At 57.7% G+C, this 115,343-nt stretch carries 95 protein-coding genes and 1 riboswitch (2 of these 96 only partly in view); of the genes, 31 read left to right on the top strand and 64 right to left on the bottom strand.

Translation table 11 applies throughout. The annotated features are described in order from the left end of the window. From rplO to rpsL, 25 genes are all read right to left on the bottom strand, one after another. Positions 1-234, bottom strand: the 5' portion of a protein-coding gene (gene rplO, locus HDF08_RS02635; protein ID WP_179636968.1) for a 50S ribosomal protein L15. It extends 228 nt beyond the left edge of the window; 234 of the gene's 462 nt are visible here — the first part of the coding sequence; it begins with the start codon at positions 232-234; its stop codon lies off the left edge, out of view. Between the two features lie 97 nt (positions 235-331). After that, positions 332-526: a 50S ribosomal protein L30 gene (rpmD, locus tag HDF08_RS02630; RefSeq protein WP_158943424.1), complete on the bottom strand. Its 195-nt coding sequence runs from the start codon at positions 524-526 to the stop codon at positions 332-334. Between the two features lie 40 nt (positions 527-566). Beyond that, complete coding sequence (gene rpsE / locus HDF08_RS02625; protein ID WP_218884479.1) at positions 567-1,073, bottom strand: 30S ribosomal protein S5; 507 nt, start codon at positions 1,071-1,073, stop codon at positions 567-569. A 64-nt stretch (positions 1,074-1,137) separates the two neighbouring features. After that, positions 1,138-1,503 (bottom strand): 50S ribosomal protein L18, encoded by a 366-nt coding sequence (gene rplR / locus HDF08_RS02620; RefSeq protein ID WP_179636966.1) that lies wholly within the window; start codon positions 1,501-1,503, stop codon positions 1,138-1,140. Between the two features lie 116 nt (positions 1,504-1,619). Then, positions 1,620-2,165 carry a 50S ribosomal protein L6 gene (rplF, locus tag HDF08_RS02615; RefSeq protein ID WP_179636964.1) on the bottom strand — a complete coding sequence of 182 codons (546 nt, stop codon included), beginning with the start codon at positions 2,163-2,165 and terminating at the stop codon, positions 1,620-1,622. Between the two features lie 123 nt (positions 2,166-2,288). Continuing rightward, the gene (gene rpsH, locus HDF08_RS02610) at positions 2,289-2,687 is read right to left on the bottom strand and encodes a 30S ribosomal protein S8 (protein WP_158790620.1); all 399 of its coding nucleotides are present in this window, start codon (positions 2,685-2,687) and stop codon (positions 2,289-2,291) included. A gap of 162 nt (positions 2,688-2,849) precedes the next feature. Beyond that, a complete protein-coding gene (locus HDF08_RS02605) occupies positions 2,850-3,035 on the bottom strand; it encodes a type Z 30S ribosomal protein S14 (protein ID WP_020715220.1) in 186 nt (61 codons plus the stop codon). A gap of 56 nt (positions 3,036-3,091) precedes the next feature. Further along, positions 3,092-3,640, bottom strand: coding sequence for a 50S ribosomal protein L5 (rplE, locus tag HDF08_RS02600; RefSeq protein WP_179636962.1), 549 nt, complete (start codon positions 3,638-3,640; stop codon positions 3,092-3,094). 121 nt (positions 3,641-3,761) lie between these two features. Beyond that, positions 3,762-4,091: a 50S ribosomal protein L24 gene (gene rplX / locus HDF08_RS02595; protein WP_218884478.1), complete on the bottom strand. Its 330-nt coding sequence runs from the start codon at positions 4,089-4,091 to the stop codon at positions 3,762-3,764. Positions 4,092-4,180: 89 nt separating this feature from the next. After that, positions 4,181-4,552: a 50S ribosomal protein L14 gene (rplN, locus tag HDF08_RS02590; protein WP_158790617.1), complete on the bottom strand. Its 372-nt coding sequence runs from the start codon at positions 4,550-4,552 to the stop codon at positions 4,181-4,183. Between the two features lie 79 nt (positions 4,553-4,631). Next, positions 4,632-4,976 (bottom strand): 30S ribosomal protein S17, encoded by a 345-nt coding sequence (gene rpsQ, locus HDF08_RS02585; protein ID WP_179636960.1) that lies wholly within the window; start codon positions 4,974-4,976, stop codon positions 4,632-4,634. A gap of 2 nt (positions 4,977-4,978) precedes the next feature. Then, on the bottom strand, positions 4,979-5,254 hold the full coding sequence (gene rpmC / locus HDF08_RS02580; protein WP_179636958.1) for a 50S ribosomal protein L29: 276 nt from the start codon (positions 5,252-5,254) through the stop codon (positions 4,979-4,981). 23 nt (positions 5,255-5,277) lie between these two features. After that, complete coding sequence (rplP, locus tag HDF08_RS02575; RefSeq protein ID WP_179636956.1) at positions 5,278-5,712, bottom strand: 50S ribosomal protein L16; 435 nt, start codon at positions 5,710-5,712, stop codon at positions 5,278-5,280. Positions 5,713-5,785: 73 nt separating this feature from the next. Further along, on the bottom strand, positions 5,786-6,460 hold the full coding sequence (rpsC, locus tag HDF08_RS02570) for a 30S ribosomal protein S3 (RefSeq protein ID WP_158943402.1): 675 nt from the start codon (positions 6,458-6,460) through the stop codon (positions 5,786-5,788). A gap of 79 nt (positions 6,461-6,539) precedes the next feature. Beyond that, positions 6,540-7,061: a 50S ribosomal protein L22 gene (gene rplV, locus HDF08_RS02565; protein WP_179636954.1), complete on the bottom strand. Its 522-nt coding sequence runs from the start codon at positions 7,059-7,061 to the stop codon at positions 6,540-6,542. A gap of 90 nt (positions 7,062-7,151) precedes the next feature. Then, positions 7,152-7,439 (bottom strand): 30S ribosomal protein S19, encoded by a 288-nt coding sequence (gene rpsS, locus HDF08_RS02560; protein WP_158943398.1) that lies wholly within the window; start codon positions 7,437-7,439, stop codon positions 7,152-7,154. Between the two features lie 129 nt (positions 7,440-7,568). Then, complete coding sequence (gene rplB, locus HDF08_RS02555) at positions 7,569-8,393, bottom strand: 50S ribosomal protein L2 (protein ID WP_179636952.1); 825 nt, start codon at positions 8,391-8,393, stop codon at positions 7,569-7,571. Between the two features lie 81 nt (positions 8,394-8,474). Further along, positions 8,475-8,768 carry a 50S ribosomal protein L23 gene (locus HDF08_RS02550; protein ID WP_179636950.1) on the bottom strand — a complete coding sequence of 98 codons (294 nt, stop codon included), beginning with the start codon at positions 8,766-8,768 and terminating at the stop codon, positions 8,475-8,477. Continuing rightward, positions 8,768-9,463, bottom strand: a complete 696-nt coding sequence (rplD, locus tag HDF08_RS02545; RefSeq protein WP_179636948.1) for a 50S ribosomal protein L4 — start codon at positions 9,461-9,463, stop codon at positions 8,768-8,770. The genes HDF08_RS02550 and rplD overlap by 1 nt, the downstream gene beginning before the upstream one ends. An 87-nt stretch (positions 9,464-9,550) precedes the next feature. Next, positions 9,551-10,291, bottom strand: a complete 741-nt coding sequence (rplC, locus tag HDF08_RS02540) for a 50S ribosomal protein L3 (RefSeq protein WP_179636946.1) — start codon at positions 10,289-10,291, stop codon at positions 9,551-9,553. A gap of 97 nt (positions 10,292-10,388) precedes the next feature. Next, complete coding sequence (gene rpsJ, locus HDF08_RS02535; protein WP_013581294.1) at positions 10,389-10,706, bottom strand: 30S ribosomal protein S10; 318 nt, start codon at positions 10,704-10,706, stop codon at positions 10,389-10,391. A 119-nt stretch (positions 10,707-10,825) separates the two neighbouring features. Beyond that, positions 10,826-12,013, bottom strand: a complete 1,188-nt coding sequence (tuf, locus tag HDF08_RS02530) for an elongation factor Tu (RefSeq protein ID WP_179636944.1) — start codon at positions 12,011-12,013, stop codon at positions 10,826-10,828. A 64-nt stretch (positions 12,014-12,077) separates the two neighbouring features. Further along, positions 12,078-14,177: an elongation factor G gene (gene fusA, locus HDF08_RS02525; protein WP_179636942.1), complete on the bottom strand. Its 2,100-nt coding sequence runs from the start codon at positions 14,175-14,177 to the stop codon at positions 12,078-12,080. Between the two features lie 83 nt (positions 14,178-14,260). Further along, positions 14,261-14,731: a 30S ribosomal protein S7 gene (gene rpsG, locus HDF08_RS02520; RefSeq protein WP_158943903.1), complete on the bottom strand. Its 471-nt coding sequence runs from the start codon at positions 14,729-14,731 to the stop codon at positions 14,261-14,263. 117 nt (positions 14,732-14,848) lie between these two features. After that, a complete protein-coding gene (gene rpsL / locus HDF08_RS02515; protein WP_123489299.1) occupies positions 14,849-15,235 on the bottom strand; it encodes a 30S ribosomal protein S12 in 387 nt (128 codons plus the stop codon). 637 nt (positions 15,236-15,872) lie between these two features. On the opposite strand from rpsL, the gene HDF08_RS02510 reads away from it, so the two are divergent. Continuing rightward, positions 15,873-17,942 carry an alpha/beta hydrolase family protein gene (locus HDF08_RS02510; protein ID WP_179636940.1) on the top strand — a complete coding sequence of 690 codons (2,070 nt, stop codon included), beginning with the start codon at positions 15,873-15,875 and terminating at the stop codon, positions 17,940-17,942. 218 nt (positions 17,943-18,160) lie between these two features. Beyond that, positions 18,161-20,641 (top strand): hypothetical protein, encoded by a 2,481-nt coding sequence (locus HDF08_RS02505; protein WP_179636938.1) that lies wholly within the window; start codon positions 18,161-18,163, stop codon positions 20,639-20,641. A gap of 206 nt (positions 20,642-20,847) precedes the next feature. On the opposite strand, the gene nusB is transcribed toward HDF08_RS02505, so the two are convergent. Then, the gene (nusB, locus tag HDF08_RS02500) at positions 20,848-21,270 is read right to left on the bottom strand and encodes a transcription antitermination factor NusB (protein ID WP_179636936.1); all 423 of its coding nucleotides are present in this window, start codon (positions 21,268-21,270) and stop codon (positions 20,848-20,850) included. Then, a complete protein-coding gene (ribH, locus tag HDF08_RS21580; RefSeq protein ID WP_179636935.1) occupies positions 21,270-22,151 on the bottom strand; it encodes a 6,7-dimethyl-8-ribityllumazine synthase in 882 nt (293 codons plus the stop codon). The genes nusB and ribH overlap by 1 nt, the downstream gene beginning before the upstream one ends. A 78-nt stretch (positions 22,152-22,229) precedes the next feature. On the opposite strand from ribH, the gene HDF08_RS02490 reads away from it, so the two are divergent. The 3 genes from HDF08_RS02490 to mctP all read left to right on the top strand — a co-directional run bounded on the left by HDF08_RS02490 (position 22,230) and on the right by mctP (position 25,279). Beyond that, positions 22,230-23,012 (top strand): enoyl-CoA hydratase/isomerase family protein, encoded by a 783-nt coding sequence (locus tag HDF08_RS02490; RefSeq protein WP_179636933.1) that lies wholly within the window; start codon positions 22,230-22,232, stop codon positions 23,010-23,012. Between the two features lie 74 nt (positions 23,013-23,086). Beyond that, on the top strand, positions 23,087-23,692 hold the full coding sequence (locus tag HDF08_RS02485; RefSeq protein ID WP_353068252.1) for a hypothetical protein: 606 nt from the start codon (positions 23,087-23,089) through the stop codon (positions 23,690-23,692). A 75-nt stretch (positions 23,693-23,767) separates the two neighbouring features. After that, a complete protein-coding gene (gene mctP, locus HDF08_RS02480; RefSeq protein WP_179636931.1) occupies positions 23,768-25,279 on the top strand; it encodes a monocarboxylate uptake permease MctP in 1,512 nt (503 codons plus the stop codon). Between the two features lie 181 nt (positions 25,280-25,460). Here mctP and guaA read toward each other — a convergent pair whose 3' ends face one another. The 5 genes from guaA to leuS all read right to left on the bottom strand — a co-directional run bounded on the left by guaA (position 25,461) and on the right by leuS (position 31,483). Further along, positions 25,461-27,041, bottom strand: coding sequence for a glutamine-hydrolyzing GMP synthase (gene guaA / locus HDF08_RS02475; RefSeq protein ID WP_179636930.1), 1,581 nt, complete (start codon positions 27,039-27,041; stop codon positions 25,461-25,463). Positions 27,042-27,079: 38 nt separating this feature from the next. Then, positions 27,080-27,274, bottom strand: coding sequence for a hypothetical protein (locus tag HDF08_RS02470; protein WP_179636928.1), 195 nt, complete (start codon positions 27,272-27,274; stop codon positions 27,080-27,082). Between the two features lie 105 nt (positions 27,275-27,379). Next, complete coding sequence (locus HDF08_RS02465) at positions 27,380-27,550, bottom strand: hypothetical protein (protein ID WP_179636926.1); 171 nt, start codon at positions 27,548-27,550, stop codon at positions 27,380-27,382. Positions 27,551-27,874: 324 nt separating this feature from the next. Beyond that, positions 27,875-28,804, bottom strand: coding sequence for a hypothetical protein (locus HDF08_RS02460; protein WP_373563107.1), 930 nt, complete (start codon positions 28,802-28,804; stop codon positions 27,875-27,877). Then, positions 28,805-31,483, bottom strand: coding sequence for a leucine--tRNA ligase (gene leuS, locus HDF08_RS02455; RefSeq protein WP_179636924.1), 2,679 nt, complete (start codon positions 31,481-31,483; stop codon positions 28,805-28,807). A gap of 210 nt (positions 31,484-31,693) precedes the next feature. On the opposite strand from leuS, the gene HDF08_RS02450 reads away from it, so the two are divergent. After that, positions 31,694-33,070, top strand: a complete 1,377-nt coding sequence (locus HDF08_RS02450; RefSeq protein WP_179636922.1) for an FAD-binding protein — start codon at positions 31,694-31,696, stop codon at positions 33,068-33,070. 21 nt (positions 33,071-33,091) lie between these two features. Here HDF08_RS02450 and HDF08_RS02445 read toward each other — a convergent pair whose 3' ends face one another. Both HDF08_RS02445 and HDF08_RS02440 read right to left on the bottom strand, forming a co-directional pair. After that, positions 33,092-33,640 (bottom strand): hypothetical protein, encoded by a 549-nt coding sequence (locus HDF08_RS02445; RefSeq protein WP_179636920.1) that lies wholly within the window; start codon positions 33,638-33,640, stop codon positions 33,092-33,094. A 347-nt stretch (positions 33,641-33,987) separates the two neighbouring features. Beyond that, positions 33,988-34,872: a deoxyribonuclease IV gene (locus HDF08_RS02440; protein WP_179636918.1), complete on the bottom strand. Its 885-nt coding sequence runs from the start codon at positions 34,870-34,872 to the stop codon at positions 33,988-33,990. A gap of 186 nt (positions 34,873-35,058) precedes the next feature. Here HDF08_RS02440 and HDF08_RS02435 point away from each other — a divergent pair, with 186 nt between their 5' ends. Further along, positions 35,059-35,499, top strand: coding sequence for a DUF6526 family protein (locus tag HDF08_RS02435; protein WP_179636916.1), 441 nt, complete (start codon positions 35,059-35,061; stop codon positions 35,497-35,499). Between the two features lie 146 nt (positions 35,500-35,645). Here HDF08_RS02435 and HDF08_RS02430 read toward each other — a convergent pair whose 3' ends face one another. Then, positions 35,646-36,035 (bottom strand): hypothetical protein, encoded by a 390-nt coding sequence (locus HDF08_RS02430; RefSeq protein ID WP_179636914.1) that lies wholly within the window; start codon positions 36,033-36,035, stop codon positions 35,646-35,648. A gap of 63 nt (positions 36,036-36,098) precedes the next feature. After that, positions 36,099-36,725, bottom strand: a complete 627-nt coding sequence (locus HDF08_RS02425; RefSeq protein WP_179636912.1) for an FMN-dependent NADH-azoreductase — start codon at positions 36,723-36,725, stop codon at positions 36,099-36,101. Between the two features lie 126 nt (positions 36,726-36,851). Between HDF08_RS02425 and HDF08_RS02420 the strand changes: the two genes are divergently transcribed. Further along, positions 36,852-37,517, top strand: a complete 666-nt coding sequence (locus HDF08_RS02420; RefSeq protein ID WP_179636910.1) for a TetR/AcrR family transcriptional regulator — start codon at positions 36,852-36,854, stop codon at positions 37,515-37,517. A gap of 59 nt (positions 37,518-37,576) precedes the next feature. Here the strand turns inward: HDF08_RS02420 and HDF08_RS02415 are convergent, their stop codons facing one another. Next, the gene (locus HDF08_RS02415; protein WP_179636908.1) at positions 37,577-39,211 is read right to left on the bottom strand and encodes a FecR family protein; all 1,635 of its coding nucleotides are present in this window, start codon (positions 39,209-39,211) and stop codon (positions 37,577-37,579) included. Positions 39,212-39,721: 510 nt separating this feature from the next. Here HDF08_RS02415 and HDF08_RS02410 point away from each other — a divergent pair. Then, positions 39,722-40,699 (top strand): hypothetical protein, encoded by a 978-nt coding sequence (locus tag HDF08_RS02410; RefSeq protein WP_257030845.1) that lies wholly within the window; start codon positions 39,722-39,724, stop codon positions 40,697-40,699. Between the two features lie 136 nt (positions 40,700-40,835). On the opposite strand, the gene HDF08_RS02405 is transcribed toward HDF08_RS02410, so the two are convergent. Then, on the bottom strand, positions 40,836-42,005 hold the full coding sequence (locus HDF08_RS02405; RefSeq protein WP_179636907.1) for an ankyrin repeat domain-containing protein: 1,170 nt from the start codon (positions 42,003-42,005) through the stop codon (positions 40,836-40,838). Between the two features lie 317 nt (positions 42,006-42,322). On the opposite strand from HDF08_RS02405, the gene HDF08_RS02400 reads away from it, so the two are divergent. Further along, on the top strand, positions 42,323-42,817 hold the full coding sequence (locus HDF08_RS02400) for an Lcl domain-containing protein (protein WP_179636905.1): 495 nt from the start codon (positions 42,323-42,325) through the stop codon (positions 42,815-42,817). Between the two features lie 329 nt (positions 42,818-43,146). Then, positions 43,147-44,331, top strand: a complete 1,185-nt coding sequence (locus HDF08_RS02395) for a diflavin oxidoreductase (protein ID WP_179636903.1) — start codon at positions 43,147-43,149, stop codon at positions 44,329-44,331. Between the two features lie 82 nt (positions 44,332-44,413). Here HDF08_RS02395 and HDF08_RS02390 read toward each other — a convergent pair whose 3' ends face one another. The 5 genes from HDF08_RS02390 to HDF08_RS02370 form a co-directional block, all read right to left on the bottom strand. Next, complete coding sequence (locus HDF08_RS02390; RefSeq protein ID WP_179636901.1) at positions 44,414-46,126, bottom strand: AAA family ATPase; 1,713 nt, start codon at positions 46,124-46,126, stop codon at positions 44,414-44,416. After that, complete coding sequence (locus HDF08_RS02385) at positions 46,123-50,307, bottom strand: cobaltochelatase subunit CobN (RefSeq protein ID WP_257030844.1); 4,185 nt, start codon at positions 50,305-50,307, stop codon at positions 46,123-46,125. Before HDF08_RS02385 ends, HDF08_RS02390 begins: the two co-directional genes overlap by 4 nt. Positions 50,308-50,586: 279 nt before the next feature. Beyond that, a riboswitch (cobalamin riboswitch) is annotated at positions 50,587-50,779 on the bottom strand. A gap of 72 nt (positions 50,780-50,851) precedes the next feature. Next, entirely contained in the window at positions 50,852-51,517 is a 666-nt protein-coding gene (locus tag HDF08_RS02380; protein ID WP_179636899.1) for a 3-oxoacid CoA-transferase subunit B, read from the bottom strand. Then, positions 51,514-52,218, bottom strand: a complete 705-nt coding sequence (locus HDF08_RS02375) for a CoA transferase subunit A (RefSeq protein ID WP_179636897.1) — start codon at positions 52,216-52,218, stop codon at positions 51,514-51,516. The genes HDF08_RS02380 and HDF08_RS02375 overlap by 4 nt, the downstream gene beginning before the upstream one ends. 54 nt (positions 52,219-52,272) lie before the next feature. Continuing rightward, positions 52,273-53,376, bottom strand: coding sequence for an aldose epimerase family protein (locus HDF08_RS02370; RefSeq protein WP_257030843.1), 1,104 nt, complete (start codon positions 53,374-53,376; stop codon positions 52,273-52,275). A 331-nt stretch (positions 53,377-53,707) separates the two neighbouring features. Here HDF08_RS02370 and HDF08_RS22065 point away from each other — a divergent pair, with 331 nt between their 5' ends. Then, positions 53,708-54,118 (top strand): GNAT family N-acetyltransferase, encoded by a 411-nt coding sequence (locus HDF08_RS22065; protein ID WP_353068240.1) that lies wholly within the window; start codon positions 53,708-53,710, stop codon positions 54,116-54,118. Positions 54,119-54,125: 7 nt separating this feature from the next. Here the strand turns inward: HDF08_RS22065 and HDF08_RS02360 are convergent, their stop codons facing one another. Both HDF08_RS02360 and ndk read right to left on the bottom strand, forming a co-directional pair. Further along, complete coding sequence (locus HDF08_RS02360; RefSeq protein ID WP_257030842.1) at positions 54,126-54,791, bottom strand: HAD family hydrolase; 666 nt, start codon at positions 54,789-54,791, stop codon at positions 54,126-54,128. 110 nt (positions 54,792-54,901) lie between these two features. Further along, positions 54,902-55,318 carry a nucleoside-diphosphate kinase gene (ndk, locus tag HDF08_RS02355; RefSeq protein ID WP_179636893.1) on the bottom strand — a complete coding sequence of 139 codons (417 nt, stop codon included), beginning with the start codon at positions 55,316-55,318 and terminating at the stop codon, positions 54,902-54,904. A 409-nt stretch (positions 55,319-55,727) separates the two neighbouring features. Here ndk and HDF08_RS02350 point away from each other — a divergent pair, with 409 nt between their 5' ends. Next, a complete protein-coding gene (locus HDF08_RS02350) occupies positions 55,728-56,645 on the top strand; it encodes a Nif3-like dinuclear metal center hexameric protein (RefSeq protein WP_179636891.1) in 918 nt (305 codons plus the stop codon). A gap of 34 nt (positions 56,646-56,679) precedes the next feature. Here the strand turns inward: HDF08_RS02350 and HDF08_RS02345 are convergent, their stop codons facing one another. The 4 genes from HDF08_RS02345 to HDF08_RS02330 form a co-directional block, all read right to left on the bottom strand. After that, a complete protein-coding gene (locus tag HDF08_RS02345; protein WP_179636889.1) occupies positions 56,680-61,077 on the bottom strand; it encodes a DEAD/DEAH box helicase in 4,398 nt (1,465 codons plus the stop codon). A gap of 50 nt (positions 61,078-61,127) precedes the next feature. Beyond that, positions 61,128-61,709: a KdsC family phosphatase gene (locus tag HDF08_RS02340; RefSeq protein ID WP_179636887.1), complete on the bottom strand. Its 582-nt coding sequence runs from the start codon at positions 61,707-61,709 to the stop codon at positions 61,128-61,130. A 93-nt stretch (positions 61,710-61,802) separates the two neighbouring features. Further along, positions 61,803-62,459: a hypothetical protein gene (locus HDF08_RS02335; RefSeq protein ID WP_179636885.1), complete on the bottom strand. Its 657-nt coding sequence runs from the start codon at positions 62,457-62,459 to the stop codon at positions 61,803-61,805. 225 nt (positions 62,460-62,684) lie between these two features. Beyond that, positions 62,685-62,888, bottom strand: coding sequence for a cold-shock protein (locus tag HDF08_RS02330; RefSeq protein ID WP_020712649.1), 204 nt, complete (start codon positions 62,886-62,888; stop codon positions 62,685-62,687). 643 nt (positions 62,889-63,531) lie between these two features. Between HDF08_RS02330 and HDF08_RS02325 the strand changes: the two genes are divergently transcribed. Together HDF08_RS02325 and HDF08_RS02320 are read left to right on the top strand one after the other, a co-directional pair. Then, complete coding sequence (locus tag HDF08_RS02325; protein ID WP_179636883.1) at positions 63,532-64,890, top strand: sugar porter family MFS transporter; 1,359 nt, start codon at positions 63,532-63,534, stop codon at positions 64,888-64,890. 147 nt (positions 64,891-65,037) lie between these two features. Continuing rightward, positions 65,038-66,003 carry a sugar phosphate isomerase/epimerase family protein gene (locus HDF08_RS02320; protein ID WP_179636881.1) on the top strand — a complete coding sequence of 322 codons (966 nt, stop codon included), beginning with the start codon at positions 65,038-65,040 and terminating at the stop codon, positions 66,001-66,003. Between the two features lie 267 nt (positions 66,004-66,270). On the opposite strand, the gene HDF08_RS02315 is transcribed toward HDF08_RS02320, so the two are convergent. The 3 genes from HDF08_RS02315 to HDF08_RS02305 are packed head-to-tail and all read right to left on the bottom strand — an operon-like array spanning position 66,271 to position 71,425. Next, positions 66,271-67,518: a nucleoside permease gene (locus HDF08_RS02315; protein WP_179638738.1), complete on the bottom strand. Its 1,248-nt coding sequence runs from the start codon at positions 67,516-67,518 to the stop codon at positions 66,271-66,273. Between the two features lie 47 nt (positions 67,519-67,565). Beyond that, positions 67,566-70,022, bottom strand: a complete 2,457-nt coding sequence (locus tag HDF08_RS02310; RefSeq protein WP_373563106.1) for a c-type cytochrome — start codon at positions 70,020-70,022, stop codon at positions 67,566-67,568. 11 nt (positions 70,023-70,033) lie between these two features. After that, positions 70,034-71,425, bottom strand: coding sequence for a multicopper oxidase family protein (locus HDF08_RS02305; protein WP_179636877.1), 1,392 nt, complete (start codon positions 71,423-71,425; stop codon positions 70,034-70,036). Positions 71,426-71,669: 244 nt separating this feature from the next. Here HDF08_RS02305 and HDF08_RS02300 point away from each other — a divergent pair, with 244 nt between their 5' ends. Beyond that, positions 71,670-73,115, top strand: coding sequence for a M20/M25/M40 family metallo-hydrolase (locus tag HDF08_RS02300; RefSeq protein ID WP_179636875.1), 1,446 nt, complete (start codon positions 71,670-71,672; stop codon positions 73,113-73,115). A 37-nt stretch (positions 73,116-73,152) separates the two neighbouring features. Here the strand turns inward: HDF08_RS02300 and HDF08_RS02295 are convergent, their stop codons facing one another. Further along, a complete protein-coding gene (locus tag HDF08_RS02295) occupies positions 73,153-73,638 on the bottom strand; it encodes an Lrp/AsnC family transcriptional regulator (protein ID WP_179636873.1) in 486 nt (161 codons plus the stop codon). Between the two features lie 195 nt (positions 73,639-73,833). Between HDF08_RS02295 and hutH the strand changes: the two genes are divergently transcribed. The 5 genes from hutH to argE are packed head-to-tail and all read left to right on the top strand — an operon-like array spanning position 73,834 to position 80,786. Continuing rightward, positions 73,834-75,357 (top strand): histidine ammonia-lyase, encoded by a 1,524-nt coding sequence (gene hutH, locus HDF08_RS02290; RefSeq protein ID WP_306459657.1) that lies wholly within the window; start codon positions 73,834-73,836, stop codon positions 75,355-75,357. Then, positions 75,354-77,048, top strand: a complete 1,695-nt coding sequence (gene hutU / locus HDF08_RS02285) for a urocanate hydratase (protein ID WP_179636871.1) — start codon at positions 75,354-75,356, stop codon at positions 77,046-77,048. The genes hutH and hutU overlap by 4 nt, the downstream gene beginning before the upstream one ends. Then, complete coding sequence (hutI, locus tag HDF08_RS02280; RefSeq protein WP_179636869.1) at positions 77,045-78,268, top strand: imidazolonepropionase; 1,224 nt, start codon at positions 77,045-77,047, stop codon at positions 78,266-78,268. The genes hutU and hutI overlap by 4 nt, the downstream gene beginning before the upstream one ends. Next, positions 78,265-79,653, top strand: coding sequence for a formimidoylglutamate deiminase (locus HDF08_RS02275; protein WP_179636867.1), 1,389 nt, complete (start codon positions 78,265-78,267; stop codon positions 79,651-79,653). Before hutI ends, HDF08_RS02275 begins: the two co-directional genes overlap by 4 nt. Beyond that, a complete protein-coding gene (gene argE, locus HDF08_RS02270) occupies positions 79,650-80,786 on the top strand; it encodes an acetylornithine deacetylase (protein WP_179636865.1) in 1,137 nt (378 codons plus the stop codon). The genes HDF08_RS02275 and argE overlap by 4 nt, the downstream gene beginning before the upstream one ends. 52 nt (positions 80,787-80,838) lie before the next feature. On the opposite strand, the gene HDF08_RS02265 is transcribed toward argE, so the two are convergent. Next, the gene (locus HDF08_RS02265; protein ID WP_179636863.1) at positions 80,839-82,287 is read right to left on the bottom strand and encodes a glycoside hydrolase family 125 protein; all 1,449 of its coding nucleotides are present in this window, start codon (positions 82,285-82,287) and stop codon (positions 80,839-80,841) included. Positions 82,288-82,532: 245 nt separating this feature from the next. Here HDF08_RS02265 and HDF08_RS02260 point away from each other — a divergent pair, with 245 nt between their 5' ends. Beyond that, positions 82,533-84,881 (top strand): GH92 family glycosyl hydrolase, encoded by a 2,349-nt coding sequence (locus HDF08_RS02260; protein WP_179636862.1) that lies wholly within the window; start codon positions 82,533-82,535, stop codon positions 84,879-84,881. Positions 84,882-84,927: 46 nt separating this feature from the next. Continuing rightward, complete coding sequence (locus tag HDF08_RS02255; protein WP_179636860.1) at positions 84,928-85,962, top strand: glycosyl hydrolase family 18 protein; 1,035 nt, start codon at positions 84,928-84,930, stop codon at positions 85,960-85,962. Between the two features lie 63 nt (positions 85,963-86,025). Here the strand turns inward: HDF08_RS02255 and HDF08_RS02250 are convergent, their stop codons facing one another. From HDF08_RS02250 to HDF08_RS02220, 7 genes are all read right to left on the bottom strand, one after another. Further along, positions 86,026-87,465, bottom strand: coding sequence for an efflux transporter outer membrane subunit (locus tag HDF08_RS02250; protein ID WP_179636858.1), 1,440 nt, complete (start codon positions 87,463-87,465; stop codon positions 86,026-86,028). Next, positions 87,462-88,763 carry an efflux RND transporter periplasmic adaptor subunit gene (locus tag HDF08_RS02245; protein WP_257030841.1) on the bottom strand — a complete coding sequence of 434 codons (1,302 nt, stop codon included), beginning with the start codon at positions 88,761-88,763 and terminating at the stop codon, positions 87,462-87,464. Before HDF08_RS02245 ends, HDF08_RS02250 begins: the two co-directional genes overlap by 4 nt. A gap of 55 nt (positions 88,764-88,818) precedes the next feature. Continuing rightward, positions 88,819-91,992: an efflux RND transporter permease subunit gene (locus tag HDF08_RS02240; protein ID WP_179636856.1), complete on the bottom strand. Its 3,174-nt coding sequence runs from the start codon at positions 91,990-91,992 to the stop codon at positions 88,819-88,821. Between the two features lie 141 nt (positions 91,993-92,133). After that, positions 92,134-92,805: a TetR/AcrR family transcriptional regulator gene (locus tag HDF08_RS02235; RefSeq protein WP_179636854.1), complete on the bottom strand. Its 672-nt coding sequence runs from the start codon at positions 92,803-92,805 to the stop codon at positions 92,134-92,136. Between the two features lie 310 nt (positions 92,806-93,115). Then, positions 93,116-94,030 carry a sugar phosphate isomerase/epimerase family protein gene (locus HDF08_RS02230; RefSeq protein WP_179636853.1) on the bottom strand — a complete coding sequence of 305 codons (915 nt, stop codon included), beginning with the start codon at positions 94,028-94,030 and terminating at the stop codon, positions 93,116-93,118. A 180-nt stretch (positions 94,031-94,210) separates the two neighbouring features. Further along, positions 94,211-95,689, bottom strand: coding sequence for a MocR-like pyridoxine biosynthesis transcription factor PdxR (pdxR, locus tag HDF08_RS02225; RefSeq protein WP_179636852.1), 1,479 nt, complete (start codon positions 95,687-95,689; stop codon positions 94,211-94,213). Between the two features lie 171 nt (positions 95,690-95,860). After that, the gene (locus tag HDF08_RS02220; protein WP_179636851.1) at positions 95,861-96,316 is read right to left on the bottom strand and encodes a hypothetical protein; all 456 of its coding nucleotides are present in this window, start codon (positions 96,314-96,316) and stop codon (positions 95,861-95,863) included. A 693-nt stretch (positions 96,317-97,009) separates the two neighbouring features. On the opposite strand from HDF08_RS02220, the gene HDF08_RS02215 reads away from it, so the two are divergent. From HDF08_RS02215 to HDF08_RS02185, 7 genes are all read left to right on the top strand, one after another. Continuing rightward, positions 97,010-97,696, top strand: coding sequence for an STAS domain-containing protein (locus HDF08_RS02215; RefSeq protein WP_179636849.1), 687 nt, complete (start codon positions 97,010-97,012; stop codon positions 97,694-97,696). 142 nt (positions 97,697-97,838) lie between these two features. After that, positions 97,839-98,018, top strand: a complete 180-nt coding sequence (locus HDF08_RS02210) for a response regulator (protein WP_179636847.1) — start codon at positions 97,839-97,841, stop codon at positions 98,016-98,018. Further along, a complete protein-coding gene (locus HDF08_RS02205) occupies positions 98,015-99,478 on the top strand; it encodes a sensor histidine kinase (protein WP_179636845.1) in 1,464 nt (487 codons plus the stop codon). Before HDF08_RS02210 ends, HDF08_RS02205 begins: the two co-directional genes overlap by 4 nt. 69 nt (positions 99,479-99,547) lie before the next feature. Further along, on the top strand, positions 99,548-100,594 hold the full coding sequence (locus HDF08_RS02200; protein ID WP_257030840.1) for a YncE family protein: 1,047 nt from the start codon (positions 99,548-99,550) through the stop codon (positions 100,592-100,594). Between the two features lie 42 nt (positions 100,595-100,636). Beyond that, the gene (locus HDF08_RS02195; RefSeq protein ID WP_257030839.1) at positions 100,637-102,112 is read left to right on the top strand and encodes a TolC family protein; all 1,476 of its coding nucleotides are present in this window, start codon (positions 100,637-100,639) and stop codon (positions 102,110-102,112) included. Between the two features lie 23 nt (positions 102,113-102,135). Then, entirely contained in the window at positions 102,136-103,440 is a 1,305-nt protein-coding gene (locus HDF08_RS02190) for an efflux RND transporter periplasmic adaptor subunit (RefSeq protein ID WP_179636843.1), read from the top strand. Further along, a complete protein-coding gene (locus HDF08_RS02185) occupies positions 103,440-106,604 on the top strand; it encodes an efflux RND transporter permease subunit (protein WP_373563105.1) in 3,165 nt (1,054 codons plus the stop codon). The genes HDF08_RS02190 and HDF08_RS02185 overlap by 1 nt, the downstream gene beginning before the upstream one ends. A gap of 162 nt (positions 106,605-106,766) precedes the next feature. Here HDF08_RS02185 and HDF08_RS02180 read toward each other — a convergent pair whose 3' ends face one another. From HDF08_RS02180 to HDF08_RS02170, 3 genes are all read right to left on the bottom strand, one after another. After that, positions 106,767-109,589 carry a TonB-dependent receptor gene (locus HDF08_RS02180; protein ID WP_179636841.1) on the bottom strand — a complete coding sequence of 941 codons (2,823 nt, stop codon included), beginning with the start codon at positions 109,587-109,589 and terminating at the stop codon, positions 106,767-106,769. A gap of 450 nt (positions 109,590-110,039) precedes the next feature. Then, entirely contained in the window at positions 110,040-111,290 is a 1,251-nt protein-coding gene (locus tag HDF08_RS02175) for an alpha/beta hydrolase family protein (protein WP_179636839.1), read from the bottom strand. A gap of 177 nt (positions 111,291-111,467) precedes the next feature. Then, positions 111,468-114,929, bottom strand: a complete 3,462-nt coding sequence (locus tag HDF08_RS02170; RefSeq protein ID WP_179636837.1) for a TonB-dependent receptor — start codon at positions 114,927-114,929, stop codon at positions 111,468-111,470. Positions 114,930-115,108: 179 nt separating this feature from the next. Here HDF08_RS02170 and HDF08_RS02165 point away from each other — a divergent pair, with 179 nt between their 5' ends. Then, positions 115,109-115,343 carry the start of an NAD-dependent succinate-semialdehyde dehydrogenase gene (locus HDF08_RS02165; RefSeq protein ID WP_179636835.1) on the top strand. It continues 1,133 nt past the right edge of the window, so 235 of the gene's 1,368 nt are visible here — the first part of the coding sequence; it begins with the start codon at positions 115,109-115,111; its stop codon lies off the right edge, out of view.

Below are 115,343 nucleotides of genomic sequence, written 5' to 3'. Positions count from 1 at the left end.
CTGGTACTCAACGCGGAAGATGTTGGTGAAGCCGCGCTTGGGCAGACGGCGGTGAAGGGGCATCTGGCCGCCTTCAAAACCACGCATCAGCGACGAACCCGAGCGGGAGCCCTGACCCTTGTGTCCGCGGGTGGAGGTCTTACCCATGCCCGAACCCATACCGCGGCCGACACGCTTCTTGTTTTCGTTCGCCCGCTTGGGGGCGCGTAGATTGGAGAGATTGCGGATTGCCATTGTTTCCTCGCTTAACGCCGATGAAGCAGCTTCTGCTCTTCGCCGACTCGCTTATGGGTTAGCCCTTACGGGGTCGTGCTGTTGTGCCGAATCGTGCCTAGTCTACGACGCGGACGAGATGGGGAACCTTTGCGACCATGCCACGAATGGATGGCGTGTCTTCACGCTCGACGATCTGGTTGAGACGGGTAAAGCCGAGGCCCTTGATAACGAGCTTGTGCTTGACCGGGGTGCAGATCTTGGAACGGAAGTACTGCAGCTTGATTTTGGCGATTGCGTTGGTGTCAGCCATGAGAGAGCTCCTTGAATCTTGTTGGAGCAGAGGCAAGAGCTTAGAGCTCTTCCACTGCCTTACCGCGCAGGGCGGCGACTTCAGCCTTGTTGCGAAGCTGGATCAGAGCATCGAACGTAGCCTTGATGACGTTGTGCGGGTTGGCCGAGCCGAGGCTCTTGGTCAGCACATTCTGCACGCCGGCGGCGGTCATCACAGCGCGAACCGTCTTGCCAGCGATGACGCCAGTACCTTCCGGGGCGGGCTTGAGCATCACCTGGCCTGCGCCGAAGTGGCCAAGAACCTGGTGAGGAATCGTGCTCTCAGTCAGGTTAACCTTGTGCAGATTCTTCTTGGCCGACTCGATCCCCTTACGGATGGCCTGGGGAACTTCCTTAGCCTTGCCCGAGCCGTAGCCGACGACACCTTCTGCCGGGTCGCCGATGACCACGAGCGCGGCGAAGGACATGTTCTTACCGCCTTTGACGACCTTGGTGACGCGATTGATCGAAACGACCTCGTCTTTGAGGTTGAGGCGGTTCGCATCGATTTTTTTCTTCATTGCCATAATGTCTTGTCCAGCTTTCTGGCGGCCAATCAGGGCGCGCCTTGAACCTCAGAATCTGCAAACCTTAGAAATCAAGACCCGCTTCACGGGCTGCATCGGCGAGGGCCTTCACACGACCGTGATACAGATAGCCGCCGCGGTCAAACACAATCTTCTTGATGCCCTTCTCTTTGGCGCGCTCTGCGATCAGCTTGCCGACTTCGGCAGCCGCGGCGATGTTGCCGCCATACTTCTTCTCTTCGGTCTTCTTGCCCATGGAGGAGGCGGAGGCGATGGTGACTCCGTTGAGATCGTCGATGAGTTGCGTGTAGATGTGGTTGAGCGAGCGATAGACGTTAAGGCGGGGACGCTCGGCGGTACCGGACATCTTCTCGCGGATGCGAGTGTGAACGCGTTGGCGGATCACATTGCGCTGACGTGGATTGATCATGATTGACTTTCCTTCCTAGTGGCGTCCCCAGAGTGCTGAGGACGTTCGGTTAGTAAAATTAATGTTGTGTGGCTGTGTGAGGAGCAAGTCAAATCTCACTCCTCACGCAGTGCAGATTATTTCGCTCCGGTCTTACCGACCTTCTTCTTCAGCTTCTCGCCGGTGTAGCGAACGCCCTTGTTCTTGTATGGGTCGGGCTTGCGGAGAGAGCGCATGTCGGCAGCAATCTGGCCCACCTTCTGCCGGTCAATGCCGGAGACGGTGAGGTGAGTCTGCTTGGGGTCGATCTCGACGGAGATGCCGGTGGGCAGAGGAAACTCGATAGGGTGAGAGTAGCCCAGGGTGAAGACCACCATGTTCTTCCCCTTCAGCTCGGCGCGATATCCGATGCCGACGATGTCGATCTCTTTGGTCCAGCCGGTAGTGACGCCGGTGACTGCGTTGAAGACCAGCGCGCGGGCGAGTCCGTGAAACGCCGCCTGCTTGTCTGTCTGGCGCTCGGTAATTAGGTGGCCATCCTTCTGAACGAGAGTGATGCCGCCAGGCAGCATCGCGCTGACCTTGCCCTTGGGCCCTTCGACCATTACGGTGTTGCCGTTCTCGCTGACCGTGTACTTTACGCCGGTGGGTAGAGCGATCGGCTTCTTACCAATACGTGACATAACGAATCCCTTTTGTGGCTTGCGAGTCGCTTAAGGCCTCTAAGTTCCACTGCAGCCGATGAGCCGAAGGCTCGAATACAGTCTTTCCAGAGCTAGATTCTGGAAAGACTTCGTTTCTTTTCTTTACCAGACTTCGCAGAGGATCTCGCCGCCAACACCTTCGCGACGCGCCTGGCGACCGGTCATAACACCCTTGGGGGTCGTCATGATGGAGATACCGAGACCACCCTGAACGCGACGGATCTCATCGCGGCCGAGATACACACGGCAGCCGGGACGCGACACACGCTGTAGGTCACGGATGACAGCCTCATTATTCGGGCCGTACTTGAGGTACACACGGATGACCTTCATGCCATTCTCTTCGGTCGGCTTGTAGTTCGCGATGTAGCCCTCTTCTTTGAGGATGCGGGCGATCTCGGCCTTAAGCTTGGAGGCAGGGACGTCGAGCTTCTGGTGACGCGCACGGATAGAGTTACGGATGCGGGTCAAAAAGTCTGCTACTGGATCGGTGAGGTTCATTCATTCTCCTTCATCCCCCGTTCGCTCACGAGTATCTCTCGCAAGAACCTGCGGGGATGTCTGTTTCAGGTGATACGTCCAGACTTCTGCACCATAAGCTCTCGCCCTGATGAGGTCTCTGGAGTAAGTGCGCGACCTGAGCCGCACACGAATCCTTTTATTCTACCAGCTCGACTTCACAACGCCCGGAATCTCTCCCTTGAGGGCGAGCGAGCGGAAGCAGAGACGGCATACGCCAAACTTCCGCAGAAAGGCACGGGGACGACCGCAGAGCTGGCAGCGGTTGTGCTGGCGAGACTTGAACTTCGGTTTCCTTGCGTCTTTGACGCGCTTTGCTGTAGTTGCCATGTGTTTTGCTCTCTATCGTTACTGCAAGTTCAAAAGAAAACTTGGTTGATCTTTCTTTATGCTCCAACGCGGAAGGGCATACCAAAACTCTTCAGCAGGGCGCGGGCACCGTTGTCGTCCTTCGCCGTCGTGACGATGGTGACATTCATACCCTTCAATTTGTCGACCTTGGCGTAGTCGATCTCAGCGAAGATCAGCTGATCGCGCAGGCCAAGGGTGTAGTTGCCGCGGCCATCGAAGCTCTTCGACGAAACCCCGCGGAAGTCGCGGACGCGGGGAAGCGCAATCGAGATGAGGCGGTCAAGAAACTCATACATCGTATCGCCACGCAGGGTCACCATCGCACCGATGGGCATGCCCTCACGCACCTTGAAGGCTGCGATGGACTTCTTGGCCTTGGTGGTCACAGGCTTCTGGCCGGCGATGGAGGCAAGATCGGCCACCAGGGGATCCATGATCTTGACGTTTTGGGTTGCTTCGCCGAGACCCATGTTGATGACAATCTTCTCGAGCTTCGGGATCGCCATGGCGTTGGTGATGTTGAGCTCTTTGCCCAGCGCCTGTTTGATCTCGCTCTCGTACTTCTGCTTCAGACGTGCTGCCATGTTTTTCTTCGCTTTCTCCACGGTTGCCGGGTTGGGTTTGAGCCCGTGTACCGATGCGTGGGGTGAACCGTTGAACCAGGATTTGAACTGCTACTGCATGAAACAAACTTTGCGAACTTTTTTACTTCTTCTTCTCAGCGATCGTGACGCCGCTGGTCTTCGCGAAGCGTACCTTCGTGTCGCCTTCGAAGCGCGATCCAACGCGAGTCTTTTTCCCATCGCCATCAAGCAACATCACGTTCGAGATGTGAATGGTGGACTCCTGCTCCGCGATGCCGCCCTTGATGTTCCGCTGAGGGTTTGGCTTCACGTGCTTCTTCACCATCATTACGCCCTCAACCAGGACGCGATTCTTTTCCGCGATGACGCGAAGGACGCGGCCCGACTTGCCCTTATCCTTGCCTGCAATTACTTCGACTTTGTCATTCCGCTTGATCTTGATGCCTGCCATAACGCTCTCTCTTCTCGACGATCCTGAAACCTCGGAGCCGGACTCCGGTTAATAATTTGTGGCACCGCGCAAAGCTGCGCGACGTTAAACTAGATGACCTCAGGTGCCAGCGAGACAATCTTCAGAAACTTTTTCTCGCGAAGCTCGCGGGCCACGGGTCCAAACACGCGGGTTCCGACCGGCTCGTTGGCATCGTTGATGACGACAGCGGCGTTCTGGTCGAAGCGGATGTACGTCCCATCGCGGCGGCGATACTCTTTACGCGTACGGACGATCACAGCCTTGACGACCTTCCCCTTCTTGACGGTGCCGTCGGGAGAGGCTTCCTTGACAGCTGCGGTGACGACGTCGCCGAGGCCTGCCTTCTTGCCGAGACCACCACCGAGGGGCAGGATCACCTGCAACTTGCGCGCGCCGGAGTTATCGGCTACGTCAAGCATTGTTCTCATTTGTACTGACATCGTTCTTCTCCTGGCTATCTACTGCGGTGACACGGCCGGGGATCACACCCCAGGCTTGAACTTGATAAAACGCTAAAAGCTACTTAGCTTCGGCAGCGACAGCAGCAGCAGATTTCTCTTCCGCTAAGGCGAGAGAGGAGCGGCGAACGATCTCCTCGAGCGACCAGCGCTTGAGCTTCGACAGAGGACGTGCCTCGCGGATGCGAACCACATCGCCGACGCGTGCGGAGTTCTGCTCGTCATGCGCGTAAAACTTCTTGTTCGACTTCATCACGCGCTTGTACTTGGGGTGCGCCTTGCGCATCTCGATCTCGACGACGATCGTCTTCTGCATCTTGGTCGAGACGACCAGACCCACCTTCTCATTGCGACGCGAGGTCTGAGCTTCGGGAGTTGCGGCTGCGGTGTTGGTTGTATCTGCCATGATTAGTCCTTCTTCGCTTTCTTGCGGGCGGTGCGAGTGCTCTTGGCCGGCGCAACGTTGGCGACGACGGGGTTAGCGGCCTTCTCGGCGGCCAAGGTGCGCTGCCGTTCGACGGTCTTGATGCGGGCGACATCCAGCTTGAGCGTCCGCAGCTTCTTGATGCCCTCGTTGTTGCCGAGGCTCTTCTGGAAGCGGATGCGGAAGAGCTGCTCACCAGCCTTGGCCTGCTCGCTCTTGAGCTCATCGTCACTGAGATTACGAATTTTTTCGAATTCCATTGTCTTTTCCTTGACTACTAAAGCTACTTAGCGACTACGGTCGCCTTAACATCGTGGCGCTGGACGAAGCTGGTCTTGAGCGGAAGCTTGTGTGCCGCCAGGCGCATCGCCTCTTTGGCAAGCTCCGGGGTGACACCTTCCATCTCGAACAGAATGCGGCCGGGACGGACGACGCAGACCCAGTGATCCGGGGCACCCTTACCCTTACCCATACGGGTTTCGGCAGGCTTCTTCGTGATCGGCTTGTCCGGGAACAGACGGAGCCAAACCTTGCCGCCACGCTTGATGAAACGCGTCATCGCGATACGGCTGGCTTCGATCTGGCGGTCGGTGATGTAACCGCACTCCATCACCTTCAGGCCGAAGTCGCCGAAGGAGAGATCGGAGCCGCGCCACGCTTTGCCCTTCATTCGTCCGCGCTGCTGCTTGCGGAACTTGACCTTCTTTGGCATCAACATAAGAAAACCTCTTTACTCTTTCAGGGATACGTTCAACACGCTCCCCGGAAACTCCGGCCAGGCCGGGAAAAACTTAGCTTGCGAATGCGCCAGTCGTAACGCCCTGATCGCGACGCTTCTTCTGCTCGTAGATATCGCCGCGATAGACCCAGGTCTTGACGCCGATGATGCCGTAGGTGGTGTGCGCTTCGGCAAAACCGTAGTCGATATCGGCGCGCAGTGTGTGCAGCGGCAGACGGCCCTGAAGATACCACTCGGAGCGCGCAATCTCGTTTCCGTTCAGACGACCGGAGACGCGGACCTTGATACCCTTGCAACCGAAGCGGAGCGCCGAGTCAACCGACTTGCGCATCGCGCGGCGGAAGCTGACGCGCTTTTCGAGCTGCAACGCGATGTTCTCGGCAACCAGCTGAGCATCGAGCTCTGGCTTGTTTACTTCGAGAATGTCAATAAACACTTCACGCGACGTCCGCTTCTGAATGTCGGCCTTGAGCTTGTCGATCTCGGCGCCCTTGCGGCCAATGATGATGCCCGGACGCGCAGTGCGGATGATCAGGCGCAGCTTGTTGCCTGGGCGCTCAACCTCAACCGAGCTGACACCGGCAGCCTTCAGCTTCTCGCGCAGCTCAGCCTTCAGCTTGACGTCTTCGACCAGCAGCTTGTCATAGCCGCGTTCCACGAACCAGCGTGACTTCCACGGCTTGTTGATGCCGAGGCGCAACCCATACGGATGGACTTTCTGTCCCATAGCTTCCCTTTACTCCGTGCCCTCTCCGGTTGAGCCGGTGGGCGGTAGTGCAAAACTTTAAGTTTACAAGAAAACCCGCTTACTTCGCGGCTTTTTTCACTGCGGGTTTCTTGGCGGCTGCCTTCTTGGCTGCGGGTTTTGCCGTAGTCTTGCTGGCTGCCTTCTTGGTGCCCTTCTTCGCGGCTGGAGCCGGAGTCGCATCAGCGGCTGCACTGATCGCAGTGGCCGACTTCTTCTCCGCAACCGTGACGATGATGTGTGCGAGTCTGCGCTGGTAGCGGAACGCGCGGCCCATCGGGGCAGGGCGGATGCGCTTCATACGTGGACCTTCGTTCGCGATCGCGGTGCGGACGTAGAGGTTATCGACATCGACGTCGAGCCCCTGCTCCTGCGAGACGTACGTCGCGTTCTGAATCGCCGAACGTAGAACCTTCTCCACCACGGGCGCCATGCGCTTGGTACTGAAGTGAACGGTATTGAGCGCCTGCTCGACGCGTAGTCCCTTGATCAGATCCAGGACAAGCTTCGCCTTCTGCGGGCTGGTGCGCTGAAACTTCGCTTCTGCGCGGAACTCTCTGATTTTTTCTACTGCCTTAGCCATAATCTTCGTCCTTCAAAATTTCTGCTTCGCTGCCCGTTATCCGTTGCCGCGGGCTCGCGGTCCTACCTAACTGCAAACAGTCAACCCGATTTACTTGGGCTTCGCGGAGGTCTCAGCGGCGCGCGCGGAGTGGCCCTTGAAGGTGCGGGTGGCCGAAAACTCTCCGAGCTTGTGGCCCACCATGTTCTCCGTTACATAAACCGGAATGAACTTGCGGCCGTTGTGTACGGCGATGGTGTGACCTACGAAGTCCGGGTGAATCGTGGACCGGCGCGACCAGGTGCGCAGTACCTTTTTGTCGTTGACCTGGTTCATCCCCACAATCTTCTTCATAAGGTGATCGTCGATGAAAGGACCTTTTTTGGCTGAACGTGACATTTTGCTAAGCTCCGACTTTCTTGTTGCGATGCTGGATACGACGAATCTCTTGCTTGCGAGACTTGGTGTTGCCCTTTGCTGCGGAACCAAAAACCTAAAACAAAAACTATTTGCTGAGAGGCTTTTTCTTTACTTCGTACGACGCTTCACGATGAATACATCGGTCCGCTTGTTGTTGCGGGTCTTGTATCCACGAGTAGGCTGGCCCCAGGGAGTTACTGGGTGACGGCCGCCTGAAGTCTTACCTTCACCACCACCGTGCGGGTGATCGACGGGGTTCATCGAGACACCACGGTTCGAGGGGCGAATCCCCTTCCAGCGATTGCGTCCAGCCTTACCGATCGTGACGTTCTCGTGATCAGTATTGCCAACCTGTCCGATGGTCGCCATGCACTCGACAAGAACCTTGCGGGTCTCGCCCGAAGGCAGCTTGAGCAGAGCGTAGTCGCCTTCTTTGGCGATTAGGTTGACCTGGGCTCCAGCGGAACGGGCCATCTGTGCACCCTTGCCCGGACGAAGCTCGATGTTATGCACAATCGTTCCAGTCGGGATGAACTTCAACGGCAGAGCGTTGCCGACGAGGATATCGGCCTCCGGGCCGCTCATGATCGACTGACCAACCGTGAGGCCGATCGGCTGGATGATGTAGCGCTTCTCGCCGTCCGCGTAGTGGATCAACGCGATGCGGGAGCTACGGTTCGGGTCATACTCAACCGTCGCAACCGTGCCGGGGATCCCGAACTTGTCGCGCTTGAAGTCGATAAGGCGCAGCTTCTGCTTATGACCACCACCGTGGTGACGCATCGTGAGACCGCCGTTGTTATTGCGGCCACCGGTGCGCGGCTTGACTCCGAGCAACGGCTTGTGCGGCTTGTTCGTCGTAATGTCATCGTTGACAAGCTTCGTCGCGAAGCGGAGTGATGGGGTAATCGGTCGAAATGATTTGATCGGCATCGTCTTTATTCCCTTGCCCGCGCTGCTAATCGCTTAGCGGCGCATCGGTCCTGAATTCTGTTACTAGCGAAACAATTTCGCTTAGAGGCTATTGAGGTACTCCGGCATCTTTTCGCCATCCTTCAGGCGAACATAAGCCTTCTTCCAGTCGGGGCGGTAGCCGGCGAACTTACCCCGGCGGCGCTCCTTACCCTCAACGGTCGCGGTGCGCACGCCGTTAACTTTGACCTTGAAGAGTGTTTCAACAGCTTGCTTAACTTCGGTCTTGGTAGCCTTCAGGGCGACTTCAAACACCAGGGTGTTCTGCGTCTCCTTGACGGTCATGCCCTTCTCGGTGATGAGGGGGCGGCGAATGACGGTATAGAGAGTTGGCATTACGCAACCTCCTTCTGCGCGACCTTGCTGCGCTCCGCAGTTGACTTACTGCGTTTCGATACAAACTTCTTGAGAGTCTCCTGAAGAGCCTCGATGGCATCCTTCGAGAAGACGGCGTGCTCATAACGGAGCAGGTCGTAGGGATGAACCTCAGAGCTGAGAACCAGTTCAACACCGGCCAGATTGCGCGAGCCGAGGTAGAGTTTCTCATCGAGCTTGCGGCTGCTCTCAACCAGAAGAGTCGTCTTGCCCGCTTCGAGCTTGTCGAGCGCAGTGCGGAAGAGCTTGGTCTTCGCCTCAGCAACCTCAAACGAGTCGACGATGGTGAACTTGCCATCGTTGATCTTCGCGGAGATCGCGGAGCGGAGTGCGCCCATCAGCTTCTTCTGCGGGAAGGCATATTCATAACTACGCGGCTTCGGTCCATGAACCGTACCACCACCACGCCAGAGCGGAGTGCGAATCGAACCAACACGCGCGCGGCCCGTTCCCTTCTGTTTCCAAAGCTTCTTGCCTGCACCGGAGACCTGATTGCGGTTCTTGGTAGCAGCTGTTCCCTGCCGAAGAGCCGCACGGTAGTGCTTCACCGACTCCCAAAGGAGGCCGTCGTTGATCTCTGCCCCGAAGACCTCGTCGACGAGTTCGAACTCTCCGACCTTGGCTCCAGCGAGATTTACTACGTTGATGTTTGCCATCGTTCTTCTCTCTCTTTGCTCGCCATCGATGCGGCGAACCATAACTTTGTTTGCGGCTTCATGTTGCAAGCCTTTTTAATCGACTACTTATTTCTTCTTGGACGGTGCAGCCTTCTTGGAAGCCTTCAAGGCGTCCTTCGTTGCGGCGCCGGCAAAACCACGACGCTCACGCGGCGGAGCCTTTGCCTTTGAGATCAGCACGAAGCCATCACGCGGGCCGGGTACAGCGCCCTCAACCAGCAGAAGGTTATCTTCAAGATCGATACCGCGAATACGCAGGTTGCGAACCGTGATCTGAGCGTGACCCATATGACCCGGCATACGCTGACCAGGAAATACGCGCGAGGGGAACGACGAAGCACCGATCGAACCCTGCACCTGGAACATGTGGCCGTGCGACTTGGGACCGCCGCCGAAGCCGTGGCGGCGAATGACGCCAGCAAAACCGCGACCCTTGGAGGTGCCGATGACGTCGACGAAACGTTCGTCGTTGAAGATGTCGACCAGGATGCGATCGCCAGCCTTAGCCGTGACCTTCTCTTCGCCTTCAACAGTCTTCACTGCTTCGAGCTCGACTTCCTTGATCATCCTGACCGGAGGAACGTTCGACTTTGCGAAGTGGCCAGTCATCGCCTTGTTGATCTTCGAAGCCTTCACGAAGTCAACATAGCCAATCTGAGCGGCTTCGTATCCGTCCTTTACGAGCGTCTTCAACTGAGTGATCACGCACGGACCAGCCTTCAGGACGGTCACAGGGTGAATATCACCGCGCTCGTCGAAGATCTGCGTCATGCCGACTTTTTTCCCGAGAATTCCTACTACTGACATTGGAGCTTCCTTTCCTCATCATGCTGATGCTTCAGCTCAGCACTGCCGGGTTGATGCATCTAAACCGAAAACAAAGAAACTTTTACCGAAAGCCTCTTTACTTCTGAACCGTCTTGATCTCTACATCCACGCCCGCAGGCAGATCGAGCTTCATCAGCGCATCCACAGTCTGCTGGGTCGGCTCGAGGATGTCGATCAACCGCTTGTGCGTGCGAATCTCAAAGGCCTCGCGCGACTTCTTGTCGACGTGGGGCGAGCGAAGAACGCAGTACTTGTTCTTCATCGTCGGCAGCGGAATGGGACCCGCAACCTGGGCTCCGGTACGCTTGGCCGTCTCGACGATCTCGCCGGTCGACGTATCCAGTACGCGGTAGTCATATGCCTTCAAACGAATTCTGATTCTTTGTCCAGCCATGGTGTGTCTCTTTCACGCTTCAAAGATCGTTTGGAGTCGCTGCCGGTGATGAACTTCTGCACCTGCCGACAGCCCTCGTTATTCTTGAACAACTAAAACTAACTGATGAAGCATTTTCTTTACTTGATGATCTCGCTGATGGTGCCGGCTCCGACGGTGCGTCCACCTTCGCGGATAGCGAAGCGCAGACCCTTCTCCATCGCGACTGGCGTGTGCAGCGTGATCTCCAGCTGGATGTTGTCGCCGGGCATGCACATCTCAGTTCCCGCAGGCAGCTTCGCCGAACCCGTCACGTCCGTGGTGCGGAAGTAAAACTGGGGACGGTAGCCGTTGAAGAACGGAGTGTGACGTCCGCCCTCTTCCTTCGACAACACGTAAACCTCGCCCTTGAAGTCGGTGTGGGGCTTGATCGAACCAGGCTTGGCCAACACCATCCCGCGCTCCACATCTTCCTTCGCAATACCGCGCAGCAAAAGCCCAGCGTTATCGCCAGCCAGACCCTCGTCCAGCTGCTTCTTGAACATCTCGACGCCGGTGCAGACCGTCTGACGGGTCTCGCGGAAGCCAACGATCTCGCAGGCCTCGCCAACCTTCACCTTGCCGCGCTCGATACGGCCCGTCACCACAGTGCCGCGACCCGAGATCGAGAAGATATCTTCGATCGGCATCAGGAACGGCTGGTCGACCGCGCGCTCAGGCTGCGGAATGTACTTGTCCACCGCCGCCATCAGCTCGTCGATCTTGGCCTCCCACTGGGCTTCGCCATTCAGCGCGCCCAACGCAGAGCCACGGATGATCGGAGTGTCGTCGCCAGGGTAGTCGTACTTCGACAACAGCTCGCGAACCTCCATCTCCACCAGTTCGATCAGCTCTTCGTCCTCAACCGCATCGCACTTGTTCAAAAACACCACGATGAAGGGAACGCCAACCTGGCGCGCCAGGAGCACGTGCTCCTTGGTCTGGGGCATCGGGCCGTCGGTGGCCGCGACCACCAGGATCGCGCCGTCCATCTGCGCCGCTCCGGTGATCATATTCTTGATGTAGTCCGCGTGACCCGGACAGTCGACGTGCGCATAGTGCCGGTTCGGGGTCTCGTACTCCACGTGCGAGGTGGCAATCGTAATACCGCGCTCGCGCTCCTCAGGAGCGTTGTCAATCGTATCGAACGAACGAAACTTGTTGTTTGGGTTGTGCTTCGACAACACCTTCGTAATCGCCGCCGTCAGCGTCGTCTTGCCATGATCGATGTGCCCGATCGTCCCGATGTTTACGTGCGGCTTTGACCGGTCAAACTTTTCCTTGCCCATGACTCTCTCCGTGTTTCTGTGTTTCGTTGACTTCTAAATTCCTGCGTGGACCAAAGTCCCGCGATTACTTTGCGTTTGCTTCTTTGCCCTGCACCTTGGCAATGATCTCTTCCGAGACCGAGCGAGGCGCCTCTTCGTACTGCTTGAACTGCATAGAGTAGTTCGCGCGACCCTGCGTGGACGACCGCATGTGAGTGGCGTAACCAAACATCGTGCTCAGAGGAACAGTGGCCCGGATAGCCTGCGTGGTGCCAACCATCTCCATCCCTTCGATACGGCCGCGACGGCTGTTCAGGTCGCCGATGATCGTACCCATGTACTCCTCGGGGACAGTCACTTCGACCGACATCACCGGCTCCAACAGAACAGGCTTTGCCTTACGGGCAGCTTCCTTGAAGGCCATCGAACCGGCGATCTTGAATGCCATTTCGTTCGAGTCAACATCGTGATAGCTGCCGTCATAGAGCGAAACCTTGACGTCAACCATCTCGTAGCCAGCCAGAATGCCACGCTGCATCGCGTCCTGAATCCCCTGATCGATCGGCTTGACGTACTCCTTCGGAATAGCGCCACCCTTCGTATCGTTGGTGAACTCATAGCCTTTGCCCGGCTCGTTGGGCGAGATACGGATCTTGCAGTGGCCGTAGTTACCCGATCCGCCGGTCTGACGGATGTACTTGCCTTCAGCATCCGAGTTCGTCCGAATCGTCTCGCGATAGTTCACCTGCGGCTTACCGACATTGGCTTCGACCTTGTACTCGCGCATCATGCGATCGACGATGATCTCAAGGTGCAGCTCGCCCATTCCGGCGATGATGGTCTGGCCCGAATCGATGTCGGTGCGGACGCGGAACGTGGGGTCTTCCTGCGCCAGCTTGGCCAGCGCCATACCCATCTTTTCCTGGTCGGCCTTCGTCTTCGGCTCCACGGCAACTTCGATCACCGGCGCAGGGAAGTCGATCGACTCAAGCACAACAGGGTGCTTGTCCGTGGTGATCGTGTCACCAGTGACAAGATTCTTCAAACCAACCGCAGCGCAGATATCGCCCGCGAGGATCTCAGTAATCTCTTCGCGCTTGTTAGCGTGCATCTTCAGCAGACGGCCAATGCGCTCCGTCTTTCCGGTACGTGGATTCAGCACCGAGTCACCGGTCTTCAACTGACCTGAGTAGACACGAATGAAGATCAGTTGACCAACAAACGGGTCCGTCATGATCTTGAAACCAAGCGCCGAGAACGGCTCGTTGTCATCAGCCTTGCGGATGACTTCTTCTTCCATGTTGTCGGGGTTGTGTCCGATCATGGGAGGAATATCGAGCGGGCTGGGCAGGTAGTCGACCACTGCATCAAGCAGCGTCTGAACGCCCTTATTCTTGAATGACGAACCGCAGAGCACCGGGAAGATGTTCATCGCGATGGTCGCCTTACGAATGCCAGCCTTGAGCTGCGCTTCGGTCGGCTCCTGGCCCTCAAGGTAGAGGTGCATGATCTCGTCATCAGAGTCAGAGACAGCTTCGATCAGGGACGCACGCGCAGCCTTGGCCTTGTCGAGCAGGTCGGCTGGAATATCTTCCACCGAGTACTCAGCGCCCATGGTCTCGTCGTGCCAGTAGATCGCCTTCATCGTAACCAGATCGACCACACCAAGAAACTTCGCCTCTGCTCCAATCTGGATGTTGATCGGAACCGCGCGCGCACCCAGACGATCAACGATCGTCGAGGTCGCGTAAACAGCGTCCGCACCGGCTTTGTCCATCTTGTTGATGAAGCAGATCCGGGGAACCTTGTACTTATCAGCCTGGCGCCAGACAGTCTCAGACTGAGGCTGCACACCGGCAACCGCATCGAAACAAGCAACCGCGCCATCCAGCACGCGGAGCGAACGCTCCACCTCAGCCGTAAAGTCCACATGGCCAGGCGTGTCGATGATGTTGATGCGGATGTTCTTCCAGGTGCAGGTCGTCGCAGCAGACGTAATCGTGATGCCGCGCTCCTGCTCCTGCTCCATCCAGTCCATGGTCGCAGTTCCCTCGTGCACTTCGCCGATACGGTGCGTGATGCCCGTATAGAAGAGAATGCGCTCGGTCGTCGTCGTCTTGCCGGCGTCGATGTGCGCCATGATTCCGATGTTCCGGCAACGATTCAGAGGTGTAGTGCGTGCCACGGTCTATCTCTCATCTGCGAGCGTCTGCTCGCGGTATAAAAAGCGTTAAAACAAAAAACAAACATCCTACTGGAAAGCTTTCTTTACCAGCGGTAGTGCGCGAAGGCCTTATTCGCCTCGGCCATACGATGGACGTCTTCCTTCTTCTTCATCGCGGCGCCACGGCCATTGGCGGCATCGAGCAGCTCAGCGGTGAGCTTCTCAACCATGCCCTTCTCGCCACGTGCGCGGCCATAAGTCACAAGCCAGCGAATAGCGAGCGAGGTGCGGCGCTCCGGCAGAACTTCGATCGGCACCTGGTAGTTCGCACCACCAACTCGGCGGCTCTTCACTTCGAGAAGCGGCTTGCAGTTCTCGATCGCCTTCTTGAACAGCTTGAGGGCTTCGTCGCCACCCTTCTGCTCAAGGTTGGTCATGGCGGTGTAGAAGATCCCCTGCGCGGTCGACTTCTTGCCGCCCCACATCATGGAGTTGACAAACTTCGTGACCAGGGTGGAGTTATAGACCGGGTCTGCAGCAACTTCACGCTTAGCGATGTAACCTTTTCTCGGCATTGCTCTCTTCTCGTCTTCCTTCAGGGCCGTAGAACTCTCAAGCCCTGAACCTGATTTATTCAGCCAGCCAAATCCATCCAGCCAGCCGGGTTGATCTAAAAAACTTCAAACGGCAAACTACTTGGCCGCAGCAGCCTTGGGACGCTTCGCGCCGTACTTCGAGCGGCTCTGCTTCCGGTTGGCAACGCCGACCGAGTCGAGCGTTCCGCGAACGACGTGATACCGAACACCCGGCAGATCCTTCACACGGCCGCCGCGGATCAGCACAATCGAGTGCTCCTGCAGGTTGTGGCCGATGCCCGGGATATAGGTCGTAACTTCAATCCCGTTGGTGAGGCGAACACGCGCAACCTTGCGGAGAGCCGAGTTCGGCTTCTTGGGGGTCTGAGTGTAAACGCGGGTGCAGACGCCACGGCGCTGAGGCGAACCCTGAAGCGCGGGGCTGGCGGTCTTATAACGAGTGGGCGTGCGGCCCTGCTTGACGAGCTGATGGAACGTAGGCACTAGAACTCCTTGTTAACGCGCGCGAACTTACAACCAAACCTGTATGAAACGCGCAGGTAGGATTCAAGCTTCGCCTCTTGCGGTACAGGCTCCGTACACGCAAAAAAGTGAACGCTGAAGCGTCTCTGACGAAGATCTTCCCTGCTGCGTCTGTAAACCGGTACAACAAACCAGACGTAAACAGTCGACGGTGGTCGAGCGTCTTTCCTCATTCAAGGATGAGCCGACTCCGTTTCGCTGTCCCGGCCCGCATAGCCCATCCAGGGTGGAGGGTGTCGCAGGCACGATTACGATAGGCCGCAGACGAACGACATTCAGATTCTATGAATCTAGCGAAACACAGATCGGGAATGTCCTGCGGTGAATCTCTTGTATCCAGTATAGCGTAATCGTTCTCCACCAGTCCTTCGACTGGAAGCGAATCATAAGATTACGTGGGTTTTTCTCCACCCATCCGTGCGTCGAGCTTCCCCTACGACACGGTCCGGATACTCGCGGAACCTTTTTACAATATCAATATGATGGCGAAAGGTCAAATTTTTTGCTGATTTTCTTGACAAAAAGTCGCCGATTGAACAAGCCGGGATGCAGTCTCCGCCGCTGACAAAAGACCGCCCCTCCATGCTAGGCTTTTCGAATGGCTTTGGCAGATCTCCGCAAGTGTTCCTCCTCCTTTCATCTCATCGCCTTCACCGCGGTCCTTCTCCTTGGACCCATCTCCGCAGCACAAGCTGAGGCCGACGCATCCACCGCGAAAGACCCGCGTATCGGCTCGCTCATCGAGACACTCGGTCAAACAAAAATTCCCACTGAAGCGGCCATCTCCCCCGTCGGATCTACCGTCGCCTGGTCCGTCCGATCTCACGGTAGTACGCAAATTCATCTATCCGATGCAGTGAATCCAGACCCCGCCAAAGAAAAGATCGTAAGCACCGGATCGGGAGCAACCGACTGCAGCAGCTCCGATCCAAAGTGGTCACCCGACGGAGAGTCCTTGGCCTTCGTCTCGGACTGCACCACCAAGACAGACCAGGCGGGACAGGACCAGGTCTTCCTCTGGTCGAAGAGCACCGGCGAAGCCAAGCAGCTCACCCACCTCACCGGCAACATCGACTCCCTTGCCTGGTCGTATGACGGCAAATCGATAGGCTTTCTCTTTGTAGAAAACGCCACACGCAGTGCAGGTGCTCTCGCCGCTATGAAACCCTGGTCCGGCGTCATCGGCGAAGACGGAGTTGAGATTCAGCGCGTCGGCGTCGTGCAGGTTGCCGATGGAGCTTTCACTCAGATAACGCCCGCCAATCTGCATGTCTACGAGTTCAACTGGTCGCCTGATTCGAAGAGCCTCGCCTTCATCGCCGCAACTCCCCCTGGCGAGAACAACTGGTGGGTCGCCCAGCTCTACACCCAGGACCTCGCCGCCGCCCAGCCCAAGTCGATCCTCGACACCACAAAGATCTCCGGCCCCCTCCACGGCCTGCAGATTGCCGTCCCCCGCTGGTCGCCCAACGGCAAGCAGATCGCCTTCATCGGCGGCATCATGAGCGACCAAGGATCCACCGGCGGCGATCTCTACCTGACCCCCTCTACAGGAGGCGAACCGAAGAATCTAACCCCGAGCCGCAACGCGTCGGTCGCCTACTTCGGCTGGGCCGGGCCCGAACTCATCGCCATCGCCGAACACGTAGGCGGCAACAGCCACCTCACCGCACTCGATCTCGCCACCGGGAAAGACATCCCGCAGGCCAGCGTCACCTTCCCCGAATCCATCGGAGCCGGCGGCCTGGTCATGAGCATCTCCCTCTCCCGTGACCACACGATCGCGCTGATTCGTAGCTCCTTCGAGCGCGCCCCTGAGGTATGGGCCGGCCCACTCCACGATCTGAAGCAGATCACCCATCTCAACGACGGCCTCAAGTCCACCTGTGGCAAGACCGAGAACATCGAATGGACCAACGACGGCTTTAAAGTTCAGGGGTGGTTGCTCTACCCAGCGAACTACGATCCTCAAAAGAAGTATCCGCTGCTTGTGGACGTTCACGGCGGACCCTCCGCTGTGGTCACCCCACGCTGGCCTAGCGTCGGCTACGGCGGCGTTCCATTCTCCGCACTCGGATACTTCGTCTTCATGCCCAACCCGCGAGGCAGCTACGGGCAAGGCGAAAAGTTCACCCAAGCCAACATCAAGGACTTCGGCTACGGCGACCTCCACGACATCCTCACCGGCATGGACGTTCTCGAAAAGCGCCTCCCCATCGACAAGAATCGTGAAGGTCTCACCGGCTGGAGCTACGGCGGCTTCATGACCATGTTCGGCGTCACCCAGACCACGCGCTTCAAGGCAGCGGTCGCCGGCGCAGGCATCAGTGACTGGAAGAGCTACTACGGCGAAAACTCCATCGACCAATGGATGGTGCCCTTCTTCGGCAAGACCGTCTACGACGACGCCGACATCTACGCCAAAAGCTCGGCCATCGAATACATCAAGAAAGTAAAGACTCCAACCCTTGTCGTAGTCGGCGACCGCGACGGCGAATGTCCGGCCCCCCAGAGCTTCGAGTTCTGGCATGCCCTCCGTGCCGAAGGCGTAAAGACGCAGTTGGTGATATACCCGAACGAGGGGCACGCCTTTCACGACCCCGCGCATCGCAGGGACGTTCTCGAGCGGGCTCTTGACTGGTTCGAGACGGAGATGCCCGCAAAGTAGAAGTCTTCAGGGTCTCTCTTCCGTCCGCAATCTCTCGCGAAAGGCAGCAATCTTGCCACGATGCGAAACGTTGGTTGGATCGTCCAACCAACGTTCGAACAGTATTTATGCCCGGAAGATTTGCTTCCGGTCTGTGCAGCTTTTACACTAAGGGTTCAGCTATTCAGCGGTTGCGGTGTGACCGTTCAGCTTGAGTTCTGGTTGGACGGGGAGGTTCAATGCGTCGGTTTCTCACGTTAGTCTTTCTTTTGCTTTTCACGATTCCTTTTGGTGTCTCGATCTCGGGTTGCTCCAAAAAAACAGCCGCGGTTTTCTGCAACGGCGGTGACACCGGCCCTGTCGTCGGTCAGATAGCGACCATTAACCTCCAACCCAAGATCTTCGGCATATCGTTGAACTTTGCGCAGATCGGTCAGGTCAGCTCACCGTCCGCCATCGATTGCAAGGGCACCACTGTAACGGTGTCCGGCTACACCTACGCCACCTTCCTCCCCAATGGACAGCCGGATATGACCATCGCCGACGTGCAGCCAACCACCGGCCGGCTCTGCGCAGGCACCTGGAACAGGAACACCGGCGGCGGCATCGCCGACTTCACCACCTGCAACCCCACCAACAAATCCGGAACAGTCTACGTCGTAGTCAACGGCAACGGAGTCAGCAGCAATCCGCTCCCGATCTTCATCCATCCCGTGGTCACCAACGTGACCCTTGGAGCGCTCTCAACCGACTGCGCCAATGATCCGGCCACCAACTGCAGCCCCGCCGCGTTCGATACACAGACTTCGACCTGCACGCAAACCACCAACGGCAACGGCTGCTGTGCCGTCCCCGTCACTCCAACCGCCAACGCAGTCGCGGCAACCGGTTGCGTCTCCCAGTCCGTCACCAGCCAACTGGCGGCCAGAGTGCTAGCCGGAAATGGTGCCAACATCAGCTGCCAGGTCGGCCATCTCTCCTACGCCCCGCAGACCGCATCCGTCGTCACCATCGACGAGAACGGCGTCGCCACCGCGCAGCAGCCCGGATCCACCGTCATCACCGCAAACATCTCAAACGCAGGAAGCTCCGCTGGCTTCTTCTCCACCTGCCCTCCGACCTCGATCGCTCTCACCGCTCCCATCGGAACAGGCAACGCCACCAGCGTGACCGTAAATCCCAACAATGTGCAACCGATCAACGCGGTGGCAACGGATCAGTACGGAACCATCCTCACTGGCCTCACCCTTAACTTCGAATCCACCACCCCTACAACCATTCCCGCTGCGTCAGCCGCCTCGGTGACCCCCATCTTTCCGGGCGCAGCCGCCATCACCGCAGTCTGCCAGCCCCCCACCTGCAATCCGTCCCCGTTCAACCAGATTGGCCTCTTCGGCAACGGAAAAGCAGTCACCTCGAATCCAGTCCTCGTCACAGCCCCTGGCGTCAACAGCACCAACCTCTATATCGCGAGCACCAACTCGTTCTATCTCGTACCCGTCGACTTCACGCAGCCTCAACTCGGAAACCCGGTGCGCCTGCCCTATCAGCCCAACTCCATGGTCATCAGCAACGACGGCAGCTCCATCTACATGGGAAGCTCCTTCGAACTCATGACCTTCAGCGCGACCACAAACAGCTTAGCCGCTCAGGACATCACCGTACCCGGCAATGTGATCGCACTCTCGCCGGACGGTACCACCCTGGTCATCACCGACCCCATCCGCCAGTTCGTCTACCTCTACAACACCAGCGGCAAAAGCACCGGAACCACCGGAACCACCACCAGCAGCGCCGGCATTCAGACTCAGTACGGCGGCGTCGCCACCCATGCCGTCTTCTCGCCCGACAACTCCACCGTCTACATCACCCTCGGCGACTATAACTCCTCCACCGGCGTCACAACCCCCAACAACACCCTGCTAGTTCACTCCACCTTCACCGGCTGGTACCAGACCACCTCCTCTCAAGCCACCACCGACGTTGCAATCGGGGTCCCAAGCGTCGGAGCCTTCTTCGGCGGCAACCCAACCACAGCCCGCTCCTACTGCCCGGTGACAACGATCGTCGGAGGCGCCGCCACAACCTCCTCGACCACCACCAACCTCTTCTATCCTGACGCCGGCGTCCTCGGTCCGCAGACCGACCGCATCGCCACCACCAACGATGGCCTCCATGTTCTCGGCGCAACCGTTACGCCCGCGCCGACCCTGACGGACCTCGCGATCGGAGTTCCACCCGGCGGTACCGTTCCGAGCCTGCCTATTGGTGCCTGCCCCGGTCAAACACCCATAACGACACCGCAGAAGTTCACCACCTCCACCGCCTTCACCGGCGCGCTCCCCGGCGTCACCGCCTCGGCCATCACCGGCGTCTTTCCCACCTCTGACTCTAAGATCGCCTTCGTCACCTACCAGGGCAGCGGAGCCGTTGTACCCACCTACATCCCCCAGACCACCGGCGCCGGAACCCTGAGCAGCATCCCCCTGTCGACCGCGCTCGGAACTCCCATCGCGCCGATCGTCGGCGTGGTCAGCGCAGACAACCAGACCTTCTACGCTGGCACCACAGGAGACAACGCCGTCCACCTCATCACCAAACAGGCCGACGGCACCTACAAGGACACGACAACCCCACTCGCACCGAAGTTGCCGGATGTGAATGGAAACATCGTCGCTCCAAACCTGCTGGTGCAGAAGCCGCGTAAGGCGACCTCCTAGAAACTGGTCCTGCCGGACGAGCGCCCTGCGCGGGCGGCGGTCACTTCGTGACGCGTATACCGGTCTAGGCAGCACATAACACTAACGGTCCTCCCGTTGGTCGGCACGAAATCCATCTTGCGACCAACGGGAGCACCAAGCGAAGCGGTATACAAGTCACGAAGTGACCGCCGCCCGCGCAGGGCGCCCGTCCGGCAGGACAGCTTCTACGCTAGCCGCCTCTTCAACAAATCCCGCGCAATCGCATCCAGCACGCCATTCAGAAAGTGAATCGACTCCGGCGCCGCGTACCGCCGTCCAATCTCCAGCGTCTCGTTGATGATGATCGCAGCAGGCGTATTAGGAAATCCCAGCATCTCCGCCACCGAAGCCCGCAGCAGATTTCGATCCACCACCGGCATCCGCTCCAGCCGCCAGTTCTGCGCATGCTCTTCAATCAGCTTGTCGATCTCCTCATCCCGAGTCGTCGCAATGCGGTAAAGATCCTCCGCAAACCCACGCGTCTCGGCATCCACATCTTCCACCGATGCCCAGAAGAGCTTCTGCACCTGCTCGGGCGACTGCTTGCCCAGATCACCCTGAAACAACATCTGCATCGTAAGTTCGCGCGACTTGCGGCGTGTCCCCATTATTTTTTCCCCTGGCCGTTCTGCGCCGCGAGCTTGCGCTGGATCGACACCATCTCAATCGCCGCGCTGGCCGCCTCAAAGCCCTTATTTCCCGCCTTCAACCCCGCGCGGTCCAGCGCCTGCTCCAGCGTCTCGCAGGTCAGCACCCCGAACGCATGCGGAACCCCAGTCTCCTGCTGCGACTGGCCAATCCCCCGCGCCACCTCGTTGTAAATCGCTTCATAGTGCGCCGTCTCCCCACGCAGCAAACACCCCAGCGTGATAATCGCATCGAACCTCTTCGACTCCGCCAGTGTGCGCGCAGCCGACGGCACCTCCCACGCCCCAGGAACCCGAAAAATCTCAATGTCCGCTCGCGCCGCGCCGCTGCGATGAAGCGCATCCAGCGACCCCTGCAGCAGCCTGTCGGTAATCACCGTATTCCAGCGCGTCGTCACCACCGCGAAGCGCATATCCACCGCGCTCAGGTCGCCCTCCACAGCCTCAGGCTGGCCATGCAGCGGATTCTCCGACTGCCAGAACCCAAGCCGCAGCTCAGTCGTAATTTGAACCGTGAACAGTCTGCTGTTCCAGTGCGTCAGCTCCGCAGCAGAGAGAATCTCCGGAACCTCCTCCGTGCGATAGCTTGCGAGCAGCCACTTTTCTACGAGCGAACGGATGTGGTCCAGCTGCGTAACCTCGATCAACACCGTCGGCACCGCGGGCTCTCTACCCGTAACAAACTCAAGGTTGCCGATCGGCGCAAGAAAGGCAGCGCCGCGACCCTGCGCATCCTGCCATCCGTTGCCCTGTTCGAAACCAAGAGCGGAAAACAGGCTCGAGACACGGTCAAACTCAGCCCCCGATGCAATCGCGCTGACGTGCGTAATTCCCTTAATCATAGATTCGATTGTATCGTCTGGAGTGCGGGCACCACATCGCCCACGAGATCGCCCACGAGATAGCCAGAGGAGAGGTCTGTGAACTACGAGACGTTGCTGTACGAGGTAAAGGATCAGGTAGCGCGCGTCACGCTCAACCGCCCCCAGGTGCTCAACGCCCTGAACACCCAGGTCTTCAACGAACTAGAAGCCGTATTCTCAACACTCGCCGCAGACCCCGCCGTCCGGGTCATCCTCCTCACCGGCGCAGGCGAAAAGGCCTTCGCCGCCGGCGCAGATATCAAAGAGCTCGCCGCCACAGACGCCGCAGCAGGAGAGGCTAAAGCCCGCCGCGGCCAGAGCGTCTTTCGCCTCATTGAGACCTGCGGCAAGCCCGTCATCGCCTGCATCAACGGCTTCGCCCTCGGCGGCGGCTGCGAACTGGCCATGGCCTGCACCATGCGCCTCGCCAGCGAGAATGCGCGCCTCGGGCAGCCCGAGGTCAAACTCGGCCTCATCCCCGGCTACGGCGGAACCCAGCGGCTCCCACACCTCGTCGGCCAGCCCATGGCCCTCAAACTCCTGCTTACCGGCGAGATGATCAGCGCCGCCGAAGCCCTGCGAATCGGTCTGGTAGAGGAAGTCCTGCCCGCAGAAAAACTCATGGAGCGCGCCGAAGCTCTCGCCAAAACCATCGTCACCATGGCCCCCCTGGCCGTCGCCGCATGCCTCGAGGCAGTCCGCGACGGCAGCGAGATCGGCCTCGAAGAAGCCATCGACATGGAAGCAAAGATCTTCGGAAGGCTCTGCGGAACCGCCGACAAAGAAGAAGGCACCAAGGCCTTCCTGGAAAAACGCCCCGCCGTGTGGACAGGACGATAACCACTCGTCTTCATCAAAAATTGCCAGGAACTTTGACCTTTTGATCGTCGCCATCGCTTGATATGCTGGTGTTCGTGCCCTCGCTATCCCGACATTCGCTGTCCAGACACTCGCCGCCCGAAAGCTATTCGCTGCTACGAGACGCGCTCCTTCCCGCCGCTCTTCTGCTTTCGCTCGCCCTCTCCGGCTGTTCCCGGCCCGCGATCCCAGCCATTCCCAACGTCGCCGAGCAGAACGCCCTCGCCGCCGAACACCAGCAGGAGAACAACCTCGCTCGCCAGCAGATGGAGCTGATCCCGCCCCCATCGAAGACCCGCTACATGGCCGTCAAGAGCCTCACTCTCTGGGAGAATCCCTACCTCACCGTGCAGGGCGAGATGGCAACCCTTCACGTAGTCGTCGCCGACAGCAACACCAGCGGCCTCGGCGTTGGCGGAATGCTGCGGCCCATCGGCGCCCGCCGCCGCGACCTGAACGTGCGCGTCATCGACCTGCCTACCGCGCTCAACGCCATCCCCGAAAACTCCTGGCCCTATGGTCGCGTCGTCGCCGTCGAAGAGGCCCACTCAGTCCCTGTAGCCGCACGCCCCGAGGTTCGCCGCAACGTGGAAGCCGTCATCAAAACCCTCAACGACCTAGGCGTAGTCGTCTACGAGTGGAGCGACAACGGACGAAGCTAACCCAGCAATCATCCCTCTTCCTGCACCGTTGCGCTAACCTGTGAGTACCGCAAATCTCAAGAGCTGGGTGAACGATTGCAACTCCATACGACGGCACTGATAGTCTTCTGTTTTTTCTTCCTGCTCGTAACGCTCGCCGGATTCTGGGCCGCGCGATGGCGAAGGCCGAAGGCAGGAATGGGCTCCCTCGAAGAGTGGGGCCTCGCCGGCCGCAGCTTCGGCACCTGGATCACCTGGTTCCTCATCGGCGGCGACCTCTACACCGCCTACACCGTCATCGCCGTGCCGGCCGCACTCTACGGAGCAGGCGCCATGGGATTCTTCGCAGTCCCCTACGCCGTCATCGCCTACCCTTACATGATGCTCGTCCTGCCGCGCCTCTGGACAGTATGCCACCGCCACGGTTACATAACCTTCGCCGACTTCGTCAACGGCCGCTACGGCAACCGCTGGCTCACCATCGCCATCGCACTCACCGGCGTCCTCGCCCTTATGCCCTACATTGCACTGCAACTGGTCGGCATCCGCGTCGTCATCGGAGCCATGGGCATCCACGGCGAGTGGCCCCTCGCAGCCGCCTTCGTCATCCTCGCCGCCTACACCTACTCCAGCGGCCTCCGCGCCCCAGCCGTCATCGCCATCGTCAAGGACGTCATGCTCTACATCATGGTCCTCGCCGCGCTGATCTACATCCCCCACAAACTTGGCGGCTACGCACGAGTCTTCGAGATCGCCAACCAGCTCCTCGCCCATCACACGCCATCCGCCACGATTAATTTGAAACAAGGCCAGTTCCTCGGCTACTCCACCCTCGCCATCGGCTCCGCCATAGCGCTCATGCTCTACCCCCACACCGCCACCGCGGTCCTCAGCGCGCAGAGCGCCAACGTAATCCGCCGCAACGCCGCCATGCTGCCTGCCTACAGCTTCCTCCTGGGACTCATCGCCCTCCTCGGCTATCTCGCACTAGCCGCCGGAGTCGTCACCAAAGATCCCAATCAAGCCGTACCGCTGCTCTTCCTCAAGATGTTTCCCGAGTGGTTCGCTGGCTTCTGCCTCGCCGCAGTTGCTATCGGAGCACTCGTCCCCGCAGCGATCATGTCCATCGCCGCCTCCAACCTCTTCACCCGCAATCTCTACGGCGCACTGATCCGACGAAAGATGCTCCCCGAAGAAGAGTCCCGCATGGCCAAGATCGTCTCGCTCGTCGTAAAGTTCGGCGCACTCATCTTCGTCCTCAAGCTCCCCGCACCCTACGCGATCGAGATGCAGTTGCTAGGCGGAATCTGGATGGGACAGCTCTTCCCCTCGGTCGTTCTCGGAGTCTTCACGCGCTGGTTCAATCCCTGGGCACTGCTCATCGGCTGGGCGGCAGGCATGTTCAGCGGCACAGCCATGGCGGTGGCGCTAGGGCTGAAGAGTTCGGTCTACCCGCTTCATCTCTTCGGCAGCACCTACCCCATGTACGCAGCCGTACCCGCACTGCTGCTGAACCTCGCCGTCTCCACAGCATTGACGATCTTATTCCGCGCAATGAAGTTGAACGCAGGAACCGACGTCACCGACGCCGCAGCCTACATAGGCTAGCTCTGTCCCGGACGGGCCTCCTGCGCGGAGAGCGGTCACTTCGTGACGCGTGTACGATCTTGGCGAACCAGACAGCATCGCCCTCTCGTTGGTCGGCACGAACTCCAGCTTGCGACCATCGGGAGCACCAACCGAAGGGGTATACAAGTCACGAAGTGACCGCCGCCCGCGCAGGGCGTACCTACTCCCACTCAATCGTCCCAGGTGGCTTCGAAGTAATGTCATACACTACCCGATTAATCCCCCGCACCTCACTCACAATCCTGCTCGAGATCGTCCGCAACACCTCATAAGGCAGCGGAGCCCAATCCGCCGTCATCCCATCCTCGCTCTCCACCGCCCGCACCGCACACGTATTCGCATACGTCCGCTGATCCCCCATCACACCCACACTCTTGACCGGCAGCAACACCGCAAAGCTCTGCCAAACCTTCCGATACAGCCCAGCCTTCTTGATCTCATCCACCACAATCTGATCGGCCTCCTGCAGCATCGCCACGCGCTCCGCCGTCACCTCGCCCAGAATCCTCACCGCCAGCCCAGGCCCAGGAAAAGGCTGCCGCTCAATGATCTCTTCCGGCATCCCCAGATCCCGCCCTATCCGTCGCACCTCATCCTTGAATAAATCCCGCAGCGGCTCAATCAACTTCAGCTTCATATCCGCCGGCAGCCCACCCACATTGTGGTGGCTCTTGATCGTATGGCTTGGCCCATGCACACTGCTCGACTCAATCACATCTGGATACAGCGTCCCCTGCACCAGCCACGCGACCTCATGCCCCGCGCTCTTCTCCGTTTCAGCACCCGCGGCAGAGGACTCCCAGATCTTCTTAGCCTCATCATCAAACACAGCAATAAACTCGTTCCCAATCACCTTTCGCTTCCGCTCCGGATCGGTCACACCCGCAAGCTTCTCCAGAAACCTCTGCGAAGAGTCCACCGCGACAACATTCAGCCCCAGCTGCTCGCGCATCGTCGTCTGCACCTTCAGAAACTCGTCCTTCCGCAGCACGCCGTTATTCACAAAGATACAAGTCAGCCGATCCCCAATCGCACGCGCCACCAGCACCGCAGCCACACTCGAGTCCACGCCTCCACTCAGCCCGCAGATAGCATGCCCCGTTCCCACCTGCGCCCGCACCCTCTCCACCGTCGACTGAATAAAATGCTCCGGCGTCCAATTCTGCTCCGCCCCGCAGATATCCAGGCAGAAGTTCTTCAGCAGCTCCATCCCCTGCCGCGTATGCGCCACCTCTGGATGAAACTGCACCGCCCAGATCCTTCTCGCCTCATCCGCAATCCCCGCCACCGCATTCGAGGTCTTCGCCGTCAGTTGAAATCCCACCGGCAGCGTCTCCGCCTCATCCCCATGCGACATCCACACATCTAGCGACCCGGGGAGCCCTTTGAATAAAGGAGTCTCCGCCACCACTGTCACCTCAGCATGCCCATACTCCCGCGCCGCCGCTCCTACCACCTTGCCACCCAGATGATGAACAATAAACTGTAGCCCATAGCAGATCCCCAGCACCGGCACGCCCATCGCCAGCACACCCTCATCTGCATTCGGCGCATCCGCGTCATACACAGAGCACGGCCCACCCGAAAGAATCGCACCCTTCGGGTTCAGCGCCTTCACCTGTTCCAGCGGGGCCGTACAAGGCAACACAACAGAAAATACATTGAACTCACGAATACGCCGCGCAATCAGCTGCGTATACTGCGACCCAAAATCCAGAATGACGATCGTTGAGGTATCCACTTACCCAGTGTAAATGCGGCGGCGGCGACGCCGTCTTCTCAGTAGAGCCCCGGCCTGCGGCGATACTCTGAGTTCCTCAACCTCGCACTCTCCATCCCGCTCACCACGCCAATCGCCACCATGATGATCGCGATAGCAACAATGTAGGACTCAGGAATGTGACTCAGATACGCCATGTAGGAGACACCGGCGATCAGCAACAGATAAGCGGCAGCATAAAGGGCAGAGGACATGATCTCTCTCCAAAGGGGGAATGAGGGGGCCCATGCACAGATAGGATGCCGGATTTTCCGCCCGTAGAGGAAAAACTTTAGTACCCGAAACGCCCGCAAATCCCGCTAGCTCGGGTCTCTACGTCGAGTCGTCTGCACACCGGTCACGATCCCAACTCCCAGCATGATCACCGCAATCGCAACAATGTAATGCTGCGGAATATGCATCAGGTGTGCCAGATAAACTACACCCGCGATCAGAATCAGATAGCCAATCGCATAGATCCCAAACGACATAGTCAATCTCCCTCGCTAAGCAGATTCCCGTATGATGCAGAATCGCCGTCCCGGCGAGAGAAAGTCTTCTTAGAGACTGTCCTGCCGGACGAGCGCCCTGCGCGGGCAGCGGTCACTTCGTGACGTGTGTACCTTTTCTTGCACCTACGATCTCTTGTGGTCCTCCCGTTGGTCGGCTCGGAATTTAGCCTGCGACCATCGGGAGCACCAAGCGAAGCGGTATACAAGTCACGAAGTGACCGCCGCGAACCGGGGTCCCCACAAACAGGTCTTCGTTTGAGGGGTGGCCTAGCGCAGGGCGCCCGTCCGGCAGGACATAGTCTCTCAATCTTCGTAAGCTCGCCAAAGCTGCAGATAAGCCACCTGCCGCGCCACATGGAAGAAGTCAGATCCAAGAAAATAAAGGACCGTAACCCCCACCCACCACCAAAACAAAAACTCCGGCGTCGTCACACTCTCAAACGGCAGCGGAGTCGCCGAAAACACCATCGCCAGCACAATCAACGCGATCTTCACAATCCCCATCACCAGGTTGATCTCCACCAGCTTCGACTTCAGCGGTCCCAGCCGAAACGCCGCCACCAAACTCCCCGCCACCCCCAACCCACGCAGCATCGCCACCAGCGGAGCCACCGACAGCGCCCAACTCACCACCGCCCACAGCGTAAACAGCCCCAGCGTCGCCACAATCACCAGCGAAAAATATCCCACCAGGTTCGGCTCCCCACCCAACGCAATCGGCCCCGTCACCGTCCACTCCGCCACCCGCTCCATGCACCAGAACCACACCGCAAAACTTCCCAGCAGCGCCACCACCCGCACCGCCTGCAAAACAATCAGCGTCCCCACGCGGGCATGCAGCCGCTTATCCGCCCGCCGCAACACCACAGTCCGTCCCACAGCCGACACAATCACCCACACGACTACCAACAACGGCGCCAGCCACAACGCCACACCCATCACCTGCGGCAACAACAACGCCATCGCCTTCGCCAGCGTCTGCGCCGACCCCAGCGGATCCACCACCGTCATACTCTTCAGCGCCGCATAGTCCAGCGGCGTAGCCTGCAAGATCTTCAGCCCCTCATACCGCAGCAGCAGCAGCGCCGGAATCCCATAAGCCCACCGCCACAGCACCTCCAGCGCCGTCAGCGAAGGCCGCCGCCAGCACTCCGACAGCGTATGCACAAACGACTGAGTCCCCCGCACCGGCGTTGCCACATTGCCCTGAGCCCTGTCCCCTAGGCCCTGCACCTACTTCACCACAAGATTCACAAGCTTACCCGGCACCACAATCACCTTCACCACAGTCTTCCCTTCAATCCGCGCTATCACCTTAGGATCAGCCAAAGCCTCAGCCTTCACCGTAGCCTCATCGCTCCCCGCCGCCACCTTAACCACCGTCACCAGCTTCCCATTCACCTGCACAGGAATCTCAATCTCCTCATCCCGAGCAAGCTCCTCATTCACTTCAGGCCACACCGTGCGAAACACCACACCCTCGCCACCAATCTCCTCCCACATCTCCGCCGCAAAGAACGGCGCAAACGGAGCCAGCAACAAGATCAACCCGCGAAACACCTCAGCCACAGCCGCAGGAGAGATCTCTCCCGCATCCATCGCCGCTTCGTTCGCCGTAATCTCGTTCACCAAAATCATGATCGAAGAGATCGAAGTATTGAAGTGCCACCGCCCATCGAAGTCCTGCGTGATCTTCGCAATCGTCTGGTGCAGCCGCCGCAACAACGCCTGCTCCTTCGCAGAACTCTCTCCCCCGCGCGAACCACCAGCCGCCGCCCGAGCCGCACCGGAGTACTTCGTCGTCAGCCTATACACCTTACTCAGAAACCGCGAGATCCCCGCAACTCCTTCCTCCTGCCACTCCAAGTCACGATCCGGCGGAGCCGCAAACAGCGCATACATCCGCGTCGCATCCGCGCCATACCGCGCAATCATGTCGTCGGGCGACACCACGTTGCCCTTCGACTTCGACATCTTCGCGCCGTCTTTGATCACCATCCCCTGCGTAAACAGCCGCTGCGCAGGCTCATCGTTCTTCACCAACCCAAGATCCCGCATCACCTTCGTCCAGAACCGCGAGTAGATAAGATGCAGAATCGCATGCTCCACCCCGCCGATGTACTGATCGATCGGAAACCAATAGTTCGCCTTGTCCGAATCAAACGGAGCCTTCGAGTTCTTCGCATCCGTATACCGATAGAAGTACCAGCTCGAGTCAACGAACGTATCCATCGTGTCCGTCTCCCGCCGAGCCGCCCCGCCACACTTCGGACACTTCGCATTCACAAACTCAGCCACCCGTCCCAGCGGCGACCCGTTCGTCTGCGTAATATCGATCTGCTCCGGTAGAAAAATCGGCAGCTCGCTCTCAGCCACCGGCAGCGGCTCCTCCGGCGAGCACCTGTCGCAGTACACCATCGGAATCGGCGTCCCCCAGTACCTCTGCCGGCTCACCCCCCAGTCCTTCAACCGATACGTAACCGTAGGCGTGCCAAATCCCTTCACCTTCGCAAACGCAGCCATCTTCTCCTGCGCCTCCACACAACCCAGCCCAGTCCACTTCCCCGAGTCGATCAGCACCGCCTCGTCCTCAGCGAGATAAGGAAGCTCCCCCACCACATCCTCAGCGCCGTCATCCTGAGCGGAGCGAAGGATCCCCGTATTTTGTTCTTGTTTCTCCTTCGTCGCGTCAACAGAAGCATCAGCAGGAGCAATCACCCGCCGCACCTCTAACCCATACTTCCGCGCAAACTCAAAGTCCCGCTCATCATGCGCCGGCACGCTCATAATTGCGCCCGTCCCATAGTCCGCCAGAATGTAGTTCGCCACCCAGATCGGCACCCGCTCGCCATTGAACGGATTCACCGCAAACCGCCCCGTATTCACGCCATGCTTCTCAATCGCACCCAGCGCATCGGACTCTCGCGCCTTCTGCTGCTCAGCCAGTAGCTGCTCAATCTGCACCCGCAGCTTGTCATCCTCCAGCGCAAACGCCTTCGACACCGCATGCTCCGGCGCAAGCTGCACCGACGTCGCCCCAAAGATCGTATCCACCCGCGTCGTAAACACCGTGATCTTGCCTTCTACTCCCTCTTCCCTACCCCCTATACCCTGATCGACCGCAAAGTCGATCAAAGCCCCCTCGCTCCGCCCAATCCAGTTCCGCTGCATCGTCCGGACCTTCTCCGGCCAACCCTCCAGCTTATCCAATCCCTCCAGCAACTCATCCGCATACTTCGTAATCCGCAAAAACCACTGCGTCAGATCCCGCAGCTCAACAACCGTATCCTCATGCCGCCAGCAGCGCCCACCGATCACCTGCTCATTCGCCAGCACCGTGCAACACTCCGGACACCAGTTCACCTTGCTCTTCTTCCGATAGGCCAACCCCTTCTCAAACATCTTCAAGAAGAACCACTGATTCCACCGGTAGTACTCCGGCAGACAGGTCGTCACCTCAGTCGTCCAGTCGAACCCCATCCCCAGCCGCTGAAACTGCTTCTTCATCGCCGCAATATTCGCAAACGTCCACTCCCGCGGCGGCACGCCGTTCTTCAGCGCCGCATTCTCCGCCGGCAGTCCGAACGCATCCCACCCCATCGGGTGCAGCACGTTATACCCACGCATCCACATATGCCGAGCCAGCGCATCGCCGATCGCATAGTTCCGCACATGCCCAATATGCAGCGCGCCGCTCGGATACGGCAGCATCTCCAGGCAGTAGTACTTTGGCTTCCCCGAATCATGCGCCTCTGCCGCATAGAGCGTCGCATCCGCATCCCACCGGGCCTGCCACTTCGGCTCGATCTCAGCCGGGTTATACCGCTGCGGCTGAGTCAACTCCGCACCGGAAGAACTATCCTCAATATTCAATGTTTTCCCGCCGATTTCGCTCGTTCGTCTCTCAGGCATACTCTTACGATTGTACCGTCCACCCCACCTCTCCAGGCGACCTAACCACACAGACTCCCTCCCACACAACCACTCTCTCTGCGCTCCTGCTCGGCGTGCCGCTTGCGTTGAAGCCGCCAAATCCCTATAAAGGCCTGACCGGCAACCGGAGTAGCGGCACGCTCCTTTCCAAAAACCAGTCACAGGCTTCCACCGAATCGAGTGTGCGACATGAATAAGAGACAGTTCCTCAAAGGCTCCGGCTCCATCCTCACCGCCGCCATGCTCTCACGCTTCGCCTCAGCCTCCGAGCAAGACGCCGCCCACCAGACCGCCCCGCGAACCAACTGGGCCGGCAACCTCACCTTCCACACCGACACCCTCTACCAACCCAAAACCGTCGAAGAAGTCCAGCACATCGTCAAAAGCTGCGACAAGCTGCGCGCCCTCGGCCGCGGCCACTCCTTCAACGCCATCGCCGACAGCACCCACGCCCAGATCTCCCTCAAGCAGCTCGACTCCATCGACATCGACGCCAAAGCCCGCACCGCCACCGTCGGCGCAGGCGTCACCTACGGCAAACTCGCCCCCATCATCGACGCCCAGGGCTTCGCCGTCCCCAACCTCGCCTCGCTCCCTCACGTCTCCGTCATCGGAGCCTGCGCCACCGCCACCCACGGCTCCGGCAGCAACAACGGCAACCTCGCCACCATCGTCTCCGGCCTCGAGCTCGTCACCGCCGACGGCACCCTCCACACCCTCTCACGCACCAAAGACCCCAATGACAACAACGACCCCTTCCTCGGACAGATCGTCAACCTCGGCGGCCTCGGAGTCGTCACCAAAACCACCCTCGACCTCCAACCCACCTTCCAGGTCGCACAAGTCATCTACGAAAACCTCTCCTTCTCCCAACTCGAACACCACCTCGAAGAGATCTACCTCAGCGGCTACAGTGTCAGCCTCTTCACCGACTGGCAAAACCATCGCGCCACCCAGGTCTGGGTCAAACGCCGCGTCGAACCCGGCGCTACCTCCGTGAAATTCGAGCCCGAGTTCTTCGGCGCAAAGCAAGCCACGAAAAAACTCCATCCCGTCGCCGGCCACTCCGCCGAAGCATGCACCGAGCAGTTCGGCGTCCCCGGCCCCTGGTACGAGCGCCTCCCCCACTTCAAACTCAACTTCACCCCCAGCAGCGGCGCCGAGATTCAAACCGAGTACTTCGTCCCCCGCGAGCACGCCTACGAAGCCATCCTCGCCGTCGAACAGCTCCGCGACCGCATCACCCCGCACCTCTACATCACCGAGCTCCGCACCATCGCCGCCGACAACCTCTGGCTCAGCATGGCCTACCAGCGACCCTCCCTCGCCATCCACTTCACGTGGAAGCCTGAGAACGACGCCGTCCAGGCCCTCCTCCCCCTCATCGAAGAAAAGCTAGCTCCCTTCAACGCCCGCCCCCACTGGGCCAAGGTCAACACCATCCCCCCCGCAACCCTCCAGCGTCTCTACCCCAAGACGCCCGACTACAAAACCCTCCTTACCCAATACGACCCACAAGGAAAGTTCCGCAACCAGTTCCTCAACACGAATATTTTTAGCTCCTGAAACAATGTCCCCATCGTCCTACTACGGTGCAACCGTCGTCTCCACCTGACGTTGTTCCACGATCTTGTAGCCAGCAGGAGCCGCAAACACTGCAGGATCGGGCTCACTGAGACTCAAGTCTTCAAATTCAACAGTGGTTCGGCCACGCCTCGGATCGTCGTCGATGCGAAGCAGAGTCAGACTCAGCGCCTTCGAACTCCATTGCTCATCGATCACTTCCATCGGCAGCTCATTTCCTTCTTCCCCCGCAGGAATCGTCCGAACCCTTCTCACCCCTTCGACCTGAACTCCGGCAACTGTCTTGCTTCCCAGGCTCTCTATCCGCACTTCATCGTTCTTTTGGGTTCTAGCTGCCACCTGCGCCCGCTTCATCTGTTCCGCAGCCTCTTCCGCCGTCGGCGGCTTATGATTCGGCTCATGCATGAGATGGACATGCACAACCTTCGACACCATATCGTCTATCTGCCAGTTCAATATGGTCTTCGTCGTTGGATCGAAGACCGTCACCGCCAGCACTGCCTTTAGCCGGCCATCCTCAGCGTGCGTACACCCGATAGGAGCCTCATTCAAGGTTTTCCCTTTGGAGTCTCGCGCCTGATGAACGATTTGGGAGCTACGAATCGCGTTTCCATCTGGAAGCTTTTGTTCGAAGCTCGTCCTCAAGGCAGCGCTGTAGGGGGCGCCCGTAACATTTTGCTGACCTAAGCCTGCATAACTCATAACCCCGAGCGCACATGGAATCGGACTCTGTGCCCTGGCTATCGTCCCTGAGACCAGTAACGCTGAAACCGCAGCGATCGTCATACAACAAGTGTTAACGCGCATCGTATCCCTCGATCAAATTCCAGGATGCTGAAGCGCACCTAGCCTAGCAAGCCCCCTTCTGCGAAGCAACTAGATTCCCTACCAAATAAGCCTCATCCCGCCGCCAGTGTCCGCAGCACCCCAACATTTCGCGCCTCATCCCCCGGAGCGTCCACCGGCGTCTCCGCAATAAACGCCGCATGCTCAAACCGCTCATCATGCAGCAGCCGCCGAAACACCTCCGCCCCAATCGTCCCCTCCCCGATATGCTCATGCCGGTCCAGCTTCGAGCCCATCGCCGCCTTCGCATCATTGCAGTGCCACACCTTCACCGCATCGAACCCCACCGTATCCTTCACCAGCAGCATCGTCTCCACATACCCATCGGGCGACACCAGGTCATACCCCGCCACGTGCACATGGCACGTATCCAGACACACTCCCACCGGCGCACAAGCCTTCAGCCGCTCCACCAGCTCCGCCACCTGCTCCAGCTTTCCGCCAAGAGAAAACTCCGCCCCAGCCGTGTTCTCAATCAAAATCCTGAAGTCCTTCCCCTCCCACGCCACCCCATCAATCGCCTTCTCAATCGACTCCGCCGCCAGCCGCAATCCCTCCTCGCGCGTAAGCCCCTTCCAGCTCCCCGGATGCAGCACCAGATACTCCGCCCCCAGTGCCAGCGCCCGCTCCACCTCTCCGCGAAACGCCGCCACGCCATTTACCCGAACGCTCTCCGTCTGGCTGCAAAGATTGATCAGATAGCTCGCATGAATTGCCACCGGCCCCACATCATGCTTCGCCCGCAGCTCTCTCATCTTCGCCGCGTCCTCAGGCTTTACCGCCGCCGCCCGCCACTGTCGCGGGCTCGAAGAGAAGATCTGAAAGGTATTCGCCCCCGCTGCCACGGCCCGCTCGACGGCAGTCCACGTCCCACCCGCCGTCCCCACATGCACACCAATCCGCTTCTTCCCCGTCATTGCGATCGTTGAACTCTTCATTCCTCAAGGCTACCGCAAACGAACTCCATCCCGCGTCATAAGGTATACAAGTCACGAAGTGACCGCGTCGCGCGTAGCGAGCCCGTCCGGCAGGACATCACCCATCCATCCCACGCAACCACTCTCGCCTCACACCGAGGAGTGCTATGCTGGCCCCGCCATCATTTCGCGCAAAGAGGACTCACCATGGCCGCCCCGCAGAACTTCAAGAACCACGCCCGGTTCTACCCACTCTTTCACTTCATCATCCTTCCCCTGCTCCTGCTCAACCTCGTCTTCTCCATCTACATCACCATTCACCGATGGCCCGCTTACCAGCACACCAATCTCTGGTGGATCGTCATGTCCATCGTCTTCTTCCTGATAGCCGGCGCAGCCCGTGGCTCCTCCCTCAAAGCCCAGGACCGCATCATCCGCCTCGAAGAGCGTCTCCGCCTCCAGGCACTCCTCCCCCCCGCAGACCGCGCTCACATCGACGAGCTCACCGTCCCCCAGCTCATCGCCCTCCGCTTCGCCTCCGACGCCGAGCTCCCCGACCTCGCCCACCGCGCCCTCACCAAAAACATGGATCCCAAGGCCATCAAGCAAGCCATCGTTAACTGGCGACCCGACCACCACCGCATCTAGATCCTGAACTGCTTTCGCAGATCTGCCAGATTCGCGCGCCTCGCCTCCTATGCTCGCAATCGTCGCCTGACGAACGAAGCTCCGGACAGTATCACCGTCCGGAGCACAGAAGAGCGCTTCCGATCTCATCTCTCTTCATTCGCTCTTCAAACCGCGTCCGCAACCCGCACCTGCAGCAACCCCGCAAACGCCGACCGCACCCCATAAGCCACCAACCCCCAAAGCACGGTGACAAACAAAGCCATCGGCAACCCTGCCGGAGCCATCAGCGCATGGAAGCAAATGATATTCACAATCACCGGCGCCAGCAGCGTCAGAGCCAGCGGCACAAACCGATTCGCCAGCAGCAGCACCGCAGGAATCAGCTGAAGGAGAAAGATGATTACCAGATAGTGCGACTCAAACAGCGCAACCATAAAATCCCCAGCGACTCCCGAAGGAGGAGGCATCGGGATGAAGTGCAGAAAGCCGTTCAATCCAAAGACAAGAAAGATAAAGCCCAGCAGATACCTGGCAACCAGCGATGCGATCTTCATACCAATACCTCCTCTTTCAAAATCAGCTAAGCACACCTAGCTATTAAGCAGTCGCCGCAACGATTAAGCCGCCACAAACTGCGAACGAATCGCCTCAACATGCGGCTTCAGGAACGTCGCCCGATCCTGCCCATGCATCAGCGCAGCAGCGCCACCGGCCGACACGAACTTCGTATCCGTCACGCCCAGGAAGCCAAACACCGAACGCAGATAAGGCTCAACATGGTTGAACGAAGCCATCACCGTCCCCGCGTCATAAGCCCCACCCGAGGCAACCAGGAACATAGCCTTCTTCCCCTGCAGCAGACCCTTAGGCGTTCCGTCCGCATACGAAAACGTCTCGCCCACACGAGCAATCTGGTCGATCCACAGCTTCAGCACCGAAGGAATCGCGAAGTTGTGCATCGGCACCCCAAAGACATACTCATCCGCCGCCCGCAGTTCACCAAGCAGCGTGTCCGACACCTCAAGCACCTGCTTCTGCTCCGCCGTCCGACTATCCTTTGGCGTATACACAGCCCCAACCCAGGCAGCATCGATCGTCTTCAAATCGCTTGAAGTCAGGTCGCGGGTAATCACTCGTCCGTTCGGGTTCGCCTGCTTCCAGTTCTGAACGAACTCCTCGGACAGGTTGCGGGAGACCGAAGTCTCATGAAAGGGGCTGGAATTCACAACAAGTAAAGTGGGCATGGCGAAATCTCCTATACGACATCTGACGTTTAAACAACTTGTGTCGATTCATAAAAACACGACAAATGTCGTTTAAGCAACTAACGCCGTCAAATTCGAGTAAAATAAAGATGTCGGTCAGAGAAAATGTCCAGCGTCCCCGTAAAACTCGACAAGATCTCACAGCAGGTTCCAGACCCCGTCCCTGAGTTCCTGCCCGAGCGGACCCTCGAACGAACCACGGACCCGCGCATCCTTCGCACCCGCAAACTCCTCCAGCAGGCCCTCGTCAACCTCATGAAAGAAAAGCAGTTTGACAGCCTCTCCGTGCAGGACATCGCCGAAGCCGCCACCATCAACCGTGCCACCTTCTACGACCACTACCCCGACAAGTTCGCCCTGCTCGAATGCACCGTCGGCACCCGCTTCAACGAACTACTCTCCGAACGCGGAGTCACCTTCAACGGCACCTGCACCTCCGCCCTGCGCGCCATCGTCCTCGGAGTCTGCGACTTCATCGCCTTTTCAGAGCACCCTTGTTCGACCAAAGCTGGCCAGATGGAGCCCCACATGGAGTCCGCCATCATCGCCGTCGTACGCCGCATGCTCCTCGAAGGCCTCGAAAAGCACGCCTCCGCCGCACCCACCTCCCCCCAGATGATCGCCACCACCACCGCATGGGCCATCTACGGCGCCGCCAAAGAGTGGGCCCAAACCCCCAACCGCCCCCCCTCCAGCGAGATCGCAGACACCATCGTCACCCTCGTCCACCCCGTCATGACCCCGGTCGAACCGCCCACCGTCTCAGCCTGACCCATCTGATCGCAGGGGCGCACATTCCCGCACGCAATAACTTCGCGGCCAGTAACCTTCTACTTCGGACCAGATCCACCGCGGCCGCCGCTTCCGGAGGACCCGCCGCTCCCCGAAGGAGCACCCAAGCTATGAGAAGCGACCGATGACGCCGAAGATCCCCCATACGATTCCCCTCGCGATGCTGGTGCATTCGATGTATTCGCACTCTGCATCGGCGCTCCCGCCCGCAATGTAACCGGCCCGCTGTTCCCACCATGACTCGATGCCATGCCCCCCGCAGATGGCACGGCAGCATAGACCTGCATACTTGCCGATCCGTGCTGCTCCACATGGCTCGAAATCTTGTTCAGGCTTCCTAGCGATCCCCTCGGCACGCCCAACCCCGCCGAGTTCTTCTGGAACACAAAGTTCCCCGGCTTATCTTCCTTGGAGAAGACCATTGGCGTATTGTTCGCAAGCACCAGCGAACCCGCACCCGCGGTCGGCGCCTGCGGCGAGGCCGCACGCAAGGGCGAATGCACCGCTGTCCCAACCAGCCCCCCTGCCACGCCACCGCCACTCGCAACGCCGCCACTCGCAGCATTGTTCAATCCATTAAACGCGCCACCCGGCTGCCATCCCCACCCATATCCCGGGAAGAACGACCAGTTGCCCGAGTGATACGGCAGCCATCCCCACGGATACGGAGACACCCACGAGTAGCCCGCGCCCGGGTATAGCGCCCACACGCCATTCAAGTAAGGATTCCATCCTGCGCCAATTAGATACGGCTGCCAGAAAGATCCAAACGCTCCGCCATTGATAAAGTTCCCGTAGTAGTTCAGGTCACTCAAGCCATAGGTAGAGCCCCCGGCCACCAACGCATTCGCCTGCGAGTAGCGCGCATGATAGTCGTTCGCCTCCTTATCCCACGCATCAGATGGCGCTTCCTCGATCTTCTTCACAACAGCCACCTGCTCTCCACCCAGCGTCAGTGACTCCTTCTTCGTCACCAGCGTCGTCTCTGAGCCGTGCTTCACCTCCACGCTTCCGTTGAAGACCGAGACAACTGTCTTCCCGTCCGCCACCGTCATTCGCGCATGCGTCGACGGCGAAACCGTCATCGTCTGATCTCCCGCCCGCAGCACGAACTCGTTCCCCTTCGTGCTTTGCAGGTTCACATACACCATCCCCCGCACCACCTGTATCGTCGAGGCCTTGGCTCCCGAGCTGCGCAGCGCCAGCAGCGGAAACTCCACCAGCGAGTTCGGCGCCACCCGCAGCGTACTGTTGTCCTCAAACTCCACCTCAGCATATCCATCGGCGGTCCGAAGTCTCTGGCCTTGAACAATCGGCATATTCGGCATCGTCTCTTCAAAGCCGTTGCCCGTCTTACGATCGAGTGAGAGTGTTCCCTTCACATCACTCAGCCGCACAATCCTTACGTGCGAATCGCCCGGCCGCGCCCCATTGTCTACGGGCACGCTCGCCGCTGCCACATCAGACGTAGGTGTACCAGCTACCGGGACACGAGCCGTTGACACATCAGCCGTCGTCCTGTGTGCGGTCGTCACGGGAGCAGTCGCTGCAGAATCCACATCTAAAGGGTTACTTTGCTCCCCGGCCGCTCCACTCTGTGCTCCAGCCGCCACAACTCCCGCCACCGAAAACGCCATCGCGAGAAACACTCGGTACACGAATCCGATCTTCATCAGCGGCCTCCAAACAATAAAAACAGTTGCAACTTCAGGTGCGGGCAGTATACGTCCGCGACTACTGCAATAGCTTCACCAAAACTCAAATAGTCTAGGCCTTTTTCACCTCGACGCCTGAAATCAAATCCGCGCAACAATACGCGTCCACGCCAACCAACCCGTCGCATGGCTAAATCATCGGGAATATGGCGTTTGCGGACGAACTAAACCTATGTCGAAAACTGTCCTAACGAACAGTGACCGCGGTCGCAACGTACCTCCATGAATATTTGTGCCGTATCAGCGTACTTCCTATACGCCTATTTATGAGGACTGATGGCCTCGAATAACTAAAGTTCGCATCCTACTTGCATTATCGTTCGTTTCGACAATCGATAAAGTTGTCAATCCCGTCCCATATTGAGGAACGAACATGCGAAATCGTAAAGAAAAGTTCTCAACCTTCCGCCTGTCCCCGAAACTACCAACCCTGCTAGCCGCATGTTTCGCGACCCTGGGATTGTCTGGATGCTTAGTGGCCGGATACTCGAGTGGTGGCGGCTGGTTCGTTTGGCCGGGCAGTCTAGGGTTGATCGTGATCCTTCTGCTGATAGTCTTTTTGCTAAGGCGCCGGTAGTAGCTTGGAGCTCACTTCAATCGGCCAAAGATCAAAATCGGAAACTCCAACGCTCGACATTGCCGCCTATGAAACAAATCAGTTGGCTCTTTGGCATGCTCTCGCTGATGACGATCAGCATGTCGGCACAAGATCTAAATATAAATCCCACAAGACCAACGATCGCCAACAGTGCAGCCATCCAAAGCCAAGGTGTCGCGCAGGTTGAGGTAGGCTACGATGCCTATCCCCAGAACCCACCAGGCAATCAGCAGACGTTAGATACGTTGTTCACTTATTCTCTACTGCCTAGACTCAGGCTGGATTTCGACTGGTCTCCGTTTAATCATCAACAACAGGACGGAAGCATCACCAATGGAGTCGGAACGATTCAGTTCGGCGGGAAGGTCGAGGCGAAAAAGGAACAATACCATAGGATTGCGCCGGGACTCGCATTGCAGTATGAGGCAGAGCTTCCCACTGCCTCGGCAAGCCCGCTTCAAGGCTACGGTCAACAAGCGATTCTGCTCCTCAATCACCACTATGGAAAGAACGGGGATGTGGACGTCATCGTAAACGGCTCGATAGTCCAGTCTGATTGCCAAACGACTACAGGGTGTCGTTATGGCGGACAACAGTCATTCGCTCTCAGTTATCACATTCAGAAGGACACGCGTCTCTATGCCGAGGTCTTTGGTCAGAACACGTCGCAATCCAACACCCCGCCAGGCACCTATATTTTTGGCGGCTTCTATCACCAGTTTGGCGATGCCTTTGGCATTAATGGGGGCTTGCGCTTCGGCGTCAGTGATCACTCGTCAACCATCGGTACGACAGTCGGGCTGGTCTTCGGAAAGCGCCTTAAAAAAGACACGTTATCCAGCCAATAGAACTCTGTGCTCCAGCCGCCACAACTCCCGCACCGAACACACCATCCCGGAAGACACCCTGTACACGAATCCGATCTTCATCACCGAACTCTCAAGAAACCGTCACACCTGGGAAGGCTCCATACAAAAAGAGCCGTCATTCTGACCCTGAGCTTGCCGAAGGGGAAGAATCCCCGTGTTTCGTCCTTGCTTTACTTGCACCTTCTGCCGTTGCCGAGCCATCCGGCAGCGAACGAAGATACCTCTCAACCTCTGTCTTGCCGCCGTACCTGGCCCAATCCGCCGGTGTCCCTCGCCACAGCACATCCTTCCTATCCACCCTTGCACCTCGTTCGACGAGAAGCTTCACCAGCCGTTCATTCCCCGCGCCAGCAGCCTGGTGCAACGGCGTCGTATGAGAGTGCCCTCCAACCGGGTTGTAACGGTTCGGATCCTCCCCCGCATCCAGCAGCAGCTTAACGATCTCGACCTGACCGTACTGCGACGCCAGGGCCAGGGCAAGATGACGATCCTCACCGTCGGACGCTGCAAGCAGACGGAGAAAGTCGTCGACCCTGCCCAGCGCGGCCGCGACCGGCAGATCGATCTGTGCGCCGCGCGCTATCAATGCATTCACCGCGTCAACCTCTCCATGCAAGGCAGACGCCCGCAGAGCACTCTCAGGATTCGCACCGCGATCGCAAAGCAGATCGATCAAATCAAGCTTGACGCGACACTCCCGGGCGACACTGCCGGTGGAGACAAGCATGAGAGTCTCTTCCATCGCCGAACGCTCCGCACCTGCATCAAGAATCACCTTGGACATCTCCACAATGTTGGCCGGCAGACTGCCGTGGCGAACCGGATTCTCCGCCACAAACTCCAGCAGTGCGGGGTTCCGAAAGTAGTTTCCCCCCTCAAAGACAACACGCTGATGAACCAGCCTGGGATGCTGCTTGAGATGCAAACGCAAGCCTGCCACATCGCCGGCGTCGAGAAGCTTCACCGCAAGACGAAACGCCGCATCCTCAATTCGTTCGTGATGCGGCAAACTGATTTTGCCGGAAAGCGTTGGTCTCTCAATATGCGACTTCAACCGAACCCAACTCTGGAAACCATGCTCACGAGCGATCGTCACCTGCGCATCGCTGAGCTTGAACGGGGCGTGAAAAATCTCAGCATCTTTCGCACGGAGAAACCGCGGATGAAACTCGCGAATCTGCTGCGCGACGAGCGGATCGTGCTCAGCATGACCACGGAGCAGATCCTTGGCTTGGTATCGGAGATGGTCGAGGTTGGGCTTGGCTGGGAGCTGTCGAACTGGCATGGCGAACTTCCTCTCGTATGCCCAGGTCCGCACATTGCGGGCAGAAAGTAAGTTCGTGGCGCTATTTGTAAAGCAAGGTGGACTTCTGTCCTCTCCGCGGACCGGATGCGCCCTCTGCGCTACCGGCAAGCGTACCACAAGGCCCGGAACACCCTCTACCTCGACCGACCCCCAAAAACTGTCAAGCCCCTAAACCGCCTAAGTCGTTGATGAACAACAACCTCCGCCTTGCACATTAGTTATCCTCCCGCTTCTATAATGGAAACAGAGATATCACCAAGTCATCGCATAAACAAAACCGAGGATGGCTGGCAGGCATGAAAACCTTACTTACGTTTCTTATACTCAATTCCTCAATCGTCATGACGGGACAACAGACGCAGGAAGCTCAGGCGCATCGATATTGGGTCGATCCATCCACAGAACTAATGTGGGCCGGAAAAGACGTGAGCTACCACAAGGCAATGAAGTACTGCAACGACCTACGGCTGGCTGAGTACTCAGACTGGAGACTGGCGACGATGTTTGAGTTGCAGCCAATCTTCGATAGAAGCGCAGAAGCTCCAGGGAGGGCGGGCGACGGCAAGGGCGGCAATCCTCGGAACGTTACTTGGCATGTAAAGGGAAATCTATTTTTGACAGGAAATGAATGGAGCAGCGGTCGCATACTCGACGACCGGGGAAAGCCGTCCGGGTACGGTTACTACTTTGATTTCAATGAAGGAAAGTCGAACGACGACCAACTCGATTACTCGTCAGGAACGCGTGCGTTGTGTGTGCGGATTTCAGCAAAGAAAGCTGCAAACCACTAATTGTCTTACTGAGGGTTCGCCTAACTGGGATTAGCTAAGTAACTTCACTAGCTTGCAAGTTTCACAAAACAGATATTTTGCGAATAAGCCTCCTGCAATCAATAGCTTGCAGACACCAATCCACCGCAAACCACTCAAAATAAAAGACATCCCTGCAAAAAACCCCCCGGGGGGGGGAGGGGTCAAAACGAGATTCGAAAGGTGACACCTGAAACAACAAACAGCACACCACCGAATCACCACAACGCACCACCGAAACACCACGAAAGCACCGCAAAAGAACACGCCTTTACAAGCATTTTTGCCCCGATGCGTTTTACCATAGAAAAATGACCGAAGTGGAAGCCCAAGAAGCCCAAAAAGACCAGCCGACAAGCGGACACGCATCCAAATACACCCGCAACAACCCCTTCCTCTCCACCGTGACCTACAACCGCCTCCTCACCGGCGAAGGCTCGGAGAAGGAGACCCGTCACGTCGAGCTCACCATCGAAGAGGGCATGACCTACACCCCCGGCGACGCTGTTGGAATCATCCCCGAAAACCGCGCTATCGCCGTAGCCGAGGTCCTCGAAGCCCTCCACTTCACCGGCCGCGAACGCGTCCTCGACCACTACAAGGTCGAAATCAGCCTCGAAGAGGCCCTCCGCACCCGCCTCGGCATCGGCAAACTCTCCCGCGGCTCCGTAGGCCAGTACGCCAAACTCGCCCCCACCAACGAACGTCTCAAATGCCTCGTCGGCCCCGAAAACAAGGCCCGCGCCGAGGAGTACTGCTGGGGACGCGAGTTCGTCGACCTCGCCACCGACTTTCCCAAGGTGGTCACCGACCCCCAGCAGCTCTTCAACATCCTCCAGCGCCTCACCCCCCGCATGTACTCCATCGCCTCCAGCCAGGCCATGCACAAGGACAACGTACAGACCACCGTCCGCGTAGTCCGCTACGAGGCCCACGACCGCGACCGCCAGGGGGTGGCCTCCGGACACCTCGGCGACCGCGCTGGCGAAGGCACGACGATGCCCATCTTCCTCCACTCCAACAACAGCTTCCGCCTCCCCGAAGACACCACCAAACCGGTCATCATGATCGGCCCCGGCACCGGTATCGCTCCCTTCCGCGCCTTCCTCGAAGAGCGACAGGCCACCGGCCAGAGAGGCGACAACTGGCTCTTCTTCGGCGAACAACGCGAGGCCATGGACTTTCTCTACAAAGATCAGTTCCAAGCCATGCACAAGGACGGCGTCCTCACCCGCCTCGACACCGCCTTCTCCCGCGACCAGGCCCGCAAGGTCTACGTCCAGGACCGCATGCAGGAGCGAGCCAAGGAACTCTACGAGTGGCTGGAACGGGGAGCCTACTTCTACGTCTGCGGAGACGCCACCCGCATGGCCAAGGACGTAGAAACGGCCCTCCTAGACGTCATTGCCCGCGGCTCCAACGGCACCCTCGACCACGCCGCCGAGTACCTGGCCGCCATGAAAAAACAAAAGCGCTATCAGCGCGACGTTTACTAAAACCGCCCGACCTTAGAGGGGGGATGTGACAAGCTTGCACCAAGCCGTCCTCCCCCTATCGCAAAAATAAGAGTTCACAAATTTACCAACCAACACTGTTCTTGAGCAGAACGGCGAAATCATATCCTGCTTCAAACTCCGACAAGCTGATGCACTCGGACCGCATAGCGTCGGCGAGTTCTTTCGCCTTACCAAAAGCATGATTACCCGACTCAGTGTCGATAACCAGACCGGGACATTGAATCCTGGCCCCTGCCTGCAACGCGTCACGCCAGGCGTCATCGCTGCGATAAGGAACATTGGCCCTTCCATCGGTAACAAGCAATAACAGCGTCTCGGACGTCACCAGTTCATTCGCCAGTTCAAGCGCATGCGCAAGAGGAGTACGCCCGCCAGTCGGCAAATACTCCAACGCAGCAACCACCGTCGCAACGTCGCTTGTAGGAGCAACCAGAATCTCGGCAGTTTCTCCCCGAAATACGATCACGGCCACCTCGTCACGACGCCGCAGGGAACGTTCCATGAGCCCCCCCACCGCTCCCTTCACCACTCTCATCCGTTCCCGCGCTGCATGCGACCCGCTTGAATCCACAACAACCAAAAACCGCGTTCCCACTAACGGCTCACGCACCTTCTCATATAAATCCTCAAGACGCGGACTCGGTCGACCAGTTCGGGCAACGGCTTCCAGCACGGAAGAGCGAGAATCTAACTCCGCGGGGCTCTCGCTCTTTCTGCTTCTGACAACGGGACCCGGTGCAGTCCCTTTGCGCCCACCCATCGCTCCGCTTCTACCGCCATTCGCGGTCCAATGCAATTCGGGTGTTCTGACTGACAAAGAAGAAAAGCGCTGCTCGGTCATTTCATCGGTCTCTTCGCTCTCCCTGCTCTGCGCCGGTGTTTGGGGTAATGGTGAAGGAGAAGTCTGTGGAAGAGGTGGCTTCTGAGGGGAACGCGTTATCCGATGAGCCAAGGCGAGTGGCAGAACCGCCCCGATATGTTCCTCTGCAACCTCTTCACAACCCAGCAGCGCCGCCTGTGCGCAGCTCGCACGCGCTATGGCGAGATCCGCACGCAGAGATAGTACTCCATGTTCGCAAACGATCGTGCTGATGTGCTCCAACATAAGGGTAGAACATTGCACAGATCGAAGCATTACCCTCGCAGCTGCTATCCGCTGCTGAAGATATATCTGCTGCTCCATCCACCGGGCCGCAAAAAGTGAAGGGTCGGCGTCATACATCAAGCGCCGTTCAACGACCTCCCGTCTTTCAGTCGCCAATCCGCTGGCAGTAATATCCGCAACGAGGGCAAACCGATCGAGCAACTGTGGCCGCAGCGATCCCTCTTCCGGATTCATGCTTCCCATCAAAACGAATCGTGCTTCCTGCACTGCGCTAAAACCTTCCCGCTCGACTGTGCTCACGCCGGTCGCAGCTGCATCCAACAACGCGTCGGCAAGATGGTCAGGCAAAAGGTTGACCTCATCGACATAAAGAACGCCACCGTTTGCCTCTGCGACCAGGCCGGCCCGAAGCGCCGGTTCACCCTTCAACGTACTCCCTAAGTCCATCCCGCCTAAAAGGCGATCTTCCGTTATGCCTATGGGAAGATTGACGAAGCGGCCAGGCTTTGGGAGCAACTCGGCGAGCGCTCGCGCCGTCGTGGTCTTCCCCGCGCCTTTGTCTCCACGTAGGAGCACTCCCAGGCGCCAATCCACAGCAGCGAGAAGCAGCGCCATCTTCATCTGCTCCTGGCCGACAATCGCCGCGAACGGATAAGCCGGGCGAGTCATACTGTAATCCTGCTAGTCTCACCGCGTGCTTCTAACAAAGTTTCGCTGTCAAGCAGAACCTCACGTAGCGCATCGAGTGTCTCAGGTTTAGCGTCCTCCCAAAGCCCACGTTCCTTGGCTTCGAGCAAACGTTCGGCGATCGCATTCAACGCCCACGGATTTGACTGTTTCAGAAAGCTCTGCGTCTCACGATTAAGTGCATACTCTTGTGCCAGTCCTTCGTAGACAAAATCTGGAGCTATATGTGCCGTCGCATCAAAACCGAAGATATAGTCGACCGTCGCGGTTAGCTCCAGCCCACCTTTGTAACCGTGACGCTTGACGCTCTCGATCCACTTCGGATTGATGACACGCGAACGATAGACACGCAGAGCCTCTTCGCGCAGGTCACGTACACGTACGGCGTCCGGACGGGAGCTATCGCCGAAATAGGCCTTGGGTTGTACTCCTGTAAGCGCTCGGATGGTAGCCACCATGCCGCCGTGAAACTGAAAATAATCATCAGAGTCGAAGATGTCATGTTCTCTATTGTCCTGGTTATGTAACGCAACCTGAACACTCTTCAATCGCTCGGCAAAGATGTGTCGCGCATCCACGCCATTCGCCGACTTGCCATACGCGTAACCGCCCCATTCGAGAAACACCTGTGCGATATCCCCGTCAGTCTTCCAGTGATGTGTCTCCATCAGCGCTTGAATGCCAGCTCCATAAGTACCTGGTTTCGCTCCGAAGATTCTAAATCGCGCAGAAGCCTCCGCCTCTTCGGCTCCCTGATCACTATTTTTCTCAAGATCCCGCAGATAATGTTTCTTAGGAAAGTTCATCTCCAGCGGCTCATCCTGCTGAATGACCAGCGCGACCGCATCATCGATCATGTCAATAAGATGAGGAAACGCATCTCGAAAAAACCCGCTGATGCGAAGCGTGACATCCACGCGCGGCCTGCCGAGTTTTTCCAATGGAATCAAGATGATTCCTTCCGGGCGTCTGGATTGTTTATTCCACACCGGCTCCACACCGAGCAACGCCAGAACCTCGCTTACGTCGTCACCGTGCGTACGCATCTGCGAAGTACCCCACGCACTGAGCCCGACTGTCTCGGGGTACTGGTTTTCTTCAACACGATAACGCTCTATCGCCTCGCGTGCGAGTTGCTGACCTACGCGCCACGCAGCTTCAGAAGGCAGGGCACGTGGGTCGACTGCATAGAAATTTCTGCCAGTCGGAAGAATATGTGCCATCCCACGTGTCGGTGCCCCAGCTGGGCCCGCAGGGATATAACGGCCTTCCAAAGCATCAAGAACATGCTCCACCTCTTCACCTGCTCGCTCAAGATTTGGAACAATCTGCAGGCAGGCGAATGTGAGCGCACGCGAGACTTCGTCCGAAGCACATCCGACGACGGCGTGCTGCAACTCTTCGAGACGATCAACACGGAAGCCAAGCTCTTCAAGCTTCGTATAAAGATTTAGAGCCATTCGATCCAGCACATCAAGAACGTCAGCGTTTGCGTAACAAACACTGTCAGACAGAGTGATGGCAACATCTAGCTTCTTCCCGGGAGCGTCAAGAAGTTCCCGATAATCGAAATTTAGATTGCGGGCGATCGCATCGAGTAGGCTGGGCGATCCGACGTTCTCCAGTCGAGTCATCGATCGAAGCATCTCCGGAAGCGGTGGCATGTTGCCAAGAATGTGCAGACCATCGCGTATCTGCGCCATGCCGAGTTCGCACAGATACCCATCGATGTCCTCGATCAGATGGGCAACCTCACTTCCGCTCATCTCCGCCAGCGTGACCGGAACTCCTTCTGGCGTGAGTTCGTCATCCCAATCATGTTTGTGATCGCCATGGTCACGCGATAGTAGATTCTTTAGATCGAGATCCGCTTTCAGATTCGCATCCTGAATCAACTCCCAAATCTGTTGCTGAATGAAAGGCAGCTTCGACGGATCAAGCTTTTCCACCGCATAGTACTCATTCACCAATTGATTCAGTGCTGCGAGCGGTCCGTAGGTCTCTGCACTCGTCATGGGTGGCGTCAGATGATCCACAATGACCGCATGGCCTCTTCGCTTCGACTGACTTCCCTCTCCCGGATCATTAATGATGAACGGATAGATCAGCGGCATGTCTTCGAGAAGTAGATCGGGAAAGCACTCTTCTGACAGACCAACAGATTTTCCTGGCAGCCATTCGAGCGTTCCATGCTTTCCAACATGCACGATTGCATCGGCACCCCATCCACCATGCTCCACGGAAGTCCCCAGCCATTGGTAGAACGCCGTGTAATGATGAGTCGGCGGAAGATCAGGGGTGTGATAGATGGCATCAGGATTCAGGCCGTACCCCCGCGGCGGCTGGATCGCAATCAGTGCGTTCTCGAGATGCATTGCTGCAAACAAGTAATCGTCATTATCACTAAATGGTTCAAAGTTCATCGCGGCAATCTTGGTTGCAACTTCGCTCATCAGCTTCTTGTCAATCTTCGGCGAAGTCGACCGCAGCGTGTATCCGCGATCAGCGGGCTGCCCCCACATATCTTTCATCCGTTTCTCTGGGACATCAGGAAAGCGTTCGAAACGTCGCCGATACAGCGTGCGCGAATATCGATGAGCACGTTGCCCATCGAGGGGATGCGCGTCGTCATACGTTCCACGCGAAAGAAGATCGTGAATCAGATCATCGGCCGACTCCGGCAAATCTCCGACACTATACCGGCGTCCCTTCATGGCACGGAGCAGATTTAGTAAGCTCGCCGGCGAATCGAGACCAACTGCATTTCCCACCTGCGCAGCCTTCGTCGATGAATTTGTAAGCACAAACGCGACGCGCTTGTAAGGATTGGCCAAGGTCTGAAGTCTCGCAAGTCGGACAGCAATTCCGGCCACTCGATCGGCGCGCTCTTGGTGAGGCACATACAGATCCCCGGACTGAGCATTTCCCCGTTCCTTGAACGAGACCGGCACAGAGATGATGCGGCCATCGAACTCCGGCAGTGCTACATTGATCGCCGTGTCCAGTGCATTTAACCCGCGGCGCGAGATCTCCCAGTTTCCCCTTGGCATCCCGCTCGGGATCGCCTGAATAACGGGAACGCCCAACCGCTCCAGGATCGAAATATTCTTGCCGGCAAGCGTTACATCACCGGTGTTTATCTCGCCCAATGCGAAAGATAACGTAGTGACAATAATATTGACGCGTCGTTCCACTAGCCTGAGCGCCGCTGGGAAACCATCCTCCAAAGCCTTCATGCTCGAGGTAAAGATACAGAGTGCATTCAAGCCGTGAGACTCCAGGGCTTCAGCGAGAGTGTTAACGAATGCAGTATTTCCACTGAGAAGATGAGCGCGATAAAACAGAATCGCCGCGGTAGGCTTCGCGGGATCTGCGCGTTGCTGCCAGTCTTCATACTCCGCATGCTCCAGATCTTGCGTGTAAATTCCGTGCTCTGCGGGAGTCGTAGGTTTCTCATAGCCGTGCCCGGTCAGCAGAAGACGGTCGGACAAAAACTTCAGGCACTCCACAAGATTCGATGTGCCACCGCGCTCAAGATAGGCCGTCACCGACGCGACTACATCCGGATCGACGTTCCCGGCACTGAGAAACTCGGGATTCATCTCGCCGGTACCGCTCACCACCACGAGGTGTCGGTTCTGCATAATGCACTTAGAGCGAAGAAGAGGGAACCCTGCGACAGAGTTCAGTGGTCCATGCAAACGCAACACAATAATCTGAACGCGGACTAAGCTTCCCTCTAGCAGCGCCACCATCTGTTCCTCGCTGCGCAAGCCGTTTAGCGAATAAGGAAAAACATCCAAATCTGGGGGAAGTGCTGCGCGCGCGTTCTGAAGCGTCATCAGATCGGTATCTGCATGCGTCAGGAGTGCAATGCCATGCACCTCTGGTTGTACGCTCTCGGCAGCAACCGAGGCTGCAACCGCAGGTCGCACATCCCAGTCGTAAAAATTAAAGACGTACTCAAGCAACTCTTCGGGCGGCTGCAAAAAGCGATCTGCTTCCAACATCGCAGCGATGTACTCAAATATCTGCTTCACCTGCCAGGGGCTGTTGACAGAATGAAACCACACCGATCGCCCATCAAAGACCAGGCTCGCAACATTCGACAGCACACACGGTCCGAGGCATCCAGCCTTCGTCAGATGGACCGTATTGCGCATCTTCCGGCGAGTCCACTCCTCTTTATAGGTTTCGACCGGGACCTGCGCATAGCCGCGCTCTGTTCTTCCACAGCAGCATCCTGAAAAACAATAAGAGAGGTGTGCGCGTCGCAGCACTATATTGACCGGCCGCCCATCCGCCCGTACTACGCGTTGGCGATGCATGTCAGCCAAGACTTACCCCTCTTTCTGATGCCATGGCAGCAGGTTCGAGGTAGTAAGTCCAAATACGAATCTGTATGGAAATGACGATCATGCAACTTCCTGTTCTCCGCAGAAGTCTGCCGGTACTCTCGGGTAGGTCTCCTGGCTTGGAGGTTGCAGGAACTCTGCACGCCGCTTTACCTTCCCCAGCCATTGGCCGAGTGGTACTTCAAAGCAGCTTTCCTCACTTACAGTGGCGGAACCGCGCCGGCTCTTCACCGGACTTCCCTGTTATGCCCTGGTGGGCACCCGATATAGATCTCGTTATACCACAACGAAACCGCACAGATATCGCACTAGCGTCAGAGTCAAAGCGCGAACTCGCAAGCCGATACGTTGCCTAGACCAACGCATCGACAGTCATCACGCGTAGATCCGGAGAGACTAAAAGCTTCGCCTCGGTCCGCGCCTTAACCTCAGCGACATTCATGCCTTCTACGACTTCGGTCAACACCAGCCCTTCAGCGGTCACCCGAATCCAGCAAAGCTCCGTCACAATATCATGCACGACACTCTGTCCAGTCAGTGGTAGCGTGCACTCCTTCAAAATTCTCGAAGCTCCATCCTTCGTCTGATGTTCCATTGCAACAATCACTCGACGCGCCCCCGCCACCAGATCCATGGCGCCTCCCATGCCCTTCACCATCTTTCCCGGAATCGTCCAGTTAGCGAGATTGCCCTGCTCGTCCACCTGCATCGCCCCAAGGATGCTCATATCCATGTGGCCGCCGCGGATCATCGCAAACGACTCCTCACTCGCAAAAAACGAACACCCCGGCAGCTCCGTCACCGGCTGCTTCCCCGCGTTGATCAGGTCAGGGTCAGCATCCTCGTCGCTAGGAGGCCCACCAACCCCTAGCATTCCGTTCTCCGACTGAAACATCACATCGATGCCCGCAGGCACATATCCTGCAATCATCGTTGGCAGTCCAATGCCGAGATTTACATAAAACCCATCATGAAACTCTCGTGCAATCCGCCGGGCGATCCGCTCTTTCCCTGTCACAACCCACCTCCGGATTGAATAAACTTCGACTCAATTGGCTTTCGATAGGCCGCGCCCACCACAAGCCGGTTTACATAAATCCCCGGAGTGACAATGTGATCCGGATCAAGCTCACCCGGCTCAACGAGCACCTCGACCTCCGCAATCGTCATCTTCGCGGCAGTCGCCATCGCCGGATTGAAGTTCCTCGCTGTCTTGCGATAGACCAGATTCCCCAATCGGTCTCCCTTCCAGGCTTTGATCAGCGCAACATCGGCATGAAGCGCCTGCTCCAGCACATAAGTTCTGTCGCCAATCTTGCGCGTCTCTTTGCCCTCAGCCACAACCGTACCTAACCCTGTCGGCACATAGAACGCCGGGATACCTGCGCCACCTGCGCGAATCCGTTCCGCGAGCGTCCCTTGCGGAATCAAGGTTAGATCCAGCTCTCCCTTCAACACCAGGGTCTCCAACCTACGATTTTCACCCACGTAGCTGCCGATGTGCGAAGCAATCATGCCCGCCTCCAGCATCAACCCCATGCCAAAGCCGTCAACGCCCATGTTGTTGCTTATCGTATGCAGTCCGGTAATCCTGAGCTTCACCAAGGCGGCGATTAGATTCTCTGGGATCCCGCAAAGACCAAAGCCGCCAAGCATGATCGTTGAACCTGGCGCAACATCTGCCACAGCATCGTCTGCAGTCGGAACGACTTTATTCATCGGATAAAAACCTCGCGTGCGGCGGAAGAGCACACGCCGCGTTGGGGCGAATCGTTATTTCGCTTTCGTAGAAAAAGTAAAGGTCGTCGTGCTGTGAAGCACCTCGCCCGGCTTCAACTCCGTGGTCGGAAAGGAAGGATGGTTCGGCGAATCAGGAAAGTGCTGCGTCTCGAGACAGAGCGCCGTGTTCTTCGCATTGCTCTGCTGTGCGCTGCCATACGCCTCACCTTTCAGCGAATTGCCGGTGTAAAACTGAACTCCCGGCTCAGTGGTCGTCACGGTCAACACGCGTCCGCTCGCAGGATCGTACACTCGAGCCGCTGTCTTCACTTCCCCATTCTTGCCCCGCAGCACCCAGTTGTGATCATAGCCGCCGCCGATCTTCAACTGTTCGTTGTCCTCGTTGATCCGCGCGCCAATCACCGTAGACTTACGGAAATCAAAGGGCGTGCCCTCTACCGAAGCGAGCACCCCCGTAGGAATCAGACCCACATCCACCGGCGTGTACTGGTCTGCCGGAATCATCATCTGCTCGTCAAGAATCGTCTTCTTCGGATCCCCCGAAAGATTGAAGTACGAGTGATTGGTGAGATTCAATACCGTGTCTTTGTCAGTCGAAGAGCTATAGTCGATGCGCAATGCACCGTGATGAACCGTGTACCGCACGTGTACCGTCAACGTTCCTGGATACCCCTGATCGCCGTCCTTGCTCACCAGCGTCATCTCCACGCCATCCGCGATGGCTCGCCCCTTCCACACCAGGCGATCGAAACCAACCGTGCCACCATGCAGCGAGTTGGCGCCATTGTTCGTTGGGATCTGATACTGATGGCCATCCAGTGAAAACTTCCCCAACGCAATGCGATTCCCATACCGCCCCACGATAGCGCCAAAGTAAGTCGACTTATCCGCAACGTAACCATCCAACGCGCTGTAGCCCAGCACCACATCGGCCATCTTCCCGTCGCGATCCGGCGTCTTGATCGAAACCACGCGAGCCCCGAAGGTCATAACGGTTGCTTCGATCCCTTCGCTCTTCAGCGTGTAAAGATCCACCGCCGTACCATCCGGGGCCGTCCCAAAGGGAGTCTTCGTTACCGAGCCGTGTGCCGCCATCGCAGTTGTCATGCTAAGCAGCATAATCTTTAGCCATCTCATCGTCATTCTCCCTCATCACTTTTCCTGCCTGGCATCCAAAATATTGGTCGGTTTGCCGCAGAATATTCTTTGCATCAACTGCCTTCGCCACTATACGTGAAGCCCTGCTCACGCGCGAAACAGCGGTAAGATGGAGCTTCGAAGTTGATCGCGGGAGCGCGGTCGCGACCGGGCAAAATAGAATTCTCTTCGTCCTTCCGCTCGCTTCCCTGGACAGCATGAGTCCCGCGAGTAGAGACGCCGCAATCTCAACCTCTCTCGAAAGGGTCAATATGTCCGGTTTCAGCATTCGGCGAGCTCAGCTTTCAGATCAAGACGCAATAGCAAGGATGTGTTCGCAATTGTGGCCAGAGACATCGAAAGAAGAACACCGCAAGGAAGTCGGCGTCCTTCTGCGACCCGGTCTTTGCTTTGCGGAGCTCTGCCCTCGACATTTTTTGTTTCGCTTGATGAGCATGGAGCGCTCACCGGCTTTCTTCAGGCAGGTCTGCGGCCCCACGCCGACGGCTGCGACACCTCACAACCCGTTGGCTTTGTCGAGGGCTGGTTTGTTCATGAGCGCTTCCGAGGTCAGGGCATCGGCAAAGCTATGATGTGCGCTACTGAAGATTGGGCACGTCATCATGGGTGCAAGGAGGTCGCCTCGGATACTTGGATCGACCACGTAAGCTCACAGAAAGCTCATGAAGCACTCGGCTTCGAGATAGTCGATCGATGCATTCACTTCCGCAAAGCACTTTGAGTAAGACCTAGACCGCACCATGGTCAGCAACAAGAACCATCTCCCACGGCTGCAGGATCTTCACCGATGCCATTCCCGCCGCAGTAGCCGCCTGAATCCCCATCTTCGTGTCCTCAAAGACCAGGCAGTCTTCCGGCCTCACCCCCAACCGCTTCGCCGCAATGAGAAACGGCTCCGGGTCAGGTTTGCTTCGTTCATAATCCCCCGCGCAGACCAGCGTTTCAAATCTATCCAGCAGCCCCAGTATATCCAGCGAGGCCGTCACCGAGTCCCGCGTGCTCCCCGACACCACGGCAAACGGGATATGTCCGTGACTCAACTCGATATGCTCCAGCACCTCTGGGACAGCCTTTAGCTCTGGGAGAATCTTGAAGTACAGCGCTTCCTTGCGCCTCGCAATCTCCTCCACCGGCATCCTCAAACCGTCTCGCACATTCAACGTGGAGATGATCTCAGCTACCGGCATCCCACCCCACGCATAGAATGTCTGCTCTTCAAACTCGCAGTTCCACTCCGCCAGAACCCTCTTCCACGCCACGTAGTGCAGCGGCATCGAGTCAACGATCGTCCCATCACAATCGAACAAGTAAGCTTTGAAAGGCCCCTTCGGCAACTTCAACTGCGGCTCCGCAACTCCCATCAATCCGTCCTTCTCCCGTCTAATCTTCACCATGGCAACAAACGTGACGGCTGCTCTTCTAACTGCCCTTAAAGATCAGAGGCGACAGGCACGACCAGAAAGCTCTGATTGCGCCCGCCGCCAAACTGTCCACAATAACCAAGCTACTTCAGCTCATAACCGGCAAAAAAGTACCCAATCTCAAACGCCGCGGTATCTTCGGCATCCGAACCATGGATAGCGTTCTCTCCAATCGAGGCGGCAAACTTCTTGCGGATCGTTCCTTCCTCCGCCTGGGCCGGGTTGGTCGCGCCCATCAGCTTGCGGAGATCGGTAATGGCGTTATCCTTCTCGAGCACCATCGGGAAGATGGGGCCGCTGGACATGAACTCCGTCAGTTCGCCGAAGAATGGCCGCGCTGCGTGGACGTGGTAAAAGCCCTCGGCCTGTGCCTTCGAGATCGAAAGCCGTTTGATCGAAACGATCTTAAACCCCGCCTTTTCAATCTCGGCAAGGATAGCTGCGGAGTAGCCCTTACGAACGGCGTCCGGCTTGATGATGCTGAATGTGCGTTGTGACAACGTATTTCTCCTAGGTGAGTCTCTACTACTTAGTGTAGAACAAGGCCAGCAAATCGCACCTGTTCGACCTTGACTGCAACTTCTCCTGGAGCATGGATGCATGCGAATGTTCCAAAAGACAGCTTGGATATGGTTTTTGGGCTTTGCCGCGTGGCTTGCAGACGCGCTCCTCAGCCTGCGGCTGCATAACATTCTTCATGCGCGCGTCGCTCTTATGGTGGCCATTGTTTTCTTCACCGCTGGCCTCTTTTACCGTAGGCAGACCTGATAGCGGCCGCCTCTTATTGCTCCTACTAAACTTCCGTTTCACCATCAATCGACAATTGATGCATATATATCGTAGGTGCGTCCAGCCTGGGCAAGATTTGGCAACATAAGGTCCATCGCGCGGCGATAGAATTGTCAAACTATGGCCATTCGAGCTCGTAACAGCACAATGATGACGCCTGCGCAAATCCTTTCGGGCTGTCTGATTCTGCTCTCAGTCTCGTTACACGCGCAGGTCCTTCCTGCGGGCGAAGCGATTGTTCGCATTCAGCATCGTTACGCTTCCGCTCCTCCTCCAAATACCGTGGATACGGTTAAAGCGGGCGATCCGAATACCCCTGTTACCGGCATCGCAACCACCTTTCTGGACACAATGGATGTTCTACGTGAGGCTGTGCGCCATGGAGACAACCTAATAATCACCCATGAACCGACTTTTTATAATCACCTCGACGACACAAAGTTCTTTACCGACGATCCGGTCTACAAAGAGAAGCTGGCGTTTATCGAACAGCATCATTTAGTGGTCTTCCGGCTCCACGATGAGATCCACGCCGACACAACCGATCACATCCTGGCGGGGATGTATGAGGCGTTAGGATGGGAGAAATTTCCGCATCCGTCCGGTCCGCGCGGGCAATACTTTGTCACAATTCCTCAAACAACCCTGGCAGAGCTATCGACATTCCTGCAAACGAGGCTTCATATTCAAACTCTACGTGTCGAAGGAAACCCCAAACTTGCGATCACCCATGTTGCGTTTCTTCCTGGAGCCTCAGGACTCGAGAAGCAGGTCCTCGCTCTACGCCAACCCGAGGTTGAGGTTCTAATCGCAGGTGAAGCAAGCGAATGGGAGGCGGTTGAGTACGTCAGGGATGCCGCCGCACAGGGTAGACCGAAAAGTTTAATATTGCTGGGGCATCAGGTATCAGAAGAGCCAGGAATGGAGCAGTGCGCAAAGGAGCTACGGGAGCTATTTCCCGGCGTGAACGTTGACCACATCCTTGCGGGGCAGCCGCTGTGGAATCCTGAACATGGACCAGTCGCAAAGACTCCGTGACGAATCCAAATCCTGAATGAACTCGCCCCCAGATCTAGAGTGTGAGAGGTATGAGATGGCCTGATGCGGGGTAGGGTGGAGCGGCGGTGGACAGATCCACTAGCTCCTGGTCATGCGTTTCAGCGTATAGCTTGCCATCGCAATAAGAGATCCGTTTGCCAGGAACTGAAGGGACGCGGTCGCCAGGGATTACGACACCAACCAGATTTGCAGGGTCGGCGGCGGCGACAGAGATAATTGCACTAGACTCGCGGGTCCGGGAGGCGCGAAGGGATTCGACGGCCTCGGGGAGCGCGTATTGCTCGCCGCCAAAGCCAGACAGGAATCGGCCGCCGCGGATCTCACCGCGGGCTTCAAGTCGGCGAAGCATAGGGAGAAGATCGCGCCATCTGGGAGCGTTCGATTCACAGACGAGCAGGTCGCGAAACAGAATGCCGTAACGATTGAGAAGTTGGCGTGCAAAGGACTCCAGGGCAGCTTCGGTGCGGTGAGCCTGCTCGACCGCCGTCGGTGCGGCGTGAAGCTCCGCGTTGAGTAGCGACCATCTCCCAGCCGAACTGCGTGCCGTGCGCCTGGTTGCGGTCTCGGTTGTGATGGATCTACGACGAGGATCCATGCAGGCGCGAAGTTGGTCGAAGCCATCTGCGGCTGCGAGGCCCGCGGTGGCGAGTTCCCACAGAGCTTGCTGGCTTTGCTGCCGGGTGAGATTCGCGATGCGCTGAATATCGTTGGCGAAGCAGGCGCCACGCTGCTGAAGCAGCGTTCGAAGTTGCAGAGCCGCGGGGCTGAGCGCCGCCGCCAGCTTGCCCTCTTCTACGCACTGTAGAGCCAGTGCATAAGGAAGCCAGTCTGCCGTCTCACGAATGTAGAAGGTAACGGGTGCAGCAGAGGTGGGAATAACCCGCCGCGGGAAGGCTCCATCGCCAGCAGACCACGCTGGATGAGGTGAGATACGCCCCCAGCCTACCGCTCCAGAGAGGCACAGCGCATCGAGCCAGCGAGGATCATATTTGGCAACGCGTGAGGGGAGGAGGGTGCGCTCCCACTCGACAGCAGGAGCTTCAAAGCCCTCGAGTTGCCGAAGAGCTTCGAAGACGCCCTCTTCGCCGGAGAGCTGAGTTTGAGGAGCAAGGTGTTGCCAGTTGAGAAACCAGCGCATATAGACGGCGGGGGTGACAGCCTCAACCTGCTTACGAAGGGTGGCGACAGTGCGTCGGTGGATGCGCTGAAGAATGCGGCGTTCGCACCACTCAATATCGTGGTTTAAATCGGATCCAGTTGATAGCGCGGGATGCTCGAAGGCACCACGTATGAGGAGACCTTGCATTTCCATCGCAAGAAAAGCTGAAAAGATCTCCGCAGGCTGAAGCGATACGATGTGAGCAAGAGCGTTGGCGGTGATGGGTCCTGATATTTGTAACCATCCCTGAACTAGTTTTTTCAGGGCTTCTTCTTTTGTAACTGAACCGGTTTGATTAGACGCGGTTTGCCACAACGCATCGACATAAGACAGCCGTTCTGTAGCGACCCAGCCCAGACTTCCCCTGCAGTCGATCGCATGGACGCGGCCTACACCTGCAAGCCGATCGTAGAAGACCTGCCAGCCCTTGGTTTCAGATGTCCCTATCAAGTGCAATGGTAAGACTATGAGCGAATGCAAAAGATCGTGGAGTTCGTGTTCGTTGCGGAGATCCGGCCAAATCTCTTTGTGGATGTCTGCAATGGCGGCTGGGTCCAGCTTGCCGGGTTGGTCCGGGAGGTTTCGCCCAAGTGAAGTAGCGCGTGCGCGGCGCTCCTCTAAACCAGCTTCGTCCAGATAGGCGTACGGATTGGCGTTGAGAAGTTCATGCGCGAACTGGGATGGAGTTGGAGTATCAACGGCTAGGCAGCGGATAGCGCCTTCCTTGATTCCTCGAAGCAGCTCGATAAGCCCTTCAAGATCCATCGCCTCCTGGAGTACGTCTTGCATCACCTCGTTGACTAGGGGATGGTTAGGGATCTGAATATCTCCAACGATAGTCTCGAAGCAGGCGGCAGCCTGTGGGAAGACCGAGGCCATGAGATCTTCGGAACGAGTGCGCTGAATCTGAGGGGCTATTCGTTTGCCTTTGTAGAAGCGGAGAAGCTGCAGGCTGCGGCCGGCAGCCCATCGCCAGCGGTTTTTGAAGATGGGCGACGCGATGGAGGCTTGCTCTAGAAGCTCTCTAGCCGTGTATTCGGTGAGGAACTGGAAGACATCGGCGAGGGGAAAGCTGTGCTGCTCGGCAAGGGAGATGTTAATGCCATTGTCGGTAGCTGCAGCCTGAAGCTCGAAGTTAAAGCCACGGCAGAAACGTTTGCGCAGGGCTAGCCCCCAGGCCTTGTTGATGCGGCCACCGAAGGGAGCATGAAGGATGAGTTGCATGCCGCCGCCATCATCGAAGAAGCGCTCGGCGATGATAGTAGTTTTGGACGGAACGGCCCCAAGCGCAGCGCGACCGGCTACGATGTAAGCGATAAGTTGCCGGGCTCCGCTGGCGCAGACGCCGCACTCCTGCATAAGCCATGCGGTGGCTGCGGCGACCTCTGGCTGTAAGGGAGACAAATAGCCGGGGTCTACGCCAAAAGTGAGAGCAGAGATTTGCTCGCGAAGCTCACTTACTCCATCCGAGAGAACGGCGGTTCGCTGCGGAGCCTCGCCCTCCCAGAAGGGCAGGCTGGGAGGTGCGCCGTGGGCATCTTCGACGAGGACGCGTCCGGAAGCTTCGACGCGCTGGATACGCCAGCTTGAGGTGCCCAGGAGAATGACATCGCCCGGGCTGGAGTCGACGGCGAAGTGCTCATCCAGAGTCGCGATCTGGACGCCCTCCGGTTGGAGAATGACGCTGTAGAGAGCCGTGTCAGGGATGGCACCACCGTTTGATATGGCGATCATGCGAGCGCCACGGCGAGGATGGAGATGCTGCTGGACTCCGTCGCGAAGGAGATAGGCGCCATAGCGGCCGCGGGTAGACTCGATCCCCGCAGTGAGTAGGGTGAGGAGATCGTCGAAGGCGGGGCGGGTAAGATTGCGATACGGATAAGCGCGGCGGAGTACGTTGTAGAGGGCGTCTTCTTCCCATGGCTCGGCCCCGCAGGCAGCGACGATCTGCTGCATAAGCACGTCAGCGGGTTGTGGCGGAATTTGTAACTGATCCAGTTCGCCGGCACGCATCTTCCTGGTCAGGGCGGCTTGCTCGAGGAGATCATCGCGCGTGGTCGCGAAGAACCTCCCCTTCGGAGTTGCTCCACGCCAGTGGCCTGCACGTCCCACACGCTGCATGGCAACCGCCACCGACCGAGTCGTACTGATCTGGCAGACGAGGTCGATGTCACCGATATCGATACCCAGCTCCAGAGACGCGGTGGCTATCAGAATCTTGATTTCGCCATTCTTGAGACGCTGCTCGGCGTCGAGCCGGAGGGTCCTGGAGAGCGAGCCGTGATGTGCCGCTACATGCTCGGGACCAAGACGGCTTGCGAGTTCAAAGGCTATCTTCTCAACAAGGCGCCGGGTATTGACGAAGACGAGCGTTGATCGATGGTTTTGAGCATAAGCCGCAAGCTTCTCGAAGATCTCTTCCCACATGCCGCTGTTGGTAACGGAACTAAGCTCGTCACTTGGAACTTCAATCGCGATGTCGAGTTCGCGGCGCCGACCTACCTGTACGATGGTGGCGGGTTTGCGATCTTCATGGCTGCCAGTAAGAAAGCTGGCCACCAACTCAATTGGATTCTGTGTCGCCGAGAGGCCGATTCTTTGGGGTGCCATAGCGAGACCGGTGAGGAACTGACCGTGACTGAGATGGTTTTCGCCTGTGACAAGAGCGTCGAGACGTTCGAGCGAAAGAGCCAGATGGGCACCGCGTTTGTCGTCGGCTACAGCGTGGATTTCGTCTACGATGACGGTTTGAACACGGCGGAGGTGTTCCCTGCTCTTGCCGGCGGTAAGAAGGATATAGAGGGATTCGGGAGTAGTAACGAGAATGTGAGGCGGGTTGCGGAGCATGGCCGCGCGTTCTTTTGGAAGCGTGTCGCCTGTCCGGACGCCGGTGCGGATCTCTGGACAAAGATACCCGCGCTGCATAGCCAGCTGCTGGATCTCGGACAGGGGGGCAGCGAGATTTTTCTGGACGTCGTTGGAGAGGGCCTTGAGAGGGCTGACGTAGAGAACCTGCGTGCAGGGCGCCAGTCGACCTGAGATCGATTGCCGTAGAAGCTGATCGATGCATACTAAGAATGCTGCGAGGGTCTTTCCTGAGCCGGTTGGCGCGGAGATGAGGGTTGCATTACCGTCGAGAATACCAGGCCAACCGTAAGTCTGCGGCTCGGTAGGACTGCCGAATTTAGAGAGAAACCACTCTGCCGTGACGGGGTGTGCCCATGAGAGTGATTGCGGAAGTTCCAGCGACATTCGCTGATTGTAGCGCGGTTTTATTCGTTCTTTCTTCGCCGCTTTGTTATCTACATGTTGCCTGTGCCAACGTCGGAAGCGGCAGCCACAATGCTCGATTCGTCGAGATACTGCTCGATTACTTTTTCAAGAGTACCCTGGGCCGAGAGGATGAAGTCAATGGCATCCCGGCCGCCACCGAAGCCGCCGGCATTCTCGGTAACGTAGTGGGCCACAGATTTTACCTGCTGGCGGGCATTGGCCGTGGCTATTGCAAGGCCGCACTGACGCATGACCGAAAGATCGACAATATCGTCCCCAACATAGGCAAGCTGGTCGAGCGTGTAGCCGGTCTTCTCGAGGATTTCATTGATCGCGTTCATCTTGTGAGATTGGCCCTGATAGATGAACTCTAGCTTCAGATCCTTGGCCCGGATGGCTACCGTCTGGGACTGGCGCTTGGTAATGATTCCGATGCGGAGGCCGCCGAGACGCCCCAGAGAGATTCCAAGACCATCGTGTGCGGAAAAGCCTTTTGCCTCGATTCCGTGGCCGTCTGAGTTCGGAATGACGAAGATCTGTCCGTCGGTTAATACTCCATCCACATCGAAGATAAGCACTTTGATCTTTCTGGCTCGGGCGTCAGTGGTCATGGCTTGATCATAGCCTGATCGCCCCCATGAGCAGAAACTGCGGGTGTCCTACAATCGTTCCCTAAGACGCTGCGGAATAGATCAGCTTCCGGCTTATCTCATGTTGTAAGGAAATTCGAATACGAGACCAGCTATGGGTAGGACAATATTTACGAGTTGCTCGTGTTTAGCGCGTTCGAAGTAGACGCGGCCACGAGCCACTTCGTTCGGAGAAAGAGACATTGCTTCGAGAGGTTGTTCGCTTGCCAATTGCTCTGCCGTTTTAGTTTTTCCTTCCGCGTAGGATTGGTCGGCGGCAGGGGCCACCCCGGTTAAGGTAGTGGTTTGTCGGGGGAGCAGGGAGGAGCCAAGCTGGGGGGTGGGGGATGTTGGAGGCTGTGGGGCCGGAGCTGCGGCAGGGAGGTCCTTCAGGTCACTGGGTGAAACATAGAGGAGGATCTTGGGCTTGGGAGTGACAACCTCTACTCGAAAGTCCTCCGGGGTCACATTCTGGGGAAGAACGGTGTTGTTGGCTATGCTGACATCGGCACGGGTGTAGGGTCCCTCCCGCGAGACCGAGACCATGACGGTGAAGCGCGGGGAATTAATAACCTTATAGTTGCGGCCGTAGAGCTTCTTGCCGAAGCAGTTTGCATCGGGCTGGCAGGTGATTACGTTATCGGGAAGGATCGTTTTGGGGACGCTGGCGGCGAAGATAACGGTGGGGGAGGTAAGGGCGAGGAGGAGGGAGATTTGCTGCATTCGAGTCATGGGGAGACCTCCTGCTGGTTCGCAGTGCAGGTAACTTAGCAGTTACCAATGAGGTGCTGAATCACTCGATAGTTGTATAGCGTGGTGCTGTGACGTGGCAGATGTGGAGTGGGGATTGCGAAGGGCTGCAATGGACGCCGGACGTCCATTGCAGCCCTTGTATACCTCTTGTTGGCGCGGAACTGCTCAGCCTGGCTCTGCAGCTCTCCGCGGATATGAGTGGGGTTAGGCGGGCTGGATGTTTGCAGCCTGCTTGCCCTTGGGGCCAGTAGTGATGTCAAACGTTACGCGTTGACCTTCCTGGAGAGACTTGAAGCCACTGGAGTTGATTGCAGAGTAATGCGCGAAGAGATCCTCTCCACCGTCTTCCGGGGTGATGAAGCCAAAACCTTTTGCGTCGTTGAACCACTTAACTGTTCCGTTTGCCATGATGCGTCCTACTTTCATAAGGCGATATTTCGCCATTGCTTATAAGCGTAGCAGGATGTGAGCGAATTTCAATCAATATCGTTATATGTTTTCTTCGAAACGCGGCTTCATTTTCAACCTGAATGGCCACGGAGGGGCGTTTTTTTGAACTTTCGTGTCCGCTGAGACCCCCTCCCCTCCCCTTGGGGGGTAATTTTGTAAGCAAGTCCAATGAATAGAACGGCTTAGCGGGCCATAGTGTCGCTAAAATATTGTATCCAAGAGACTTACGCACAAAATACTTGTTTTGTTCAGGTTACGAGTCGTTCTAAGCTTTGGAGCCTATTGTTTAAGTCCGGGATGACTCTCGCCGCTTTGCGTCGAAGATTTTCCCCGGGCGAACTGGTGCGTGCATCGATGTGGTTGATTGTGGTGTGTTCGTGGTGCGTTCGTAGTTCCTTGTGGACAGGTTAAAGACGAAAGGCTGCTGCAGCTTTCGCTGCGGCAGCCGCGGGTTTTGATCTCTACTTCAATTATAGCGAATTGGGTATAACTTATACGCCAAATTTGGTGAAGATCTTTTCGATTATTTTTCGGCAGGAAAGTTTGGCCTGCCGGTCTTAGTAGTTTTTGGGTTTCAGCGGCTAGGATAGGCATTGCCCTTATGACGACTTCAAAATCGAGTTCCGTTCTTCTTTTGGCCAAGAGCGCTGTTACCGGTGCGCTTGGCGGACTGCTGTTTGGCTTCGACACGGCTGTGATCGCTGGAATTACCCATGCGCTGACGGACAAGTATCAACTGTCTGCCGCGAATCTTGGCTTTACGGTGTCGATTGCGTTGTGGGGGACAGTGATTGGTGCGATGGGCAGTGGCGCCCTGGGCCAGAAGATCGGCAGCCGCAAGGCACTGCGGTGGATGGCGGTGTTGTACGTGATCTCTGCGCTGGGGTGCGCCCTGGCGGGAAACTGGAGCACCTTTCTGTTCTTCCGGTTTCTGGGTGGATTGGGGATTGGCGGCTCGTCGGTGCTGGGGCCGGTTTATATCGCGGAGCTTTCGCCGGCGAAGTGGCGTGGCCGCATGGTGGGGCTGTTTCAGATCAACGTGGTGGTGGGAATTCTGCTGGCGTACCTGTCGAACGCGATTGTGGCGCATTTTGCGCTGGGCGCGATTCAGTGGAGGGTGCAGATTGGAGTGGCGTTTGTTCCTGCGCTGCTGTTCCTGATTATGCTGCTGAGCGTGCCGCAGAGCTCGCGCTGGTTGATTACGCAGAACCGGATCGCCGAGGCGACGTTGACGCTGACGCGGATGGGATCGCCTGACTCCGAGGCTGAGGTGCAGGAGATTATCGAGTCGATTCGGCAGGAGAGGCTGGAGTCGGCGACGAAGCTGTTCTCTGCGCAGAACCGACTGCCGATCTTTCTGGCGATCTCGATTGGGATCTTCAATCAACTGACGGGCATCAACGCGATTCTTTACTACCTGAACGATATCTTTGCCAGTGCTGGGTTCAACCAGGTGTCGAGCGATCTGCAGGCGGTGGCGATTGGCGCGATGAACCTGGTGGCGACGCTGGCTGGGGTCTCGCTGATCGATAAGGTGGGACGTAAGAAACTGCTGCTGGTGGGAGCGGTGGGCTGCGGGGTATGCCTGCTGGCGGCGGCGATGATCTTCCAGACGCAGTCGCATCAGCAGTACCTGCTGGTGGTGCTGATTGCCTATATTGTCTTCTTCGCGTTCTCGCAGGGCGCGGTGATCTGGGTTTATATCAGCGAGGTGTTTCCTACGAGTGTCCGGTCGAAGGGACAGAGTCTGGGCTCGTCGGCGCACTGGATTACGAATGCTTTGATTGCGGGTGTGTTTCCGATTCTGGCGCGGTACTCGAAGTCGATTCCGTTCTTTTTCTTTGCGGCGATGATGGTGGTGCAGTTCCTGGTGGTGTTGTTTGTTTATCCGGAGACGAAGGGGTTTACGCTGGAGTCGATGCAAAAGCATCTACATGAGAAGGTGAAGCCTGCGGCTTGAGTTTGCGAATGCAAACGCAGATCCCCTTCGGGGATGACAACGAGAAGGCAACAGCAACGACAACAGTAAATACGGGGATCCTTCACTGCGTTCAGGATGACGGCTTCGTGGGACGTGGGATTTTGCTGAGTACAAGGAGATTGCACGATGCGGTTAGGGTTGTTTACGCCGATATTCAATGGGTTGACGCTGGATGCGTTGCTGGTGGAGTTGAAGAAGTATCCGCAGATTGAAGCGCTGGAGATTGGGACGGGCGGGTGGCCGGGGAGTAGCCATCTCGATCTGGATGCTTTGCTTGCGAGTAAAGAGGAGGCGCGTGCGTATCAGTCGAAGTTGGAGGATGCGGGGCTGACGATCAGTGCGCTGTCGTGCCATGGGAATCCGGTTCATCCTCAAAAAGAGATTGCACGACGTGACGACGAACTGCTGCGAAAGACGGTGAGGCTGGCAGAGCAGATTCATGTGCCTGTGGTGGTTACATTTTCTGGATGCCCGGGTGGGGCGGCGGCGGATGTGACGCCAAACTGGATCACGGCGGCTTGGCCGCCTGAGTTTTCAGATGCGCTGGCCTGGCAGTGGGAGGAGCGGTTGATTCCCTACTGGACGGATGCGGCACAGTTTGCGAAGGATGCTGGAGTGAAGGTGGCGCTGGAGGCTCATCCGGGATTTTGTGTGTATAACCCGGAGACTGTGCTGAAGCTGCGGGCGGCTGTGGGTGATTCTGTTGGGATCAATTTAGATCCTAGCCATCTGTGGTGGCAGGGGATCGATATTCCTGCGGCGATTGCTACGCTGGGGGAGGCGATCTTTCACTTTCATGCGAAGGATGTGGCGATCAACGCTGCGATGCGCGATGTGAATGGCGTGCTGGATACGAAGAGCTATCGTGAGATGGCGAAGAGGTCGTGGTTGTTTCGTTCGGTGGGGTGGGGGCATGGGGAGTTGGAGTGGAAGCGGATTGCTTCTGCGCTGCGGCTGGTGGGGTATGACTATGTGATAAGTATTGAGCATGAGGATGCTCTGGCTTCAACGCAAGAGGGGCTGACTTCGGCGATTGGGATGCTTTCGCGGGTGTTGCTGAAGGAGCCTCCGGTTGAGGCTTGGTGGGCTTAAAAGATAGTGTCCTGCCGGACAGGCGCCCTGCGCGGGCAGCGGGCGTTCACACGTCTTTTTAAGGCTTCGCGTGGTCCTCCCGTTGGTCGGAATCATCTTCCTTCGCGAAGCGGTATGCAAGTCACGAAGTGACCGCGCCACGCGTAGTGGGCCCGTCCGGCAGGACATTTCTTTTACGCGAAGGCTATCTGCCTGATGGACTACAAACGCAGATTCCCTTCGGGAATGACAACAAAAAACGAAAGCGACTCTTACTGCGGCGTTGCTCTAAAGAGGGGATTCGATTGGTATTGCTCCGGCGCTCTCTCTTGCCGTAACTGTTGCGCTTTCCTTGTCAGTGAACGTGACCAGGAAGAGGACGAGGACTGCGGCTGATGCGCCGGCTGCTACGAGCCAGATCGATTGCCACGAGTGTATGGGTGCGCCCGTTGTCGATGCGGTGGTGTAGCGTTCTACGACAGCTCCTGAGAGCCAGGAGCCTACGAACATGCCTGCTCCATAGGTGATGAAGGTGATGAGGCCCTGCGCTGCTGCACGGAGCGCTGCGGAGGCTTTGCGGTCGATGTAGATCTGGCCGGTGACGAAGAAGAAGTCGTAGCAGATGCCGTGGAGGAGGATGCCTAGCCAGAACATCCAGACTTTGCTGTCGGCGTTGCCGTAGGCGAAGAGGAGATAGCGGAGCACCCAGGCGGACATGCCCGCTACGAGCATGTATTTGACGCCGAGGCGACGGAAGAACCAGGGGATGAGGAGCATGCAGAAGAGCTCGGACATCTGACCGCCGGTCATCTTGCCTGCGGCGTTGTGGACGCCTGATTCGTTGAGAAAGAGGTTGGTGAAGGCGTAGTAGAACTGCAGCGGAATGCAGATGAGGAAGGAGGCGATGGCGAAGACGGCCATGGAGCGTTCGCGGAGGAGAGCGATGGCTTCGCGGGGGAAGATGCTGGAGAGGGTGAAGCGGCCTTCGCGGGCGAGGGGTGGGGTGTCGGGTAGGGTGAGGCAGTAGAGTGCCATCAGGATGGAGAGGGCGGCGGCTAGTTGGAGGGGGCGTGCGGTGGCTTCGAGGCGGAGGGTTCCTACGAGGAGGCCGGCGGCGATCCAACCGGCGGTGCCGAGGACGCGGATGGGGCCGAACTCCAACTTGGGGTCGGACATCTGGCGGAAGGCGAGCGAGTTGGTGAGGGCGAGGGTGGGCATGAAGCAGAGGCAGTAGAGCAGGAGGAGCGGGTAGATGGCGCTGAAGGCGATTTGTTGCGAGGCGAGGAAGAGGAGGATGCCGCCGAGGAGATGGAGTGCGGCGAGGACGCGTTGGGTGGCGAAGAGCTTGTCGGCGATGAGGCCGACGAAGAAGGGGGCGATCATGGCTCCGACGGCGGTGGTGCCGGCGGCGAGGCCGATCTGCTGGCCGGTGAAGTGGAGCCCGGAGGCGAGCCAGGTGCCGACGGTGACGTACCAGGCTCCCCAGATGAAGTACTCGAGGAACATCATGGCGCCGAGTCGTACACGGATCTGCATGTTCACGTTGGTGGATTTCCCTTCTGTTGCGTGGTGCCTGGTTGATTCTATGGTAGAGCGAAGGCTACGTAGGCTGCTCCCTGCGGGCCTTTGGGGTTGCGGGCGTTGCTGGTGGCGATGACGACGTACTGGCGGCCGTCGACCATGTAGGTGGCGGGGGTGGCGTTGCCGGCGTATGGTAGGTCGCCTTGCCAGAGGAGCGCGCCGGTGTGGCTGTCGAATGCGCGCAGGGTGTGGTCGAAGTTGGTGGCGGCGATGAAGACGATGCCGCTGGCGGTGACGATGGGGCCGCCGTAGTTTTCGGTGCCGGTGTCCTTGAGGCCGTTGGCGGCGAGTTCGGGATAGTTGCCTAGGGGGATCTTCCAGAGGTAGCGGCCGGTGTTGAGGTCGATGGCGTTGAGGGTGCCCCAAGGGGGTTGAACGGCGGGGTAGCCGTCGGGGTCGAGGAACTTGCGGTAGCCGGTGAAGCGATATTTGGCGAAGCCGCCGGGTGGGGCCAGGGCGGATTCGACTTCTTTTTTGGAGGAGTTGTTGGAGGTGACGGCGGCTTCGATGATGGGGGAGGCACTGTCGCCGAGGAAGTGAAGGAGATGGGCGGTGTCGGCATCGGAGAGCTTGTGGAAGGACGGCATGCGGCCTTTGCCGTTGTGGATGTTGGAGAGGATCTGCTGATCGGTGAGGCGAAGGCGGACGCCCAGGAGGCCGGGATAGTTGGAGGGTGCGCCGAGGAGGTCGTCGCCGTGGCAGATGGCGCAGTTTTTGTCGTAGATCTTTGCACCGGCGATCTCGTTGCGGTTGGCGGATTTTGGTGCGGAGGTTGCTGGGCTGCCGGTGTCGCCGGTTTTAAGGTACTCGAGGACGGCGGTGAGGCGGGCGGCTTCGACGTTGGGGAAAGAGGGCATGCGGCCTTTGCCGTTGTGGATGATCTCGGTGACCTGGGCGTCGGAGAGGCGCTTTTGCTCGTCGATGAGGGACGGGAAGGCTGGGGGACTGCCTTTGCGGTCGCCTCCGTGGCAGATGGAGCACTGGCTTTGGTAGACGTTGGCGCCGAGGCTGCCGCCGGGTTTGTTTTCGGTGAGGCCGCCGGTCCAGACGATGTCGTTCGCGTTGATGTAGATGACGCCGGTTTTGATGTCGACGGCTGAACCGCCCCATTCGGCGCCGCCGTCGAAGCCGGGGAAGACTACGGTTTGCTTGTCGACAGTGAAGGGGACGAAGATGCCGTTGCTGATGAAGGATTTGAACTGCTCGGCTGCCCAGGCGTGCGCCTCGGGGGTGCGGGTGGTGAGCATATCGGCGGTGAGGAGCTGGCGGGCGTAGGGGGCGGGGATGGATGGGATTGGCTGAGTGGGGGAGGCTTTTTCGCCGGGGGTGGTGGAGGCAGGGAACGGCTTTTCTTCGATCGAAAAGAGCGGCTTACCGTTGGTGCGGTCGAAGAGGAAGAGGTAGCCCTGCTTGGTGGTTTGGGCTACGGCGTCGACTTGTTTGCCGTGGGAGCGGACGGTGACGAGAGACGGGGGCGACGGGAAGTCGCGGTCCCAGATGTCGTGATGGACGCCTTGAAAGTGCCAGAGGCGTTGGCCGGTGTTGGCGTCGAGCGCGAGAAGGGTGTTGGCGTAGAGGTCGTCGCCGATGCGGTCGAAGCCGTAGAAGTCGTTGACCGCGGAGCCAGTGGGAACGTAGACGATGCCGCGGGTTTCGTCGAGGGCCATGCCGGTCCAGTTGTTGGCGGAGCCGGTGACCTTCCATGCGTCTTTGGGCCAGGTCTCGTAGCCGGGTTCTCCGGGAACAGGAATGGTGTGGAAGATCCAGCGGAGATTGCCGGAGTGGACGTCGTAGGCGCGGATGTCGCCGTGCAGTGCAGGCTCGGTCTCGGGCGCGCGAAAGCCAACGATGATCATGTCTTTGTAGATGAGGCCTGGAGTGGTGAGGGCGGCGAAGGATTGCGTGACGTCTTTTTCGTTGAGATCTTTGCGGAGGTCGATCTTTCCGCCATCGCCAAAGCTGGGGATGAGTTTGCCGGTGGCGGGATCGATGGCGTAGAGGTTGGTCAGGAGACCAGCGAAGAGGATGCTTTGGGCTCCGTCGGTCCAGTAGCTGAGCCCACGTGTGGGCTGGAGGCCGGGGGTTCCTGTGCTGAAGGTCCAGAGATTTTTTCCTGTGGCGGCGTCGAGCGCGATGACCTTTTGCATGGGCGTGAAGCCGAAGAGAATGCGTCCGACGATGAGCGGATTAGTCTGGAGGCCGCCGGGCTCTCTGGTGTCGAAGGTCCATGCGACTTTGAGCTTGTGGACGTTGGTGCGATCGATCTGATGGAGAGCAGAGTAGTGATCGTCTGCGCTCTGGCCGCCGTAGACTGGCCAGTCTGTGCGTGGTGCTGCGTGCTCCTTTGCTTGTGGGCTGGCAGCAGCGAGAGTGTGTTCGCGGCTGCCGAGGGTCGACGTGAGGACGCCTGCGAGTAGAAGGGGAGCGAGTTTGCCTGTGATTGAACTTAGTCTTTTCACTTGGCCCATGGCTAGTCCGTGTATTTGATGATCTGCATGAAGCCGTAGTCCATGTGGAGCTGCTGATGGCAGTGCAGGAGCGCGTCGCCTGGGTTGTCTGCGAGGAAGTCTACGGCTACGGTTTGAAGTGGCATGACGTTGACGGTGTCTTTAATGAGTCCGCTGAGGTGCTGGTCGTCGATCCTAGTGACTTCAAAGCTGTGCCGATGGAGGTGGATGGGATGCTGATCGCCGCTGGCGTTGCGGAAGAGCATGCGATAGCGTTTGCCGTGCTTGACCATCAACGGTTTGACGTTGGGCCATGCATCGCCGTTGATCGTCCAGGTGTCGAACTTCGAACCGTTGAGCGTGCCGGCGTCGCGGAAGGTGAGGGTGAAGGTTTCTTCGGGCTCTGCGACTGCATCTGTGGCGGCGAATCGGGTATAGTCCCATTCGGTAGGTTGCGGGTCGCGCCAGACGGGTTCGCCCGATTTGCCGGCGTACTCGACAACAACTCCCAATCCGATGTCGCGGCTCTCCTTGAGGGTTGAACCGAGGATCCAGACGCCTGGGGAGTTCATCTCGACGATGACATCGACACGTTCTGCGACGGCGAGGGAGAGCACTTCGACGGTGTATGGAGTGGGGACCGGATTCCCGTCCATGGCGACAACCTTGAACGTATGGCCGGGGAGAGCGAGCACTGCATTTTCGGTCGCGCTTGCGTTGAGGAGGCGGAAGAGAACGCGCTCTCCTTGCTTGACGCGGATAGGCTCGCCTGCGCCGAGCATGTGCGCATTGATGGTGGCGTGATCGTAGCCAACGTCGGAGCCGGTGGTCTGTGGCATGTTCTGCGATTCGGCTCGCATGGTTTCGACCATGGGGACAAAGTGCGGCCCCCAATGATGGATTGCGAGATTGATCTCTTTGTCGTGACGGCCTGGGTCGGGTGCACCGTCAACGAGGAGAAATCCGAACTGGCCGGTGTAGGCTGCGAGGGAGAGATCGCCCATGGCCATGGCATGGGTATGGTACCAGCGGGTGCCTGAGGGGTTTGGCGTGAGGTGATAGCGCAGGGTCGCTCCGGGTGCGATCAACGGAGAGCCTTCTTCTACAGCGCCGTCATTCAGGGTCTCGGTGGTGAGGCCGTGCCAGTGGACGAGGTCAGGGTTTTTCGAGGCGTTGGTGACGTCGATCGTAACCGGCTTGCCTTTTTTAAAACGGAGCAGAGGGCCGGGGACCTGGCCGTTGTAGGCGACGGTGTTGATCTGGACGCCGCGACCGATGTCCAGAGTGCAGGGCTCGATGCGCAGGCGCAGATCGGCGGCGTGGGATTCTGCGGCTGGCGCTGTCCAACCGCGGTGTGGAATGGCGGCGTTTGCCAGGGCTGCACCGGTTGCGGCCAGAAACTTTCTGCGGTTCATCAGAACTCACTTCGCGATCGGAATGATTCTTGTGGTGTCTTAGAGTAATAAGCGTTTAGTGGCGGCGTTGTCCAGAAGGTTGATATTTGCTGAGCCTTGGAAGTATTTGCTGGTGGGGTTTCCGATGCGTTTTTTTTGGATGTTTTTGCGCTGCAGGCAAGATGGACCTTGTAGTAGAAGATGGAATGTCTGGGGCCGCGTGCGATGTTCGTGCGAATATAGGACCATCTTTTCTACCTGACGTATGAGGATCGCTTCCTTGAGATCGATTGCCGCTTGTCTAATTTCTGTTGTTTTGACTTCCGCACTTTTTGCTCAGCCAAATCAGTTGCCGGTTGCCGATAAGGCGCTTGCGCGTGAGATCTTTCAGCAACTGATCGAGACTAATACGACGGACTCGGTTGGGAGCACGACGGTGGCGGCCGATGCGATGAAAAAGCGGCTGCTCGATGCTGGGTTTGCGGAGTCGGATGTGGTGGTGATGGGGCCGAATGACAGGAAGGGCAATATGGTGGCTCGATATCGAGGACGCGCTGGCTCAACGTTGAAGCCGGTTTTGATCATCGGGCATATCGATGTGGTCGAGGCGAAGCGGTCGGACTGGACGACGGACCCGTTTCAGTTTGTTGAGAAAGACGGCTATTTTTACGGACGTGGAACGCAGGATATGAAGGACAGCGATGCTGCTGTCGTCGAGAGTTTTATTCGGATGAGGCGGGAGGGTTTTGTTCCTGATCGCGACATCATTGTTGCTTTGACTGCAGACGAAGAGGGTGGGAAGTCGAATGGAGTGGATTGGCTGCTGAAGAATCATCGCGATCTGATTGATGGCGGGTTTGCGCTGAATCCGGATGCAGGGGGACCTGAGTTGGAGAAGGGTAGAGCTGTCAGCATGGACATTGAAGCGACGGAGAAGCTTTATGCGGACTATCGTGTGACGGCGACGAACCCTGGTGGGCACAGCTCCCTGCCCCGGCCAGATAATGCGATCTACCATGTTGCGGATGCGCTGGGACGCCTGGAGAAAACAACTTTTCCTTTGGAGACGAATGAGGTAACGCGAGTTTATTTTGCGAGTAGCGCGAAGACGAAAGATGGGCAGCTGGCGGAGGATCTGAAAGCTGTATCGGGGCCGGTGCCGGATGCAGCGGCGGCGCAGCGGTTGTCGAAGGACCCGATCTACAACTCGCTGCTGCATACGACCTGCGTTGCGACGATGATGTCTGCAGGCCATGCGCCGAATGCGTTGCCGGGGAGTGCGGTTGCCAATGTCAATTGCCGCATCTTTCCTGGACATTCGCAGGAGGAGATTCGCCAGGAGTTGATTCGGATCTTTGCCGATCCGACGCTCAAGGTGCAGTATGTCACTGATGGGGGAGAGGTGTTCGAAAAGGGGTCGGACCGTAAGTCGATGGCGCCGCCCCCGCTGGACCCGGTGGTGTTACGTCCGCTTGACGCGATTGTGAAGTCGATGTGGCCAGGGATTCCGGTGATTGCGGAGATGGAGACGGGCGCTTCTGACAGCGTGTACACCATGAACGCGGGTATCCCAAGCTATGGGTTCTCGGGCATGGGCGTGGATCGGGATGACGTCCGTGCGCATGGCCGCGATGAACGCATTCGCGTTGTCGATTTCTATAACGGGGTGGAGTTTGAGTATCTGTATCTGAAGGCGCTGACCTCGCAATAGGCTTGCTACGGAAGGATTTTTTCTTTGCAAGACTTCTTTATTTTTTTCTGGGCCGCGCGGGGAGGCCTGCGTGCCTGAGCAGCCATGCCTCCTGTTGCCGGTAGACGGGTGTGGAGAGAACCATGCTGGTGGTGGGCATTCCGTAGGGGAGCAGACGCTCGATGAGGGGCTCGAGTTGATCGATGGAGGCGAGGCGAACTTTGATGAGGAAGGCTTCTCCGCCGGTGATGTGATGGCACTCCTGTACGGCGTCGATGGTGGGGAGGAACTTTAGGAAGGGACGGTAGTGGGTGTTGTCGCAGGTGAGCCGGATGAAAGCCATGACGGAGTAGCCGAAGGCCTTTTCGTCGAGCAAGGCGCGGTATCCGAGGATGACTTTGGCGCTCTCGAGCTGATGGATTCGCTCGGCTACGGCGGAGGGGGAGAGGCCTACCTTGCGGCCCAGCTCGGCGTAGGAGGTTCTGGCGTCTTCGGCGAGCATGCGGACGATGTTGTAGTCGATGGGGTCCAGATCCTGAGCCATGGGTTTGCTCCTATGTTTCCTAGCAATTAGACATCAGAAGGGACGATTCATTAGTTTTGAGTCGCAGAGGTATCTGGTGTGATACGCGTTAGGAATGATTGATTCGTTGGATTCCTGGTTGCTTTTTTGGCGTTTGCTCTGATTTAGGAGCTTATTTCCGGTTAGTTTGCATGGCTTCCTCGACTGCGCTTCTCTATGCTGATCGTTATGGTTGAACTTGATGGAAGATCGTTGACGATTGATGAAGTTGTTCGTGTTGCGCGGAGTGGCGAGTCCGCTTCGATTGCGGCGGCGGCACTAGGCCGCATGAAGATCTCGCGCGGCAAAGTGGAAGAAGCGCTTCAGAGTGAGACTGCGGTTTACGCGTTGAACACAGGCGTGGGACTGCTGGCGAATGTTCGGCTTGAGGCCGATGGGATTGAACAGATGCAGTTGAACCTGGTGCGTTCCCACTGCTGCGGGGTGGGCGAGCCGCTGGCCGAGGATGTGGTTCGGGCGATGATGTTGATCAGGGCAAATATTCTTGCGATGGGCTTGTCGGGGATTCGGCCGGTGGTTGCGGAGCGGCTGTGCGACCTGCTGAATTCCGGTATTACACCGGTGGTTCCGATGCGTGGAAGTGTTGGCGCGAGCGGGGATCTGGCGCCGCTTGCTCACATGGCTCTGGTGTTGATCGGGGAGGGCGAGGCCTTTTTTGCTGGCGAGCGGCGGCCGGCTGCGGAGTGCTTGCAGCGATCCGGTCTGGAGCCGTTGAAGCTTCAGGCGAAGGAAGGGATTTCGCTGCTGAACGGAACGCAGGCGATGCTCGCGATCGGATGTCTCCAATTACGTGACCTTGACGAGTTGTTTCAGTCGTCACAGATTGCAGCGGCGCTGACCTTGCAGGCGCTGCGTGGCACGGCGGCGGCCTATGATGAACGGCTTCATGCGGCGCGTCCTCATCTAGGACAGGTTCATAGCGCGGCTTCGCTTCGCGATCTGCTTGAGGGATCGACGCGGCATCGTTCTAGTACGAGCGTTCAGGATGCTTATTGCCTGCGCTGCGTTCCGCAGGTCCATGGGGCGGTGTGGGATTCGTTGCGTCAGGCGGAACGGGTCTTCGCGATTGAGTTGAATAGTGCGACGGATAATCCTCTGCTGTTCGAAGATGACTTTGTTTCTGGCGGGAACTTTCATGGAGCGCCGCTGGCGCTGGTGCTGGATCAGCTTGCAATTGCTCTCTGCCAGTTGGCGGGAATCTCGGAGCGACGAACGGAGAGGCTGATGAATCCGAGTTTGAACGAAGGGCTTCCTGCGTTTCTGGCTACGCGGCCGGGGATCGAGTCGGGATTGATGATGGCCCAGGTGACATCAGCTGCGCTGGTCGCGGAGATGCGGGTGCTGGCTACGCCGGCCTCTGCGTGCTCGATTCCGACGAGTGGGAATCAGGAAGACTTTGTGAGCATGGGGATGACAGCTGCGCTGAAGCTGATGCAGTCGGTGACACACTGCCGGATGGTGCTGGCGATCGAGTGGCTAACGGCAACGCGGGCGCTTGATTTTCGCGCCGATCGTTCTGTTTCTCCGTTGCTGGATGCGGCTCGCGACGCCTTTCGAGTTGATTGCCCCTCTTGGGAGGGAGATCGGGTTTTATCCGGGATGATGGCTGCAGCGGATGCGTTTCTTGCTAAGATCCACTGGCCGTCGACGTTGAAGACGCAGGAGGTCGCCCACGCATGAGCGCTTACACCCCTATTCGTGCACCTCGCGGGAATGTACGCACAGCGCAGGGTTGGATTCAGGAAGCGGCCAAACGCATGCTGATGAACAATCTCGATCCGGAGGTGGCTGAAAAGCCGGAGGAGTTGATCGTCTACGGAGGGCGCGGGAAGGCGGCGCGGAACTGGGAGGCTTACCATACGCTGGTTCAGACGCTCGATCGCCTGAAGAACCACGAGACGATGCTGGTGCAGTCGGGGAAGGCGGTGGCGGTACTGGAGACGCATCCGCTGGCTCCGCGGGTGTTAATTGCCAACTCGAACCTGGTGCCGCACTGGGCTAACTGGAACGAGTTCGACAAGCTGGATCGTGCGGGTTTGATGATGTACGGACAGATGACGGCGGGCTCGTGGATCTATATCGGGACACAGGGGATTCTTCAGGGGACCTACGAGACTTTTCTCGGAGCGGCGCAAAGGTACTTCAATGGGTCGCTGAAGGGAACGATTACGGTGACTGCCGGCCTGGGGGGCATGGGAGGCGCGCAGCCGCTGGCGGTTAAGCTGGCTGGAGGAGTGAGTATCTGTATTGAGGTGGATGAGAGCCGTATTCAGCGTCGCATTGCTACGCGGTATCTGGATGAGGTGGCGACGTCGTTGGAAGATGCGATTGCGCGGGCAACGGTGGCACGCAAGGAGGGCCGCGCGGTTTCGATCGGATTGCTGGGAAATGCGGCAGCGATTTTGCCGCAGATCGTACGGTTGAGTTTTGTGCCTGATGTTGTTACAGATCAAACGAGTGCGCATGATCCGCTCTATGGCTACTGGCCGATTGCCAAAGAAGATGAAGATTTGACGGCGCAGCGTAGTCGGGAGCCGGAGCGTTATCTCGACCGTGTGCGCGTCGATATTGCACAGCATGTTCAGGCAATTCTGGAGCTGCAGCGCCGGGGTGCGATCTGTTTTGACTACGGCAACAATCTGCGAGCGCAGGCGAAGATCGCCGGTGTGAACGATGCGTTCGACTATCCGGGATTTGTGCCTGCGTTTATTCGTGATTCTTTCTGCGAGGGGCGAGGACCGTTCCGGTGGGTTGCCCTTTCTGGTGATCCGGCTGACATCGCAGCTACCGATGCGGCTCTGCTCAAACTTTTTCCTGAGGATGCGCGGTTGAATCAGTGGCTTCCTTGGGCCGGAGAGCATGTCGCTTATCAGGGTCTGCCTGCGCGTATATGCTGGCTGGGCTATCGGGAGCGAGATAAGGCCGGCCTTCTGTTCAACCAGATGGTGCGGGATGGCCGGCTGAAGGCTCCGATTGTCATCGGTCGCGATCATCTGGATGCCGGGTCGGTTGCGAGTCCGTACCGCGAGACCGAGGCTATGCTGGATGGTTCGGACGCTGTCTCCGATTGGGCACTGCTGAACTTTGCGACAGGAATCGCCAGCGGGGCTGGGTGGATGAGCTTTCATCATGGGGGCGGTGTGGGCATGGGATACAGTCAGCATGCCGGACTGGTTGCTGTGGCGGATGGCAGCGAGGAGGCCGATCAGCGGTTGCGGCTTTGCCTCACCAATGATCCGGCGATGGGCGTGATTCGCCACGCCGATGCGGGGTACGAAAAGGCCCACAGGATCGCGGCCGAACGTGGCCTCGATAGGCCGGGCATTCAAAGTGCAGATAGCGTCAGTTCAGATGGCACCGGGGCAAAATGAGCGAGTTGCTTTTGACCGGGATCTCGCAGGTGGTCACTTCGTTTGGGCAGGGGCCGAAGCGTGGGGCAGCGATGGGGCAACTACAAGTTGTTCCAGAGGCGGCAGTTGCTGTTGATGCGGGCGGAATCTCGTGGATTGGACCGGAGCGTGAGTGGCGTGGCTCTGCTAAGTCGGTGATTGATCTTGGCGGTCGCGCAGTCGTTCCTGGGCTCGTCGATCCACATACCCATGCAGTGTGGGCGGGTGATCGTCTTGCCGACTTTGAAGCACGCAGTAACGGGGCAACCTACGAAGAGATTCTCGCAGCGGGCGGCGGGATATGGCATACGATTCGTGAGACCGCGGAGAAGAGCAGTGAGGAGATGGCGGCGCTTGCGTTGCCTCGCATCGAGGCACTACAGCGTTCGGGCGCTACGACTATCGAGGTGAAGTCTGGTTACGGATACACGCTCGAAGCGGAGTTGCGAATGCTTGAGGCTGTTCGTTTGCTGCAGGAGCAAACTCGAAGTCGCCTGGTCCCTACTTTGCTGATTCACATTTGTCCTGAAGAGCTTGGCGAGCGACAAATTTATCGTGAGATGATTTGCAACAAGTTGATACCGGAGGTTGCGAGGCGAGGTCTCGCTTCTTCGGTGGACATCTTTGTTGAGCATCATGCGTGGAGCGCTGAAGATGCGAGGATCGTGCTCGCTTGTGCGCAGGCGGCTGGGTTGAGTATCAAGATGCATACGGAACAATTTCAACGGGTGGGCGGTCTGGAGTTGGGAGTGGAGATCGGAGCTCTGAGTGTCGATCATCTTGAAGTCTGTTCGCCCGAGCAGTGTGGGTTGGTCGCGAGGTCGAAGACGATTGCAACGATTCTGCCGGGCGTGAGTCTTCATCTCGGCCTTACTGCTGCGCCAGGGCGAGCGCTGATCGATGCTGGTGCTGCGGTGGCGATCGGCACTGACCTGAATCCGGGGTCGAGCCCTCTGTTCTCTACGGCAGTGGCGATGGGCCTGGCGGTGCGACTGAATGGACTGACGGCGCCGGAGGCTCTGACCGCGTGCACGGTGAATGCAGCGGCGGCGCTTGGGCTTTCGAATGTTGGGAGGCTTGAGGTTGGGATGCAGGCAGATCTGCTTGTGCTTGAGAGTTCCGACTGGCGAGACCTGCCTTACACGCTTGGACAAAATATGGTGCGTGAGGTCTGGGTCGCCGGACGAAAGCAGGCTGCATGAGCGTGTCTTATCAGCCGGATCTTGTTTATGTCGACGGGCGATTTCGGAGTGGTTATGAAGTTGTTGTCGCGAAGGACGGAACGATCTCCTCGATTGGACCCGTTAAGACGGACAGCGTCTCCGAGGTTCGGCGTTTGCCAGGTCGTGCTCTGTTGCCGGGAATGATCGATATTCATTCGCACTCGTTTCAACGTGCGTTGCGCGGCAAGGCGGAGTCGAGGCGCAGGAGTGGACCTGACTTCTGGTCGTGGCGGAACATTATGTATCGCTGCGCGCTTGCGCTGACGCCGGAGGAGATCTACGACGTTGCCCGCATGGCGTTCCTTGAGATGACGCTTGCGGGCATCACTACCGTTGGGGAGTTTCACTATCTTCACCGCACACCGGCGGGTGAAGCCTATGCCGATCCGAATCTGCTGGCGACGCAGGTGATTCGCGCTGCGGAGAGTGTTGGGATACGGATCGTTCTGCTTCGGTGCGCCTATGTTCGGGCGGGCTTCACGCTTCTTCCGGACTCTGGGCAGATCCGTTTTATCGAGCCGGATGTGGAGAGATTTTTGCGTGATTCGGAGACGTTGCGGAGTGAGATTGCTGCGATGTCTTCGACGGTTAGCTTTGGGCTTGCTCCGCATAGTGTCCGGGCTGTTCCGCGTGACTATCTCAAGGCTGTTTCGAACTGGGCGCAGACGCATGGTCTGCCGATGCATATGCACGTTGCAGAACAGCCTGCGGAGATTGAGGCTTGCGTTGCTGAGTATGGAACGACTCCTTTTGCGTTTCTCGATGAGCTTGGGCTGATGACGCCGGACTTTACCGCGATCCATGCGATCCATGTGCAGGGTGGCGAGATTGAGCGGATGGGACGCGGAAAGATTACGGTGGGGGCTTGTCCTACGACGGAGCGAAATCTCGGGGACGGGATTCTTGATGCAGATGCTTTGATCGATGCGGGGGTTTCGATTGCGTTCGGGACGGATAGCCATACGCAGACGGATGCGCTGGAAAATGCTCGCGAGCTGGAATCGAACTTGCGTCTGCGACACCTGCAACGTGCAGTCCTAGATGGTCGACAGGGTGAAACTTTGCCGGTTCTGCTATTCGACTTCGCGACGCGCGCTGGGGCTCGATCGCTGCATGTTGAGGCGGGGGCGCTGGAGGCTGGTAAGGCTGCCGACTTCTTTACGGTCGATCTCTCTGAGGCTTCGATTGCGGGAAGTCTGCCTGATGAGTTGCTGACTAATATTGTGTTCAGCATGTCTCCGCGGGCGATCCGGGATGTTGTCGTCGATGGGAAGGTCGTCGTCGACAGCGGATGTCATGCGCTGCAGGACGAGATCGTGGAGGCTTTTCGCAGAGTGCAGACGCGGCTGGGGACAGAGCTATGATCCGTCCACAGGCACTGCTGCAGGAGCTGGTGGCGATTCCGAGTGTGTCCAGCATGAGCAATCGCCCGGTGGTGGAGTGGATTCAGAGGTTTCTTGAACCGCTTGGGTGGCATTCTCGCCTGTTTTGCTATGACGATGAGGCGAGCGTGGAGAAGGTGAATCTTGTTGTCTCGCCTCAGCCGATGGGAGAGGGGAGGATTGAGGCGGAGCTTGCTATCATCTGCCATACGGATACGGTTCCCTTCGCCGCTGAATGGACGGACGCAACGGCGCTGCGTGAGCGGGATGGGATGCTGCATGGCTGTGGCGCCTGCGATGTGAAGGGTTTTCTTGCGTGCGTGCTTGCTACGGCTGCGTCGGTGGATGCTGGTGGGATGAAGAAGCGGCTTTGCCTAGTGTTTACTGCGGATGAAGAGGTTGGTTGCCGGGGAGCTCGTTTTCTTCTTGAGGCTGACGCGATTCGTGCGCGGTACGCGATCGTCGGGGAGCCTACGTCGCTTACTCCTGCGCGCGCTGGGAAGGGCTATTGTCTTGCTTCGATCAAGGTAACGGGGCGAGCTGCACACAGCGCTTTTCCTGAGGCTGGGAGGTCGGCCATCTTTGCTGCGGCGCGGTTGCTGCGAGAGATTGAGGATCTGGCAGTGGAGTTGATGGCGGACCGGAATGATGCTTTTTCTCCGCCATGGACGACGTTGAATGTTGGTGAGATTCGCGGAGGGACGGCCAAGAATGTTGTCCCGGCTGAGTGCTCTTTTTTGTTGGAGTGGAGACCTGTTCCTACGCAGCGTCCGGAGGTTGTTCTTGAGCAGCTGCTTGAGGTTGTTCGTCATTTCGAGGAGGAGAGCCGGGACGGGTTTAAGATACAGGTTGAGGTTTTGAGGATGGAAGGCGGGTTTGAGACTCGCATCGATAGTGCCGTGATTCAGGCTGTGTTGAAAGAGACTGACTCGGAGGTCCAGACTATCGCCTTTGGCACGGAGGCACCATGGCTTGCCCGAATGGGCGCTGAAGCAGTGGTGATTGGACCAGGATCTATGCTGACAGCGCATAGTCCACGCGAGTGTGTGCCTATTGCGGAGCTCGAGGAGTGCGTTGTGATTTTGCGGCGGGCGATCAAGCAGCTTTGCGGCTAGAGACTTCGTCTGTTTGGTTGCTTCTTTGAATGTTGCTCGAGCCGCGTGTGGGTTAGCGGGCTACCTGAAGTAACGCAGGACGGGTCGTGGCGACGTTCGCGACGAGTTCGCCAAAGAGCGAGTTGGCCCAGGCGAACCAGCTTCTCGTGAACTTTGTGGCGTCGTTGCGATTGAAGCTCTCGTGCATGAAGCCTGATCCGGCGCTGGCGTGTTTCAGCATGGCAAGGGCGTGGGCGATCTCTTTGTCCGATTGACTGGTGAGGGCGTAGGTGGTGATGGACATGGGCCAGATCATGTCTTTGCCTTCGTGTGGTCCGCCGATTCCCTCACCTGCGCTTCCCTGAAAGAACCATGGATTGCGTTCGCTCCAGACGAAGCTGCGAGTGCGGGCGTAGAGCGCGGCGTCGGGTGAGCTGTGAATGTAAGGAAGTGCGAGCAGGCTTGGCACGTTGGCATCGTCCATGAGAAGTTGGCTGCCGTAGCCGTCCACCTCGTACGCCCAGATAGTTCCCTCGGCGGTCTGCGCCACGGCATGTTGTTGGAGTGCCTTCTTGACCTCGCCTGCTAGTGCGTCCGCCTGATTGGCGAGAGCTGAGTCATGGAGGATCTCGTTGGCCATCTGCGCGAGATAGCCGAGGGTTGTGACGGCGAAGAGATTTGATGGGACTAGGAATGGGAAGGTGCAGGCGTCGTCCGATGGGCGAAAGCCGGATGCGATGAGGCCAACGGGCAGTACCGGAGCGCCGTATCCGTCGCCGGGCAGGGTTTCGGTCGGCGTCTTTGAGGTGCGTTGGAAGTGATAGGGGCCGGGGCCTTGCCTGCGCTGCTGAACGCGCATGGTCTCGACGACCAGCTTCATTGCGGCGTGCCAAGTTTTGTCGAAGGGAGAGGAATCTCCGGTGGCGCGCCAGTATCCGTAGGAGAGACGGATCGGATAGCAGAGCGAGTCCAGCTCCCATTTGCGCTCGCCAACGCCCTGCTTCATCTCGGTCGAATCTGTTCTGCTCCACTCGAGCGGCGGCGCGTCTAGATTCGCCATGAAGGCATTCGCGTAAGGGTCGATGAGGATGCATCTGGCCTGTCGACGGATGATGCCCTCGAGCATCAGGCGAAGTTGCGCGTCCTTCACAGCCAGCGGGAGATAGGGCCACACCTGGGCCGAGGAGTCGCGCAGCCACATTGCGGCGATGTCCCCTGTGATGATTGCCGTATCCGGCTTGCCTTCGAAGGTGCCGAATTCGATAGTCGTGTCGAGTGTGTTGGGATAACAGTTTTCAAAGAGCAATGCCAGTTCGGGATCGCCGATTTTGCTGCTCGTGTTCGTGAGGTAGGCTTCGACGGCTGCACTGTGAAATTTTCTGTCCTGAACGGCAGGCCGTTTGGAGGGAAATGAGGAAGGCGGTGCGTCTGCAAAGACGGTGGAGGGTTGAAGCGTAGTAGCTGCTGTGGCTCCCGCTGTCATTCGGAGCATGTCTCGGCGGCTGATTTTATCGTTCGTCATCTTTGGTGAAAGCTCCGGATAAGAAGGTTCGGCTATGGTCCGTCGACACGGAAAGCCTACTTTTTTCGAAAACACTTCAGAGTGATGACTTTTTGATCGATGATCAGTCAATATTTTGATCGAATTATCTCTCTGTTCAGTTTAGTCTACGTCAATAGAGCAAGTGTTTGTGAAAGACGCGAGGCTGTCTGAGCGACACTGGTTTTTTGGATTCAACATTCCGACTCAGTATCTATGGAGCATCAGTGATTTCCAGAAGAAAATTTCTTGGCGGCGTCTCGGCTGTGTGTGCGGTGGGTGCGACTGAGACCAGCGCCTTTGGCAAAGTGATCCACCCGTCCACAAAGACTGATGCTACCTTCGACGCCGCATCGCTGGTGGATATAAGGATTGGCACCGGCGGACATGGACATACGTTTCCTGGAGCTACGGTGCCTTTTGGTGCGGTCCAGCTCAGTCCTGACACCTTCAACGATCAGTGGGATTGGTGTTCGGGCTATCACATCTCCGACACGTCGATTATGGGCTTCAGCCATACTCACTTGAGCGGCACGGGCTGCGGCGATATGCTCGACTTTCTGGTGATGCCCGGTACCGGCGAGTCGAAGATTGTTCCTGGTCCGCGCAGCAATCCGGATGCGGGTTACCGCTCGCGATTTGACCACGCAGACGAACATGCCGAACCGGGTTACTATTCTGTTCTTCTGAAGGACTATGGAGTTCGCGCGGAGCTGACGGCGACCGAGCGCACCGGGCTGCATCGATACAGCTTCCCCACGGGTAAGGATGCTCCGAAGTCGGGTCATATCATCGTCGACCTTGATCATAGCTACGCAACCAACGGGCAGTCTTCGGTGGTCACAGCTTCCCTCGAACGTACCGCATCCGACACATTCGCGGGAGGACGTACCACCAAGGCGTGGGGCGACGGACGACAGATCTACTTCACGATGAAGTTCTCGCAGGAGCCGACTCGGGTTGTCTTTTATCAGGAGGGTACGGAGGCTCCGGCGGGAACGCAGCAGTTGACCGGCAAGTCCTTGAAGTGCATTTTGTTCTTTGATACTGCGAAGGATCCGGTGATTCTGGTGAAGACCGGAATCTCGGGAGTCAGCGCGGAGTCTGCCGCGAACAACCTGAAGATTGAGCTGCCGGGATGGGACTTTGAAAAAGTACGCCGCAGCGCACGGGAGAAGTGGAATCAGCAGCTCTCGCGCATCAAGATCAAGACTGAGAATGAGACGCATCAGCGAATCTTTTATGCTGCGCTGTACCACGCCTCTGTTGGGCCTTCGCTCTTCGACGATGTCGACGGTCGCTATCGAGGGATGGATAAGCAGATTCACAACCTTCGTGACGGGCAGCGAAACTACACTGCGTTTTCGCTGTGGGATACCTATCGAGCTACGCATCCTCTGTACACGCTGATGTCGGCGGATCGCGTGCCGGACTTTGCGAACGCGCTGATTCGCATGGCGGAGGAGAGCCCCGCAGGAATGCCGGTGTGGCCGCTGCAAGGTTGCGAGACCGGGACGATGACCGGATATCACTCGGCTGCCGTGATAGCAGAAACATGCAATAAGGGCATTGCAGGCGTGGACTACGAACGCGCTTACAAGGTGATGATGAAGCGCGCCATGGTGGATGATTATCGCGGTCTCGGATATTACCGCTCGAAGGGCTATATTCCTTGCGACCTCGAAGAAGAGTCGGTCAGCAAGACGTTTGAATACTGCTATGACGACTGGTCAATCGCACACGTGGCGAAGAAGCTTGGGCACTCGGACGATGCAACGATGCTGGTGGAGCGATCGCGCAACTATCGCAACTACTACGATCGCTCCATGAACTTTGCGCGACCCAAGCTGGCGAACGGGGAGTGGGCTGCGCCGTTTGATCCGATTGAGATGGGCACCTCCAAGAAGTGGCGCGACTTTACTGAGTCGAACTCTTGGCAGACTACGTTTGGGATCCAGCACGATGCTGCGGGATTGATTGAGATTCTTGGTGGACAGAAGCAATTTCTCGAGAAGCTCGATCAGTTGTTCGATCAGCCTTCGACGCTGCCTGCCGACGCTCCTCCAGATATCGCCGGACTGGTGGGTCAATACGCGCATGGCAACGAACCGTCACATCATATCGCCTATCTTTATGCCTACGCAGGCCAACCGCACAAGACTCAGGCGCGTGTACGTATGCTGATGGAGAAGATGTACGCTCCGCTCCCGGATGGATTGCAAGGTAACGAAGACGTTGGCCAGATGTCGTCGTGGTACATCCTGAGTTCGCTGGGTTTTTATTCTGTCGACCCTGTGAGCGGCAACTACATCTTTGGGACACCTTTGTTCGATCAGGTCAACGTTCAACTGGGCAACGGCAAGCAGCTTGAGATTATTGCGCATCGCCACTTGGCGAGCGATCAATATATTCAGTCGGTCACCTTCAATGGAAAGCCGCACACGAAGTCCTGGTTCAACCATCGGGATATTGTGAATGGCGCGCGCATCGTCTTCGAGATGGGTGACAAACCGAATCTCGAGTTTGGGTCTCAGCCGACGGACGTTCCGCCTTCGTTGACTCTTGAGAACACCTAGAACGCACGACTTATCGAATTTGCTTTCAGCTATGTGAAAGGTCTTGATGACGAAGCTTCTGCTCTGCCTTTTCTTTGTCGTGCCAACAGTCTTCGCGCAAACGAAGACGCTGTTTTATATGACTGATCATCCAGATTCTGTTCGCGATTTCATGGAGCATCAGACCAAGATCGATATCATCGTTCCGACCTGGTATGGCGTTGATTCGAACGGACTGGTGTACGGGGAGCCGGATCCGAGCGTGATGCGCGTGGTGAAACAGAGACATATCTCCCTGTTCCCCATTATCGCTATCTTTGACAAGACCGGTGTGCATTCGTTGCTTGCCAGCGATCAGGCGCAGACGGCGTTGATTGGTTCGCTGATCTCTGAGTGCAAGCAGAATGGTTATGACGGCTTTCAGCTCGACTTTGAGAATATCTCGTGGACCGATCGAGATGCTCTCTCGGCTACGGTGAAGCGCATCGCCGATGCTATGCACCGAGAACACCTGCAGTTGCAGATCGCGGTTGTTCCTAACGCGCCGGGACACCCAGGCCACAGCGCCTTCAGCAAGTGGATCTTCGCGGATTGGCGTGGCGTGTTCGATCTGAAGGCGCTTAGTGAGTCGGTTGACCTGATCTGCCTGATGACTTACGATCAGCACACGCGATGGACTACGCCTGGGCCTGTCGGGGGATGGGTGTGGATGAATGAGAATTTGGATTATGCGCTGAAGGTCGTGCCAAGGGAGAAGCTATCGCTCGGAGTTGCACTCTATGGATACCACTGGTACGCCGGCGATCCAGGGCTCAACGACAAGGAACAGAAGCCGAACATTACGGCAGATTACATTAGCGCCGCTGACGTACAGACTCTGCGTGATACCTACGACGGCCATGAGCAGTGGGACTCACAGGATCACAGCGCTTATTTTTTCTTCTATCGGGATCAGATGCGCGAGTGGATCTTTTATACCGAGAAGCGGGGATTTGCCGATCGCTACGACCTTGCCAAGGAACAACACCTGCAGGGGATTTGTGCGTGGGTGCTCGGGCAGGAAGATGAGGCTATCTGGAGTGTTTTGCCAGAGCGGCGATAGCGGAGGATCGGTGTCGGCTCAACATACATGTGAACCGACGCCCTCTTTGATGAGTAAATCGCCCTAGTTGGCGGGGAGTTGAGCGGAGTTCCAACCGCCTCCAAGCGCCATCTGCAACTGAGTGCTTGCGACAATTCTCCGAGAGACTAAAGAGGCAGCAGCTCTCTCATCTGTCAGTTCGATTGTCTGATTCGCCAGCACTTCCAGGTAGGGAGCGAGACCGCGCTTGTAGCGAAGTGTGGAGAGTTCCGTGCTCTTTTTTGCTGCATCTACGGCTCTGGCCTGGACCGATGCTTCTTGTTCCAACACTCGTAGGGCGGACAGCTGGTCTTCTACATCGCGAAACGCCGAAAGCACCTGCTCACGATAGAGAGCTGTGGCCTGCTCTCGTTGCGCAATTGCCAAGTCCATCTGTGCTCTTCTACGACCAGCGTCGAAAAGAATCTCATTGGCCGAGGGACCAGCGTTCCATTGCGTGCTGGTTGAGTTAAAAAGATTGCTGATCGTACTGCTTTGCACGCCGCCACCTGCACCAAGAAAGATGGTGGGATAGTAGGCGGACTTGGCAACGCCGATTAGAGCATTCGCTGAGGCAACACGACGTTCTGCGGCCGCAATGTCCGGGCGCCGTTCCAGCAACTCCGACGGGACACCGGTGGGGATAGCAGGCGGATCGCCGATCATCGGATGTTCTGCGATGTGAAAGCTTGTTGCGGGTTCTCCTGTAAGAACCGCGATTGCGTGTTCGAACTGTTCGCGCTGGACTCCAATATCTATTAGCTGAGCTCGAGTTTCTTCCAACTGCGCCTTCGCCTGTTGGACGTCACTATCCGAACTTAGTCCACCTGTCAGGCGGTCCTCTGTAAGTTGAAGGGCTTCGGCATAGGCATCGATCGTCGATCGCAGAAGTTGTAGCTGAAGGTCCAGTCCTCGGATCTGAAAGAAGGTGACAGCGAGTAGTCCCTGGAGACTGAGCTGAGTGTTGGCTAGATCCGCGGATGTGGCCTGTGCATTGGCTGCGCTCGACTCAATCTGCCTGCGGATGCCGCCCCACAGATCGGGCTCCCAGGAGATATTTAGCGGAATGAGGAAGTCCCAGTAGCTCGCGGCCGTGTTGACCGGTCTCAAAGGAGCGTTGTTTGAGATGCGATTGCGGGATGCGCCGGCGCCCAGCGATACAGTTGGGTAAAGCGAGGAACGATTTTCGCGAACGAGATCGTGGGCCTGATCGTACGCCTGGAGAGCTGCGGCAATGTTCTGGTTAGCGGTCGCGCATCGCTGCTCAAGATTGTTGAGTTCATTATCCTGATAGACGGCCCACCACGTTCCTCGATCTACTCCATCAGCTGGCTTGGCAGAGGACCAATCACCGTTGTGGCCGTCGTCCGTGTAAGCGGGAGGGGCCGGCATGGCTGGAGCCTTATAGTTTGGTCCGACTTTGCATCCGTTCAGCAATATGGTGCCGAGCAGTGCTCCTGTGAGCGATAAGACGCGGGCCTTCATCGCTTCCCCTCTGGCGCCTGTGCTTGATTATTGCTGTTATTGATAACGCGGACTTCCTCTCCGTCGAGTATTGAGTCGGGCGGGTTGCCGACGATGGGTTCTCCCGGCTTGAGGCCGGCTAGAATTTCGACAGTCGTACCGTAGTCGCGGCCTGGCGTTACCCTTGTCATGTGAACACGATGATTGGTATCCACCGTCGCGACGCGCAAGCCGTCCGGTTCCAAAATCAGCGCACTCACCGGCACTATGAGGGCCGGTGCGTCGCTCGACACACTCAGGTGTACCTCAGTGTAGCTACCTGGAAGGAGTTCACCGGAGCGATTGTCTACGTCTACCTCTGCGAGTAGGGTTCGCGTTGCAGGATCGACCGAGTCCGACGAACGAACAAGCTTGCCTTGAAAGGTGCGGCCTGGGTACTGCGGCAGAGTCAACTTTGCGATCGTTCCGTTCTTGGCGTCGGGTGAATAGATCTGCGGCACGTTGATAAACACGCGGAGAGTGCGAACGGCGGATATGTCAAAGATCTCCTTGTTTCCCGAGATCGTTCCGGCTCCGGCGGTGGTAGTGCTGCCGGTAGCTGAGATGAGCTGTCCTATATCGATGTTGCGGGCTGTGATCACACCATCGAAGGGCGCGACGATACGTTCGAAGGAGACCAACTCCTCCAACCGCTGTACATTCGCTTGAGACGAGGCTACCTGCGTACTCCTTGCTTCCAGCGCCTGCACTGCGTTGTCGGTGTCTTGTTGCGAGACGGCGTTGCGGCCTATCAGGTCGTTGTAACGATCCGCCGTAACCTTCGCGATACCGGCGTTGCTCTTTGCTGTTGCGAGGTCTGCCTTCGCGGAGGCGAGTTGTTGATCGAGTTCAGGCGTTTCGATCACGGCAAGTAGTTCGCCCTTGCGTACCGGTGCTCCAATGTCGTGATACCAGGCTTTGACATAGCCGGTTGTCCGCGCATAGATCGGCGCCAAGGCAAAGGCCTGAATGTTGCCCGGAAGCACAACCTCTCGAGCATTCTGCTGCATGACCGGTTGCTCCAACGTTACGGGCGGGGCAGAGGTATTCTCGGTGTACTTCGTCAGTTCCGCACTTGCATGTTTGCGCGAGATGATACCGACAGCTGCCACAACCGCAGCTACTATCAGCGCGATCACGACAATAGACAGCAAGGATCGGCGCGAAACCTTCGGCGGTTCAGGCTTTGTCTGCGCAACGTCGTGCTTAGCTGGCTGCTCTTTCGTTTTGCCTGGGTCTTGATTTGGTTTTATCTTCTGCTCGTCGGGATTCATTGCCATCTCTCCAAATGCGCTGCGGGCGCGGCGTTCCATAGGTTGAACGATCCTGAGCTACTCATAGTGATTCTTCCGCGTCCTGAGCCACGGGAGGAGGATCATTTCGATGCATAAACGAAAAGAAGACCGGAACGAAGGTGAGCGTTCCAAAAGTAGCCAGTAGCAGCCCCCCAATGACGGCTCGGCCGAGCGGCGCGTTCTGTTCGCCTCCGTCGCCGAGTCCGAGGGCCATTGGCACCATGCCGATGATCATTGCGAGTGCGGTCATGATAACTGGACGGAATCGCGTAAAACCGGCTGAGAGTGCCGCGTCGAGAGCATTCATTCCCAGGTCCATCTGTTCTTTCGCGAAGCTGACTACGAGAATGGAGTTTGCCGTCGCTACACCCACACACATGATGGCGCCAGTCAGCGCGGGGACGCTGATGTGCGTGCCGGTTATAAACAGCAGCCACACAATTCCGGCCAAAGCCCCGGGTAGCGCGGCGATAATGATGAATGGGTCAAGCCAACTCTGGAAGTTCACTACGATGAGCGCATAGACGAGCACGATCGAAAATAGAAGTCCATAGACCAGCCCCGTGAAGGAGGTGTGCATCGTCTGGATCTGCCCGCGAACAAAGAGCTGGGTTCCACGGGGCAATTTGCCTTGGCTGTCTTTGACTATCTGTTCAATCCTGGTTGAAACGCTTGCAAGGTCTGTCCCTTCAACCGCGCCATAGATATCGATTACCGGCCGCGCGTTGTAGAGACTTACCGTTCCTTGTTCGACTCCTCTTCGAATGGAGGCTAGATTGCCGAGAATCTGTGGTTGCTGCGTCGAGCCATTTGTTGCGATAGGAAAGTTCTCAAGCTGTTGCAGGCTTTGCACGTTATATTGTGGCGTCTGCACGGCGATGTTGTAGCTGACATGATTCTGAGGATTGAGATAGAACGTTGGATTGGTCTGGAAGCTGCCGCTAAGACTGGTAAGCACACTGTTTGTGACGTCTCGCTGGCTATACCCTACCTGCTGGGCGCGAGTGCGATCGACATCGATGGTCCATGTTGGTAGATTGAACGGCTGTTGAATTCGAAGATCGGTCGTTCCTGGAATATGACTGATCTGCTGCATCATCTGCTCGGCGAGGACGCGATTTTGTGCGACCTGCTGTCCAACAACCTGAACGTCAATCTGCGCCGGCAAGCCGAAGTTCAGGATCTGGCTCACCATATCGGTTGGCAGATAGTAGAACTCTGTACCGGGAAACTGCGTGGTAAGTTTGTCACGCAGACTATGGGTGTACTCGGCTGTTGGGTGATGCTTTTCGTCGAGAGAGACCAGAATGTCTGCGTCTGCCGTACCCACAGGAGCGGAGTTCGAGTAAGAAAGATTCAGGCCAGAGTAAGGGATGCCGATGTTGTCGATAATTGAGGTTAGCTCTGCGGCTGGGATTTCGCGACGAATTACGTCTTCGATCTGATCGCAAAGCCTGGCCGTATCTTCTATCCTGGTGCCGGTGTGAGCACGGACGTGCAGTTTGAATTGTCCTCCATCCACTGACGGGAAAAAGTCCTGTCCCAGCCATGGATAGAGAAGCACCAGAGAAGCTAGCCAAAAGGCCCCAATCGATAGGAGAAACGGGACTCGATATTCCAAAAATAAGTGCAACAGGCCGTGGTACCAATTGCGCAGTTTTTCAAAGTACTTTTCAAAGGTGAGCTGGAAGCGAACCAGGGGGTTGCGGCTGACTTGGGCTGTTTGTCCCTCTTGATGCGGTTTCAACAGGTACTTCGCCATCGTTGGGACAATCGTTCGCGATAGGAAGTATGACGCGAGCATTGCAAAGACCACTGCCTCCGCCAGAGGAACGAACAGATAGCGGGCCACGCCTCCGAGAAAGAACATAGGAACGAAGACGATACAGATTGAAATCGTTGAAACGAATGCGGGGACTGCGATCTGGGCTGCGCCATCGAGAATCGCCTGCTCTACCTCCTTGCCCTCTTCGAGATTGCGATTGATGTTCTCGATTTCGACAGTCGCGTCGTCTACGAGAATACCGACCGCCAATGCCAATCCACCGAGCGTCATGATGTTGATTGTTTCGCCGAGTGCGGCCAGCATCAGGAGGGAGCAGATCACCGACAACGGGATGGAAACCGCGATAATCACGGTGGAACGCCAGCTGCCGAGAAACAACAAGATCATCGCAGCGGTAAGGCATGCGGCGATTAACGCCTCGCGAACGACGCCGCTGATTGCCCCCCGGACAAAGACCGATTGGTCGGCAATCGGTTGTATCTTCAGGGCTGGAGGCAACTGAGCTGCGATCAGCGGAAGCTGGGCCCGCACGTTGGAGATGATTTGCAACGTCGAGGAGTTCCCTGTCTTTTGTATTGTCATCAACGAAGCGCGCTGCCCGTCGACGCGCACGATATTGGTCTGCGGAGGAAATCCATCGCGGACATTCCCGATGTCGCGAATGTAAGTAGTCGCGCCATTTACCGTTTTTATAGGCAGATTATTCAGTGCGGCAATCGAACTTGGGGCGCTGTTCGTTTCTACCTGGTAGTCAATATGTCCCATCTTCATGTCGCCAGCTGGCAGAATAATGTTCTGCGCAGACACGGCGTTGACGACATCTGAGGCGGAAAGACCACAGGCCTGCAGTTTTTGGGTGTCAATATCCACCTGGATTTGGCGCTGCTTCCCCCCATAGGGGTATGGCGTGGAAGCGCCCTGAACTGTAGCCAGCTGTGTGCGGATGAAGTTGGTGCCGAAGTCGTTCAACTGCTGTTCGCTGAGACCGCGGCCAGACAATCCAAGCTGCAACACTGGGACGCTCGAGGCGCTGTACTGGATTACCAGCGGCGGTGTCGTACCCTGCGGATCCTGGCGAAGAACTGTCTGCGAGACAGCCGTAACCTGTGCCACGGCCTGCGCGATGTTTACCGACGGCTGAAAGAAAACTTTTACTACGGAGACGCCATTCAACGTCTGAGATTCGATGTGTTCGATGTCGTTGACTACAGTCGTCAGATTTCGTTCGTAGGGCAGAACGATGCGATCGTTCAGCTGCTCGGGCGACAATCCTGCGTAGGCCCACACGATGGACACGACCGGGATATCGATGTTCGGAAAGATATCGACGGGCGTCCGCAGCATGACGACGGGGCCGATGACGAACAAGAGCAGCGACAAGACGACAAAAGTATAAGGTCTCCTAAGCGCGAGACGAACGATCCACATCAAAGCTCCTTGGGCGATACTTTCTTATTTTTGCCTACTGCGTCAGAGGCTTCGTAAGTGATGTCATTGTAAAAACGGCTTCGTTTGAATCATGTAAAACCAAGCGTTTAGAAATAAGATGCCGCGATGGCAGAACAAGACTCAAAGTTGCCCGTTGCGGCGGTTTATTAGAGAAGACAATTTCTTTCGAGGACGCTGATAATCAAGTCGCCTCAACCCTCCAAATACAGCTTCGACCATTGCCTCGGACTCTGAGTCATTGAGTGAGCCGTGGCCGGCGAGCAATCGAAAGATCGTGGGCCCGTAGATTAGGTCGAGAACGATCTCCCCATCGATAGCGTTGCGAATCTCTCCACGATCTACGCCGCGCCGCCACATGACACGCGCGGCGTCTCTGCGGGCATAGAGAAAACGTTCTCGAAACGAGGCCAGAAATCTCGGATCACTCTGCCCTTCTGCAATGAACTGGCAGAAGAGCCGCCCCAGAGTAGATGTGTAGAAAGTGGTCAATGACTTCAATTGCTCGGTAAAATCTTCTTCGGCCGACCCCGTATCCGGGGTTGGAACTCTGTCGGTCATTCCGGCCAGATAAGCGTCCAAGGCCACCATGCTCTTGTTAGGCCACCACTTGTAGATCGTGGCTTTGCTGACACCCGCTCGCCTCGCGATCGCGTCCGCAGTCACTTTGCGCAGAGATTCGCGCTCCAACAACTGAAGTGTCGCCTTGAGAATAGCGGCTTTTGCCTCGAGACTGCGGTGTCTCCCGCGTTTTTTCGGCTTCTCCGTATCTTTCAGGGTTTGCTGTTTTCTCATACGTCTGTTTCTCAACAAAAACATGCAGGGCGATACCAGCTGCTCGGGTAAATCTGCACCTTCATCCTTAGCAGTGAGACTCTGCAATGATTGTGAACTAGACGTTCAGTATATATAATTGCGAACAATTAATCGAGTGACGAGTCTCTCCCTGAAAGGACGAGTCTTTCCGGCAGATTGTTTCGCCAATTTTTTATTAATCGATGATTTTAGAGTGTTTCCGGCTGATTTCAGGGACGACACGGCGCAGCGCTTGAAAGTCAAGGCTTGCGGTACTACAAAGGTTGATTGTCTGGAGCAACGGCGCTCTCTAAACCATGAGTTTTTTCATGTAGTCGGCGTCGATTTTGAGCGCTTCCAGCGGCGGGATGTCATATGCCTCCTGCTCGACAAAGTAGTGCCTGATGTTTGCTTTCTTCGCTGCCTCAAAGACTGGACGATAATCCAGGGTTCCCTTCCCCAACTCGGCGGCGGGGGGCGGTTCCATGACAGACGCCGGCTTATCGGTGTGCTTGAAGTCCTTGACGTGGAGCATGGAGATTCGAGAAGGATAGCGCTTAAGATAGTCCACCGGATCGGCACCGCCGACGATGACCCATCCGCAGTCCAGTTCGAAGGTCACCAACTCGGGATCGGTCAAGCGGATCATCTCGTCGAGTGGGATGACATTATCCTGTTTGCCAAACTCCATCGTGTGGTTGTGATAGCCGAACTTCATGCCCGCGGCCTTCACCTTTTCACCAAACTTGTTGAACTGATCGGCGTTCCACCGATAGTCCTCCAAGGTGAAGGAGTGGATCAGTGAAGGATAAGATGTGTCTTTCAGCCGGGATGGGTCCTTGATTCCAGGGAAGGCGCAGATGATGTAGTGCACGCCAAGCTCTTTGTTGAAGGCGACGATCTTATCAAAGTCTTTGCTCAGATTCGAATAGGAATAGTGAGCGCTGACGCACTTGAGACCAGCAGCCGACATCGCGCTCTTGACCTGCTGGGACGTGTGGTCGAAGTAGCCCGCCGCCTCGACCTCCTGATAGCCAAGGGTGGCAAGCTGTTTGAGTGTTCCTTCGTAGTCCTTTGCGAGCATCTCGCGGACGGAGTAGAGCTGGAGGCCGATCGGGAGGCCAAAGGGGGAGGCCGATAGGCGATCACTTTTAAGAAGAGAGGAGCCACAGACGATCGCGACGGTGGCAGACTGGAGGAAGTTTCTACGTGTGTGACGGGTCATCTGGATCCTCTACTCCTCAAGGAGTTAATCGTTAGGCAAAATCGCCTCTATCCTTCTTTGGACGCAACTGAGTCTTCTGCGGTCGCGCTGATTGAACGATGACCACAGTACATCACATCTGGGACTTTCTGAAATAGTTGCCAGAGAACGAAGGAGCGAATCGATTGGATCAGATTTCCATCAAGAGAGAAAGGCGCGAGCCAATTTTTCTGCTGCAAGAACGAGTTCCCCTTCGCTGCGAGCTGCGAAGGTAAAGACAAATTGGACGTGCCCGGGGCGCTCTACCTCGGAACATGCGGGCCAATAGACGCGCTCTAACCGTACGCCGGCGGCTAGGGCTCGCTCGAAGGCCTCGGGTTCGGCGAGGTCGATTTGGAAGTCCGCCAGGAAGTGCATCCCTGCATGATCTCCGTAGATTGTGACCCTGCGGCCGAAGTGTCTCTGTAACGATTCGACCAGCACGGCGCGCCGGTTGCGGTAGTTGATCCGCATCTTTCTGACATAGGGTTCAAGATGCCCCTCAGTGAGAAAGTCTGTGAGGATGCGCTGGTCGATCGAAGAGCTTTGAAGATCGCAGAGCAGCTTAGCCCCAGTGAAAACGTCCTGAAAGGCAGGGGGCACGACGAGATAGCCCAGCCTCAAGGTGGGGAACAAGAGTTTGGAAAAAGTTCCGATGTAGAGGACAGGGGCGTTGGGCACCATGCCCTGAATGGAGGGAAGCGGCCTCTCGTTGTATCGATACTCGCTGTCGTAGTCGTCCTCCAGGATCAGCGCGCCTGTCTGCTTTGCCCACGCCAGCAGGTCCATACGGCGTGGGACCGAGAGCGCAACTCCTCGGGGGTACTGGTGCGAAGGGGTGACGTAGACGAGCTTCACGGCCTTGTCGCTGTGCTTTTTGAGCTGCGAGACCTGCATGCCGTGGCTGTCGACTGGGATGGGGAGGAGGGTGGCGCCCTGGGAGGAGAAGATTCGTCCGGCGAAGCGGTACCCCGGCGACTCCATCGCGACGCAATCGGAGGGATCGAGGAAGATTCTTGCGGCGAAGTAGAGGGCCTGCTGCGATCCGCTGGTGATGATGATCTGATTTGGGTCGCAGACGACGGCGCGGGACATGCGCAGATAGTGGGCCACGGCTATGCGCAGGTCGGTGCTTCCACTGAACTCCTGGGTGTATTGCAGGAGGGGTGAGGGGTCTTCCTGCATGCGTCTCACCAGGAGCCTGGTCCAAAGCTTTCGCGGAAAGGAGTTTACATCTGGTCCGTGCGAGTCGAGGCGGATGAGTTCGGGGGGGATGGGGGGGCGGATCGGCGCGTTGATGAGCTCGCCATAGATGGAGAGCCGGACTGGCATGGGGCTCTCGGGCTCTGGATCGATCGCTAGGGGGACGCTGGAGGCGTACATATCCGTTTCGGGCAGCGAGGAGCAGACGAAGGTTCCCGAACCGCGACGGGTTTCGAGATATCCCTCCGAGATCAGGCGCTCGTAGCACTCGGTGACGGTGATGCGCGAGACGCCGAGCGAGGTGGCCAAAGCGCGTGAGGCGGGTAGTTTCGTGCCAGCCTCGAACCTTCCTCCGACGATTCCGTCGCGCAGGCCGTCGTAGATCTGGCGATAGAGAGCGATCGGGGAGATGGGATCGAGATTTAAGGCTACTTCCATGGCATCGGATGAGAGGTCTACGTTCTGGACCGGGGGCTTGTTCCCTTAAGTGGCTTGTTCCCTTATGTTCCGTTAGACGCCCGCCGACCTCACTGGTCAGGTTTTATCTGGAGCCTTGCCCCGATTGGCAAGGCTCTTCGGCATTTTTTCGGCGGGCTATTGGTTACGGAGCTACCGGGGACTGGGGTCGACGGCGAGGTCCCGGCCCGATTTGGTTCGAGCGAGGGTGCGGACGATGGAGGCGGCTGAGGGTTCGATGGTGACGGAACGGGCGTTGGTGGAGGCGAGCTGGAGACCGTAGAGGAGGATCGCCGCCCTTTTGGAATCAATGCGATTACGGGCGAGGGCGGCGACGAGCAGGGAGATGGAGACCTGGATGGACTCGACATCTTCGAGTGGGGGCAGGTCGAGTTCAAGGGGGAGGGCTTCGGGCAGATATGGGGGCAATCCGTTTGCAGAAAGAGAGTTGTTCGGCTGGTTTGGGGGCAGGGTGGGGGCGGTTTCGAGCAGAGTTCTGTGTCGGCGGAGGAGGCGGGAGTGGAAGTAGCAGAAAGCAGAGAGGCCGAGAGAGGGCGATTTGCAGCGGCGTCCGTTGGTTTTGATGTGGCGGCAGATGGCGGTTTTCATATTTTTCGGCTCCTTTGTGGCTCGGTTGGTACCCCCTCCCCCCCTACGGGGTATTTTGGGGGCAAGTGGAATGGATGCAGTGGTTTAGCGGCAGTACATGTCGCTAAACCATTGCATCCAGGTCGGTTACGGCTAAAATACTTGTTTTGTTTTAGTTAGCGGAATTTTCGTGCGGTTTCCCTTCTCTCCGGGGCTCTTGGGCTGCGAGATGGATGCTGTATTTCATGGTGCTTCGGTGGCTCCTTCGTGGTGAGTTGGTGGTGATTTGTGGGACGTTAAATGCGAAGGGCTGCTGCAGCTTTCGCCGCAGGCAGCCCTTAGTTTTGATCTCTAATTTAATTGTAGCGAATTGGATATAACTCATACGCCAAATTTGGCGAAGATTTTTTGAATTATTTTTTTTGATCGAAGCTCTGTCCTGCCGGACGGCGCCCTGCGCGGGCAGCGGTCACTTCGTGACTTGTATACCGCTTCGCGTGGCGCTCCCATCAGTCGCGAGCGGGAGTTGGTGCCGACCAACGGGAGGACTGTGGATGTTAGGTTCTGGGAGCGGTGAAAGAAGAATGGCTTTGGAGCGGTTTGCGGTGCGATGATTGGGGACCACAGCTTCAGGTCATTATTATTCTTCCTGCGGGTTTATTCTTCCTGCGGGCGAGTGCGATCCCGTGTCGAGCCTGGCTGACGAGGTAATCCATGCTGTTAAGTCTGAGTTCGCGGTTTGTTGGAAACGTCTACCTGATTCAGTGCAAGGGGCGTATTGTTCTGGGCGCTGAGGTGAAGGCGCTGGAGGCAATGCTGGATGAGGGGGCGCGTGAGTTCTCCCGGCTGGTGGTGGAGTTGAGCGAGGTGAGCCGGCTGGACAGCATTGGGCTGGGGCTGCTGGTGCGATTCTCCGAACGGATGCGCCGACGTGGGGGCGATCTTCGGCTGGCTGGGCCGCCGAAGTTTCTTACGGACCTGCTGAAGTTGACGAAGGTCTCCGCTTTGTTGGAGAGCTATGCGACCGAGGAGGAGGCGATTCAGTCGTATTTGAGAGAGCGGCCGACGGTGGCGGTGCAGAAGCAGGAGGGCCCGCGGGTGCTGGTGGTGGATGAGTCGGCGGACCTTTGCGTATTTGTGAGGACGGTGCTGATGCAGCATGGATATGACGTGAGATCGACCTGCTCATTCCGCGACGCGAAGACGCTGCTGCAGGTGGAAGGGATAGAGTATCTGGTGGTGGGGCCGAGCACTCCGCGTCTGTCTGCAGAGACGGTGATGCAGTCGCTGACGGCGCTGGCTCCGAGGGCGAAGGCGCTGCAGCTTGATCCTGAGTTCAAGATTCGAGATGTGCAGGAGGCTAGTGATGCGCTGCTGCAGTTGTTTGCGAGCGGCGATTAGGGCGGGAGAGAAGTGGTAGAAGCTTTCGAGCCAAAGCCGGTTGATCGGCATGTGCGCTGTAAGACGCTCTGTGCGCTGCAAGAATTGTTCAGCCGATGGGCAATTTAAGGCTGTCTTAAGCTTTGTGTGGTGAGATCTATTCATGCGTGTGCTGCTGGTTGAAGACGAGATCCGCCTGACTGAAGACGTGGGGCACGCACTGCGCGAGGGGACAGGCTTCACGGTGGACCATGCCGAGGATGGGCGGATGGGGTTGGATGGCCTGACGGTGCTTCGCCGGCTTCGCGAACGAGGCAATAGCACCGGAGGCGAATCGGCATGAAGAGTTACTCGCTGACGCGGCGACTGATTGCGGCTGTGCTCCTGGTGGAGCTGTGCTCACTGCTGGCCTTGATCGGGATCGCCAGTGTTTACGAGGGAATTTCACACTTTCGCGCGTTCGATGTAACGCTTCGCGGCCGGGTAGATTCGGTACTGGGAGCGGTGCAGGACGCAGAAGACCCTGAAGACAACCTGATGCTTTATGGAACCGAAGGGCTGGCTCCGCGGCGAGACATTTATATCGTTCGCGACGACCGTGGCCGCGTGATCGGGTCGCAGGGGTGGCCGGGGGGCGAGCAGGAGCTGGCCAGTAAGGACACGCGGGAGTTTCGCAATCTGACGGTTGGAGGGATTCACTATCGCGTCATACGCAGGCCCGGTCTGCGGATCGTCGATCCGGGGGATGCGAAAGGTGGCATTGCCCGGCATGTCATTATTCTCTACGGCTCGCGCACTCATCCGGTGTGGGAGCGAGTGCGGAATGCCATAGCGTTCTATGCACTCTCGGGCCTCCTGCTGCTGATGATCACCGGCGTTGTGCTGCTGCACCTTTTGCGCAGCGGACTTCAACCGTTATACGAACTGGTCGAGCAGGCGGGCAAGATCTCGGTCAACTCGTGGAATCTGGGTCCCTCGAGTCAGGCCCGCTATGTGCGGGAGCTTGAGCCGCTTGTCTCGGCCATTGAGTCGGCGCTGCTGAGGCTGGAGCAGTCCTTCGCGCAACAAAAGCAGTTTGTCAGCGATGCAGCCCACGAACTGAAGACCTCGGTGGCGGTGGTGAAGTCTTCCTTTCAGCTTCTGACGATGCGGTCGAGGTCGGCGAAGGAGTATGAAGAGGGGCTTGAGCGAGTGAGGATCGACTCGGAGCGGATGGAGGAGCTTGTCGCCAAGATGCTAACCCTGGCGCGGCTTGAGGATGGCGCGGAACAGCCGGAGTCGTATCGGATGGTGGAACTTGGCGATGTTCTCCGTGATGTGGCGGAGCACTTTCGGACGCTGGCGAGCTTCCACCGCATCAACCTGGTGATCAACGCGGAGAGGCCGGTCTTCGTTTCCTGCGATCCCGACCAGGTTCGGCTGCTCTGCTCGAACCTGATTCATAATGCGATTCAGCATAGCGGGGAGGGCGCAGAGGTTCGCGCGATCGTAACGAGCCGGGACAGTGTGGCCCGATTGGTTATTGAAGACGATGGAATCGGAGTTCCAGAGGAGGTACTTCCTCATGTCTTCGACCGTTTCTATCGTGGAGACCCGTCGCGTAGTCGACGAACGGGCGGTACGGGTCTGGGGCTGGCGATCTCAAAGGCGATCGTTTTGCGATACCACGGAGCGATAAGCCTGGAGAGCAGGCCGGGACAGGGCACGAGCGCTATTGTTACTCTGCCACTGGTCCAGATCGCAACAGAGAAAACGTATCCTGGGACCGCGAGTAGCCGGGAAAAAGGAGTTCCTACTTCTTAAGCGTACATTAAGCCAGCTCTGCGATATTTGTAGGGAACAAATTTTCTTTCATTCTGGAGTGTTTTTGACATGCCGAATACAAGCAGACGAGTCGTCTCTTCTCTCCTCTTTGCCGCATCGACGCTGGTTCCCTTCTTCACGATAGCGTCTGCTACGGCGCAAAAACCATTTCAGATTGAACAACGATGGACCATCGGAGGCACGGGAGGTTGGGACTACCTGACGGCCGATCCGGCAACACACCGCCTTTACATCGCGCATCTGACCCGGGTCGACGTCGTCGATACCACGACTGGAAAGGTGATCGGAGCGATTGAAGGATTGACCCGATGCCACGGCGTCGTCATCGCTCCCGATGGCAAGACCGGCTTCGTCTCCGATGGCGGAGCAAACGACGTTGTGGTGTTCGATACCTCCAACTTCGCGACGCTGACGAAGATTCCGGCCGGAACCAATCCTGACGGCATCGTCTACGAGGGCTCTACCAACACGCTCTGGGCGTTCAACGGAACCAGCAAGAACGCGACGGTGATCGATGCAGCCAGTCGCAAGGCAATCGGTACGGTCGCGCTGCCCGGCAAACCGGAGTTTCCGCAGAGCGACGATGCAGGAACTGTCTTCGTCAATATTGAAGATAAGAACAGCATCGTGCGACTGGACGCCAAGGCGCAGAAGATTTCGGCTACGTGGGCTCTGTCCGGGTGCGACTCACCGTCTGGGCTGGCCTTCGATAAGGAGGGCGGACGTCTGTTTTCGGTCTGTGACGGTAAGAAGATGGCCATCACCGATTCGCACACCGGCAAGTCACTGGGTACGCCGACCATTGGCGATGGGCCTGATGCCGCTGGATATGACGCAAGCAAGAAGCTGGCCTTCTCTTCGAATGGCGATGGCACGTTGAGCGTCGTCGATGCCAGCAAGGCAACGTATCCAGTGATTCAAACGCTGCCGACGATGAAGGGCGCGAGAACGATGGCGTTCGACTCGTCAACCGGAAAGATCTACACGGTCACGGCCAAGTTCGGCGCCACCCCGCCTGCAACCGCTGCGACTCCTCGCCCGCGACCCTCTATTCTGCCCGACAGCTTTACGGTGCTGGTGATCGGCCAAGACTAGCCGCGGGAGATCGTCCGTGCAATGGGTGTGTGCAAGTAAACCATGAAACGAATCTTTTTATTCAATCCGATCTTCGCGTTTGGCTGGGTGATGGCACTGGTCCTCGCGCCATCACCAGCTGAAGCGTGGCAGACGACAACTTCCGGGGTAGCTGCACCGGAGCTTACAGGTGCGCCGCAGAGTGCAGCCTCGCCAACAACTGACGCTGGAGCCACGCAGGCGAATGGTGGCGTGATGGCACAGGCGAGTGTGCAGGGTACGAACCAGGCTGGTCAGGCCGTTACGGTTGACCAGGCGCTGTCGCTGGCAAGGGCGAACGAGCCCGCATTTGCCGCGGCGGTGGCAGCGAGTAAGACGGCACAGCTTGACCGATCAATTGCCCGGGCGGCGTTGCTTCCCTCTGTGGTGTACCACAATCAGTTTCTCTATACTCAGCCGAATGGGGCGCGTAACGGGACCGGCTCGATCGGGACGACACAGCCTTCGCCCAGGTTCATCGCCAACAATACAGTGCACGAGTACATCAGCCAGGGCGTGGCTACCGAGACGATTGGGCTTGCACAGTACACTGCTCTGGCTCGCGCTGGTGCGGCTGCTGCAATTGCCAGTGCAGAGATGGAGATTAGCCGCAGGGGTTTGACCTCGACGGTCGTCGGACTTTTTTACAATTCAACTGCTGCGCAGCAACGGATTGTCGTTCAACAGCGCGCCACTGACGAAGCTGCCGACTTTGTGAAGCAGACGCAGCAGCGCGAAGCGGCAAGAGAGGTGGCCCATGCGGATGTCATCAAGGCGCAGTTGACGCTGCAACAACGGCAGCGAGATCTTGGAGACGCTCAATTGCAGGCGCAGAAGGCTCGGCTTGATCTTGGCGTGCTGCTGTTTCCTGATCCGCGCTCGCCGTATAGTGTGACGCTTCCTGCGGCAACTTCGCTTCCGGAGCGAACGGTGGTGGAGACACAGGCCGCCGCGAATAATCCTGAGTTGAAGAGCGCTCTGGCAACGCTGCGAGCGAAGGATCTCGACATTACGACAGCGCGTGCTGCTTACCTGCCGGACCTGGTGCTGAACTACTCGTATGGTATCGATGCTCCGCAGTTCGCCGCGAATGGCCCTGACGGTGTTCGCAACCTTGGCTACTCCGCTTCGGCGACGCTCGATATTCCTGTGTGGGACTGGTTTGCGACGCAGCACAAGATTAAACAGGCGCACATTCTTCGTGATGCTGCCAAGGTGGCACTGACTTCGACGCAGCGCACCTTGATCGCCCAGCTTGATGAGTTTTATGGAGAGGCTTCCCTCGCTCACGATCAGCTTGCTTCGCTGGAGTTGAGCGTGCAGACGGCGCGGGAGAGCCTTCACCTGACACGGATGCGCTACTCCGCCGGCGAGGCGACTGTTCTCGAAGTTGTCGATGCGCAGAACTCGTTGACCAGCGCAGAGCTTGCGTATCAGGACGGCACCATTCGCTATCAGCTTGCGCTGGCAAATCTTCAACTACTTACGGGGACGATTTAACCGTGGCCGACAAAATGGTAACTATGACGACTCAACGGGCTGGGACACCGTCATTGGCCGTGTCTTTGCTGTTCCTGTCTGCTTCCCTGCTGCTTCAGAGCGGCTGCAAGAAGGCGGACGATTCAGCCGATAAGCCAGTGGTCACAGTGCAAGCCGTCCATCCCACGAGCGGCTCGATCACTGAGGAGATTGACGCAGATGCAATCCTTGCTCCTGTTGCGCAGGCCGCAATTTTACCTAAGGTGACTGCGCCGGTGCGTAAGTTTTACGTTCAACGCGGCTCCCATGTTAAGGCCGGGCAGCTCGTGGCAACGCTTGAAAACGAAGATCTCGCGGCGGCCGCGATGGATAACAAAGGCGCGTTCGATGCAGCGCAAGGGGCCTATGCGACGGCTACGCAGTCTGCGGTCCCTGAAGAGCAAACCCGATCGCGGCTTGATCTAGAGCAGGCCAAGGCGACGCTCGATCTGGACAATAGCATCCTCGAGGCCCGCAAGCAGTTGCTGGCTCAGGGAGCGATACCTGGCCGCGATTACGATACTGCGCGAACGACGGCACTACAGGCGCAGGCCGCTTACGATATCGCGAAGCAGAAGTACGAGGCACTTACCAAGGTTGGCACCAGCGCTTCGCTGGAGTCGGCCAAGGGGACGCTCGCCTCTGCAAAGGGAAAGTACCTGGGTGCGCAGGCGCAACTTAGTTACACCAACATCAGAACGCCGATCTCTGGCGTTGTAACGGATCGACCACTGTTCGCAGGGGAGACTGCCGCTGCAGGAACTCCCGTTGTGACGGTGATGGATACCTCTTTCATGATCGCGAAGCTGCACGTCGCACAGATTCAGGCACAGCGACTGAGCCTGGGCTCTCCCGCTACGATTACGGTACCGGGAGTCGAGGAGCCCGTGGATGCCAAGGTTTCGCTGATCAGTCCGGCGCTCGACCCTGGCAGCACGACGGTGGAGGTCTGGCTGCGAGTACCCAATCCCAAGGGCCATCTTAAGGCCGGGACTTCGGTGCGGGCTACTCTTAAGGGAAAGACTGTGGAGAATGCGCTGCTGATTCCGACGGAAGCAGTTCAGCGGTCGCCAGAGGGCGCGGGCAAGATCGTCATGGTGGTCGGCGCGGACGGCGCGTCTGCAAAACGAGCGGTCACAGTAGGTATACAGACTGACGAATCAGCGGAGATCCTTAGCGGTCTCAAGCCGAGCGATACGGTGATTACGACTGGCGGCTACGGGCTGGACGAAGGCACGAAGGTGAAGGTGGGGCCGGCAGAGGAGAAAGGTTCGGCAGGCAAGAGCGACGACGATGCGGGAGGCAAATAGTGAGTCTGCCGAATGCACCTACCGCCGACGAAAAAGGCTTCTGGCTGACGCGTACCGCCAAGCCGATCTTCTTCTTCCTCATTGTGCTCACGATTGCCGGCATTTACGCGGCTTTCCAGGTACCGATCTCCGTCTTTCCGGATACTAACTTTCCGCGTGTGGTCATCGGCGTCGATAACGGTGTGATGCCGGTTGAGCAGATGCAGGTCACGATCACGAAGCCTATTGAAGATGCCGTCAACAGTGTTCCCGGACTGATGACTGTTCGCAGCACGACCAGTCGTGGATCTGCCGAGGTGAGTCTGTTCTTCGACTGGAGTGTGGATATGTTCCGCACGCTGCAGCTTACTGACTCCGCTTTAGCGAAGGTACAGTCGAGCCTGCCCAGTACAGCGAAGATTACGACGAACCGGCTGACCTTCGCGACCTTTCCTATCCTGGGGTACGCGCTGACCGCAGATGACCGAGGGCCTAACACCGTATCTCCCACGGCTCTCTGGCAGATTGCGACCTATGATCTGAAGCCTCCTCTGAATCGCGTTACCGGGGTGAGCACGGTTGTGGTTCAGGGTGGTAAGGTTCCCGAGTTTCACATTGTTCCGGATCCTGCGCGCTTGCAGATCGCGGGCATCACCGTTCTCGATCTTGTGAACGCGGTGCAGACGTCGAATATCATCGACTCTCCGGGGCTTTATGAGGCCGATCATCAGCTGATCCTTGGGCTGGTGGGTGCGCAGGCGCATGATGTGGAGTCACTCGGACGACTTGTCGTCAAGACGACTGCAGCCGGTGTTCCGATTCGCATCTCGGATGTAGCAACCCTGGGACCGGCTACTCTTCCCGTGTACACCTCGGTCGACGCCAACGGGATACCGTCTGTGTTGCTCAACATAACGCGGCAGCCGTCCAGCAATACGGTTGCCGTGGCTGCTGCGGTCGCCGTCGAGATCGCCCAACTCAGCAAGACTCTACCCGCGGGGGTTCATCTCACACCGTTCTACGATCAGTCGGAGCTTGTTCGCGAGAGCATCGCCAGCGTTCGCGACGCCATTCTGATTGGCCTTTTGCTGGCGTGCATCATTCTGTTTCTATTTCTGCATGACTGGACTTCTTCGCTGATCGCCGGGCTGGTAATACCTGTCACCGTTGCAGTTACAATTCTTTTTCTCTGGATCATCGGACAGAGCTTTAACCTGATGACGCTTGGCGGACTTGCCGCCGCTATCGGTCTTGTCATCGACGACGCGATCGTGGTCGTGGAAAATATCGTCGTGCATCGGGATCGTGGGCAGTCCCGCGTCGATGCGGTACGGACCGCTCTGCACGAGATCACGGTTCCTCTCATTGGATCTACCGTTACCCCTGTAGTCGTCTTCCTTCCTTTGATCGCAGTGACCGGGGTGACCGGCAGTTTCTTCCGTGCGCTGGCTGTGACCATGACTGCGGCTCTTCTCACGTCACTCCTGTTGGCTTTAACCTTCACGCCTGCGCTTTCACTTTCGCTTCTGCGTGAGCGTCGTGAAGATGCCCCCTTGAAGCCGTCTGAGGAGAACGCAGCCGCGAACCATGACGATAATGGCCCTTTTATGCGCCGCGTGCTTAGCTTGCACAACCGCGTTCTCGGCTGGACGATTCGTCGAACCTGGGCTCTGGCAGCCATCTCCGGCGTTCTTATCGTCGTTGGCTACTTAGCTTATAATGCACTTGGATCCAATCTGCTGCCAGCGATGGATGAAGGGAGTTTTATCCTTGACTACATCATGCCTGCGGGCAGTTCTCTTGCGACGACGAACAAGGCTCTTGATCGAGTGGAAAAGATCCTCCGCGATACGCCGGAGGTTTCGATCACAACACGCCGGACTGGTCTTCAACTTGGCCTCGCTGCCGTCACAGAGGCAAATACCGGCGATATCTCAGTTCGCCTGAAGACGAAGCGATCACGAGCGATCGACGAGATTATTTCGGAGGTGCGGGGAAAGATTAAGGAGCAGGAGCCTGAACTTGATGTCGAGTTTGTGCAGGTTCTAGAGGATATGATCAACGATCTCTCGAACTCTCCCGAGCCGATTCAGATTAAACTCTTCTCGAATGACGTTACACTTTTGCACGATCTTGGGCCGAAGGTGCAGGCGGCGATCTCGGCAATTCCGGGGGTCGTCGATACTCAGAACGGCGTCGACAACACACTGAGTGGTCCGGCGACTACCTTCCAGGTGGACCCTGGCCTGGCGAGCCGCCTCGGTTTTACGGTTCAGGAGGTGGCCGAGGACGCAACCTCGCTGCTTGATGGGCTGCCTTCTACCGATCCGGTGATTGTGGCTGGTCGACCCTACACGGTCCGGGTTCGCCTGTCAGACGAACATCGCTCTTCGTTGAGCGCGATCCAGAACACGGTCTTCAACTCTGCGACGGGACACACTGCGACGCTGGGCGCGCTTGCCGAGATCAAAGAGCTGCCTCCGCAGAATGAGATCCGCCGCGAAAATCTTGAACAGGTGGTGCTGGTCAGCGGACGGCTGGAAGGGTCAAATCTTGGCGGCGCCATGGTAAAGGTGAAAGACGCTGTGGCTAAGTTGAATCTTCCCGCGAGCGTTCGGGTTGATTATGGCGGCACATATCAGGAGCAGCAAAAATCTTTTCATGAGCTGGTTCAGGTTCTCCTCCTTGCGCTTGCGCTTGTCTTCGGCGTTCTGCTTGCTGAGTTTCGAAACTTTTCCGCGCCGATCGCAATCCTTACGAGCTCGGTCCTTTCGATGGCTGGAGTCGTTCTGGCACTGCTGATCACTAGAACCGACTTCAACGTTGCAAGTTTTATGGGTTTGATCATGGTGATCGGGATTGTGGCCAAGAACGGCATTCTGCTGCTGGATGCTGATGAACGAGCGCGGGCCGAGGGCGCCGAGGCGCTGGATGCGATGATGCATGCGGCACAGAGGCGGCTAAGGCCGATCGTGATGACAGCGACGGCGGCGATGTGCGGGATGCTGCCGCTGGCCTTTGCGCTGGGGGCGGGTTCGCAGATGCTGCAGCCACTGGCAATTGCCGTGATTGGCGGACTGTTGATCTCGGTGGTTTTGAGCCTAATCGTTACGCCGGCGATGTATTACCATCTGACCGCCAGAGGCGAGCGGACAAAGGTGGAAGAGCCACAAGCAACCGTCTAGAGAGGTTTCTTGCAGTCGCGAGGTTCGTGCGGCTTGCAGCTTGATGGTCGCTGTCTCTTTTGTGTTTGTGGATTGCGTTCCGCGAGAAGGTGGGTCGGGGCTGCGCGCTTTTCAGGATGGGTGCCGGAGGCGTGAGTAGCGCTCTCCGGCACCCTTTGTTGTCTATCGTTCGCGTGTGGGAGACCACCGGAGACCGCCGCCGAAGGTCTGTTTGTAGAACTCACGCTGGATCGGATTCACCGTGCTGCCATTGTAGAAACCAAAGACCTCATTGTTCAGGTTTAACGCGTAGGCTACCGCGGTGAAGCCCTTCGGCAGCCTGTAGGTTCCCTGCAGATCGACCTGCAGATGGCCGTACAGATAGGTGTCACCGTTCGGCCCCTTGATGCCGCCACCTGACGCGAGATACCCGGTGTCCGTGGGGTTTGGCTTCTTCTGCGTGAACACAATCGGCCCGGCGGTGGCATCGGTGTACTGATACGAGAAGATGTTCGCCGCGTTGTAGCTCAGTCCCAGCCGCACCGAAAGATTCCGCTTATCGTAAGTGGGACTAATGTTCCAAGTGTGCGGTGCCTGTCGCAGCAGATCCGGTTTATCCGACCTCCCGAACGCCGCAGGGAAGTTGATCTGCGAAGCAGAGTAGCCATAGTTCGCCGACAGGCCCGTTCCGTTCAACAGCCCAGGCAGATACGTGAAATGCTGCTGAAACGCAATCTCTAACCCATAGACATACGCGGTGCCGGCGTTCTGCGGCTGCGTCTGGATCGTCCCATCCGCAAGCGTCGTTTGCAGCGGAACGATCGGATCAGACAGATGCTTGTAGTACACCCCCGCCTGCAAAAGCCCGACAGGACTCAGGCTCCGCTCATACAGCAGATCCAGATTGTCCGCGTGCTCCGCCTTCAGGTTCGGGTTGCCAATGCTGGAGGTCGTACGCACCCCGCCCGGCGAGATCGTCGCAAACGAGACCAGGTCCGAGAAGTCCGGCCGCGACAAACCCCGCCCATACACCAGTCGCACCCCGCTCGACGGCGTAATGGAGTAGCGCACCGACGCGCTCGGCAGCACATCGAGATACGATCCGCTCCGGGCTACAGGCGGCTGGTCAGGAGTAATGGTGCCGTTGTCTTTTTCACTGGTGTTCTCAAAACGCACACCTACCAAGAACCGGAACCTGCTTATGTTGGTCGTGTTCATCAGGTACCCTGCCGAAACCTTCTCGACCAGGTTGAAGTTGTTCGTATTCACGTTCGGATTGGATGGATCAGGCCCCACCGCGGTAAATGCATTCACCTTGTCGTAGTCCACCGCCGGCCCAAACTGATAGGTGCCTCCGTAGTAGCCGGTATCGTTGAACGTGTTCAGGAAGTTCGTCATCTGCAGCGAAGGGTCGTTCGCTGCCGCCGTCGGAACTGTGTAGACGTCATCCTGGTTGGCGAACTTGTGCAGGTTCCGGAACCGCCCTCCAAACTCGAAGCTCGACGCGTGGCCAAAGAGTGAGTAGGACGTTGCCAAGTCGGCTCCGAAGCCAAGATCAACCTCCGGATTGTAGTAGCTCTCCACCCGCTGGCCTGCGTAGTAGTACTGTGTCGGATCGTAGATATTCACTCCGCTCGGAGCCACAAGCTTGGGCGTTAGAGGTTTGGAGTTATCGAGCGCGAACTGGATATTCCCATTGAGCACCGAGTCAGCTCCGGGATTGAACGTCGCGTCCGAGTAGCCCTCATCGCGCGTCCGTCCCACCGAGCTCTCCACATCCCAGGCGAGCAGCGAGCGTCTGATCACGTGTCGTCCGCCGAGCTGAATACTTCCCAGGTCCTGCACAGGGCGTCTGATCTCCGCTCCAAAGGTCGTATTGCCTGTGCCGTCCGGCTCTCCCGTCGAGGTATATGTGGTCGCCACGTTGTAGTCCCAGCGATTGCCGAAGTTATGAAAGAGCGAGTACAGGCCCTTCAAATAGATACTCGAGGTCTCACTAAAGCGATAGTCCACCGTTCCGGCGTAGCCGATCCGGTTGCGGTAGTACTGGTAGTCGCGAATATCGTATCCACCGAGAAGCACAGGCCCCGGCTCTACGTCGTTAATCCCGCGCCCGTTCCAGTCGTACGATCCGCCGAACAAGACGCCCAGCTTGTTCCCCTCCAAAAACCGCTTTCCCAGCGTGCCGTCGAATTGGTAGACCGGCCGGCCACCAATGATGGGGGTGTATCCGCCGGTGGACTCCAAAGCTATCGTTGGCTTGTCGCCGGCACTCTTCGTGCGCAGGTCTACCGAACCGCCGATCCCGTCGCCGGGCATGCTCGCCTCAAGGGTCTTATTGATCTGCACCGACTCCACGAGATCCGCGGGAATGATATCCAGCTTCACCTGGCGCACTGTCTCTGCTGAGGCGAGGTTCACTCCGTCGACTGTCACATTGGTCAATCGCGGTTCGGTGCCGCGCACCTGCACGTACTTGCCCTCGCCCTCGTCGCGCTCCAGCGTCACGCTTGCCAGCCGCCCGATCGCATCCGCCACGTTGGCATTCGGCAGGCTTTTGATCACATCAGCAGGCAGCACGTTGATGATGTTGTCCGCGTTGAAGGTGCGGTTGATCGACTCGATCTCTCCGCCCTCGCGACCCGCGTAGACCTGCACATCCTGCTTGTTCGAGGCTACGCTGAGCGAAGCAGCCAGCCGCACGACCTGCCCCGAAACCACCGTCACTTTTTTGGTGAAGGGAGCGAATCCTGCGTAGGAGACGGTTACATCGTGGTCGCCTGCACTAAGCCCGTTCAATGTAAATTGCCCCTGTGCATCGGTGAGCGCCGAGGCTGTCCCTGGGTTGACCTCTACCTTCGCACCCTGCAGCGCGCCGCCCTGGCTATCGACCACTGAGCCTGATAGCAGCCCGATTCCGGTCTGCGCCGTTACCGGGAGCACGCAGACGAGTAAGAGCATGAACATCGACACTGCGAATTGCTTCGCATAATTTTTAAGAGACATCGCCAACTCCGTTTTCTTGAAGGACTGGAAGATCGCGCCCGAAGAGGTGCTTCGGTTGACCCGAGCTGCTATACAAGGCAGATTGCACTTTTGAGCTTCCACCTAAACTAGAGAGAGGCTTTTGCGGGGGTGTGAACACAGCGTAACAACCCCGTAAAGCGCTCTTAAGGGTGGCTTAATCTTTGATGGTCCGGAGATTTTTAAGCGAGATTGTGGTGATACGGAGATTCGAGACGGAGTTATTCCGCATCTGAGATCGGGGCCACCATCGTTCCGATGGTAAGACATCGCCGCAAGGTTTGATCTCAAAGATCCCTGGCCGCGAGCCGCTACCATCTGTAAGACCCAAGACGAAGATACTAACGATCCCGCAATAGTTTAGAGCGGGATCGCTATGGCAAGCCTGTCCTTCTGCCGCTATTCACTCTTTTGGAGTTTCAAACGTAGCTGTTACGGGTTGGATTTGAGATTTCGATCGAGCCATGGGAGGATGACCTGCTTGAAGATGCGAGGGTCGGGCCAGACGCCTACCTGTCGGCCGAGGTGACCGCCCTGCGGATTGATCCATGCGTCTTTTGGAACGTCGCCACTGTCGAGGAGTTTGTAGACGTCGGAGATCGGAACCTGGGTGTCTTTGGTGCCGGCTAGGATCAGCATGGGCGCTGTTGGCTTGCCTAACAGATGCTGATTGACCAGAGACATCTTCGCGAACTCGTCGATCACCTGATCCAATGTGGTTACATTTTCGAAGATGGACATCAGGGCGGGAACCTGATCGAAGAGATACTCGCGGTTGCCTACCAGAGAGTTCACGATAAAGTCTCTCTGGAAGAAGAGATCGGTGGGTGGGGATTGGACGCTGACGCATTTGAGGCGATCTTTCTCGATGATTGCCATCTTAGTGCCCCAATAGGCTCCCCAACTGACGCCGTGCATGGCGATGCGGTGGGTGTCGACTTCGGGCCGGGTGGCGAGATAGTCGAGGACCTTGGAGAGGGCGCGGTCTGCGGTGGGACTGGCTTTGACAGGAGATTGGCCGGTGCCGGGGCCGTCGACGGCGATGTAGCCGATGCCGTAAGGCAGGATGGCGGAGAAGCTCTCGGTGAGGTCTTCCTTGCGGCTATCGAGTCCGTTGACGGCGATGACCATGGGGATTCGGCCAGTGGCGCCTTTGGGCAGCCGCAGGTAGCCGATGATCTCCTTGCCTTCGAAGGGGATGTGAACGACTTCGACGGGTGGATCCATCAGGCGAGCATGAGCGAGAAATGCTTCGATGCCTTTGGCGTAGGAGAGTTTTTTCTTGGGAGAGGAGTCGGTGGGCCAGCGGCCGAAGAAGTAGAGATGCCACGCACGGATGTAGTCGGCGTTGGCCTTGGCGGGATCGGTCTTTTCGAGGCTTTTGCCTTCGGCCATATAGCGGTCGGCGACGCCCATGAAGCCTTCGGCCCACTCATCCTTGTCGCGGGTGTGGATGGACTTGAAGGCCTCGCGGACGTCGTTGGGATCGAGGCCGATGAGAGGATATCCGCCGACCTCGGCGCGGTGGACGGCCTCGACCTTGATCTCGTCCAGAGTGCGCTCCGGTGCTCCCTGGGCCAGAAGGCTAGCTGAAGAAAGCCCGGCACAGACGGTGAGTAAAGATGCGATGGTTTTGAAGTTCCTGGTTGCAGGGTGCCTGGATACGGAATGCCTGGTTGCCACGATTGGAGTTCCTCTCTTCCACACTTTTCGAAAAACGGTTAACTTCAATGTTCGCCTTGAACCGATGCCGAACGCTTTGGAACGATGCTGTAGAGACTGCAAAACGCAGATTCCCTTCGGGAATGACAACAAAAAAGACAAGCAAAAACGAGAGCTGCGCAACTGCGCGGCGTTGCGCTAGAAGGAAAGTTTGAGGCCGAGTTGCACGGCGCGACTGCCTCCTGAGCCGATGACAGGATTTGAAGCCGCTACGTCCGGGGTTGCGCAGCCGCAGCCGAATTGGCCTGGAACGGAGGGATCGTTGTGGCCCCAGCCGTTCTGGCCACCGAAGGGGTTGGCGAAGTTGGGATGATTGGTGAAGTTGAAGAGTTCCGCGCGAAACTGCGCTGCGTATCGCTCGTGGAAGTGCCAGTTCTTATCGACGGAGAAGTCCCAGTTTTTATAGCCGGTGTCGCGGAAGGTATTTCGGCCCATGGTGCCGAAGGTTCCCGGCGCGGGCGGAGTCATGACGGAGTTGCCCACTCTGTAGCAGCCGGCTGTGGCCAGCGTGGCGAGCGAGCGAGCATGGGCCATGCAGACTGGATCGCTAGCACCTGTTACGGGGATGCCGACTGCGCCACCTGACTTGAAGTCGCGAGGATTGCCGAAGAAGTCCCAGCGATCGACTCCTTCGCCGGTCTGACTGAGGTCGTTGCCGGTATCGATGGGACCCCAGGGTTGCGCTCCGTAGAGGCTGACGATGGAGTTGACCTGCCAGCCTTCGAGGGATTGAAGGAACGACTTTCGGCCGGGGATGGCGTAGGAGGTGGTGAGGGTGAGGCGGTGGCGAATGTCGAAGTCGCTGCTGGCGTACTCGCGTTCGGGATGGGTGCTGTCTTGCGGGATGCCGGAGCCTGCGCCGAAGTCCCAGTTTGCGCCTACGTTATCGAGCGAGTGCGAGTAGGTGTAGCCGGCGACAGCGGTGAAGTGGTGGTAGTTGCGGGCGGTCATGGTCATCTGCAGACCGTCGTAGTTGGAGCGGTAGATGTTGCCCATCTGATAGATGAAGCTGAGATAGGGATAGAGGGCGTTGAAGGGGCGGCCGGACTGTTCGTCGTGGTTGAAGTCCGCCGAGGGAACGTTCTGGTTGATGTCGTGAATGCCGACGAGTTTTTGTCCGTGGTTGCCGACGTAGGCGACCTCGAGCACTAGGTCGGGCTTGAAAGAGTGCTCGACGTTCAGGTTCCAGCTATAGACCTGCGGTGTGCGGAAGTTCTGCACCATGCCAAGGATGCTGCAGGGGTTGGCTCCGCAGTTGATCACGCCGGTGGGAAAGACCGTGGAGGCACCGCTGTTGTAACCAGCGTTCCAGTTGAGGGCGGAGCCAACGAAGTTGACGGTACCGACCGAGATCGAACCGGTTCCCTTGCCGCCGTTGGGACCAACACCCAGCGCGCCGGTGGGGATGGTGCTGATGCCGAGGGAGTTGTTCAGAGCGAGGAAGGACTCCCAGTTGACGGTCTCGTAGATGAGCCCGGCACCGCCGCGCAGCACGGTTCTGCCACTTCCGGTGATGTCCCATGCGAAGCCCAGGCGAGGGGCGAAGTTGTAGTGCTCGCCGTTGTAGGGGCCGTTGATACCCTGGCCTACCTGAACCAGACCTACGCTGGGATCGAAGTTGCCGAGGAGGTTGTTTGCCTCCTTGACGACAGTGTTCAGTTCATAGCGAAGGCCGAGGTTGAGGGTGAGGTTCTTGGTGAGCCGCCAGTCATCCTGAGCGAAGCCCGCGAATCCCCAGTTGTGAATCTGCCGGGTGGGATCGCCGGTAAGCAGGCTGCCGGACGCAGGCACACCGGCGAAGAAGTCTTCGAGCGGCGTGGCGCCGGGGAAGGCGTCGGTGCCGAACCCAAACTTGATGCGGCCACGACCGCCGGCGTAGGCTCCCCCGGAGAAGCTATCGCGGTGTATTTCGCCACCAAACTTGTAGGCGTGTTTGCCGACGGTATAAGAGACGTGATCGATGAACTGAAAGCGGCGGTCGGGACCTTGGATCTTCGGCCAGTTGAAGCCGCCGAGTTCGTTGAGCGCGGGGAAGAAGTCCGAGATGTTGATGCGCGGCAGACCGAAGTACAGGGGATTGGTGACGCCGGTGTTCAGGCCGTAGGCAGAGGCAGGCTTGTTGCGGTCGTTGGTGAAGGTGGGCTGGTAGACGGTGTTGTAGCCGAAGCGCGCTTCGTTGAGCCAGCGCGGGTTGATGATGAAGGTCCAACTCGCTCCAACGACCTGGGCGCGCGTGTGGATCTGAGTCAGCCACGCGGTCTGGAGTTCGTTGGCGTCGGAGACGGTTCCATTATTGTTGCCGAAGAAGTAGAGGCCGTTGATCGAATGGCGTTGATTGATCTGATAGTCCACCTTGGCGACGGCGTTGTCGGTGGTGACGTCATTGGGCAGTCCGTAGTTGATGAACTCAGGGCCAGCCGCACTGGTGCCGTTGTTGGTGGGAAAGCCTGTACCGTTACAGACGATGGGCGGACCGACGGAACAGCCTCCGATGGTGAGACTGGGGGTGCTGGGGACGATGCCAGCCGCTTCGACCCCTGCAATGGCGTCGACAACACTGTTCTTCGGGTCGTTCCCGAAAGGAACGGTGAGCGGGGTGTTCAACTGGCTGATGCTTGCCACCTCGTAGGTCTGCCGCTCGTATCCGCCGAAGTAGAAGAGCTTGTCCTTGAGGATGGGGCCTCCGGCGGTGCCGCCGAACTGTTCGAGGCTGCGGGGATTTTTCGGGCCGCCTGAGATGGGATTGAAGTAGTTGCGCGCATCCATCGGAGTGTTTCGGCCAAAGGCATAGGCGGTGCGGTGGAGCGTGTTGGTGCCGGATTTGAGCGCAACGTTGACCATGGCTCCGGGCTTCCAACCGTACTCTGCCGGCGGATTTTCGATGAGGTTGAACTCCTGGATCGCGTCGACGGGGAGGATGGTTGCGGAGTCTCCCGCGATGCCAGCTCCGTTGATGATGCTCTGTCCGGAGAAAGGCTCGCTGTTGAACAGGCCGTCGATGATATAGGCGTTATCTTCAGCGCGCAGGCCGTTGGTACTGGTGGTGGAGAAGCCCCCGCCGGGATAACGCACGATGCCGGGACGAAGCTGGAGGAGATTCTCGTAGTTGCGGCCATTGAGCGGGAGATCGTTGATCTCCTTGTTGCCCAGCGTGCCCCCGAGGCTGGAGGAGGTCGTGTTGATGAGCGGCACCTGCATCGTGACCGTGACCGTCTCCGAGGCTGCTCCCGTCTCCAGAACAAAATCGACCTGCGCGTCCGAGGCCACTTCGATCTGAATATTGGTGCGCTCGGTAGCTTTGAAGGTTGGCGCTTCGACGCGTACCGAGTAGATGCCGGGCAGGAGGTCGGGGGCCACATACTGGCCCGCCTGCGTTGTCACCAGGGAGCGCTTGGTTCCGCGCTGTACATCCGTAATCGTGACCTTTGCCCCGGGGACCAGAGCTCCTGAGGAGTCGCTGACGTCGCCGAGGATGCGGCCAGTGTTTGTCTGGGCATGGGCGAAGAGGGAGAGAGAGAGAGAAAGCACCGGGACCGCGAGGGCAACAGCGACCCCTTGCATCGTTCTGGTTACAAGGCCGGCTGCTCTGTGAAAGTTCATTGCGTGTACGCCCCCTAAATTTTGGTACGACAGCTTTACCACCGCACCACAACACCGGTCAAGGAATTTACAAAATAAATTATCTTTCGAAGCCGCTTGACAAACCAATCCGGACTTGCGGTATAACTGTCAGACCACAGGGATCCCTTTTTATGGTGCCCCAAGAAAGGTTCTTCAAGATGGGCATTGCAAGCATCAATCCGGCCACCGGCGAAGTCATGAAAACCTTTGATCCGCTGACCGATGAGGAGTTGGCCGCGAAGCTCGATAAGGCCGCCGCAGCATTTGTTCTTCATCGTGAGACCAGCTTCGCCTATCGCGCGGAACGCATGATAAAAGCGGCAGAGATTCTTGAAGCGGAGAAGGAGCAGTTTGGCCGCATGATGAGTCTGGAGATGGGGAAGCCCATTCAGG

The organism is Tunturiibacter empetritectus (assembly GCF_013410875.1).
Classification (GTDB): Bacteria; Acidobacteriota; Terriglobia; order Terriglobales; family Acidobacteriaceae; genus Edaphobacter; species Edaphobacter empetritectus.
This window is presented reverse-complemented; position numbering and strand designations above follow the sequence as displayed.

Excerpts from the sequence above, each read along its gene's own strand:
- rpmD (WP_158943424.1), bottom strand. The coding sequence starts at position 526 with ATGGCTGACACCAACGCAATCGCCAAAATCAAGCTGCAGTACTTCCGT.
- rpsE (WP_218884479.1), bottom strand. The coding sequence starts at position 1,073 with ATGGCAATGAAGAAAAAAATCGATGCGAACCGCCTCAACCTCAAAGAC.
- rplR (WP_179636966.1), bottom strand. The coding sequence starts at position 1,503 with ATGATCAATCCACGTCAGCGCAATGTGATCCGCCAACGCGTTCACACT.
- rplF (WP_179636964.1), bottom strand. The coding sequence starts at position 2,165 with ATGTCACGTATTGGTAAGAAGCCGATCGCTCTACCCACCGGCGTAAAG.
- rpsH (WP_158790620.1), bottom strand. The coding sequence starts at position 2,687 with ATGAACCTCACCGATCCAGTAGCAGACTTTTTGACCCGCATCCGTAAC.
- HDF08_RS02605 (WP_020715220.1), bottom strand. The coding sequence starts at position 3,035 with ATGGCAACTACAGCAAAGCGCGTCAAAGACGCAAGGAAACCGAAGTTC.
- rplE (WP_179636962.1), bottom strand. The coding sequence starts at position 3,640 with ATGGCAGCACGTCTGAAGCAGAAGTACGAGAGCGAGATCAAACAGGCG.
- rplX (WP_218884478.1), bottom strand. The coding sequence starts at position 4,091 with ATGGCAGGCATCAAGATCAAGCGGAATGACAAAGTCGAAGTAATTGCA.
- rplN (WP_158790617.1), bottom strand. The coding sequence starts at position 4,552 with ATGTCAGTACAAATGAGAACAATGCTTGACGTAGCCGATAACTCCGGC.
- rpsQ (WP_179636960.1), bottom strand. The coding sequence starts at position 4,976 with ATGGCAGATACAACCAACACCGCAGCCGCAACTCCCGAAGCTCAGACC.
- rpmC (WP_179636958.1), bottom strand. The coding sequence starts at position 5,254 with ATGGAATTCGAAAAAATTCGTAATCTCAGTGACGATGAGCTCAAGAGC.
- rplP (WP_179636956.1), bottom strand. The coding sequence starts at position 5,712 with ATGTTGATGCCAAAGAAGGTCAAGTTCCGCAAGCAGCAGCGCGGACGA.
- rpsC (WP_158943402.1), bottom strand. The coding sequence starts at position 6,460 with ATGGGACAGAAAGTCCATCCGTATGGGTTGCGCCTCGGCATCAACAAG.
- rplV (WP_179636954.1), bottom strand. The coding sequence starts at position 7,061 with ATGGCTAAGGCAGTAGAAAAAATCAGAGAGTTCCGCGCAGAAGCGAAG.
- rpsS (WP_158943398.1), bottom strand. The coding sequence starts at position 7,439 with ATGTCACGTTCAGCCAAAAAAGGTCCTTTCATCGACGATCACCTTATG.
- rplB (WP_179636952.1), bottom strand. The coding sequence starts at position 8,393 with ATGCCGATCAAATCATTTCGACCGATTACCCCATCACTCCGCTTCGCG.
- HDF08_RS02550 (WP_179636950.1), bottom strand. The coding sequence starts at position 8,768 with ATGCCAACTCTCTATACCGTCATTCGCCGCCCCCTCATCACCGAGAAG.
- rplD (WP_179636948.1), bottom strand. The coding sequence starts at position 9,463 with ATGGCAAACATCAACGTAGTAAATCTCGCTGGAGCCAAGGTCGGAGAG.
- rplC (WP_179636946.1), bottom strand. The coding sequence starts at position 10,291 with ATGTCAGTAGTAGGAATTCTCGGGAAAAAAGTCGGCATGACGCAGATC.
- rpsJ (WP_013581294.1), bottom strand. The coding sequence starts at position 10,706 with ATGGCTGGACAAAGAATCAGAATTCGTTTGAAGGCATATGACTACCGC.
- tuf (WP_179636944.1), bottom strand. The coding sequence starts at position 12,013 with ATGGGCAAGGAAAAGTTTGACCGGTCAAAGCCGCACGTAAACATCGGG.
- rpsG (WP_158943903.1), bottom strand. The coding sequence starts at position 14,731 with ATGCCGAGAAAAGGTTACATCGCTAAGCGTGAAGTTGCTGCAGACCCG.
- HDF08_RS02510 (WP_179636940.1), top strand. The coding sequence starts at position 15,873 with ATGGCTTTGGCAGATCTCCGCAAGTGTTCCTCCTCCTTTCATCTCATC.
- HDF08_RS02505 (WP_179636938.1), top strand. The coding sequence starts at position 18,161 with ATGCGTCGGTTTCTCACGTTAGTCTTTCTTTTGCTTTTCACGATTCCT.
- nusB (WP_179636936.1), bottom strand. The coding sequence starts at position 21,270 with ATGGGGACACGCCGCAAGTCGCGCGAACTTACGATGCAGATGTTGTTT.
- ribH (WP_179636935.1), bottom strand. The coding sequence starts at position 22,151 with ATGATTAAGGGAATTACGCACGTCAGCGCGATTGCATCGGGGGCTGAG.
- HDF08_RS02470 (WP_179636928.1), bottom strand. The coding sequence starts at position 27,274 with ATGTCCTCTGCCCTTTATGCTGCCGCTTATCTGTTGCTGATCGCCGGT.
- HDF08_RS02465 (WP_179636926.1), bottom strand. The coding sequence starts at position 27,550 with ATGTCGTTTGGGATCTATGCGATTGGCTATCTGATTCTGATCGCGGGT.
- leuS (WP_179636924.1), bottom strand. The coding sequence starts at position 31,483 with ATGCCTGAGAGACGAACGAGCGAAATCGGCGGGAAAACATTGAATATT.
- HDF08_RS02450 (WP_179636922.1), top strand. The coding sequence starts at position 31,694 with ATGAATAAGAGACAGTTCCTCAAAGGCTCCGGCTCCATCCTCACCGCC.
- HDF08_RS02440 (WP_179636918.1), bottom strand. The coding sequence starts at position 34,872 with ATGAAGAGTTCAACGATCGCAATGACGGGGAAGAAGCGGATTGGTGTG.
- HDF08_RS02435 (WP_179636916.1), top strand. The coding sequence starts at position 35,059 with ATGGCCGCCCCGCAGAACTTCAAGAACCACGCCCGGTTCTACCCACTC.
- HDF08_RS02430 (WP_179636914.1), bottom strand. The coding sequence starts at position 36,035 with ATGAAGATCGCATCGCTGGTTGCCAGGTATCTGCTGGGCTTTATCTTT.
- HDF08_RS02425 (WP_179636912.1), bottom strand. The coding sequence starts at position 36,725 with ATGCCCACTTTACTTGTTGTGAATTCCAGCCCCTTTCATGAGACTTCG.
- HDF08_RS02420 (WP_179636910.1), top strand. The coding sequence starts at position 36,852 with ATGTCCAGCGTCCCCGTAAAACTCGACAAGATCTCACAGCAGGTTCCA.
- HDF08_RS02415 (WP_179636908.1), bottom strand. The coding sequence starts at position 39,211 with ATGAAGATCGGATTCGTGTACCGAGTGTTTCTCGCGATGGCGTTTTCG.
- HDF08_RS02410 (WP_257030845.1), top strand. The coding sequence starts at position 39,722 with ATGCTTAGTGGCCGGATACTCGAGTGGTGGCGGCTGGTTCGTTTGGCC.
- HDF08_RS02405 (WP_179636907.1), bottom strand. The coding sequence starts at position 42,005 with ATGCCAGTTCGACAGCTCCCAGCCAAGCCCAACCTCGACCATCTCCGA.
- HDF08_RS02400 (WP_179636905.1), top strand. The coding sequence starts at position 42,323 with ATGAAAACCTTACTTACGTTTCTTATACTCAATTCCTCAATCGTCATG.
- HDF08_RS02395 (WP_179636903.1), top strand. The coding sequence starts at position 43,147 with ATGACCGAAGTGGAAGCCCAAGAAGCCCAAAAAGACCAGCCGACAAGC.
- HDF08_RS02390 (WP_179636901.1), bottom strand. The coding sequence starts at position 46,126 with ATGACTCGCCCGGCTTATCCGTTCGCGGCGATTGTCGGCCAGGAGCAG.
- HDF08_RS02385 (WP_257030844.1), bottom strand. The coding sequence starts at position 50,307 with ATGCGCAATACGGTCCATCTGACGAAGGCTGGATGCCTCGGACCGTGT.
- HDF08_RS02375 (WP_179636897.1), bottom strand. The coding sequence starts at position 52,218 with ATGAATAAAGTCGTTCCGACTGCAGACGATGCTGTGGCAGATGTTGCG.
- HDF08_RS02370 (WP_257030843.1), bottom strand. The coding sequence starts at position 53,376 with ATGAGATGGCTAAAGATTATGCTGCTTAGCATGACAACTGCGATGGCG.
- HDF08_RS02360 (WP_257030842.1), bottom strand. The coding sequence starts at position 54,791 with ATGGTGAAGATTAGACGGGAGAAGGACGGATTGATGGGAGTTGCGGAG.
- HDF08_RS02350 (WP_179636891.1), top strand. The coding sequence starts at position 55,728 with ATGGCCATTCGAGCTCGTAACAGCACAATGATGACGCCTGCGCAAATC.
- HDF08_RS02345 (WP_179636889.1), bottom strand. The coding sequence starts at position 61,077 with ATGTCGCTGGAACTTCCGCAATCACTCTCATGGGCACACCCCGTCACG.
- HDF08_RS02340 (WP_179636887.1), bottom strand. The coding sequence starts at position 61,709 with ATGACCACTGACGCCCGAGCCAGAAAGATCAAAGTGCTTATCTTCGAT.
- HDF08_RS02335 (WP_179636885.1), bottom strand. The coding sequence starts at position 62,459 with ATGACTCGAATGCAGCAAATCTCCCTCCTCCTCGCCCTTACCTCCCCC.
- HDF08_RS02330 (WP_020712649.1), bottom strand. The coding sequence starts at position 62,888 with ATGGCAAACGGAACAGTTAAGTGGTTCAACGACGCAAAAGGTTTTGGC.
- HDF08_RS02325 (WP_179636883.1), top strand. The coding sequence starts at position 63,532 with ATGACGACTTCAAAATCGAGTTCCGTTCTTCTTTTGGCCAAGAGCGCT.
- HDF08_RS02320 (WP_179636881.1), top strand. The coding sequence starts at position 65,038 with ATGCGGTTAGGGTTGTTTACGCCGATATTCAATGGGTTGACGCTGGAT.
- HDF08_RS02315 (WP_179638738.1), bottom strand. The coding sequence starts at position 67,518 with ATGCAGATCCGTGTACGACTCGGCGCCATGATGTTCCTCGAGTACTTC.
- HDF08_RS02305 (WP_179636877.1), bottom strand. The coding sequence starts at position 71,425 with ATGAACCGCAGAAAGTTTCTGGCCGCAACCGGTGCAGCCCTGGCAAAC.
- HDF08_RS02300 (WP_179636875.1), top strand. The coding sequence starts at position 71,670 with ATGAGGATCGCTTCCTTGAGATCGATTGCCGCTTGTCTAATTTCTGTT.
- HDF08_RS02295 (WP_179636873.1), bottom strand. The coding sequence starts at position 73,638 with ATGGCTCAGGATCTGGACCCCATCGACTACAACATCGTCCGCATGCTC.
- hutH (WP_306459657.1), top strand. The coding sequence starts at position 73,834 with ATGCTGATCGTTATGGTTGAACTTGATGGAAGATCGTTGACGATTGAT.
- hutU (WP_179636871.1), top strand. The coding sequence starts at position 75,354 with ATGAGCGCTTACACCCCTATTCGTGCACCTCGCGGGAATGTACGCACA.
- hutI (WP_179636869.1), top strand. The coding sequence starts at position 77,045 with ATGAGCGAGTTGCTTTTGACCGGGATCTCGCAGGTGGTCACTTCGTTT.
- HDF08_RS02275 (WP_179636867.1), top strand. The coding sequence starts at position 78,265 with ATGAGCGTGTCTTATCAGCCGGATCTTGTTTATGTCGACGGGCGATTT.
- argE (WP_179636865.1), top strand. The coding sequence starts at position 79,650 with ATGATCCGTCCACAGGCACTGCTGCAGGAGCTGGTGGCGATTCCGAGT.
- HDF08_RS02265 (WP_179636863.1), bottom strand. The coding sequence starts at position 82,287 with ATGACGAACGATAAAATCAGCCGCCGAGACATGCTCCGAATGACAGCG.
- HDF08_RS02255 (WP_179636860.1), top strand. The coding sequence starts at position 84,928 with ATGACGAAGCTTCTGCTCTGCCTTTTCTTTGTCGTGCCAACAGTCTTC.
- HDF08_RS02250 (WP_179636858.1), bottom strand. The coding sequence starts at position 87,465 with ATGAAGGCCCGCGTCTTATCGCTCACAGGAGCACTGCTCGGCACCATA.
- HDF08_RS02245 (WP_257030841.1), bottom strand. The coding sequence starts at position 88,763 with ATGGCAATGAATCCCGACGAGCAGAAGATAAAACCAAATCAAGACCCA.
- HDF08_RS02240 (WP_179636856.1), bottom strand. The coding sequence starts at position 91,992 with ATGTGGATCGTTCGTCTCGCGCTTAGGAGACCTTATACTTTTGTCGTC.
- HDF08_RS02235 (WP_179636854.1), bottom strand. The coding sequence starts at position 92,805 with ATGAGAAAACAGCAAACCCTGAAAGATACGGAGAAGCCGAAAAAACGC.
- HDF08_RS02230 (WP_179636853.1), bottom strand. The coding sequence starts at position 94,030 with ATGACCCGTCACACACGTAGAAACTTCCTCCAGTCTGCCACCGTCGCG.
- pdxR (WP_179636852.1), bottom strand. The coding sequence starts at position 95,689 with ATGGAAGTAGCCTTAAATCTCGATCCCATCTCCCCGATCGCTCTCTAT.
- HDF08_RS02220 (WP_179636851.1), bottom strand. The coding sequence starts at position 96,316 with ATGAAAACCGCCATCTGCCGCCACATCAAAACCAACGGACGCCGCTGC.
- HDF08_RS02215 (WP_179636849.1), top strand. The coding sequence starts at position 97,010 with ATGCTGTTAAGTCTGAGTTCGCGGTTTGTTGGAAACGTCTACCTGATT.
- HDF08_RS02210 (WP_179636847.1), top strand. The coding sequence starts at position 97,839 with ATGCGTGTGCTGCTGGTTGAAGACGAGATCCGCCTGACTGAAGACGTG.
- HDF08_RS02205 (WP_179636845.1), top strand. The coding sequence starts at position 98,015 with ATGAAGAGTTACTCGCTGACGCGGCGACTGATTGCGGCTGTGCTCCTG.
- HDF08_RS02200 (WP_257030840.1), top strand. The coding sequence starts at position 99,548 with ATGCCGAATACAAGCAGACGAGTCGTCTCTTCTCTCCTCTTTGCCGCA.
- HDF08_RS02195 (WP_257030839.1), top strand. The coding sequence starts at position 100,637 with ATGAAACGAATCTTTTTATTCAATCCGATCTTCGCGTTTGGCTGGGTG.
- HDF08_RS02190 (WP_179636843.1), top strand. The coding sequence starts at position 102,136 with ATGACGACTCAACGGGCTGGGACACCGTCATTGGCCGTGTCTTTGCTG.
- HDF08_RS02180 (WP_179636841.1), bottom strand. The coding sequence starts at position 109,589 with ATGTCTCTTAAAAATTATGCGAAGCAATTCGCAGTGTCGATGTTCATG.
- HDF08_RS02170 (WP_179636837.1), bottom strand. The coding sequence starts at position 114,929 with ATGAACTTTCACAGAGCAGCCGGCCTTGTAACCAGAACGATGCAAGGG.